The sequence below is a fragment of the Actinacidiphila sp. DG2A-62 genome (assembly GCF_035825295.1).
Lineage (GTDB): Bacteria > Actinomycetota > Actinomycetes > Streptomycetales > Streptomycetaceae > Actinacidiphila.
In genome coordinates, this window is sequence record NZ_JAYMGI010000002.1 from 1760756 (window position 1) to 1876098 (window position 115343).

The following is a 115343-nucleotide window of genomic DNA, read 5'->3' on the forward strand; positions in this document are numbered from 1 at the left end:
CAACGAACGTGCCGGGCCCACCATTCCCACCCCCCGCACCCGAACCGGTGAACCGGGGACCGTACATGCGGTCGGGTGACGGGTGTGCGCGGGGCGTGGGCGGTGGGGGCACGGCCGCGGGCCCGCACCCCGGGTGGGGGGTGCGGGCCCGTGTGGCGGGTCGCGGTCAGCTCCGCGTGGCGGGGAGCGTCAGCTCTGGCCGCCGGCGAGCTTCTCGCGGAGGGCGGCCAGCGCCTCGTCGGAGGCCAGCGCCCCGCTGTTGTCGTCGGACTCGGAGGAGTAGGAGCCGCCGCCGGTCCCCGCTCCCGCCGAAGACGTCGCGGAGCCGGCCTCGGCCGCCGCCTGCTCGTCCGCCTCGCGGGACTTGATGACCTGCGCCTGGTGCTGCTCGAAGCGGGCCTGGGCGGTGGCGTACTGCCCCTCCCACTCCTCGCGCTGCTTCTCGTACCCGGCCAGCCAGTCGTTGGTCTCCGGGTCGAAGCCCTCGGGGTAGATGTAGTTGCCCTGGTCGTCGTACGACGCGGCCATGCCGTACAGCGTCGGGTCGAACTCCACCGAGGCCGGGTCCGAGCCGAAGGACTCGTTGGCCTGCTTGAGCGACAGCGAGATGCGGCGGCGCTCCAGGTCGATGTCGATGACCTTGACGAAGATCTCGTCGTTGACCTGGACGACCTGCTCCGGGATCTCCACGTGGCGCTCGGCCAGCTCGGAGATGTGCACCAGGCCCTCGATGCCCTCGTCCACGCGGACGAACGCGCCGAACGGAACGAGCTTGGTGACCTTGCCGGGCACGACCTGCCCGATCTGGTGGGTCCGGGCGAACTGCTGCCACGGGTCTTCCTGGGTCGCCTTCAGCGACAGGGAGACGCGCTCGCGGTCCATGTCGACGTCCAGGACCTCGACCGTGACCTCCTGGCCGACCTCGACGACCTCGGAGGGGTGGTCGATGTGCTTCCAGGACAGCTCCGAGACGTGCACCAGGCCGTCGACGCCTCCGAGGTCCACGAACGCGCCGAAGTTGACGATCGAGGAGACGACGCCGGAGCGCACCTGGCCCTTCTGCAGGGTGGTGAGGAAGGTCTGGCGGACCTCGCTCTGGGTCTGCTCCAGCCAGGCGCGGCGGGACAGGACCACGTTGTTGCGGTTCTTGTCCAGCTCGATGATCTTGGCCTCGAGCTCCTTGCCCACGTAGGGCTGCAGGTCGCGGACGCGGCGCATCTCGACGAGCGAGGCGGGCAGGAAGCCGCGCAGGCCGATGTCGAGGATGAGGCCGCCCTTGACGACCTCGATGACGGTACCGGTGACGATGCCGTCCTCTTCCTTGATCTTCTCGATGGTGCCCCACGCGCGCTCGTACTGCGCGCGCTTCTTGGAGAGGATCAGGCGGCCTTCCTTGTCCTCCTTCTGGAGGACCAGGGCCTCGATCTCGTCGCCCACGGCCACGACCTCGTTGGGGTCGACGTCGTGCTTGATCGAGAGCTCGCGGGAGGGGATGACACCTTCGGTCTTGTAACCGATGTCGAGCAGGACCTCGTCCCGGTCGACCTTCACGATGACGCCGTCCACGATGTCGCCGTCGTTGAAGTACTTGATCGTCTCGTCGATCGCGGCGAGGAAGGCTTCCTCGTTGCCGATGTCGTTGACCGCCACCTGCGGGGTGGTACGAGGGGCCTCGGTGCTGCTCGTCATTGGGGAAAGGACTCCGGTACGGACAGTAAGTCGTAGGTACTGCTACGCCGGGAGCCTTTTTCGTTCCTGCCGGGACCCCTTGTGATCCGCCCTGAGGGTCGGTGGCCGCTGGGCCAAGGGAGCTGCAACAGATTCGAGCGTGGCCTGCTCCGTCCGAGGCGCGCAGGCTCGCAGCGCAACTTGTAGCATACGGGGGCAGCCGGGCACGGTCAATGCACGAATGAGCGCACCGCGCGCGTAACGAACCAAACCGGCGCAAGTCACCCTTCCGCAGGTCTTCTCAGAGAGTACGACGACTGCCGCGATGATCCAAGGACCTGATGCCGGGCCCCTGGCCGGGCCCCACGCCGGAGCCTACGCCGAGGAGCCCGAGGCCACCCGCCGCAGCGCCGGCGCCACGGAGAGTGCCCGGGCCAACCGCCGCTGGTGGGACCGGAACGCCGACGACTACCAGCTGGAGCACGGGGACTTCCTCGGCGACGCGCGCTTCGTGTGGGGGCCGGAGGGGCTGGACGAGGCGGAGGCCGGACTGCTCGGGCCGGCGGCCGGTCTGAAGGGCCTGGACGTGCTGGAGATCGGCGCGGGCGCGGCGCAGTGCTCGCGCTGGCTGGCCGGCCGCGGGGCGCGGCCGGTGGCGCTGGACCTCTCCCACCGGCAGCTCCAGCACGCGCGGCGCATCGACGAGAGCGCCGCGGCCGACGGGAGCGCCGGGGCCCACGGGAACGGCGAGGGCGCGGAGGGCGACGGGACCCGGGCCGGCGGGACCCGGGCCGGCGGGACCGGGGTCGGCGGGGCGCCCGCGCTGGTGCAGGCGGACGCCGCCCGGCTGCCCTTCGCCGACGCCTCCTTCGACCTGGCCTGCTCCGCGTACGGCGCGCTGCCGTTCATCGCCGACACCGCGGCCGTGCACCGCGAGGTGCGCCGGGTGCTGCGGCCCGGCGGGCGCTGGGTGTTCTCGGTGACGCACCCGGTGCGCTGGGCGTTCCCCGACGAGCCGGGGCCCGAGGGCCTCACCGCGGTCGCCTCGTACTTCGACCGCACCCCGTACGTCGAGCAGGACGACCGGGGCCTGGCCGTCTACGTCGAGCACCACCGCACCCTCGGCGACCGGGTCCGCGAGATCACCGCGGCGGGCCTGCGCCTGGTGGACCTGGTCGAGCCGGAGTGGCCGCAGTGGAACGACCAGGAGTGGGGCGGCTGGTCGCCGCTGCGCGGCCGGCTGCTGCCCGGGACGGCGATCTTCGTCTGCGTCGCGCCGTGATCCGGCCGGAGGGCCTCGCGCTCCCGGTCGCCGCGGCGGTCCCCGCGCTGGTCGAGGCGCTCGGCGGGCCGGGCCGCGCGGTGCTCGCCGCGCCGCCCGGCACCGGCAAGACCACGCTGGTGCCGCTGCTGCTGGCGGAGCGCTTCCCCGGCCGGGTGCTGGTCGCCGAACCGCGGCGGATGGCGGCGCGGGCCGCGGCCCGGCGGATGGCGTGGCTGCTCGGCGAGCAGGTCGGCGAGAGCGTGGGCCTGACCGTGCGCGGCGAGCGCAGAACCGGGCCCCGCACCAGCGTGGAGGTGGTGACCACCGGAGTGCTGCTCCAGCGGCTGCAACGCGACCAGGAGCTGCCCGGCGTCGGCACGGTGATCCTGGACGAGTGCCACGAGCGGCACCTGGACGCGGACACCGCGATGGCGTTCCTGCTGGAGGTACGGGCGCTGCTGCGGCCGGACCTGCGGCTGGTGGCCGCGTCCGCGACGACGGACACCGCGGCGTGGGCGGCGCTCCTGGACGCGCCGGTGGTGGAGGCCGCGGACGTGCTGCACCCGGTGCAGCCGGTGTGGGCGCCGCCGCCGGGCCCGGTGCGCCCGCCGCACGGCATGCGCGTCGACCCCGCGCTGCTGGACCACGTCGCGGCGACCGTCCGCCGGGCGCTGCGCGAACGCGACGGGGACGTGCTGTGCTTCCTGCCCGGCGTCGGCGAGATCGCCCGGGTCGCCGGCGCGCTGGCGGACGCGCCCGCGCGGGTGCTCCAACTGCACGGGCGCGCGCCGGCCGCCGTGCAGGACGCGGCGCTGACGCCCGGGGAGGGCCGCCGGGTGCTGCTGGCGACCTCCGTCGCCGAGTCCAGCCTGACCGTGCCCGGCGTGCGCGTGGTGGTCGACGCCGGCCTGGCGCGGGAGCCGCGCACCGACCACGCGCGGGGGCTGGGCGGGCTGACGACGGTACGGGTGTCGCGGGCCGCGGCCGAGCAGCGGGCGGGGCGGGCCGGGCGCGAGGGTCCGGGCACGGTCTACCGCTGCTGGGGCGAGGCCGAGCACGAGCGGCTGGCTCGCCTGCCCACGCCGGAGATCGCCCAGGCGGACCTGACCGCGTTCGCCCTCCAGGCGGCCTGCTGGGGCGACCCGGACGCCTCCGGTCTCGCCCTGCTCGACGCCCCGCCGGCCGGGCCGATGGCCGCGGCCCGCGCGGTGCTGCGCGACCTCGGCGCGACCGGGCCCGGCGGCCGCGCCCTGCCGCGCGGCCGGCGCCTGGCGCTGCTCGGTCTGCACCCGCGGCTCGCCCGTGCCCTCCTCGACGCCGCGCCCCTGGTCGGCGCCGCCCGCGCCGCCGAGGTCACCGCCCTGCTCAGCGAGGAGGTCCCGTCCGCCTACGGCCCCGACCTGGCCGCGGCCTGGCGCGCCGCGCGCCGCGCCGACGACCCGTACGCGGCGCGCTGGCGTGCGGAGTCCCGCCGCCTGCGGGCGGCGCTGTCCGCGGCGGACGGGGAGGCGGACACCCGGTCCGCGGCGGACGCGGCGGACACCTGGTCCGCGGCGGACGCGACCGACGCGACCGACGACGCGGCCGGCGGCGGGGAGGCGGACCCGGCAGTGCACCCGGCGGAGGTCCCGGCGGCGCACGCGGGCGCGGGCGCGGAGCCGGGCGCGGACCCGGCGGCGCACTCGGCGGCGGCTGGGGAGCCGGACGCGGACCCAGCAGCGCACCCGAAGGTCCCGGCGGCGCACGCGGAGCCAGACGCGGACCCAGACGTGGAGCCGGGCGCGGACCCAGCAGCGCACCCGGAGGTCCCGGCGCCGCACGCGGAGCCGGACGCGGAGCCGGGCGGCCCCGGGGTCGCCGGCCGCCGTCGAGGTGCTCCCGCGGCCGGCGGCGGGAGGGGGGCCGGCGCCCGTGGCGGGGGGCCTGCCCCGGCCGGCGGAGGCGGGGCCGGCGCCCGGGGCCGGGGCGGGTGGACCGATGACGCCGCCGCCGGGCTCGTCGCGGCGCTCGCGTTCCCCGAGCGGGTGGGGCGGCGGCGCGGGGAGGGGTCCTATCTGATGGTCGCGGGGACCGCCGCCGAGGTCGGACCCGGGCTCGGCGGCGCGGCGTGGATCGCGGTCGCCGTCGCGGACCGGGCGGCCGGCGCGGCGTCGGCGCGGGTACGCCTGGCGGCGGTGGTGGACGAGGAGACCGCGCGCACCGCGGCCGCCGGGCTGCTGCGGTCGTACGAGGAGGTGCGCTGGGCGGCGGGCGACGTGGTCGCGCGGCGCGTGGAGCGGCTGGGCGCCGTGGAGTTGAGCGCGGCCCCGCTGCGCTCGCCCGACCCCGCCGCGGTGCGCGCCGCGCTCCTGGAGGGTCTGCGCGTCGAGGGCACCGGACTGCTGCGGTGGTCGCGCGAGGCGCGGGAGACCCGGCAGCGCATGGCGTTCCTGCACCGGGTGCGCGGCGGCGCGTGGCCGGACGTCTCGGAGCAGGCGCTGCTGGAGCGCGCGGAGGACTGGCTCGGGCCGGAGCTCGGCCGCGCCCGCCGCCGCGCGGACCTGGAGCGTGTCGAGGCCGGCGCGGCGCTGCCCCGGCTGCTGCCGTGGGCCAGCGGCGAGGCCGCCCGCTTCGCCGAGCTGGCGCCGGAGCGGCTGCAGGTGCCCAGCGGGTCGCGTGTCCGCCTGGACTACAGCGGCGACCAGCCCGTCCTGGCCGTGAAGCTCCAGGAGTTGTTCGGCCTCACGCAGAGCCCGCGGGTGGGCGGGCTCACGCCGTCCGAGGGCGTGCCGGTCCTGGTCCACCTGCTGTCGCCGGCAGGGCCGGCCGCGGTCACCGCCGACCTCGCGTCCTTCTGGGGCGAGGGCTACCGAGCGGTCCGCGCCGAACTGCGCGGCCGCTACCCGCGGCACCCGTGGCCGGAGGACCCGGCCACCGCGGTCGCGACGGCCCGCGCGACACCCCGCAAACGCCCCACGTAGCGGCGCGGCGTCAGGCCCGGGGCGGCTGCCGCCTCACCGTGAGATGCGTTTCACGGCGAGCCGTGCCCCGCCCGAGGCGTGCCCCGCCACCGGTGTGCCTCACGACCCCGTGGTGACCGGGGCCCCGGTGGCCGCGCCCGCCGTGTCGGTGGGCGTGGGCGTCGGGGTGTCGGTGCCGCACGGGTCCGGCGTGGCGCCGTCGGTCGGGGTGTCGCTCGGCGACGGACTGGCCTCGCCGCTGCCGGTGGGCGTCGGCGTCGGGTCGTCGGTGCACGGGGGCGTGGTGGGCGGCGTGGTCGGCGGCGTGGTCGGGGGCGTCGTCGGGTCCCCGGAGGTGGGCGGCGTGGTGGGCGGGGTCGTCGTCTCGCCGCCGGTCGGCGGGGTGGTGGTCTGGCCGCCGGTGGGAGGAGCCGTCGTGGCGCCGCCGGTGGGCGGCGGGGTGGTCGCGCCGCCGGTCGGCGGGGCCGGGGAGACCGAGCCGCCCACCGTCACCGGGGGCTTGGGCGTCGAGGACGGCGCGCCGCCGGGGCGGTGCGCCAGCGGCGGCGCGGGCGGCGGGACGATACCGGGCCCGGGGGTGCCCGAGCGGTCCGGCACGGTGACCGGGCCGCCGGCCCTGAAGTGCGCGTACCACGCCTTGACCAGGTCCAGATACGCCTGCGAGTGGTTGTAGCCGAGGATCGCGCGGTCCATGTCCGCGGGCACGGCCAGGTCGCGGCCGTCGGCGCACAGGTAGTTCCCCGCGGCCAGCGCGGCGTCGTAGACGTTGTTGGGGTCCTTCACGCCGTCGCCGTTGCCGTCCGCGCCCCAGGTGTTCCACGTCGAGGGGATGAACTGCATCGGGCCGACCGCGCGGTCGTGCACCGCGTCGCCGTCGTAGCGACCGCCGTCGGTGTCGCTGATGTTCGCGAAGCCGTCGCCGTCGAGCACCGGGCCGAGGATCGGGGTGTACGTGGTGCCGTTCGCGTCGACCGCGCCGCCGCGGGCCTGGCCGGACTCCACCTGGCCGATCGCGGCCAGCAGTTGCCACGGCAGGTGGCAGCCGGGATCGGTCTGCGCGAGCGTCGCCTCGGCGCGCTGGTACGCGGCGAGCACGGTGGTGGGCAGGCTCGCGCCGCCGCCGGGGATGCTCACCGCGGGGCTCTCGGCGCCGGCCTTCGGCGTGGCGACCGGCCCGGTGGGCGTGTTGAGCGGCGGCAGGTCGGTGATGTACGGCGAGCCGCCGTCGATGGGCTCGCTGCTCGGCGGGGTCGTGGACGTCGGGGTGTCCTGTGCGGCGGCGGCGTGCGCGACCGGCAGGAAGCCGGGCGCCTGCGAGGCGCTGAGCGCCGCCATCGCGGCGGCTGCCACCGCCGTGCCCGCCGCAGTCCTGCGAAGCCTCCGACCGTACCGCCGCGCCGCCATAGTGCGGTCCCCTCCCACCCGAACGAGGTCGCGCCGTCAGGCGCCACAACCCGATTGACCCTACGGCAACTTCAGTCCCCGGACCACAGCGTGAAGGCAATCCACAGGGTACGAATCACCGCGATTCGCCCCTCGTTCACACCCCCGCGGCGGCCTTCACCGCGGGGGCGCGAAGCCGTCGCACACCATTCACCGCCGGCCGTACAACCTTCGGCGCCACCCGCCCGTCAGTGCGCGGCCGACTCCCAGTCCGGGCCCGAACCGACCGACACGTCCAGCGGGGCCCGCAGCGGGTACGCACCCGCCATCTCCCGGCGCACCAGCTCCTCCACCTGCGCCCGCTCGCCCGGCGCGACCTCCAGCACGATCTCGTCGTGCACCTGGAGCAGCATCCGCGAGCGCAGCGAGGCGCCGGCCAGCGCCCGGTCCACCCGCAGCATCGCGATCTTCACGATGTCCGCCGCCGAGCCCTGGATCGGTGCGTTCAGCGCCATCCGCTCGGCCATCTCGCGGCGCTGCCGGTTGTCGCTGTTCAGGTCCGGCAGATAGCGGCGGCGGCCGAGCAGCGTCTCGGTGTACCCGGTGCCGCGGGCCTCCTCCACCACCCGGTGCAGATAGTCCCGCACACCGCCGAACCGCTCGAAGTAGGTGTCCATCAGAGCGCGCGCCTCGGCCGCCTCGATGCCCAACTGCTGCGACAGGCCGAACGCCGACAGACCATAGGCCAGGCCGTACGACATCGCCTTGATCTTGCGGCGCATCTCGGCGTCCACTTGGTCGCGCGGCACCGAGAACACCTGCGAGCCGACCGTGGTGTGCAGGTCCTCGCCCGAGGTGAACGCGGCGATCAGGCCCTCGTCCTCCGACAGGTGGGCCATCACCCGCAGCTCGATCTGGCTGTAGTCCGCGGTCAGCAGCGACTCGTACCCCTCCCCCACCACGAAGCCGCGGCGGATCGCCCGGCCCTCGTCGGTGCGGATCGGGACGTTCTGCAGATTCGGGTCGGTCGACGACAGCCGGCCGGTGGCCGCGACGGTCTGGCTGAAGGTGGTGTGGATGCGCCCGTCCGGCGCCACCGTCTTGACCAGGCCCTCCACGGTCACCCGCAGCTTGGCCTGCTCCCGGTGCCGCAGCATGATCACCGGCAGGTCGTGCTCGGTCTGCGCGGCCAGCCACGCCAGCGCGTCGGCGTCCGTGGTGTAACCGGTCTTGGTCTTCTTCGTCTTCGGCAGGCCCAGCTCACCGAAGAGCACCTCCTGCAACTGCTTCGGCGAGCCCAGGTTGAACTCATGGCCGACCGAGGCGTGCGCCTCGCCCACCGCGTGCTGCACCGCCGCCGCGAACTGCTGCTCCAGACCCTCCAGATGCGGCCGGTCGGCCGCGATGCCGGCCCGCTCCATCCGCGCCAGCAACGAGGACGTCGGCAGCTCCACGTCATGCAGCAGCTCCGCCGCGCCCACCTCCGGCAGCCGCTCCGCGAACACCTCGCCCAGATCAAGGACCGTACGCGCCTGCACCATCAGCGCCTGCGCCGCCGCGGCCTCGGCGTCCTCCCCCTCGCCCTCCTCGCCGAACGCCAACTGCCCGCTGCCGCCCTCGGCCGGCGCCAGCTCCCGGCCCAGATACTCCACCGACAGCACGTCCAGCGCGAAAGACCGGCGACCGGGCTTGATCAGATACGCCGCCAGCGCCGTGCACATGGTGATCCCGGCGATCCGCCAGCCGTGCTCGGCGAACACCCGCTCGGCGTTCTTCGCGTTGTGCAGCACCTTCGCCCGGTCCGCGTCGGCCAGCCACGCGGCGAACGCCTTCTCGTCGGTCTCGTCCAGCCCCGCCGGGTCGAACCACGCGGCCTCCTCGCCGGCCGCCAGCGCCACCTGCGTCACACTGCCGCTGCCCAGCGCCCAGGTGTCCACACTGGCCAGGCCCACCGGCACCCCGGCATGCCGCTCCAGCCAGCCCGGCAGCTCACCGGCCGCCAGCACCTCACCCGCCACGGCGACGCCCTCGGCGATCGCCGCCTCCTCCTGCTCCATGCCCGGGTCCGCGGCGAACAGCCGCTCCCGGAAGTTCGGATTGCGGAACTCCAGCGTGTCCAGCACCGTCGACAGCGACGTCCGGTCGTAGGGCGCCCGCTCCAACTGCTCGGGCGTGCTGTGCAACGGCACGTCCCTGACCATCTCGGTCAGCCGGCGGTTCAGCTTCACCGCGTCCAGATGGGCCCGCAGATTGTCCCCCGCCTTGCCCTTCACCTCGTCCACCCGCTCGCACAGCTCCGCGAACGACCCGAACTGCACGATCCACTTGGCCGCGGTCTTCTCGCCGACCCCCGGAATCCCGGGCAGATTGTCCGACGGATCGCCGCGCAACGCCGCGAAATCCGGGTACTGCGCCGGGGTCAGGCCGTACTTCTCCTCCACCTTCGCCGGGGTGTAGCGCGTCAGCTCCGACACGCCCTTCGTCGGGTACAGGACCGTGACGTGGTCCGAGACCAGCTGGAAGGAGTCCCGGTCACCGGTGACGATCAGCACCTCGTACCCCAGCGCCTCCGCCTGCGTGGCCAGCGTGGCGATCACGTCGTCCGCCTCGAAGCCGTCCACCGCGAACCGCGGCACCCGCATCGCGTCCAGCATCTCGCCGATCAGCTCGACCTGGCTGCGGAACTCGTCCGGCGTCTTGGAACGCGTCGCCTTGTACTCCGGATACTCGTCGAACCGCCAGGTCTTGCGCGACACGTCGAACGCCACCGCCAGATGCGTCGGCCGTTCGTCACGCAGCGTGTTCGACAGCATGGAGGTGAAGCCGTACACGGCGTTCGTCGGCTGACCCGTGACGGTGCTGAAATTCTCCACGGGCAGCGCGTAGAACGCCCGGTACGCCAGCGAGTGCCCGTCCAGCAGCATCAGCCGCGGGCGGTCGGTCGTCGTCTTCGATGCGGATGCTTTCTCTGCCACGCCCCCGATCCTCCCACGGTGGTGTGACATCCCCCGCGCACCGCCCGCCCACGGCCACCGCCCCGGCGGCGATCGCACCGCGAAACAGTGGCAGGATCGACACATGGCGAAGAAGCCCCCCTCAGGCGACCCCGTCCAGGACGCGCCGCACGTCACCGCGCCGCAGCACGCCGCCGCGGGACTGCCCGCGGTCGCCCACACCATGAAGACCGCCCGCGCCCAGATGGGCGCCCGCCGCACCGCCCTCACCCTGCTGCGCGTCAACCAGAAACAGGGCTTCGACTGCCCCGGCTGCGCCTGGCCCGAGGGCGACCACCGGCACACCTTCGAATTCTGCGAGAACGGCGCCAAAGCCGTCGCCGAAGAGGCCACACTGCGCCGCGTCACCCCGGAGTTCTTCGCCGAGCACCCCGTCGCCGACCTCGCCCGCCGCAGCGGCTACTGGCTCGGCCAGCAGGGCCGCATCACCCAGCCGATGTACCTCGCCGACGGCGCCGACCACTACCAGGCCATCCCCTGGGAACGCGCCTTCGCCCTCATCGCCGAGGAACTCCACGCCCTGGACACCCCCGACCAGGCCGTCTTCTACACCTCCGGGCGCACCAGCAACGAAGCCGCCTTCCTCCTCCAGCTCTTCGCCCGCGCATTCGGCACCAACAACCTCCCCGACTGCTCCAACATGTGCCACGAGTCCTCGGGCTCCGCACTCACCGAGACCCTCGGCGTCGGCAAGGGCAGCGTGCTGCTCGACGACCTCCACCAGGCCGAGCTGATCATCGTCGCCGGCCAGAACCCCGGCACCAACCACCCGCGCATGCTGTCCGCGCTGGAGAAGGCCAAACGCGGCGGCGCCCGCATCGTCAGCGTCAACCCGCTGCCCGAAGCCGGCCTCGAACGCTTCAAGAACCCGCAAACCGCGACCGGACTCGCCGGCCCCGGCACCCCCCTCGCCGACCTCCACCTGCCCATCCGGCTCGGCGGCGACCAAGCGCTGTTCCGCGCCCTCGGCCGCCTCCTGCTGGAAGCCGACGCCGTCGACCACGACTTCATCGCCCAGCACACCCACGGCTTCGACGCCTACCAGGCCGCCGCACGCGCCGCCGACTGGGACGAGACCACCCGCGCCACCGGCCTCACCCGCGCCGAGATCGACCGGCTCTTCGCCCTCCTCGCCGCCTCCCGGCGCACCGTCGTCTGCTGGGCGATGGGCCTGACCCAGCACAAACACGCCGTGGCCACCATCCGCGAAGTCGTCAACGTCCTGCTGCTGCAAGGAAACATCGGCCGACCCGGCGCCGGCGTCTGCCCCGTCCGCGGCCACTCCAACGTCCAGGGCGACCGCACCATGGGCATCTTCGAACGGCCCGCCCCCGCCTTCCTCGACGCGCTGCGCGACGAATTCGGCTTCGAACCCCCACGCGAGCACGGCCTCGACGTGGTCCGCGCCATCCGCGCCCTGCGCGACGGCCGAGCCCACGTCTTCTTCGCCATGGGCGGCAACTTCGTCGCCGCCACCCCCGACACCGACGTCACCGAGGCCGCCGTGCGCCGCGCCCGGCTCACCGTCCACGTCTCCACCAAACTCAACCGCTCGCACGCCGTCACCGGCGCCCGCGCCCTCATCCTGCCCACCCTCGGCCGCACCGAGAAGGACCGGCAGGCCACCGGCGAACAGTTCGTCACCGTCGAGGACTCCATGGGCATGGTGCACGCCTCCCGCGGCGGCCTCGCCCCCGCCTCCCCCCACCTGCTCTCCGAACCCGCCATCGTCAGCCGCCTGGCCCGCGCCGTCCTCGGCCCGCACAGCACCATCCCCTGGGCCGACTTCGAACGCGACTACGACCTGATCCGCGACCGCATCGCCCGCGTCGTGCCCGGCTTCGACGACTTCAACACCAAGGTGCGCCGCCCCGGCGGCTTCACCCTCCCGCACGCGCCCCGCGACAGCCGCACCTTCCCCACCGCCACCGGCAAGGCCAACTTCACCGCCGCGCCCGTGGAGTACCCGGACGTGCCGCAAGGGCGGCTGCTGCTCCAGACACTGCGCTCGCACGACCAGTACAACACCACCGTCTACGGCCTCGACGACCGCTACCGCGGCATCAGGAACGGCCGCCGAGTGGTCCTCGTCCACCCCGACGACGCCGCCGCCGCCGGCCTGGCCGACGGCGACTACGCCGACCTGGTCAGCGAATGGACCGACGGCAGCGAACGCCGCGCACCCGGCTTCCGCGTCGTCCCCTACCCCACACCGCGCGGCTGCGCCGCCGCGTACTACCCCGAGACCAACGTCCTCATCCCGCTGGACCACACCGCGGACACCAGCAACACCCCGGCCGCCAAGTCCGTGGTGATCCGCCTGGAGCGCACCGCGACCGCCGGACGCACCACCACCTGAACGAAACGGAGCACAACCGCATGGTCGAGCAGACCGCAATCGCCCTCCCGCCGGAGATCCTGGAGCAGTACGCCGGCATCGGCGTCGACCTCCGGGCGCTGTTCTCGGCAGGCGCGCTCGGGGAGCGGATGGGCATCCGCGTCCTGGAGGCGTCACCGGAGAAGGTGGTCGGGGTCATGCCCGTCGAGGGCAACACCCAGCCGTACGGACTGCTGCACGGCGGCGCCTCCGCGGCCCTCGCGGAGACCCTCGGGTCGGTCGGCGCGATGCTGCACGGCGGACCCGGCAAGATCGCGGTCGGCGTCGACCTCAACGCCACGCACCACCGCGGCCTGCGCACCGGGACGGTCACCGGAACCGCCGTCCCGGTCCACCGCGGCCGCTCCTCCGCCACCTACGAGGTCGCGATCACCGACGACGCGACCGGCCGCCGCGTCTGCACCGCCCGCCTCACCTGCATGCTCCGCCCGGCCACGCCCCCGACACCGCCGGCGCCCGCCTCCTGACCGCCCGGCCTCCGACTCTCAGGACTTCGCCCCGACGTGGCGGTCCATCAACGCGACCGAGCCCTTGCGCGCCACCGAGACGTTGGTGGGCCGCCCGCGCGGCCGTGCCACCCGCCACTCCACCCCCACCTTGTCGAGGGTCTCGCCGTACAGCCGGAGGATGTCGCCCGAGACGTTCGTGAAGAAGTACCGCGGGTACTCGTACCGCTTCCGCACGCCGCCGACCAGGCGCTCCGTCCAGTTGACGATCCGGCACCCGTCCGAGTGCACCAGCCCGCGGATGAACTCCCACGGGTGGGCGTCGACGATCTCCTGCTGCCAGGCCCCCAGCGCGATGACCCGCTCATGCTTCCGCCCGGGGCCGTGCTGGGGGAACATGCACACCAGGTGCTTGGAGTACACCTTCACGTTGTGACACCCCTGCTTGCGGGCCCTGCAGGTGCGGTTGCCCGGGAAGACCGCCCGCATCGCCTGCTCGACCGCGTCCATCACGCCCGGCCACTTGTCGTCGCAGGTGATCATCAGACTGGGAACCCGGTGGCCGGAGGCTTGGACGATGTGGCCGTCTCCGAGGTAGAACCCGAGCAGCAGACTGTAGGCGGCGCGGTCCAGCGGACGGCCGTCGCAGCGCGGGCAGGATCGGTCCGGGCGTCCGGGGCTCTCGCCGCGTCGCGCGCGATCGAGGTGCGCCCAGTAGCTGATCGTCCCCGCGGGAACCTGTAAGCGGCGGCCGGCCTCGGCGTTGGACACGCCCGCTCGGACGAGGTCGATGGCCTGGCGACGGATCTCGGAAGAGTGCATGGTTCGACTGTGCCGAACCTTTGCGCACATGTGTACGAATCCGAGCGAAGATCACCATGTTCAGTGATCTTGCTAAGGAGTCCTTTGGGTGCCGGGTGCGGGATTCGAACCCGCACGTCCTTTCGGACAGATGTGTTTGAGACATCAGCGTCTGCCGTTCCGCCAACCCGGCCGGGTTGCGAGGGCAAGCGTACCGCGTGGGTGAGAGCCGCCGCAGCTAGGTAGGCTCTACATGCAGCACTCCGCCTAACCGAGGAGCACCGTGAGCGGCCCCGAAGAGACACCGCGTCGTCGAGATGACCAGCCTCGGGAGGAGGCGGAGGCGCATGTGCCGCCGCTGACGACGCGTGTCGTCCTCGCGGAGGACGAGGCGCTGATCCGGCTGGATCTGAAGGAGATGCTGGAGGAGGAGGGCTACTCCGTGGTCGGCGAGGCCGGCGACGGGGAGACGGCCGTGAAGCTCGCCGAGGAGCTGCGGCCGGATCTGGTGATCCTGGACGTGAAGATGCCGGTGCTCGACGGCATCTCGGCGGCGGAGCGGATCGCGGGCGAGAAGATCGCCCCGGTGCTGATGCTGACGGCGTTCTCGCAGCGTGAGCTGGTGGAGCGGGCCAGGGACGCGGGGGCGATGGCGTATCTGGTGAAGCCGTTCAGCAAGAGCGACGTGGTGCCGGCGATCGAGATGGCGGTGAGCCGGTTCCAGGAGCTGCGCGCGCTGGAGGCGGAGATCGCCGATCTGTCGCAGCGGCTGGAGACGCGCAAGCTGGTGGACCGGGCGAAGAGCGTGCTGCAGACGAAGTACGGGTTGACGGAGCCCGCGGCGTTCCGGTGGATTCAGAAGACGTCGATGGACCGGCGGATGTCGATGCAGGCGGTGGCGCAGGCGGTCATCGACGAGGTCGCGGAGAAGTAGCCTGCCGCTGGCCGTGCGCGGGAGGGGCCCGCACCGAGGTCGGTGCGGGCCCCTCCCGTGTGCGGCCGCGGTGGTGCGTGGTGCGGCCGGGGGTGTCAGTCCTCGCCGAGGTAGGTCTTGCGGACGCCCTCGTCGTGGAGGAGTTCCTGTCCGGTGCCGGACAGCTTGATCGCGCCGATCTCCATCACGTGGGCCTGGTCGGCGAGCGAGAGCGCGGCCTGCGCGTTCTGTTCGACGAGCAGGATGGTGGTGCCCTGGGACTTCAGCTCCACGATGGTGGACATGATCTTCTGCATCATGATCGGCGAGAGTCCCATGGAGGGTTCGTCGAGCATGAGCAGTTTGGGCTGGGACATCAGGGCGCGTCCCATGGCGAGCATCTGCTGTTCGCCGCCGGACATGGTTCCGGCGGCCTGCTTGCGGCGTTCCCCGAGGATGGGGAAGAGGTCGTAGGCGCGCTGGATGTCCTGGGCGATGCCGGCGGCGTCCTTGCGGAGGTACGCGCCGAGCTTGAGGTTCTCCTCGATGGTGAGCCGGGGAAGATGTGCCGGCCCTCGGGCGAGTGCGCGAGTCCGAGTGCGACGATCTTGTGCGCGGGGACGCGGGCGAGGGGTTTGCCGTCGAAGACGATGCGGCCGCCGATGGGCTTGAGCAGTCCTGACAGGGTGCGCAGGGTGGTGGTCTTGCCGGCGCCGTTGGTGCCGATCAGGGTGACGACCTGGCCGGCCTCGACGGAGAAGGAGATGCCTTTGACGGCCTCGATCTTGCCGTAGGCGACCCGGAGGTCCTCGACTTCCAGGAGTGCGGTCATCGGTCGTTCTCCTGCCCGGGCTGTTCCTGCTGTTCTTGCGGCTCCGGTTGTTCGCGCTGCTCCGCCCGGCCCGGTTGCTCGGGCTGTTCCTGCGGCTGGGCGAGTTCCTGCCGGACCTCCGCGTCGGCCTCGTCGGCGGGTGCGCCCTCGAAGGGTTCGCCGAGGTAGGCGGCGATGACCCGTTCGTCGTTCTGTACGACGTCGGAGGTGCCCTCGACCAGTTTCTCGCCCTGGACGAGGACGGCGACGCGGTCGCAGAGGTTGAAGATGAACCGCATGTCGTGCTCGATGACCAGGACGGCGATGCCCTGGTCGCGGATGGCGAAGACGAGTTCCTCGGTGGCCCTGGTCTCCTGCGGGTTCATGCCGGCGGTGGGCTCGTCGAGCAGCAGCAGTCCGGGCTCGCTGGCCAGTGCACGGGCGATCTCCAGCTTGCGCTGTTCGCCGTAGGGCAGGTTGCGGGCGAGGTGCTCGGCCTTGTCGGCCAGGCCGGTGAACTCCAGGAGTTCCATGGCCCGGGCGCGGGAGGCGGCTTCGGCCTTGTGGTAGCCGGGGCCGCGGACGAGCGCGGACAGCAGGCCCTGCTTGGTGCGGGTGTGCCGGCCGACCAGGACGTTCTCCAGCACCGTCATGTTGGCGAAGAGCCGGATGTTCTGGAAGGTGCGGGCGATGCCGGCCTTGGTGACCAGGTGCGGCTTGGGCGGGAGCACGGTGCCGCGGTAGGTGACGGTGCCCTCGGTGGGCACGTAGAGGCCGGTGAGGCAGTTGAAGAAGGTCGTCTTGCCGGCGCCGTTGGGGCCGATGAGGCCGACGATCTCGCCGCTGCCGACGGTCAGGGAGACGTCGCGGACGGCGGTGAGGCCGCCGAAGCGCATGATGACGCCGCTGGCCTGGAGCAGGGCGGACGGTTCGGCGGCCGGGGCCGGTCCTGGCTGGTGTGTGGTGGTGGTCATGGTGTCTTTCACGCCCCTGCCGTGCCGGCTGCCGGGACCGTGTCGTCGCCCATCGGGCGCTGGTCGGGTGCGGTGGCCTCGTCCTGGTGGAACTCCAGCTGCCGGCGCTTGTTCGCGATGATGCCCTCGGGCCGGAAGCGCATGATCAGGATCAGCGCGAGGCCGAAGGCGAACAGTTCGTAGCGGGACAGGAAGTCCAGCTTCTGGGGGATCAGGTAGAGCAGGGCGGCGCCGAGGATCGGGCCGCTGACGGTGCCCATGCCGCCGAGGACGACGGCGGCGAGCAGGAAGGCGGAGTTGGGCGGTTCGGCGCCGGAGAACTGGTACGGGCTGGGCACCACGCTGTAGGTGACGTGGGCGCTGACGGTTCCGGCCAGGCCGGCGAGGGAGGCGCCGAGGGCGAAGGCGACGAGTTTGACGCGGAAGCCGTTGACGCCCATGGCGGTGGCGGCGGTCTCGTCCTCGCGGATGGCGATCCAGGACCGGCCGATGCGGGAGTCGGCGGCGCGGGTGAAGACCAGCACCACGATGACGGTGATGAGCAGCATCAGCAGGTAGTAGTTGCCGTAGCGGCCGAGGGTGACGGAGCCGACCTCGTGGGAGTCGCCGAGGTTGTATCCGAAGATCGACAGGTCGGGGATCTGGGAGATGCCGTTGGGTCCGTTGGTGACCTTGGGGCCGCTGACGCCGTCGAGGTTGTTGACGACGATCCGGAAGATCTCTCCGAAGCCGAGGGTGACGATGGCCAGGTAGTCGCCGCGCAGCCGCAGGGTCGGGGCGCCGATGAGGACGCCGAAGACGAGGGCGGCGGCCATGCCGGTGAGCGCGGCGGCCCAGAACGGGAACTGGACGCCGGACCAGATGGAGAACTGGGAGCCGGAGACCAGGGCGGCGGCGTAGGCGCCGACGCCGAGGAAGGCGACGTAGCCGAGGTCGAGCAGGCCGGTGAGGCCGACGACGATGTTGAGGCCGAGGGCGACGGTGCCGAAGATGAGGATGTTGACGCCGAGGTTGGCCCAGTGCTCGTTGTTCTGGGCGAACGGGTAGGCGATGGCGGCGAGGACGCCGACGACGCCGGCGAAGGCCCGGTTGTCCTGGGTGATCTGGCGGAACTGCCGGGTCAGGCCGGCGGCGCCGAGGCCCAGGAAGCTGAAGGTGACGATGATCAGGAAGCCGATGAAGATGTCGCTGTAGTCGGTGGCCAGGCCGTAGGTGAAGACCTTCACGCCGACGGCGAAGACGACGACGATGGCGAGCCACTGCAGCGCGCGGTGCAGTTTGCGCGGGTCGGAGACCGGCAGGTCGGCGTGGGCGAGGCGCAGTTCGCGCAGCAGCCGCCAGCCGCGGGCGGTCAGGCCGAAGGCGGCGAACCGGCCCAGCTCGTAGTACTCGTGGTCGTCGGGGTCCTTGGGCTGCCGGGTGATGGGCAGGGCGAGGGCGCCGAGGAAGAGGACGAGGCTGCCGACGGCGGCGACGACGCCGCCGGGGTCGAGGTTGGCGAAGCCGCCGAGTTTGGCGGCGATGTCGATGACGGTGTACCAGGTGGTGCCGATGGTGCCGAGCGCCAGCAGCAGGACGGAGTTGTTGCTGCGGCTGGGGTTGAGCCAGCGCAGGCCCTTGGTGCCGAAGGCGCCGAGGGCGACGACTCCGGTGAGGATGCCGCCGATGAGGGTGAGGACCTGCAGGCCGCCGGGGTAGCCGCTGACCGTGAGGTCGCCGGGGAAGGCGGTGGTGTAGGTCCAGGACATGAACGTCGAGGCGATCGTGACGACCGCGCCGACGATGACGGCGATGCGGGCGACGTTGGTGGGCAGCGGGATGAAGGGGGCGTTCCTGCGGCCTGCGACGGTTGCTTCGTCGGCGGCCTGCGCGGTGGCGAGGGGGATGTCGGTCATCGCGATCACGCCCTGTCCGCGACGCGCTCGCCGAGCAGGCCCTGGGGCCGGACGAGCAGCACGATGATGAGGAGTACGAAGGCCCACACGTTGGCCCATCCCTGGCCGCCGAGCTGCTGCATGCCGGGGATGTCGGAGATGTAGGCGGAGGCGCAGGCCTCGGCGATGCCGAGGACGAGGCCGCCGAGCATGGCGCCGTAGATGTTGCCGATGCCGCCGAGGACGGCGGCGGTGAACGCCTTGAGGCCGGCCTGGAAGCCGATGTCGTACTTGATCTGGCCGTATTTGAGGCCGGAGGCGAGGCCGGCGACGGCGGCGAACAGGCCGCCGATGGCGAAGGCGATGATGATGATGCGGTTGGTGTCGACGCCCATGAGCTGCGCGGTGTCGGGGTCCTGTGCGGTGGCCTGCATGGCGCGGCCGGTGCGGCTGGTGCGGACGAAGGCGGCCAGCGCGATCATGCAGACGACGGCGGCGACGAGCAGGAAGATGTCGCCGGTCTGGATGTCGATGTCGCCGACGTGGTAGGGGCCGCCGGGCAGCTGGGGGAACTTCTTGCCGCTGGTGGCGTCGGGGTACCACAGGAAGACGGCCTGCTGGAGGGCGAGTGAGAGGCCGATGGCGGTGATCAGTGGTGCCAGGCGGGGGGCGTTGCGCAGTGGCCGGTAGGCCAGCCGCTCGGCGCCCACGGCTATCAGGACGGACACGACGGCGCCGCCGGCCAGCATCAGTGGCAGTGCGGCCCAGATGGACATCCCGTCGGGGAGATTGGTGTAGACGGCCAGCGCGCCGAAGGCGCCGGTCATGTAGATCTCGCCGTGGGCGAAGTTGATGAGCTGGACGATGCCGTACACCATCGTGTAGCCGATGGCGATGAGCCCGTACATCGAGCCGATGAACAGCCCGTTGGCCAGCTGTTGCGGCAGGGTGTGCACCGCATGGCCTCCATGTCGCTGGGAGCAGTGGGGAGTGGGGACGGTGGGTCGGGGCCGGTGGGGCCGGGGTGTTTCGTGCGGAGGGCCGCGCGGTCGGGGTGTCCGACCGCGCGGCCCTGGTGCTGGAACGGCGACCGTGGTGGGGCGCCGGCGTCAGCCGGTGTACGTGCCGGTCTTCACCGCGGCCCAGGCGCCGTTCTTGACCTGGTAGACGGTGAGCTGCTTGTTGGTGGTGTCGCCGAACTCGTCGAACGAGATGTGGCCGGAGATGCCTTCGAAGTCGGCCTTCTGGACCTGGGCGACGACCTGGCTGCGGGCGTCGGTGGGCAGCTTGCCGCCGTTGGCGTCCATCACGGCCTTGACGGCGTTGATGATCGCCATGGCCGCGTCGTAGGAGTAGGTGCCGTAGGTGCCGTAGTCGCCGGGGTAGCCCTTGGACTTGTAGGTGCTGATGAAGTCCTTGGCGGCCGGCAGGGTGGTGGCCGGGACGCCGACGGAGGTGGCCAGGTCGCCCTCGGCGGCCTTGCCGGCGGTCTTGATGTAGGTGTCGGAGAACATGCCGTCGCCGCCCATCAGCGGGATGTTGACGCCGGCCGCCTTGAGCTGCTTGGTGATCAGCTCGGACTCGTCGTACTGGCCGCCGTAGTAGAGCATGTCGGCGTGCGAGTTCTTGATCTTGGTGACCAGGGTCGAGTAGTCGGTGTCGCCGGTGTTGACGTGGTCGGAGCCGGCGATCTTGCCGCCGAGCGCGGCGAACTTCTGGTGGAAGATGCCCGCGAGGCCGGCGCCGTAGGTCTGCTTGTCGTCGACGACGAAGGCGTTCTTCTTCTTCAGCGTGTTGTAGGCGTAGTCCGCCGCGAAGCCGCCCTGGTTGGCGTCGGTGGTGGCGGTGCGGAAGTAGGTCTTGAAGGGGCGGACCTTCTTGCCGGTCGCCCAGTCCTTGCCCTGGGTGAGGGTGGGGTTGGTGTTGGCGGGCGAGATCTCGACCATGTTGGCGGAGGCGAACACCTGCTGCATCGACTGGGCGACGCCGGAGTTCAGCGGGCCGACGGCGCCGATGACGTCGCTCTCCTGGACCAGCGCGGTGGCGTTCTGCTGGCCGGTGGCGGGCAGCGCCTTGTCGTCGAGGGCCTTGACCGCGAAGGTGACGCCCGGGACGAGGTTCTTGGCGTTGGCGTCGTCCACGGCGATCTTCGTGCCGTACTGCAGGCCGAGGCCCGTGGAGGAGTTCTGGCCGGTGAGGGGGGCGTCGACGCCGATCACGACCGTCGTCTTGGCACCACCGGTGTCGCTGCCGCCGCTCTTCTTGCTGTCGTCGCTGCGCGACCCGCAGGCGGTGAGGGTGAGAGCTCCGGTGGTGAGCACGGAGGTCAGAATCAGCAAGGAACGCTTTCGCACGATCAGTCCTTTCCCTGGCGCGGCCGTCTCTGCTGAGAGGCCGAGTCGCGCGCTGGCAGCCGAACTGACAAATCCGGTGGCGCGGTGACTGGCCGTGACTCTAGGCGCGGTTTGGGGGGTAAGGCAGAGGTGTGGGCGAGAGTGTGACTGTCTTGTTATGCCGATCGGAAACTCTTGAGGTTCCGCTGAGGTTGTCTGCGGGGTTTGGGCGCTTTGCGCAGCCGTCCACATGATGAGAACGTGCACTTCCGGCAGTGCGCGCGGGCCTTTGGGGCAACCGGGCCGGGCCGTCCGCCCGATGAGACGGCGGAGGGTCGAAATCCGCTGCCCGTCCGTACCCGGACAGGGGAACGTGCGAACCGGGCAACGGCCGTGGCCGGTTCCAATGAATTATTGCGTTTGCGTTACGCAGGGTTATTCGGCGCCCGGCGTCTTTACCCAAACAAGACCCCCGCCCGGCAACCGCCGGGCGGGGGTGCGTTGCTTCGACAGGAGCAAAAATGCGAATGCCCGTTACGAACGGGGGCGCGGCGAGTCGTCCTCGCCGATGCGGTGCACCCGCACCATGTTGGTGGTACCGGGCATTCCGGGCGGCGAGCCCGCGGTGATGACGACGGTGTCGCCCTTCTTGCAGCGGCCGATGCGCAGCAGTTCCTCGTCGACCTGCTGGACCATCTCGTCGGTGGTCTGCACGGTCGGGCCGAGGAAGGTCTCCACGCCCCAGGTCAGGGTGAGCTGGGAGCGGGTGGACTGCTCGGGGGTGAAGGCGAGCACGGGGATCGGCGAGCGGTAGCGGGAGAGCCGGCGCACGGTGTCGCCGGACTGGGTGAAGGCGACCAGGAAGCGGGCGCCGAGGAAGTCGCCCATCTCGGCGGCGGCGCGGGCCACCGCGCCGCCCTGGGTGCGGGGCTTGTTGCTCTCGGTCAGCGGCGGCAGCCCGGCGGCGAGGATGTCGGCCTCGGCGGCGGCCACGATCCGCGACATCACCTTGACCGTCTCGATGGGGTACTTGCCGACGCTGGTCTCGCCGGAGAGCATCACCGCGTCGGTGCCGTCGATGACCGCGTTGGCCACGTCGCTGGCCTCGGCGCGCGTCGGCCGGGAGTTGTCGATCATCGAGTCGAGCATCTGGGTGGCGACGATGACCGGCTTGGCGTTGCGCCGGGCGAGCGCGACCGCGCGCTTCTGCACCAGCGGCACCGCCTCCAGCGGCATCTCCACGCCGAGGTCGCCGCGGGCGACCATGATGCCGTCGAAGGCGTCGACGATCTCGTCGAGGTTCTCCACCGCCTGCGGCTTCTCGATCTTGGCGATGACCGGGACCCGGCGGCCCTCCTCGGCCATGATCCGCAGCACGTCGTCCACGTCCCGTCCGCTGCGCACGAAGGACAGCGCGATCACGTCGGCGCCGGTGCGCAGCGCCCAGCGCAGGTCGCGTACGTCCTTGTCGGACAGGGCGGGCACCGATACGGCCACACCGGGCAGGTTGAGGCCCTTGTGGTCGGAGATCATGCCGCCCTCGATGCACATGGTGTGCACCCGCGGCCCCTCGACGTCGGTGACCTCCAGCGTGACCCGGCCGTCGTCGACCAGGATGCGCTCGCCGCGGGCGACGTCGGCGGCCAGCCCCTTGTACGTGGTGCCGCAGATCTGCTGGTCGCCCTCGATGTCGTCGACGGTGATGGTGAACTCGTCGCCGCGTTCAAGGAGTACCGGGCCCTCGGCGAAGCGGCCGAGCCTGATCTTCGGGCCCTGAAGGTCGGCGAGCACGCCCACGCTGCGGCCGGTCTCGTCGGCCGCCTTGCGGACCCGTCGGTAGCGGTCCTCGTGCTCGGCGTAGGAGCCGTGGCTCAGGTTCAGGCGTGCCACGTCCATGCCGGCCTCGACCAGTGCCTTGATCTGGTCGTACGACTCGGTGGCGGGGCCCAGGGTGCAGACAATTTTGGCTCGGCGCATGTGTCGAGCGTATGACCTACTCGTTGGTAGGTGACTCGACGACGGCAACTGTCCAACGACGTCTGGATTAAAGGTTGTTGACAAGTGTCGAACTGTGCGGGGGTCCGCTCCGATGAGCGCGTCACCGGCGGGAAACCCGCCCGTCACGCGCGGGGGGGTGTCGCCGCGGCGGGCCGGTGGTCCAGAATCTACGCGCGTCGCCGACCCGGGCGACGAGGACGTCGGACCGCCGCAGCACCCGGACCGACCGCACCGCGAGGAGAACAGATGCCGCTCAACCGCAGGGACTTCATCAACCGCTCGGCCGCCACCGGCGCGGGCGTCGCGCTCGCCGGGGCGGCCGGCGCGGTGGCGGCGCCCGGCGCCCAGGCGGCCGACGCCCACGCCGGTGGCCGCGGCCAGCACGGCCCCCGCACCTTCTCGCTGCGCGTGCTGGGCACCACCGACCTGCACGGGCACGCGCTGAACTGGGACTACTTCACCGACGCCGAGTACGACGACGCGACCCACAACGACGTCGGCCTGGCCAAGGTGGCCACGCTGGTGGAGGCCGCGCGCGCCGAGAAGGGCCACGACCGCACCCTGCTGATCGACGCCGGCGACATCATCCAGGGCACCCAGCTGTCGTACTACTACGCCCGGGTCGAGCCGATCACCGGCGACCGCAAGGGCCCGCGGCACCCGATGGCGCTGGCCATGAACCACATGCGCTACGACGCGGCGGCGCTGGGCAACCACGAGTTCAACTACGGCATCCCGCTGCTGCGCGCCTTCCAGGAGCAGTGCGACTTCCCGCTGCTGGCCGCCAACGCCGTCGACGCCACCACCTTGAAGCCGGCCTTCCCGCCCTACCTGGTCAAGGAGCTGCGGGTGCCCGGCCACCCGCCGGTCAAGGTGGGCGTGCTCGGGCTGACCAACCCCGGCATCGCGGTGTGGGACAAGGCCAACGTGCAGGGGCGGATGGCCTTCCCCGGCCTGGTGGAGCAGGCGAAGGTGTACGTGCCGAAGCTGCGCGCGCTCGGCTGCGACGTGGTGATCTGCACCGACCACTCGGGGCTGGACGGCGGCACCTCCTACGGCGACGCGGTCCCCTACCCGGAGAACGCCTCCTCGCTGGTGGCCGCGCAGGTGCCGGGCATCGACGCGATCCTGGTCGGCCACACCCACGTGGAGCGCCCGCAGACGCTGGTGGTCAACGAGCAGACCGGCCGGACCGTGGTGCTCTCCGAGCCGCTGATGTGGGGCATGCGGCTGAGCGTGTTCGACATCGACCTGGTGCGCGAGCGGGGCCGCTGGCAGGTCGCCTCGGTGACCGCCGAGGTGCGCAACGCCAACACCGTCGAGGAGGACCCGGTGGTGGCGAAGCTGGTGCGCGCGGAGCACGAGAAGGTCGTGGCGTACGTCAACCAGGTCGTCGGCACCTGCACCGCGGCGATGTCGGCGGCGGAGTCCACGTACAAGGACACCCCGATCATCGACTTCATCAACCTGGTGCAGTCCGACACGGTGACGGCGGCGCTGGCCGGCACCCAGTACGCCGACCTGCCGGTGCTCTCCGAGGCGTCGCCGTTCTCCCGCACCGCGGCCATCCCGGCCGGGCAGGTCAGCCTGCGCGACGTGGCGGGTCTCTACGTCTACGAGAACACCCTGGACGCCAAGATCCTCACCGGCGCGCAGGTCAAGGACTACCTGGAGTGGTCGGCGCGGTACTTCGCGCAGACCGCGCCGGACGCGCCCGTCGACCCGGCCGAGCTGACCAACGCGGGCAACATCCCCGACTACAGCTACGACGTGCTCAGCGGGGTGTCGTACGACATCGACATCGCGCAGCCGGCCGGCTCGCGCATCGTGAACCTCACCCACGACGGGAAGCCGGTCGACCCGGCCGCCCGGTTCGTCCTGGCGGTGAACAACTACCGTTCCAGCGGCGGCAGCAACTACCCGCACGTGGCCGCCGCGCAGTCGGTGTGGTCCAGCTCCGACGAGATCCGCAACACGATCATCGCCTGGGTGCAGGCGCACGGCACGATCGACCCGTCGACGTTCGGCGCCGACCAGTGGCGGCTCACCCGTGCCGGGGTGCCGCTGTTCCAGTAGCCGCGGCGGGCGTCCGGGCGCCCGCGCCGGCCAGGCCGAAGGTGGTGAACGCGGTCCTGGCCGGCAGCGGGTAGGGCTCGTCGCCGGTCAGCAGGCCGGTCAGGTCGTTGAGGATCACCGCGGAGCGCCAGGCCGCGAGCCCGAGGTCGGGGGCGCCGACGCCGTGGGTGTGCCGCTCGGCGTTCTGCACGTAGACCCGGCCGGTGACACGGCGGTCCAGCTCCAGCCGGTACCGCGCGTCGACGGCCGGCCGCCCGGCGGCGTCGGTGCGCAGGTACGGCCGCAGCGGCTCCAGCAGCCGGTCCAGCGGGCGCTCCCGGTACCCGGTGGCGAGCACCGCGGCGCCGGTCACCAGCCGGGTGCGGGTGCCCTGTTCGACGTGCTCCAGGTGGAGTTCGACGCCCTGCGCGCCGAGGCCGGCGGTGCGCACCGCGACGCCCGGGGTGAGCACCGCGTCCGGCCAGCCGCCGTCCAGGGTGCGCCGGTACAGCTCGTCGTGGATCGCGGCCATCGTCTCGGCGTCGATGCCCTTGTGCAACTGCCACTGCCGCGGCACCAGTTCGTCGCGGACCTGCTCGGGCAGGCCGTGGAAGTAGCGGGTGTAGTCGGCGGTGAAGTGCTCCAGGCCCAGTTTGCTGTACTCCATCGGCGCGAAGGCCGGGGTGCGGGCCAGCCAGGTCAGCCGCTCGCGGCCGGGCGGGCGGTTCCTGAGCAGGTCGAGGAAGACCTCCGCGCCGGACTGTCCCGAGCCGATCACCGTGACGTGGTCGGCGGCCAGCAGCCGGGCGCGCTCCTCCAGGTAGCGCGAGGAGTGCACCACCGGCACCGTCGGCGCCTCGGCCAGCGGGCGCAGCGGACCGGGCACGTACGGCTCGGTGCCGACGCCGATCACCAGGTGCCGGGCGTGGGTGCGGGCCAGCGCCTCGGCCTCGCCGTGCGCGTCCAGCTGGGTGTGGTCGACCTCGAAGCGGCCGCGGTCGGCGTCCCAGCGCACGGTGTCGACCTGCTGCCCGAAGCGGGTGCTGGGCAGCGACCGCGCGACCCAGCGGCAGTAGGCGTCGTACTCCGCGCGGTGCACGTGGAAGCGCTCGGCGAAGTAGAACGGGAAGAGCCGCTCGCGGGACTTGAGGTAGTTCAGGAACGACCAGGGGCTGGCCGGGTCGACCAGCGTCACCAGGTCGGCCAGGAACGGCACCTGCAAGGTGGCGCCCTCGAGCAGCAGTCCCGGGTGCCAGGAGAAGCCGGGCCGCTGGTCGTAGAAGACGGCGGTGAGCCCGGGGACGCGGTCGGCGAGCGCGGCGAGCGAGAGGTTGAACGGGCCGATGCCGATGCCGAGCAGGTCGAACGCCTCGGGGTCGGGGGCGGCGGGGTCCCGGTCTGCGGTCATGGTGCGGTGGTGCCTTCCGTGTCCGGTGCGGTGAGCCGTACCAGCGCGTCGAGGTCGTCGGGGCGCAGGTAGGGGTTGAGCAGGGTGGCCTTCAGCCACAGCCTGCTGCTGGCGCGGGCCCGGCCGAGCACCGCGCGCCCGTCCCGGGCCAGGCGCCGGCGCAGCTCGGCGACCTGCTCGTCGTCGGCGCCGGCCGGGCGGAACAGCACGGTGGAGATGACCGGCGGCGCGTGCAGGGTGAGCCCGGGGTGGGCCTCGATCCGGTCGGCGAGGCCGGCGGCGAGGTCGCAGACCGCGTCGACCAGCGTGGCCATGCCCTCGCGGCCCAGCGCGCGCAGGGTGACCGCGACCTTCAGCACGTCCGGCCGGCGGCTGGTGCGCAGCGAGCGGCCGAGCAGGTCGGGCAGTCCCGCCTCGGTGTCGTCGGCGGCGTTGAGGTAGTCCACGCGGTGCTCCAGCGGGCGCAGCGCGGCGCGGTCGGGCACCGCGAGCAGGCCCGCGGCGACCGGCTGCCAGCCCAGCTTGTGCAGGTCGAGGGAGACCGACACCGCGGACTGCAGGCCGTCGAGCTTGGCGGCCTCGCGCCGGCTGAACAGCAGCGGGCCGCCGTAGGCGGCGTCCACGTGCAGGTCCGCGCCGTGCCGCGCGACGGCCCGGGCGATCCGCGGCAGCGGGTCGATCGCGCCGGTGTCGGTGGTGCCGGCGGTCGCCACCAGCAGCGGGCGGCCGGGCAGTTCGTCCAGCGCGGCGTCCACGGCGGCCGGGTCGAGGACGCCGGCGGGGGTGTCCAGCACGACCGGTTGGGGCAGGCCGAGCAGCCAGGCAGCGCGCCGCACGCTGTGGTGGGCGTTGGCGCCGCAGACGGTCTGCACGCGGGGGCCGCCGGCCGCGCGCTCCCGGGCCAGCAGCAGGGCGAGCTGGTTGGACTCGGTGCCGCCGGTGGTGACCAGCGCGTCCGGCGCCGGCAGGTCGGGGTAGACCAGTCCGGCCAGCGCGGCGGTCATCCGCGCCTCCAGCTCGCTCGCGGCCGGCGCCTGGTCCCAGGAGTCCAGCGACTGGTTCAGCGCGGAGGCCGCGAGGTCCGCGGCGGCGGCGACCGCGAGCGGCGGGCAGTGCAGGTGGGCGGCGACGCGCGGTTCCGCGGGGTCGGCGGCGCCGGCGGCCAGGGCGTGGACCAGGGTGGCCAGGGCCTCGTGCTCGCCGGTGCCGGTGTGCGGCAGCACGTCGCCGAGGGCGGCGTCGAGGCGGCCGGCGACCTCCCGCGGGCCGCCGGACGGCAGGGCGCCGGCCCGGCGCCGGCGCCCTCGGCGAGGGCGGTGCACACGGTCTCCACGAGCGGACGCAGTTCCTGTGCGCCGTGGCGTCCGCCGGCGAGTCCGGGCATGGCGTGACCTCCCGTCGCCCCCCACCCCGGGGGTCCCTCCCCCTCAACGAGCCCGCGTCGCCTTGGGCACGCTCCCGGCCCGTCCCGAAGGGGTGGTCCCCTCATCCCCGAACTCGACGTCCGGCGTCGCGGCGCGGGGCGCTCGACGCGAGCGGCCGACGCTCGGCGTCGCGTCGGACCCGGGGTTGCCGGGGCCGTTACTGGGAGGCGCGGACACGCACGGCGCGAGCGAGGTCGTCGAGGTGGTCGGTGAGGGCGCGGCGCAGCGCCGGAGTGGGCGCGTCGTCGGCCAGGCAGGCGCGGGCGACGGCCAGGTGCGCGGAGTCGACCACCACCGTGGGGAAGCCGTGCCGGCTCAAGCCCTCGGCGATCGCCGCTCCCCGCCGCGCGGCCAGCGCCACCGCGTCCGGGTAGAAGCGCGGCACGTAACCGGTCAGCAGGTCCAGCTGCTCGGCCTGCCAGAAGCCCTGGGCCGTCGCCGTGAAGAGGTAGTTGGACACCGTGTCGTCGTGGAAGAGCGCCTGCCACGCCGCCTCCTTCGCCGCGGCCTCCGGCAGCGCCGCCCTGCACCGGGCCGCCCCCTCGCGCCCGGCCGCACTCGGATCGCGGACCAGCTCCGCGTCGATGTCGCCGGCCCCGCCGCCCCCAGCACCGACAGCCGCAGCAGCATCCGCCAGCGCAGCTCGGGGTCCAGCCGCGGCGCGCCGGGCGCCGCCCCCTGGTCGTACCACTCGCGCAGCGCCGCCGCGTCGGCCTCGCCCAGCGCCGAGTCGACGACCGTGCGCAGCGCGGTCAGCCGGACCTCCTCGGGCCCGTTCGCTATCAGCGCGCGCCCGACCTCGGCGAGCCCGGCGAGCGCCGCCGGCCGCAGCTCGGGGGCGAGCAGCCGGTCGGCGACCGGTCCGCGGGCGAACGCGAGCACGCCGTCGATCAGGAACGGATCGCTCTCGCCGGGCAGGTGGCGGCCCACCAGGTCCAGGTACGCGGCCGGCGCGATCCGCCCGTCGCGCACCAGGTCGCGCGCCGCGTTCCAGGCGACCGCGCGGGCGAGCGGGTCCGGCAGCCCGCCGACGGCGTCCACGACGGTCTCCCAGGAGTGCTCGTCGAAGCGGATCTTGGCGAAGGTGAGGTCGCCGTCGTTGAGCAGGATCAGATCGGGCCGCGGCCCGGGCAGTTCGCGCCGGTCGACCACCGAGGTCGCGGCGATGTCCAGGGTCACCCGGTCACGCGGCACCAGCCGTCCCGGCCGGTCCGCCGCGCGGTCGTAGAGCCCGACGGTGATGCGGTGCGGGCGCTCGCCGGTGTGCGTGACGGCCAGCTGCCAGCCGCTGGGCGCGGGCGAGGCGGCCGGGGCGAGGGTGTCGACGCCGCTGGTGCGCAGCCAGGCCGAGGCCCAGGCGTGCACGTCGCGGTCGGTGGCGCCGGCCAGCGAGTCGAGGAAGTCGGCGAGGGCGGCGTTGCCGAAGCGGTGCCGGGCGAAGTGCTCGTTGATGCCGGCGAAGAAGTCCTCGCGGCCCAGCCACGCGACGAGCTGGCGCAGCGCGGACGCGCCCTTGGCGTAGGAGATGCCGTCGAAGTTGGTGAGCGCGGAGGCGGTGTCGGGCACCGCCTGCGGGTCGGGCGCGACGGGGTGGGTGGAGGGCCGCTGGTCGGCGTCGCTGCCCCACGCCTTGCGGACCACCGCGAAGTCGTTCCAGGTGCCGGTGAAGCGGGTGGCCTCGGCGATCACCTGGTAGCCCATGTACTCGGCGAACGACTCGTTCAGCCAGATGTCGTCCCACCAGCGCAGCGTGACCAGGTCGCCGAACCACATGTGGGCCATCTCGTGCGCGACGACCACCGCGCGGAACTGCTCCTCCGCGGGGGTGACCGCGGAGCGGAAGACGAACTCGTCGCGCAGCACGACCAGTCCGGGGTTCTCCATGGCGCCGGCGTTGAACTCCGGCACGAACACCTGGTCGTAGGAGTCGAACGGGTAGGGCTCGGTGAACAGTTCGTGGTAGCGGTCGAAGCAGCGTCTGGTGAGGTCGAACAGGTCCTCGGCGTCGCGGTCCAGGTAGGGCGCGAGCGAGCGGCGGCAGTGCAGTCCGAACGGCAGCCCGGCGTGCTCGGTGCGCACCGAGTGGTACGGGCCGGCGGCGACCGCGAGGAAGTACGTGGCCAGCGGCCGCGTGGGGGCCAGCCGCCAGCGGCCGGGCGCGGTCCGGGTGGCGAGGGTGTTGCCGAGGACCGTCCACTGCTCGGGCGCGGTGACCTCGACGTGGAAGACGGCCTTGAGGTCGGGCTGGTCGAAGGCCGCGGCGACCCGCTGGACGTCGTCGAGGAACAGCTGGGTGTAGACGTACGTCTCGCCGTCCGCGGGGTCGGTGAAGCGGTGCATGCCCTCGCCGGTCCTGGAGTAGCGCATGTCGGTCTCGACCCGCAGTTCGTGCGCGCCCTCGGCCAGGCCGGTCAGCGGCAGCCGGTTGCCGTCCAGCAGCGCCGGGTCCAGCGCGGCGCCGTCCAGCCGGACGCGGTGCAGCGCGGCGGGCTTCAGCTCCACGAAGGTGTCGCAGGCGCGGTGGACCGTGAAGCGGATCACGGTGGTCGAGCCGAAGAGGTCCGCGCCGCGGGTCAGGTCCAGGTCGATCGCATACGTCTGGACGCTCAGGTCGCGGGCGCGGGTCTCGGCTTCGTCGCGGGTCAGAACATACATGCGGCCAACTTACGCGGCTCTCGCCCCGCCCTCCCCTCCACCTCGGCTCCGCGCCGGGCGCTGAGAGCAGGGGCGCGGCGCCCGGCGCTAGGCTCGAAGGGTGGCTGAGGTCGGGGAGGACAGCGGGGGGATCGTCCACGGGTTCCCGCACGTGGACACGGTGCGGGCGTCGCTGACCGCACTGTACCGGCGGCTGTCCGCCGACGGCGTGGAGCGCTACGCGACGAGCATCCGGCCCGAACTCGTCGATTTTCCCGAAGCCGAGGACCTTTACCTCGGCGCCCAGCGTGTGGCCCGGGTGATGGTGCAGCACTTCCGGCTGCCGGACGCCCGGATGGTCGTCGGCTTCCGCGACATGGTCCACGCCGGCAATGTGGAGCTGGCCGCCGGCCCGGAGTACTTCATCGAGCTGCACTCGCGGTTCAGGACCGACCGCCGCGACGTCGGCGCCGCGCTGGCCCACGAGGTGATGCACGTGTGGCTGCACCGGCTCGGCCTGGAGTTCGCCGGCACCCGGGACAACGAGATCCTCACCGACACGGTGACCACGTACCTCGGCGCGGGCTGGCTGCTGCTGGACGCCTACCGCGAGGAGGCGGCGATCCGCGGCGAGCGGCTGATGATGTCGGCGTACAAGCTGGGCTATCTGACGCCCGAGGAGTTCGGGTACGTGCTGGCCAAGCGGGCGCTGGCGTTCGGCGACGACATCGAGCCGTGGTTCCGCAGCCCCCAGGCCCGCGACGCGTACCGCGCCGGGCTGGACAGGGCCCGGCAGGACCTGCGGCGGGCGCCGCTGGCCGCGGCCGGCTGGTCGGCCAGGCGCCGCTACCTGCGCGACCGCCGGATGCTCGCCGCGGCGCCGGACTACTCCTTCGCCGAGGGACCGGGCGGCGTCCGCGTCGCGTTCTCCTGCCCGGTGTGCCACCAGCGGCTGCGGGTGCCGTGCCGGGGGCGGGTCCGGGTCCGGTGCGCGCTGTGCCGTACGGAGCTGGACTGCGACACCTGACCCCCGGCCGCCCCGGGCCGCCGCCACGGGAGCAGCCGTCCCGGGAAGGGCGCAGCGCCCGCCTCCTTGGTCGGGGAGTGGCGAGCGCTGCGGTGTTACCGCCCGCACCTCGTCGTGCGGGACGTCTCACGGGGCGCCGGACACGGGGTCCGGCGCCCGGGGCCTCAGACCGTCAGCGGGCGGTCGGTCGGCCGGATGGGCGCGGGCAGCTGCGAGGGCAGCCCGGTGAGGTACTCGTCGACCGCGCGCGCGGCCGAGCGCCCCTCGGCGATCGCCCAGACGATCAGCGACTGGCCGCGTCCCGCGTCGCCGGCCACGAACACGCCGTCGACGTTGGTGGCGTAGGAGGCGTCGCGGGCGATGTTGCCGCGCGCGTCCAGCTCCAGGCCGAGCTGCTCGACCAGGCCGTTCTTCTGGTCGGTGCCGGTGAAGCCCATCGCGAGGGTGACCAGGTCGGCCGGGATGACCCGCTCGGTGCCCTCCTGCGGCACGAACGCGCCGCCCTCGAACACCACCTCGACCAGGTGCAGTTCGCGCACATGGCCGTTCTCGTCGCCGGTGAAGCGGACGGTGTTGACGGCGTAGACCCGCTCACCGCCTTCCTCGTGCGCGGAGGTGACCTTGTAGACCATCGGCATCGTCGGCCAGGGCTGGTGCGCGGGCCGGTCGTCGGCCGGGCGCGGCATGATCTCCAGCTGGGTGACGGACCGGGCGCCCTGGCGGTGCGCGGTGCCGACGCAGTCCGCGCCGGTGTCGCCGCCGCCGATGACCACGACGTGCTTGCCCTCGGCGGTGATCGGCGGCGCGACGAAGTCGCCCTCCTGCACCTTGTTGGCCAGCGGGAGGTACTCCATGGCCTGGTGGATGCCGTCGAGCTCGCGGCCCTCGACCGGCAGGTCCCGCCACTGGGTGGCGCCGGCCGCGACGACCACCGCGTCGTACCGCTTGGTGAGCGTGGCGGCGTCCAGGTCGGTGCCGATCTGCACGCCGGTGCGGAACTTGGTGCCCTCCGCGCGCATCTGCTCGATGCGCCGGTTGATGTGCCGCTTCTCCATCTTGAACTCGGGGATGCCGTAGCGCAGCAGCCCGCCGATCCGGTCGGCCCGCTCGTAGACGGCGACGGTGTGCCCGGCGCGGGTGAGCTGCTGGGCGGCGGCCAGTCCCGCCGGTCCGGAGCCGATCACCGCGACGGTCTTGCCGGACAGCCGCTCCGGCGGCTGCGGGGTCACGTCGCCGCTGTCCCACGCCTTGTCGATGATGGTGACTTCGACGTTCTTGATGGTGACCGGCGGCTGGTTGATGCCGAGCACGCACGCGGACTCGCACGGCGCCGGGCACAGCCGCCCGGTGAACTCCGGGAAGTTGTTGGTGGCGTGCAGCCGCTCGGAGGCGGCCCGCCAGTCCTCGCGGTAGGCGTAGTCGTTCCACTCGGGGATGAGGTTCCCCAGCGGGCAGCCGTTGTGGCAGAACGGGATGCCGCAGTCCATGCAGCGGCCGGCCTGCTTGGTGATGATCGGCAGCAGGCCGCCGGGGACGTAGACCTCGTTCCAGTCCTGCTTGCGCTCCTCGACCGGGCGGGTCGGCGCGGTCTCGCGGCCGGTGGTGAGGAAGCCCTTGGGGTCAGCCATTCGCCGCCTCCATCATCTTCGCGGTGGTCTCGGACTCGGAGAGCCCGGCCTGCTCGGCGGCGTTCTTGGCGGCGAGCACTGCCTTGTAGTCCCTCGGCATGACCTTGCCGAAGCGGGTGAGGGCGCTCCCCCAGTCGGCGAGCAGCCGCTCGGCGACGGTGGAGCCGGTCTCCTCGTAGTGGCGGCGCACCACGTCGTGCAGCCACGTGATGTCGTCGGCGTCCAGCGCCTCGACGCCGACCATGCCGGGGTTGACGCGGTCCGCGGCGAGGTCGAGGACGTACGCGATGCCGCCGGACATGCCGGCCGCGAAGTTGCGGCCGGTGGGGCCGAGCACCACGGCGCGGCCACCGGTCATGTACTCGCAGCCGTGGTCGCCGACGCCCTCGGCGACCACGGTCGCGCCGGAGTTGCGCACGCAGAAGCGCTCGCCGGTGCGGCCGCGCAGGAACAGCTCGCCGCCGGTGGCTCCGTAGGCGATGGTGTTGCCGGCGATGGTGGAGTCCTCGTCCAGGTGGTCGGCGCCGCGGTCGGGGCGGACCACGATCCGGCCGCCGGACAGGCCCTTGCCGACGTAGTCGTTGGCGTCGCCCTCCAGCCGCAGGGTGATGCCGCGGGGCAGGAAGGCGCCGAACGACTGGCCGGCCGAGCCGGTCAGGGTGATGTCGATGGTGCCGTCGGGCAGGCCCGCGCCGCCGTACTTCTTCGTCACCTCGTGGCCGAGCATGGTGCCGACCGTGCGGTTGACGTTGCGCACCCGGATCTGGGCGCGGACCGGCGCGCCGGAGTCCAGCGCCTCGGCGGCGAGCCTGATCAGCTCGTTGTCCAGCGCCTTGTCCAGGCCGTGGTCCTGCTCGGTGGTGCGGTGCCGGACCGCGCCCTCGGGCAGTTCGGGCACGTACAGCAGCGGCGCCAGGTCCAGGCCCTGGGCCTTCCAGTGGTCGACGGCGCGGCCGGCGTCGATCAGCTCGGCGTGGCCGACGGCCTCCTCGATCGAGCGGAAGCCCAGCTCGGCGAGGAGTTCGCGGACCTCCTCGGCGATGAACTCGAAGAAGTTCACGACGAACTCGGGCTTGCCGCTGAACCGGTCGCGCAGCACCGGGTTCTGGGTGGCGACGCCGACCGGGCAGGTGTCCAGGTGGCAGACGCGCATCATGACGCAGCCGGAGACGACCAGCGGCGCGGTGGCGAAGCCGAACTCCTCGGCGCCGAGCAGCGCGGCGATCACCACGTCGCGGCCGGTCTTCAGCTGGCCGTCGGTCTGCACCACGATGCGGTCGCGCAGGCCGTTGAGCAGCAGCGTCTGCTGGGTCTCGGCCAGGCCCAGCTCCCAGGGGCCGCCGGCGTGCTTGAGCGAGGTGAGCGGGGAGGCGCCGGTGCCGCCGTCGTGGCCGGAGATCAGCACCACGTCGGCGTGCGCCTTGGACACGCCGGCCGCGACGGTGCCGACGCCGACCTCGGAGACCAGCTTGACGTGCACGCGGGCCCGCGGGTTGGCGTTCTTCAGGTCGTGGATGAGCTGGGCGAGGTCCTCGATGGAGTAGATGTCGTGGTGCGGCGGCGGCGAGATCAGGCCGACGCCGGGGGTGGAGTGCCGGGTGCCGGCCACCCACGGGTAGACCTTGTGGCCGGGCAGCTGGCCGCCCTCGCCGGGCTTGGCGCCCTGGGCCATCTTGATCTGGATGTCGTCGGCGTTGACCAGGTACTCGGAGGTGACGCCGAAGCGGCCGGAGGCGACCTGCTTGATGGCGCTGCGCCGGGCCGGGTCGTAGAGCCGCTCGGGGTCCTCGCCGCCCTCGCCGGTGTTGGACTTGCCGCCGAGCTGGTTCATCGCGATGGCGAGCGTCTCGTGCGCCTCGCGGGAGATCGAGCCGTACGACATGGCGCCGGTGGAGAACCGCTTGACGATCTCGCTGACCGGCTCGACCTCCTCGATCGGCACCGGGGTCCGCTCGTTCTTCAGCGCGAACAGGCCGCGCAGCGTCATCAGCCGCTCGGACTGCTCGTTCACCCGCTGCGTGTACTGCTTGAAGATGTCGTAGCGGCGGGTGCGGGTGGCGTGCTGCAGCCGGAAGACGGTGTCGGGGTCGAACAGGTGCGGCTCGCCCTCGCGGCGCCACTGGTACTCGCCGCCGATCTCCAGCCGGCGGTGCGCGGCGGAGATGCCGGAGGCCGGGTAGGCCTTGGCGTGCCGGGCGGCGACCTCCTTGGCGATGACGTCGATGCCGGCCCCGCCGATCTTGGTGTCGGTGAGGTGGAAGTAGGTGTCGACGAAGTCGGCGTCCAGGCCGACGGCCTCGAAGACCTGCGCGCCGCGGTAGGAGGCGACGGTGGAGATGCCCATCTTGGACATCACCTTCAGCACGCCCTTGCCCAGCGCCTTGATCAGGTTGCGGATGGCGGTCTCGGCGTCCAGGCCGGGCAGGAAGGTGCCCTCGCGGACCAGGTCCTCGACCGACTCCATGGCCAGGTACGGGTTGACCGCGGCGGCGCCGTAGCCGATGAGCAGCGCCACGTGGTGCACCTCGCGGACGTCGCCGGCCTCGACCAGCACGCCGACCTGGGTGCGCTGCTTGGTGCGGATCAGGTGGTGGTGGACCGCGGAGGTCAGCAGCAGCGAGGGGATCGGGGCGTGCTCGGCGTCGGAGTGCCGGTCGGAGAGCACGATGAGGCGGGCGCCGTCCTCTATGGCGGCGTCGGTCTCGGCGCAGATCTCGGCGAGCCGCGCGGCCAGCGCGTCGCCGCCGCCGGCCACCCGGTACAGGCCGGAGAGGGTGGCGGCCTTCATGCCGGGCATGTCGCCGTCGGCGTTGACGTGGATGAGCTTGGCCAGCTCGTCGTTGTCGATGACCGGGAAGGGCAGGGTGATGTTGCGACAGGAGGCGGGGCTGGGCTCCAGCAGGTTGCCCGAGGGGCCGATGGTGGAGATCAGCGAGGTGACCAGTTCCTCGCGGATGGCGTCCAGCGGCGGGTTGGTGACCTGCGCGAACAGCTGGGTGAAGTAGTCGAAGAGCAGCCGCGGCCGGTCGGAGAGGGCGGCGATCGGCGAGTCGGTGCCCATCGAGCCGATCGGCTCGGCGCCGGTGCGGGCCATCGGCGCGAGGATGACCCGCAGCTCCTCCTCGGTGTAGCCGAAGGTCTGCTGGCGCCGGGTGACCGAGGCGTGGGTGTGCACGATGTGCTCGCGCTCGGGCAGGTCGGCGAGGTCGATCAGCCCCGCGTCCAGCCAGTCGGCGTACGGGTGCTGGGCGGCCATCGCGGACTTGATCTCGTCGTCCTCGACGATGCGGTGCTCGACGGTGTCGACCAGGAACATCCGGCCGGGCTGCAGCCGGCCCTTGCGGACCACCCGGGCGGGGTCGATGGCGTCGAGCACGCCGGACTCCGAGGCGAGCACCACCAGGCCGTCGTCGGTGACCCAGTAACGGCCCGGGCGCAGCCCGTTGCGGTCCAGCACCGCGCCGACCACCGAGCCGTCGGTGAAGGTGACGCACGCCGGGCCGTCCCAGGGCTCCATCAGGGTGGAGTGGTACTGGTAGAAGGCGCGCCGGTCCGGGTCCATGGAGGCGTGGTTCTCCCAGGCCTCGGGGATCATCATCAGCACGCTGTGCGGCAGCGACCGGCCGCCGAGGTGGAGCAGCTCCAGCACCTCGTCGAAGGAGGCGGTGTCGGAGGCGCCGGGGGTGCAGATCGGGTAGATCCGCTCCAGGTCGCCGCTGAACAGCTCGCTGGCCAGCTGCGACTCGCGGGCGCGCATCCAGTTGCGGTTGCCCTTGACGGTGTTGATCTCGCCGTTGTGCGCCACGAAGCGGTACGGGTGGGCGAGCGGCCAGCTCGGGAAGGTGTTGGTGGAGAAGCGGGAGTGGACCAGCGCGATGGCGGTGGCGAAGCGCGGGTCGGACAGGTCGGGGAAGAACGGTTCGAGCTGCCCGGTGGTGAGCATGCCCTTGTAGACCAGGGTCCGCGCGGACAGCGACGGGAAGTACACGTCGGCCTCGCGCTCGGCGCGCTTGCGCAGCACGAAGGCGGGCCGGTCCAGGGCGATGCCCTCCCGGCGGCCCTCGGCGTCGGTCACGAAGAGCTGCGAGAAGTACGGCATGGTGGAGCGGGAGGTGGCGCCGAGCAGGTCGGGCGAGACCGGGACCTCGCGCCAGCCGAGGACGGTCAGGCCCTCCTCGGCGGCGATCCGCTCGATCGCGTCGACGGCCTTGGTGCGGTCCTCGGCGTCGACCGGCAGGAAGGCGGTGCCGACGGCGTAGCGGCCGGCCGCGGGCAGGTCGAAGCCGGTGTTCGCGCGCAGGAAGGCGTCCGGGACCTGGAGCAGGATGCCCGCGCCGTCGCCCGAGTCGGGCTCGGCGCCGGTGGCGCCGCGGTGCTCCAGGTTGCGCAGGACGGTGAGGGCCTGCTCGACCAGGCCATGGCTCGCCTCGCCGGTGAGGGTGGCGACAAAGCCGACACCGCAGGCGTCGTGCTCATTGCGGGGGTCGTACATCCCCTGCGGGCCGGGACGCCCGTCCATGAACGCGGAACGCGAACGCATGGCTCTCCCGTCGTCGTCATTGTGGCTGGTATGCATCGCCTGTCATAGGCATGCGCAACAGGGACGACGCTGGCCCTCTGCGATTTCGTGCAGGTTACATGATGGCCGAGTGTTCGAGACGCGGATATGTGATTCCACATGGTGGACACTCGGCGGGTCTCGCGCGATGGGTTCCGGCCAGCCGCGGGCGGGCCGGAGGGGTGCTGGACAAGCTGATGAGGGGGGTGCTCAAAGGTGGTGCGGAAACGTGGTGCGGAATGTGGTGCGGAGGGTCGTGACAAGGGGGCAAGGAAGGAGTGGTGCGGTCGCGGTCTGGCGGCTCTGCCGACGCGTTACCGAGTGATGCCCCGCCCGGGGCTCGCTGAAACGAGCGGGAAACACATGCTTCCGGTCGATCCCCGACCCGTCACGGATCAGTTTACGGCTGTCCCGATCGCGGCGCCGATGCCGAAGGTCACAGCGGCCGCGGCGCCGCCCAGCGCCAGCTGCCGCAGCCCGCTGAACCACCACGAGCGGGCGGTGACGCGGGCCACCGCGGCGCCGCAGCCGAACAGCCCGGCGAGCGCCAGCAGCAGCGCCGGCCACAGCGCCCGGGCGCCCAGCAGGAACGGCAGCACCGGCAGCAGCGCGCCGAGCGCGAAGGAACCGAACGAGGAGACCGCCGCGACCAGCGGCGAGGGCAGGTCGTCCGGGTCGACGCCCAGCTCCTCGCGGGCGTGGATCTCCAGCGCCTGCTCCGGGTCGGCGGACAGCTGCCGCGCCACCTCGTGGGCCAGCTCGGGCTCCACGCCGCGGGCGACGTAGAGCGCGGCCAGCTCGCGCAGCTCGTCCTCGGGGTGCCGGTCCAGCTCGATCCGCTCGACCGCCAGCTCCGCCTCGACCAGCTCGCGCTGGGAGGCCACCGAGGTGTACTCGCCCGCGGCCATCGAGAAGGCGCCCGCCGCGAGCCCGGCCAGGCCGGTCACGACCAGGGTGCGGGTGCCGACCGAGCCGCCGGCCATGCCGGTCATCAGGGCGAGATTGGAGACCAGGCCGTCCATGGCGCCGAAGACCGCGGGCCGCAGCCAGCCGCCGCTGACGTCGCGGTGCGTGTGGTGCGGTACGTGGTACGGGTTCGCCGGCGCGGTGTCCTCGACGACGGTCGTCATGCTCCGCATCCCCTCCCCCGGACCCCGTCCCAGGCCCGCTCCAGCCGCATCCCGGCCGTCCTCACAGCCGGACAACGCTTCGACGGTAACGGGGATTCCGGCCCGCCGCCAGCAAGGCCAGGCTGCCCTGACCTGGGGATACGGGTCCGGTCCGGCTCACGGAGCCGGTCGCGGAGGGGCCCGGGCTAGTGGGGGTTGGCCGCGGCGGAGGGGCCGCCGGCGGCGGAGCGCTCGGCCTTGGCGTCGCCGTCGTCCCGGGCCTCGCCGTCGGGCTCGGCGTGGTCGTCTTCCCGGGCGTCACGATCGGCGTCGGCGTCGGCGGAGCCGGCGCTCGCGTCGGAGGCGTCGTCCGCGTCGGAGGCGTCGTCCGCGTCGGAGGCGTCGTCCGCGTCGGAGGCGGCGGCCTGGTCGGCCCCGGCGTCCTGGTCGGCCCCGGCGTCACCGGTCGCGCCCGCGGCGCCCGCTCCGGGCTCGACGGTCAGCTCGCGGCCCGGCCGCAGCCGGTTGCTGAGCACGAAGTAGGCCACGGCCGCCAGGAAGACGATCAGCGCGGTCCAGTCGTTCAGCCGCAGGCCCAGGATGTGGTGGGCGAAGTCGGAGCGCATGTGCTCGATCCAGGCCCGGCCCACGCAGTACGACGCGACGTAGAGGGCGAAGGCCCGGCCGTGGCCCAGCTGGAAGCGGCGGTCCGCCCACAGCACCAGCAGCGCGACGCCGACGCACCACAGCGACTCGTACAGAAAGGTCGGCTGGTAGATGCCCGGGACCCGGTCGCCCGCGTCACTGGTGATCTTCAGGCCCCACGGCAGCGACGTGTGGTCGCCGTACAGCTCCTGGTTGAACCAGTTGCCCCAGCGGCCGATGGCCTGGGCGAAGGCGATGCCCGGCGCGATCGCGTCGGCGTAGGCGGGCAGTGCGATGCCGCGGCGGCGGCAGCCGATCCACGCGCCCAGCGCGCCCATGGCGATGGCGCCCCAGATGCCGAGGCCGCCCTGCCAGATCTTGAAGGCGTCGACCCAGTCCTTGCCGTCGGTGAAGTACAGCTCGTAGTCGGTGATGACGTGGTAGAGCCGCCCGCCGACCAGGCCGAAGGGCACCGCCCACACGGCGATGTCGGCCACCGTGCCGGGCCGGCCGCCACGGTCCACCCAGCGCTTGCCTCCCAGCCAGACGGCCACGAAGACACCGATGATGATGCAGAAGGCGTAGCCGCGCAGCGGGATCGGTCCGAGGTGGACCACCCCGTGCGAAGGGCTGGGAATGTATGCGAGGTCCATGGCACCACTGACGCTACCCTGCCGGGCGGGAAAGAGGCAACCCCGCCCGGCTACGTATGGATAACACCGGGGCCGGGCGGCCGGGCGGGCGGGCGGCGCCGGGGCGGCCGGGTCAGGACGGCGACGCGGTGGCGGTGGCGGTGCCCTTGGGCTTGCCCTTGTTCGCGTCGGCGACCATCTGCTTCAGCGAGTCCGGCGTGAGGTTGCTGTCGGCGCCGTAGACGCTCTTGCCGTTCAGCAGGATGGTGGGCGTGGAGTCGTAGCCCGAGCGGTTGAAGGCGTCGTTGGACTTCTTCACCCAGTTGTCGTGGGTGCCGTTGTTCACGCAGGCGGTGAAGGCGGGGGTGGTCAGGCCGTCGACCTTGCCGGCCAGCTGCAGCAGGGTCTTCTTGTCGCCGAACCTGTCGTCCTGCTCGTCGGGCTGGTTGGCGTACAGCACGTCGTGGAAGGCGCGGAACTTCCCCTGGTCCTGGGCGCAGGCCGCGGCGTTCGCCGCGTTCAGCGAGCCGGTGCCGCCGAGGTTGCCGTCGATGAGCAGCACCAGGCGGTACTCCGTGCGGACCTGGCCGGAGTCCTCCAGCTGGTGGATGGTCGGCGTGAAGGTCTTCTCGAAGGCGTCGCAGGCCGGGCAGCGGAAGTCTTCCCACACGGTCAGCGTCGAGGGCGCGTCGCTCGCGCCGACCGGGATGACCAAATTGTCCTTCCCGACGGCGCCCTTGGGCGCGGCGACCGGCGCGGAGGAGTCGCTGCTGGTCTTGTTGCTGTTGTGGTCGGCCACCAGCACGCCGACGACGGCCGCCACCGCCAGCACGGCCACCACGCCGCCGGCCACCACCGCGGTCCGCTTGCGCCGGGCGCGGGCCTCCTCCTTCGCACGCTGCTGCCTGAGCGCCTCGCGGGCGCTGCGCTTTCCGTCTCGGTTCTTCTCGCTCACGACCGGGCAACGGCGCGGGGCGGCGCTGAGCGCCTCCCCGCACCGTTTTTCGCCCTTCGGAGTGACAAGAATCCGCCGCCCGGGTGACCCCCGCGGCCCGCGTGCCCGGCCCGGCGCGCGCGGGCCGGCGCGCGCGGGCCGGCGCACGCGGGCCGGCGCGCGCGGGCCGGCGCACGCGGGCCGGCGCACGCGGGCCGGCGCACGCGGGCCGGCGCACGCGGGCCGCCCAGCCGCGGGCGGCCCGGGGCGGCCCCCGGTCAGCCGCGCTTGCGGACGCCCTCGGCCAGCTCCGCGGCCAGTGCCCGAACCGCGGCCAGGCCCGCCGCCTCGTCATCGCGGTGGTCCAGCAGCCGCTTGACGAAGGCCGAGCCGACGATGACGCCGTCGGCGAAGGACGCCACCTCGGCGGCCTGCGCCGCGTTGGACACGCCCAGGCCCACGCAGACCGGCAGCTCGGTGGTGTCGCGGGTGCGGCGCACCAGGCCGGCGGCCTGCTCGCCGACGCTGGCACGGGTGCCGGTGACGCCCATCAGCGAGGCCGCGTAGACAAAGCCGCTGCCGGCCGCGGTGATCCTGGCCAGCCGTTCGTCCCGGCTGGACGGCGCGACCACGAAGACGGTCGCCAGGCCCTGCTGCTCGGCCGCCTTGCGCCACGCCTCGGACTCCTCGACCGGCAGGTCGGGCAGGATGCAGCCGGCGCCGCCGGCCTCTGCCAGCTCGGTGGCGAAGCGCTCGGCGCCGTACCGGTCGACGGGGTTCCAGTACGTCATCACCAGCACCGGCTTTCCGGTGGCGGCGTGCGCCTCGCGGACCGTGCGCAGCACGTCGGCGATCCGCACGCCGTTCTTCAGCGCGATGTCGTCGGCGGTCTGGATGACCGGGCCGTCGAGCACCGGGTCGCTGTGCGGCAGGCCGACCTCGACGATGTCCGCGCCGCCGTCCAGCGCGGCCCGGACCGCGGCGATGCCGCCGTCGACGGTCGGGAAGCCGGCCGGCAGGTAGGCGATCAGCGCGGCCCGGTCCTCGGCCCTGGCCGCCGCGATGGTCTGCTCCAGAAGGGTGATCTGCCCGCTCACTTCGCGTCCCCCGTCCCGCCCTGCGCGGCGCCCTGGTCGTACAGCCCGAAGTACCGGGCGGCGGTGTCCATGTCCTTGTCGCCGCGGCCGGAGAGGTTGACCACGATCAGGCCGTCCGGGCCCAGCTCGCGGCCGACCTCCAGCGCGCCGGCCAGCGCGTGCGCGCTCTCGATCGCCGGGATGACGCCCTCGGTGCGCGACAGCAGGCGCAGCGCCTGCATGGCGTCGTCGTCGGTGACCGCGCGGTACTCCGCCCGCCCGCTGTCCTTGAGGTACGCGTGCTCGGGACCGACGCCCGGGTAGTCCAGGCCGGCCGAGATCGAGTACGGCTCGGTGATCTGGCCCTCGTCGTCCTGCAGGACGTACGAACGGGAGCCGTGCAGGATGCCGGGCTCGCCCGCGGTCAGCGTGGCCGCGTGCTCGCCGCTGGGGACGCCGCGGCCGGCCTGCGCAGCCGATCAGCCGGACGCCGGTGTCCGGCAGGAAGGCGTGGAACAGGCCCATCGCGTTGGAGCCGCCGCCGACACAGGCGATCGCCGCGTCGGGCAGCCGGCCGGCGCGCTCCAGCAGCTGGCGGCGGGCCTCGACGCCGATGACGCGGTGGAAGTCGCGGACCATCGCGGGGAACGGGTGCGGGCCGGCGACGGTGCCGAACAGGTAGTGGGTGCGGTCGACGTTGGCGACCCAGTCGCGGAACGCCTCGTTGATGGCGTCCTTCAGGGTGCGGCTGCCGGAGGTGACGGCGACCACCTCGGCGCCGAGCATGCGCATCCGGGCGACGTTGAGCGCCTGCCGCTCGGTGTCGACCTCGCCCATGTAGATGGTGCACTCCAGGCCGAACAGCGCGCAGGCGGTGGCGGTGGCCACGCCGTGCTGGCCGGCGCCGGTCTCGGCGATGACGCGGGTCTTGCCCATCCGGCGGGTGAGCAGGGCCTGGCCGAGCACGTTGTTGATCTTGTGCGAGCCGGTGTGGTTGAGGTCCTCGCGCTTGAGGAAGACGCGGGCGCCGCCGGCGTCGCGCGCGAACCGCGGCACCTCGGTGAGGGCGCTGGGGCGGCCGGTGTAGTTGACCATCAGGTCGTTGAGCTCGGCGGCGAAGCCGGGGTCGGCCTTCGCCTTCTCGTACTCGGCGGCGACCTCGTCCACGGCGGCGACCAGCGCCTCGGGGATGAACTTGCCGCCGAAGGCGCCGAAGTAGCCCTCCGGGCTGGGGACGGCGCCTTCCGGGTCGGGCAGGAAGAAGTCAGGTCGGTGCGACATGGGTGTCCCTTGCAGATGATGGGGGCCTCACCGCGGGCGGCGTGCCGAGCGTCGCCGGGCGCCGCGTTCGCGGGAAGGGGGGGCGCGGGGGTCAGGCCCGGCGCCATCGCCTGCCGTTCACCTGGCCGGGTTCGCAGCCGATCACGTAGCGTACGCGGCGGCCCAGCACGCGGCGCGCCGGCGCGCGGCAGCCGCGCGGGCGGCATCCGGGACCCAGTCGCGCAGCCAACTCCACGCGCCGAGTCTATCCCGGCTCCGCGGCCGCCAGCTCAACGCTGAGCGCTGCCCCCCAGGGGCGCGGGGAACGGCGCGACCAGCCCATCCGCGGCCCGCAGATCGCCACCGCCCAGAAGGGGCAGCCCAGTCCGCTCCGGACCACCCGCCGGTGGGGGCTGAGCGCGCAGTTCCCCGCGCCCCTGGGGGCTGACGTCCAGCGTCACGGCGCCCCGCGGAGGGGGAAGGGCTCGACCTCGGGCGTTGACCCGGACCGGAGGTCAGTCGCGGGGGGTGCGCAGCGCCGGATGCGCCCCGGCGGCGACCAGATCGGCGACGGCGCCGCGCGGATCGCGCCCGGTGACCAGCGACTCGCCGACCAGGACCGCGTCGGCCCCGTCGTGCGCGTAGGCGATCAGGTCGTGCGGCCCGCGCACCCCGGACTCCGCGACCTTGACGATCCGGTCCGGGATCTCCGGGGCGACCCGGGCGAACGTGCCCCGGTCCACCTCCAGCGTCTTGAGGTTGCGCGCGTTGACCCCGATCACACGCGCGCCCGCGTCGACCGCCCGCGCCGCCTCCTCCTCGTCGTGCACCTCGACCAGCGGGGTGAGTCCGATCGACTCGGCCCGCTCGATCAGCGACACCAGCGCCGGCTGGTCGAGCGCCGCGACGATGAGCAGCGCGATGTCCGCGCCGTACGCCCTGGCCTCCCACAGCTGGTACGCGGTCACGATGAAGTCCTTGCGCAGCACCGGGATGTCGACCTTGGCCCGGACCGCCTCCAGGTCGGCGAGCGATCCGCCGAACCGCCGCTGCTCGGTGAGCACGCTGATCGCCGCCGCGCCGCCGGCCTCGTAGTCCGCGGCGAGCCCGGCCGGATCGGCGATCGCGGCGAGCGCGCCCTTGGAGGGGCTGGACCGCTTGACCTCGCAGATGACCGTGACGCCCTCGCCGCGCAGCGCCGCCGCGCCGTCCTTGGCGTCACGCGCCCGCGCGGCCCGCTCCTTGAGCTCGTCGAGGGTGACCCGGGCCTGTCGCTCGGCGAGGTCAGCGCGGACACCGTCGATGATCTCGTCGAGCACGCTCACGCGAGAACTCCCCTTACGTCCGGGTGGAGCAGCGAAATGATCAAGCCAGCGGTGCGGACCGGCGGCTCCTTCGATGGTATCGGGCGAAGCTCCCGGAATCCGCATCCGGTGATCCGCGCCCGCGCCACCTGGACGAACGCCGCCGCGTGACCGTCCGCACTCACGGTGCGAGCACCGATCCGAAGGGCAGGTTCCGGACAACGCCGAAGCCGATCAGCAGCCCCCAGATCGCCCAGCGGTGGCCGCGGCCGAGGGCCGGGCGGAAGGGCAGGCCGCGCACCGACCGCCAGCACCACACCGCCCAGACCACGGCGAACAGCGCGTATCCGGCCACGGCCAGCGCGTTGCAGCCCAGTGCCGTGCCGAACCGCCCGTGCGCGACCGCGTAGGCGCTGCGCAGCCCGCCGCAGCCGGGGCAGTACAGGCCCGTGTAGTGCAGCAGCGGGCAGACCGGATAGTGCCCGGGGGTGTTGGGGTCGACCGCGCCCACGAAACAGAAGGCCGCCACGACGCCGCCGAGCACGCCCAGCGGCACGGCGGCCCCGCGCAGCCCGGCGGCGGGTGCGGGTGCGAGTGCGGACGCGGGGTCCGCGGGGGCCGCAGAAGCTGCGGGTGCCACAGGAGCTGCGGGTGCCGCGGGGGCTACGGAGGCCGCGGGCGCCATGGAAGCCCCCGGCGCCGCGGGGGCCGGTTCGGTGCCCGGCGCGACGGGGGCCGGTTCGGTGCTCGGCGTCACGCCTTCGATTCTGGCCCCGGACGCACGAAGGCGCAGCCCGCGGACCCGGGGCTCTGCCCCAGGGGTCCACGGCTGCGCCCGCCGATCAGCGGATCACGCGTTCGCGTGCGCCCGCGGCTCGCCCTCGGTCTGCTCGGACTCCAGGTCGGAGGTCCGCACCAGCGGCTCCTCCTTCTTGCCCAGGCCGAGCGCGCTCATCGCACCGCCCACGATCGCGCCGAGCAGCACGAGGGCCATGCCCGCCCAGAAGCCGACCGGCTTCGCGGCGACGATGAAGACGCCGCCGACGCAGAAGCCGACGAAGGCGATGATCACGCCGGTCCAGGCGGCGGGCGTGTGTCCGTGGTCGTGCTGGGCCGCCATCAGTGCTCCTAGAGGTTCTCGGTCGGTTGCCGCGTCTGCTGTTGTCGCTGTTGCCTGCTGCCGTCGCGTGGTCGCGCCTGCGTGTCGCAGGGCCGGCGCGTCCCGCGTCGTGCTCGGTGGCCGCGGGCCGGCGGGATGCCGTCCGCTTCCTCCCCCATTGTTGCGCGCGGGACCCGCGGACCGCGCACGGGGGTCCCGCGCGCCGGTCCGGCGCGGAGCGCCGTCAGCCGGTCGGGTCCTCGCCGCGGTCGAGCGCCTTCCACAGGTCCTCGGGGCGGTCCGGGTCGACCGGCGGCGCGGCGCGGCGGACGGCGGGCGCGGGACGGCCGCCGCGTTCGTAGCGTCCGGTGCCCGACATGGCCGGCCAGTGCCGGCCGAAGCCCAGCGCGAGCAGGCCGGCGGCGAGCAGCAGCACACCGCCGGCCGCGGCGACCAGCGGCCACGCGGTGACGGTCACGTGCTCGGCGGCGGCCCGGCTGAGGCCGGTGGCGCGCGCGGCGGCTTCGTCGAGGGCGTGCCGGTCGTCCCGCCGGGCCAGCGCGGTGGCCACGGTGCCCAGGCCGCTGAGCGCGAGCAGCGCGGAGACGACGGTCCGCGCGGCGCGGCGGACGGCGAAGACGGCGACCAGCGAGGCCAGGCCGACCAGGGCGAGCGCGCCGGGCAGCGCGGTGGTCTGGCTGCCGCCGGCGTGCACGGGCAGCGCGGCCCCGCCGAAGCTCGCGGTGCCGTGGCTCCACGTCTTGCCCGCGGCCAGCAGCACCAGGCTCGCGCCGATCACGCCGAGCGCCAGCGCCGCGGCGAGCGCCCGCGTCGCGCTCCGCGGCCGCCCGCTCCCCCGCGCCACCACCGTCGCCGCGGCGGCGGCTTGCCCGGCGGTGGCCTGCCCTGCGGCGGCCGGGTCGGGCTCGACGGCCTCCGGCGCGGCGGACGCGGCGGATTCGGCGGCCTGCTGCTGGGCGCGGGGCGGCGGGACGTGGCTCACCCCTCCACTATCGCCTGCCGACCGCGGCGCCCCGCTCCCGGGGTCCGTTCCGCGCCGTCCGCACCACGCTTGTCGAGGCGCGGCGACACGCCGCGATACCGCCGCGACACCCCGCGATACCGCCGCGATACGCCGGTGCGTTACCGCCGTCGCACCTGCGGCGGACCACGGGCGATGTGCAGGAAATCCATTTCCCGCACACAACCCTGCACACAACATCTACACGCGTCCCCATGCTGCGATGACCTGCGGGAAAAGCAATTCACGCATCGTCGGAAAGTAAAGCGGAGGTATAGATTCCGGCGCCGTTCTTGTTGACGTGCGCTCGTCACAATACGGTCGCCCGGTCACTTTGCTCACCGAATGCATCAGTGGCATCACACAACCCGCACGCACCATGCCCTTACCCCACACATGGAGGCATCAGCTTGCGATCGACCCTCACTCCGCGCGGCATACGCCGCGCCGGACTCGCCCTCACGGCAGCGGCGGCGGTGGCCGCGGCCGGGTTCGCCCTCTCCCCGCCGCGGGCGCGGCTCCCACCGCCCCCTCCACCGGTTCCTCCACCGGTTCCTCCACCGGTTCCTCCACCGGTTCCTCCGCCTCCTCCGCCCAGGCCGCGGCGTCCTCCGCGCACGGCCTGACCACCGAGCGCTCCTGCGCCGTGGCCACCGCGCCCGGCCAGATGGCCTGCAAGGCGCTCAAGGTCACCAGCGGGGTCGACTCGCTGGCCGTGTCGGCGCGCTCCAAGCACCCCGCGGCCACCCCCTCCGGCTACGGGCCCTCGGACCTGCGGAGCGCCTACGGCCTGCCCTCCTCCGGCGGCTCCGGCGCGACCGTGGCGATCGTCGACGCGTACGACGACCCGAACGCCGAGCAGGACCTGGCGACGTACCGCTCCACGTACGGGCTGCCGGAGTGCTCCACGGCCGACGGCTGCTTCCGGAAGGTCGGCCAGAGCGGCACCTCCTCGCTGCCGAGCGCCGACGCCGGCTGGGCCGAGGAGATCTCGCTCGACCTGGACATGGTCAGCGCGACCTGCCCGCAGTGCCACATCCTGCTGGTCGAGGCCGACTCCTCCTCGATGGGCGATCTCGGCGAGTCGGTGAACACCGCCGTCTCGCTCGGCGCGAAGTACGTCTCCAACAGCTACGGCGGCGGCGAGTCCTCCGCGGACTCCTCCTACGACAGCTCGTACTTCGACCACCCGGGCGTGGCCATCACGGTCAGCTCCGGCGACAGCGGCTACGGCCCCGAGTACCCGGCCGCCTCGCGGTACGTCACCGCGGTCGGCGGCACCTCGCTGACCAAGGACTCCTCCAGCCGCGGCTGGACCGACGCGGTGTGGAGCGGCGCCGGCTCCGGCTGCGCGGCGTACGACGCCAAGCCGAGCTGGCAGACCGACGGCGACTGCGCCGAGCGGACCATCGCCGACGTCTCCGCGGTCGCCGACCCGGCGACCGGCGTCGCGGTCTACGACACCTACGGCTCGGACTCCGGCTGGGAGGTCTTCGGCGGCACCAGCGCCTCGTCGCCGATCATCGCCTCGGTCTACGCGCTGGCCGGCACTCCGTCCGCCGGCTCCTACCCGGCGTCGTTCCCGTACGCGCACACCGGGTCGCTCAACGACGTGACCAGCGGCTCGAACGGCTCCTGCTCGGGTTCGTACCTGTGCGGCGGCGCGAGCGGCTACGACGGCCCGAGCGGTCTGGGCACGCCGAACGGCACCGACGCCTTCGCCGGCTGACACGCCGTCGACACCGTCGACACCGTCGACGCCGCCGATGCCGTCGACTCCCACCCGCGTCGTCCGACGCGCACGGCGGGGCCGCCCCTTTCCCGGGGCGGCCCCGTCCGCGGGTCGGCGCGCCCGCGGTCAGCGGGCCGCCGCGCTCATCTCGCCCGCGACGGCGACCGCGCGCAGCACCGCCGCCGCCTTGTTGCCGCACTCGGTGTTCTCGGCCTCCGGGTCGGAGTCGGCGACCACGCCCGCGCCCGCCTGGACATAGGCGGTGCCGTCGCGCAGCAGCGCGGTGCGGATCGCGATCGCGGTGTCGGCATCGCCGGCGAAGTCCAGGTAGCCGACGCAGCCGCCGTACAGGCCGCGCTTGGTCGGCTCCAGCTCCTCGATGATCTGCATCGCGCGCGGCTTGGGCGCGCCGGACAGCGTCCCGGCCGGGAAGCAGGCGGTGAGCACGTCGAAGGCGGTGCGGCCGGGCGCGACCCGGCCGGTGACCGTGGAGACGATGTGCATCACGTGCGAGTACCGCTCGACCGACATGAAGTCGACCACCTCGACGCTGCCGGGCGCGCAGACCCGGCCCAGGTCGTTGCGGCCGAGGTCGACCAGCATCAGGTGCTCGGCGCGCTCCTTGGGGTCGGCGAGCAGCTCCTCGGCGAGCGCCGCGTCGGCCTGCGGGGTCGCGCCGCGCGGCCGGGTGCCGGCGATGGGGTGCAGCATCGCATGCCCGTCCTCGACCTTGACCAGCGCCTCCGGGCTGGAGCCGACGACGTCGAAGCCGCCCTCGGGGCCGCCGTCCTCGCCGGGGAAGCGCAGCAGGTACATGTACGGGCTGGGGTTGGTGGCCCGCAGCACCCGGTAGACGTCGAGGGCGGCGGCCTCGCAGGCCATCTCGAACCGCTGCGAGGCGACCACCTGGAAGGCCTCGCCCGCCCTGATCCGCTCCTTGATGTCCTCGACCGCCGCCTTGTACTCGTCGCCGCCGAAGGAGGCGCTGACGCCGAAGGACACGGTGGTCGGCAGCGCGGCGGGCGCGGTCGGGACCGGCCGGGACAGGTCCGCCTCCATCGCGTCGAGCCGGGCGACGGCGTCGGCGTACGCCTCGTCGACGCCGGTGTCCCGGTCGTTGTGGTTGATGGCGTTGGCGATCAGCAGGACGCTGCCGTCCCAGTGGTCCAGCACCGCCAGGTCCGAGGTGAGCATCATGGTCAGCTCGGGCAGCCGCAGCGAGTCGTAGGTGCTGTCCTCGATCCGCTCCAGCCGGCGGACGATGTCGTAGCCCAGGTAGCCGACCATGCCGCCGGTGAACGGCGGCATGCCGGCGGTCAGGTCGCGCGGGGTGTGCAGCGCCTCCACGGTGGCGCGCAGCGCGGCCAGCGGGTCGCCGTCCACCGGCACGCCGACCGGCGGGGTGCCCAGCCAGTGCGCCTGCCCGTCGCGGACGGTGAGGGTGGCGGCGGAGCGGACCCCGACGAAGGAGTAGCGGGACCAGCTCTTGCCGGTCTCCGCGGACTCCAGCAGGAAGGTGCCGACGCGCTCGGCCGCGAGCTTGCGGTAGAGGCCGACGGGGGTGTCGCCGTCCGCGAGGAGGCGGCGGCTGACCGGGATGACCCGCCGGTCGACCGCGAGTTTCCTGAAGGTGTCGAGGTCCATGGCCGCAGACCTTACTGCGCGGCGGGCCGCTGCGGCCCGGCCGTCCCACCGGCCGGCGCGGGCAGCAGCACGTCGGCGTCGAAGCAGGTGCGGTCGCCGGTGTGGCAGGCCGCGCCGACCTGGTCGACGCGGACCAGCACGGTGTCGCCGTCGCAGTCCAGCGCCACCGACTTGACGTGCTGGACGTGCCCGGAGGTGTCGCCCTTGACCCAGTACTCGCCGCGGCTGCGGCTCCAGTACGTGCAGCGGCCGGTGGTCAGGGTGCGGTGCAGCGCCTCGGCGTCCATCCAGCCGAGCATGAGCACCTCCCCGGTGTCGTACTGCTGGGCGATGGCGGGGACCAGGCCGTCGGCGTTCCGCTTCAGGCGGGCGGCGATGGCGGGGTCGAGCGATGCGGCGGACATGCCTCCATTCTGCCGCCGCCGCGCGGGCCGGGGACAACGCGTTCCCGGCCCGCGAACATGCCGATAACCGGCAAAGAGGACCCGGGAGTTGTGGTGAAGGTGTCCGACATCCGGTGTTCACTCGCCGATGTCACCCGTATGGGGCATCCTGCCTCCATGGGTTTTCCTCCACCTCCGCCGAACGGTCCCACTCCACCCCCTGACCAGGGCGGAGGCTTCGGGCCGCCGCAGGGTTTCGGCCCTCCCCCGCCGCCTCCGCCGTCCGGCGGCGGCTACGGCTACCCGCAGCAGGGCGGCGGTGACCCGTACGGCTATCCGCAGCAGCCGGGCGGCTACGGTCCGCCCGCCCCGCCCGGCCCCCCGATGCCGCCCGGCGGCGGCTACGGCGGTTACCCCGGTGGTCCGGCGGGCCCCGGCGGCTACCCGGGCGGTCCGGCGGGTCCGGGCGGCTACCCGCCGCCGCCCCCGCCGCCGAACAACAAGAAGCGCAACACCTGGATCGCGGTCGGCGTGGTCGTGGTGGTCGGCGCGATCATCGGCGTCGCGGTGGCGAGCAGCGGTGGCGGCGACGACAAGAAGGACGACGCCAAGCCGAAGAACTCGATCAGCGGCCTGCCGTCCGGCTTCCCCACCGGTCTGCCGACCGACCTGCCGTCGTCCGACGACTCACTGCCCTCCGACGACCCGTCGCTCGACGTGCCGACGATACCGAGCTTCACCGAGCCGGAGACCGAGCCGACGCCCACCTCGACCGAGAAGATCGTGCCCTACGTGGTGCTCTCGCCCGGCCAGTGCTTCGACGCGCCGACGCTGACGCCCTCGGTGGACAAGGTGACGACCCGCTCGTGCAGTTCCGCGCACGACGCGCAGGTGGTGGCGAACGAGACCCTGTCCGGCTCGTTCACCAGCGACGAGGAGATCCAGCAGAAGGCGCTGGAGCTGTGCACGGTGGACGCGAAGAAGCACCTGCCGCACGACAGCCGCACGTACTACCCGTACGCGCTGTTCCCGAAGCTGGTCACCTATCAGCTGCAGAACCGCAAGACGGTCACCTGCTCGCTGACCCGCAACAACGGCACCACCGGCACGAAGTTGTACAGCACTCTCGGCCAGTGAGCCCGCCGGGCGGCGGACCGGCGGCCTACGCTGGGGGCATGTCGACTCATGCGCTGCGTGAACGCCTGCTGCTCGCCGACCTGCTGGAGCAGTCGGGGCCCGACGCGCCGACGTTGTGCGAGGGGTGGACGACGCTGGACCTGGCCGCGCACCTGGTGGTGCGCGAGCGCCGCGGCGACGCGGCGGCCGGCATCGTCATCCCGCAACTGGCCGACCGGCTGGAGCGGGTGCGCCGGGAGTACGCCGCCCGGCCGTACGCGGAGCTGGTCCGGCTGTTCCGGTCCGGGCCGCCGCGGCTGTCGCCGTTCGCCCTCAAACAGGTCGACGAGGCGGCCAACGGCGTGGAGTTCTACGTGCACGGCGAGGACGTCCGGCGCGCGGCGAAGGACTGGACCCCGCGGGTCGTGGACCCGGTCTTCGCCGACTCGATCTGGTCCCGCCTGGAGCGCACGGCCCGGCTGCTGGCCCGCCGCTCCCCGGTGGGCCTGGTGCTGCGCCGCCCCGACGGCCAGACCGTGGTCGCCCACAAGGGCTCGCCGGTGGTGACGGTCACCGGCGAGCCCGCGGAGCTGGCGATGTTCGTCTCCGGCCGCCAGTCGGTGGCCCGGGTCGACCTCCAGGGCGAGGACGCGGCGATCGCCAAGGCGACCGGCGCGCGGCTGGCGCTCTAGCTCTGCCGCGCGCCGGCCGGTGGGCGGTACCGTCCGGTGACGCTGGCGATGCAGGCGTGGTTCGGCGGTGGAGCCCTGGCCGTCGGCATGGCCGCCGGTGTGGCCGTCGGCACGTGGTGGCCCCTGGCGGTGGCCGTCGTCGTGGCGGTCGCGGCCGGGATCGCCTACGGGCGCCTGGCGCCGGTCCAGGGCCTGCAAGCAGTGCTGGTGTATCAGGGCGGCCTGCTCCTCGCCGCCCAGGCAGGGCCCGATCGGGTCATCCCCTGGGACGACATCCGGGCCACCGAGTACGCCCCGGAGAGCTACCGGGACGAGCGTCTGGGTGCCGCCCAGACCCGGACCACTCGCACCTACGAGCGGGGCACGATCTGGACGGCGGGGGCCGCCGGGCCGGTCACTCTGCTGCACGTGCGGCGCATGACCCGGCTGTTCGAACAGATCGACGACCGGATCGTTCCGGCCATCCAGGTCGACCTCGAGGAGACGCTGCGTGCCGAGGGACGGGTCGAGTTCGATCGAGGTCGGCTCACCGTCACCCCTGCCGGGCTCGTCCACACGCCGCCGTACGGGGAGGGCGGGGAGTTCACGTGGTCGCAGGTGCGGTCCGTGAAGGCGTCGAGCCACGGCGAGCTGGAGATCAAGGTGACGGGCGGGCCTCCCATCGGACTCGGACTGTTGAACGCCCGGGCGACCGCGGAATTCATCGAGGAGCTGCGCTCGGCGGGCCACGGCGACAGGCCCTGACAGCCGGGGCCGGAGCCCCCTGTCGTGCACCGCGTCACGGGCCGCTGACCACGCGGCGCGGACCGCATCGGTCGGCGACCTTCTTCGTGTATCTCTCAGGTCGCGATCCGGGGTGATCGGGTCCCTGGCGGGCCGGGGCCCGGCAGGATGGCGGGCATGTCCTACGACGGCACCCGCGCGCATCTGACCGGGCCAGGGGATCTGCCGCCCCTGGTGGAGCGCGCCGCGCGGACCGCGCGGCATCTCGGCTTCCCGTATTCGTGCCGGCCGGAGCAGGGGCGACTGCTGCGGGCGCTGGCGGCCGGGGCGCGGCGGATCGGCGAGACCGGTACCGGGTGCGGCGTGGGGCTGGCCTGGCTGGTCTCGGGGATGCCGCGGGGCGCGACCGCGGTGAGCGTCGAGCGCGACGAGACGCGGGCCGCGACCGCCGCGGCGCTCTTCGCCGAGCTGGCGCCCGCGGTCGCCGTGGAGTGCGCCGACTGGACCGCGATCGCCGCCCACGGCCCCTTCGACCTGCTGGTCCTGGACGGCGGCGGCCGGCACAAGACCGCGGCGGAGGCCGGAGCGGGGCCCGACCCCGCCGACCTGCTGCGGCCGGGCGGCGTGCTGGTGATCGACGACTTCACGCCGTCCCCGGCCTGGCCGCCGCGGTACGACGGCGGGCCCGACCAGGCCCGCATGCACTGGCTGGGCCACCCGGCGCTGCGCACCGTGGAGCTACCGCTCGCGCCGGACCTGGCGGTCCTGGTCGCGACCCGCCGTCTGGAGGGCGACGCACCCTGACGGCGGTGGGTCAGCGGACCGGGTGGCCCGCCTCCCGCAGCGCGGACTTGACCTCCGCGATGCGCAGATCGCCGAAGTGGAAGACCGACGCCGCGAGCACCGCGTCCGCGCCCGCCGCGATGGCCGGGGCGAAGTCCTCCCGGCGGCCCGCGCCGCCCGAGGCGATCACCGGGACGCCGACGTGCTCGCGGACCGCCGCGATCATCTCGGTGTCGTAGCCGTCCTTGGTGCCGTCCGCGTCCATCGAGTTGAGCAGGATCTCGCCGGCGCCCAGCTCCGCGGCCCGGTGCGCCCACTCGACCGCGTCGATGCCGGTGCCGCGCCGGCCGCCGTGCGTGGTGACCTCGAAGCCGCCGGCCGGGGTGCGCCGGGCGTCCACCGAGAGGACCAGCACCTGGCTGCCGAACCGCTCGGCGATCTCCCGGATCAGCTCGGGCCGGGAGATCGCCGCGGTGTTGACGCCGACCTTGTCCGCCCCGGCCCGCAGCAGCCGGTCCACGTCGTCCGCGCTGCGCACCCCGCCACCCACGGTCAGCGGGATGAAGACCTGCTCGGCGGTGCGCCGCACCACGTCGTACGTGGTGGCGCGGTCGCCGGAGGAGGCGGTGATGTCCAGGAAGGTCAGCTCGTCCGCGCCCTCCGCGTCGTACAGCTTGGCCATCTCGACCGGGTCGCCGGCGTCCCGCAGGTTCTGGAAGTTGACGCCCTTGACCACCCGCCCGGCGTCCACGTCCAGGCAGGGGATGACTCGGACCGCGAGGCTCATCGCGCGCCCTCCCCTTCATCGGCTCCGTCGGCTCCGTCGGCGTCATCGGCTCCGTCGGCTCCGTCGCGGCCCGCGCCGCCGCCCGCGCCCGCCCACGCCTCGATCTCCACCTCGACCAGCACCCGCGAGTCCACGAAGCCGGCCACCAGCACCGTCGTCGCGGCCGGCGGGGCCGCGCCGAACAGCTCGCGGTGCGCGCGGCCCACCTCGTCCGCGTCCCGGGCATGGGTCAGATACATCCGGGTGCGCACCACGTCGGCGGCGCCGAGCCCGAACGGCTCCAGCGCGGCCAGCGCCGCGCCGAAGGCGCTCAGCGCCTGCTCGTACGGCTCGTCCTCGCCTGCGCCGATGCCGCCGGGCGCCGGCTTCGTCCCCGAGACGATCACCCGGTCCCCCGCCGCCACCGCGCGCGCAGCGCCGATCGCCTCTTCCCACGGGCTGTCCGAGCGCTGACGGCGTACTTCCCGGCTGGACGTCATGCTGACACTGCCTCCAGGGCTTCTTCGAGGGTGAAAGCCTTCGCATAGAGGGCCTTTCCGACGATCGCGCCCTCCACACCCGACGGGACCAGCGAGGCGATGGCCCGCAGGTCGTCGAGGCTGGAGACGCCGCCGGAGGCCACCACCGGGCGGTCGGTGGCCGCGCAGACGTTGCGCAGCAGTTCCAGGTTGGGACCCTGCAGGGTGCCGTCCTTGGCGATGTCGGTGACCACGTAGCGGGCGCAGCCCTCGGCGTCCAGGCGGGCCAGCGTCTCGTAGAGGTCGCCGCCGTCGCGGGTCCAGCCGCGGCCGCGCAGCGTGGTGCCGCGCACGTCGAGGCCGACCGCGATCCGGTCGCCGTGCTCGGCGATGACCTTGGCGACCCACTCCGGCGTCTCCAGGGCGGCGGTGCCGAGGTTGACCCGGGTGCAGCCGGTGGCCAGGGCGGCGGCGAGGGTGTCGTCGTCGCGGATGCCGCCGGACAGCTCGACCTTGATGTCCATGGAACGGGCCACCTCGCCGATCAGCCGGCGGTTGTCGCCGGTGCCGAAGGCCGCGTCGAGGTCCACCAGGTGCAGCCACTGCGCGCCGGCCTGCTGCCAGGCCAGGGCGGCGGCGAGCGGGTCGCCGTACGACGTCTCGGAGCCGGATTCGCCGTGCACCAGGCGGACGGCCTGGCCGTCGCGGACGTCGACGGCGGGGAGGAGTTCGAGCGTGCTCATCGGATGCGGGTTCCTCGGGCGTAGGCGGCGGGCACGGGCGTGGACGGGGGCGGAGGCGTTGATCGGGGCGCTGATACGAGCGTTGCGGGTGGGTCGCAGGCGGGTCGGGGGCCGGGCGGGCAGAGGCCGGGCGCGGGGCCCGGCGCGCGGGCCGCGCGGCTCAGAGCGTGTCGAGCCAGTTGGCGAGCAGGTGGGAACCCGCGTCGCCGGACTTCTCCGGATGGAACTGGGTGGCCCACAGCGGGCCGTTCTCCACCGCGGCCACGAACGGCTCGCCGTGGGTGGTCCAGGCGACCCTGGGCGCGCGGATCACGCCGCCGGAGGTCTCCATCTCCCAGTCGCGGACCGCGTAGGAGTGCACGAAGTAGTAGCGGGTGTCGGCGTCCAGGCCGGCGAACTGCCGTGAGTCCTCGGGGGCCTTGACGGTGTTCCAGCCCATGTGCGGGACGACCGGCGCGCGCAGCGGCCCGACCGTGCCGGGCCACTCGTCCAGGCCCTCGGTCTCCACGCCGTGCTCGATGCCGCGGGCGAAGAGGATCTGCATGCCGACGCAGATGCCCATCACCGGGCGACCGCCGGACAGCCTGCGGCCCACGATCCAGTCGCCGCGCACGCCCTTCAGGCCGGCCATGCACGCGGCGAACGCGCCGACGCCGGGCACCAGCAGCCCGTCGGCGTTCATCGCCTTGTCGTAGTCGGCGGTGATCTCCACCTCGGCGCCGAGCCGGGCGAGCGCGCGCTCCACCGAGCGCACGTTGCCGAACCCGTAGTCGAGGACGACGACGCTCTTGGTCACGACGTGCCTCCCGTGCCTAGAGCTGGAGGAAGCCGGCCGCGAGCGACATCACCGATCCGATGGCGAGGATCGCGATGAGGCTCCGGGACTGCTTCTGCTTCCAGAACGAGTAGACCCCTCCGGCCAGGAACAGTCCGAGCAGGATGAAGAGGGACGATCCCTTGTTCACAGCGCGCCCTTCGTCGACGGCAGGATTCCCGCGGCGCGCGGATCGCGCTCGCTCGCGTAGCGCAGCGCCCTGGCCAGCGCCTTGAACTGGCACTCCACGATGTGGTGCGCGTTGCGCCCGTAGGGCACGTGGACGTGCAGCGCGATCTGCGCCTGCGCCACGAAGGACTCCAGGATGTGCCGGGTCATCGTGGTGTCGTACGTGCCGATCATCGGCGCCATGCCCTCGGGCTCGGTGTGCACCAGGTAGGGGCGGCCGGAGAGGTCGACGGTGACCTGGGCGAGGGACTCGTCCAGCGGGACCGTGCAGTTGCCGAAGCGGTAGACGCCCACCTTGTCGCCGAGCGCCTGCCGGAAGGCGGCGCCCAGGGCGAGGGCGGTGTCCTCGATGGTGTGGTGGGTGTCGATGTGCAGGTCGCCCTCGGTCTTGACGCTGAGGTCGAACAGGCCGTGCCGGCCGAGCTGGTCGAGCATGTGGTCGTAGAAGCCCACTCCGGTGGACACCGAGACCTGCCCGGTGCCGTCGAGGTCGATCTCGACGACGACGGACGTCTCCTTGGTGGTGCGCTCCACGCGTCCCACGCGGGTCATGCGGACTCCTCGCTGGTGCTGTTCTCGGTGCTGCCGGGCCCGCCGGCCGCCTGCTCGACGCTGCCGGGAGCGTCACCGCCGGGCCCGGTGACGGCGTGCTCCTTGTACACGGCCTCCGCCGCGGCCAGGAACGCGTCGTTCTCGGCCGGGGTGCCGATGGACACCCGCAGCCGGCCGGGCACGCCGTTGTCCCGGATCAGGACGCCGCGGTCGAGGACCGCCCGCCAGGCCGCGCGGCTGTCGGCGAACCGGCCGAACTGCGCGAAGTTGGCGTCGGACTCGGTGACCTCGTAGCCGATGGCCCGCAGGCCCTCCACCACCCGGTCGCGCTCGTCCTTGAGCTGCTGGACGTAGCCGAGCAGGGTGTCGGTGTGCTCCAGCGCGGCCAGCGCGGTCGCCTGGTTGACCGCGGACAGGTGGTACGGCAGCCGGACCAGCCGGACCGCGTCCACCACCGCGGGGTCGGCGGCCAGGTAGCCCAGCCGCAGCCCCGCCGCGCCGAACGCCTTGGACATCGTGCGGGTCAGCACGAGGTGGGGCCGGCCCTCGATCAGCGGCAGCAGCGACGGCCGGTGCGAGAACTCGCCGTACGCCTCGTCCACCACGACCAGCGAGGGCCGGGCGGCCTGCGCGGCCTCGTAGAGCGCGACGACGGTCGCGGCGTCCACCGCGGTGCCGGTCGGGTTGTTCGGCGAGCAGACGAACACCACGTGCGGGCGGCGCTCGGCGATCGTGCGGACCGCGGCGTCGGTGTCGATGGTGAAGTCCTCGGTGCGCGGCCCGGAGATCCAGCCGGTGCCGGTGCCGCGGGAGATCAGCGCGTGCATCGAGTACGAGGGCTCGAAGCCGATCGCGGTGCGGCCGGGCCCGCCGAACGCCTGCAGGAGCTGCTGGATGACCTCGTTGGAGCCGTTGGCCGCCCACACCTGGTCGACGCCGACCGGGTGACCCGCGGTGCGGGTCAGGTACGCGGCCAGTCCGGCGCGCAGCTCCACGGCCTCCCGGTCGGGGTAGCGGTTGAGCCCGCGGGCGGCCTCGGCGACCCGCTCGGCGATCCGCGCGACCAGCGGCTCGGGCAGCGGGTACGGGTTCTCGTTGGTGTTCAGCCGCACCGGAACGTCGAGTTGCGGGGCGCCGTAGGGGGACTCGCCGCGCAGCTCGTCGCGGATGGGCAGGTCGTCCACGCCCAGCGGCCGGGCGGCGGTGCCGGGGGCGGCGGGGGCGCCGTCGGTGCGGGTCACCGCGGCTCCCCGTCGCCGGCCGCCTCAGCGAAGCGCACGGACACCGCGGAGCCGTGCGCGGGCAGGTCCTCGGCCCGCGCGAGCGTCACCACGTGGTGGGCGACCTCGGCGAGCGCGTCGCGGGAGTAGTCCACGACGTGGATGCCGCGCAGGAAGGACTGCACGGACAGGCCCGAGGAGTGGCAGGCGCAGCCCCCGGTGGGCAGCACGTGGTTGGACCCGGCGCAGTAGTCGCCGAGCGAGACCGGGGCGTGCGGGCCGACGAAGACGGCGCCGGCGTTGCGCACCCGGGCGGCGACGCCGGCGGCGTCCGCGGTCTGGATCTCCAGGTGCTCGGCGGCGTAGGCGTCGACCACGGCCAGGCCCTGCTCCAGGGTGTCGACCAGCACGGTCGCCGACTGGCGGCCGGCCAGCGCGGTGGTGATGCGCTCGCGGTGCTTGGCCGCGGCGACCTGGACGGCCAGCTGCGCGTCGACCTCGTCGGCCAGCTCCGGGGAGGTGGTGACCAGCACCGCGGCGGCCAGCGTGTCGTGCTCGGCCTGGCTGATCAGGTCGGCGGCGACGAAGGCGGGGTCGGCGGTGGCGTCGGCGAGCACCGCGATCTCGGTGGGCCCGGCCTCGGCGTCGATGCCGATGCGGCCCTTGAGCAGGCGCTTGGCGGCGGCCACGTAGACGTTGCCCGGGCCGGTGACCAGGTCGACCGGGCGGCACTCGTCGGTGCCGTAGGCGAACATCGCGACGGCCTGGGCGCCGCCGGCGGCGTACACCTCGTCGACGCCGAGCAGGGCGCACGCGGCGAGGATGGTGGGGTGCGGCAGGCCGCCGAAGGCGCTCTGCGGCGGCGAGGCGACCGCGACCGCGGTGACGCCGGCCTCCTGGGCGGGCACCACGTTCATCACCACGGACGACGGGTAGACCGCGAGGCCGCCGGGGACGTAGAGCCCGACCCGGGAGACCGGCACCCAGCGCTCGGTGACGGTGCCGCCCGGCACGACCTGCGTGGTGGTGTCGGTACGGCGCTGGTCGCGGTGGACGGCCCTGGCCCGGCGGATCGACTCCTCCAGCGCGGCCCGCACCTGCGGGTCGAGGGCGGCGAGCGCGTCGGCGAGCGCCTGCGCGGGCACCCGCAGTCGCTCCACGCGCACCCCGTCGAACTTCTCGCCGTACTCGATCACCGCCGCGCCGCCGCGATGGCGGACGTCCTCGCAGATCGGCCGCACCGTCTCCAGCGCGGCCTCCACGTCGAACTCGGCACGGGGCAGCAGGTCGCGGTCGATGCCGTCCTCGGGGAAGGCGTCGCCGCGCAGATCGATTCGGGAGATCACGCTGCCAAGTGTAGAGACCCGGGCATGGGGGACGTTCCCGAGTTCCATTCCGTGATACGGGCGGCGGGCGCTGCGGGTGGGGGCACGGGTGACGGTACGGGTAACGGCGCGGCCTGCGCGGGGAGACATGCGGCGCGACGGCCGTCCGGGGACGTGCGACGGCGTGTGACAGCCCGGGTACGGGCCGGGCACGGCGTCGGGACACCGGGGCGCTAGCGTTGCCGCCGCGACCACAGCGGCGCCACGGGGAGGGGCGGGATGGCCGAGCGGGACGGGGACGCCGGACGGAACGGGAGCCCGGCCGGGGGCGGGGACGCCGGGCGTGCGGCGGCGCGGGCGGCGGACCCGCACGTGCCGCCGGAGGACTGGACGGCGACCGAGCGGCGGATGTGGTGGCTGTTCCGGGCCGGCCGCACCTGCGACCTGCGCCCCGGCGGCCGGCCGCGCGGCGGGTCGCAGGCGCGGGCGCCGGAGGACGACGCGCTTCAGGGCCCGCCGTGGCCGCGGGAGCGGACGGTGCGCGCCCAGGCGATCGCGGAGCTGCTGCTCAATCCGCCGCCGCCGCAGCCGGGCCGGGTGGCCGCGCTGAAGCTGGCCGGGGTGCGGATCAGCGGCCGGCTGATGCTCTCCGGCGGCGTCATCACGCCGTACCTCCAGCTGGACGACTGCCGCTTCGACGAGCAGCTGATGCTGCAGGAGTGCCACGCCGGCAGCATGCGGCTGGTGCGTTGCCTGATACCCCGGCTGGAGGCGGCCCGCCTCCAGGTCACCGGCGACCTGCACCTGCCGCAGTGCCTGATACCCGGCGGCATCCGGATGACCGACGCGCAGATCGGCACCGACCTGCTGCTCAACCAGCTGACCGTGCGCCGCGACCGGGCGGGTCGGGCGATGACCGCGGACGGCCTCCAGGTCGGCCAGGACGTGGATGCCGAGCTGATGGACGTCACCGGCGAGCTGAGCCTGCGCAGCGCCCGGATCGGCGGCCGGCTCAGCCTGCGCGGCAGCACCCTGCGCAACCCCTACGGCCACTACGCGCTGAACGCCGCGCGGGTCCAGGTCGAGCACACCCTGTACCTGACCGCGGGCTGGGACGTGATGTCCGCGACCGGGACGGCCGGCGCGGCCGGCGACACCCGGCCGCCGCCCGGCACGCCGACCCGGGACTTCGTCTGCGAGGGCGGCCTGCGGCTGGACGACGCACGGGTCGGCAACGCGGTGATCGTCGGCCACGCGGACTTCCGCCTCGACGGCGACCAGCAGGTGTCGCTGCGCCGGCTGGTCACCCCGAAGCTGCGCTTCCTGCCCGGCGCGCCGGCCGACGGCATGGTCTCGCTGTCCGGTGCGCGGGTCGGCCAGCTCGTGGACGCCCCGGAGAGCTGGCCCGGTCCCGGGCTGCTGTCGCTGCGGGACTTCGTCTACGAGGCGGTGACGCCGCTCGCGGAGTTCCCGCTGCGGGACCGGATCGCCTGGCTGAGCGCGGCGACGCCGGAGTTCCGCCCGGAGCCCTACGAGCAGCTGGCGAACGCGCTGCGGGCCGCCGGCGAGGACGCGGAGGCCCGCGAGGTCCAGCTGGCCCGGCAGCGCCGCAGGCGCGAGACGCTGCCGCCGGCCGGGCGGATCTGGGGTTGGCTGCAGGACGTGACCGTCGGCTACGGCTACCGGCCGGGGCGCGCCGCGGTGTGGATGGCGGTGCTGTGGGCGCTCGGCGCGGCGTACTTCGCGGCGAACCCGACGCCGCCGCCGACCGACAGCGGTTACGTCCCGCACTGGAACCCGGTCCTGTACGCGCTGGACCTGCTGCTGCCGGTGATCGACCTGGGCCAGGACAACGCGTGGCGGGAGACCGGCGTCGGGCAGTGGGTGGCCTCGGGGCTGATCGTGCTGGGGTGGACGCTGGCGACGACCGCGGCGGCGGGCGCGTCCCGGCTGCTGCGGCGCGGGGTGTGAGGCGGGGGCGTGAGGCGGGAGGGCGTGAGGCGGGGGCGCGGGGCGTGAGGGCGGGGGCGGGAGGGGGCTGAGGGGCGGCCGGGCGGGCGGACACGTGTGCCCCGTCACCCCCGAAGTGCGCACAGTGGGTGACGAAGGGGGCCGCCCTGCCCGTACCCTGGCTCACTGTGACCGATCGCCTTCCGCTCTTCCCGCTCAGTTCGGCGCTGTTCCCCGGCCTGGTCCTCCCGCTGAACGTCTTCGAGGAGCGGTACCGCGCGCTCGTCGGCGATCTGCTGGCGCTGCCCGAGGACGCGCCGCGGCGGTTCGCCGTGGTGGCCATCAGGAACGGCCAGGAGGTCGCGCCGACCGGCCACGAGGGCGGCGGCGACCCCGGCCCGCTGGCCGGCCTGGGCGACGACCCGATGGCCGCGCTGTACGGCTACGGCTGCATCGCGGACGCCGCGGGCATCGCCGAGCGTGACGGCGGCGGCTACGAACTGGTCGCGACCGGCATCATCCGCGTCAAGCTGGTGTCGGTGGACGCGAGCGGCCCCTACCTGACCGCGGAGGTCGAGGAGGTGCCGGAGGAGACCGGCGCCGGCGCGGGCGCGCTGGCCCCGGAGGTGATCCGGCAGTTCGCGACGTACCAGAAGCGGCTGGCCGGGGCGAGCGAGCGCTCGCTGACCGGCCAGGAGTTCCCGGACGACCCGACGGTGCTGTCCTACCTGGTGGCGGCGGCGATGATCGCCGAGACGTCGCGGAAGCAGGTGCTGCTGGAGGCGCCGGACACCGCGGCCCGGCTGACGGCGGAGCTGAAGCTGCTGCGCCACGAGACGTCGATCATCGACAAGCTGCCGTCGCTGCCCGCGGTCGAGCTGACCCACCAGGCGGTCTGCGCCAACTGACGGCGGGCGGGTACGTACGCCCGCGGCGCGCCCCGAGACCCGATCCCCGAGAGCGGAACCACCCGATGGCCAAGAAGTCCCGCGGCGGCGGGGGCACCCCCGCGACCGTCGCGCTGGAGAAGGCGGGCGCCGCCTTCACCGTGCACGCCTACGACCACGACCCGGCGTCCGAACTGTCCTACGGCGAGGAGGCCGCGCGGGCGATGGGCGTGCCGCCGGACCGCGTCTTCAAGACGCTGGTGGCCGAGGTGGACAGCGCGCTGACCGTCGCGGTGGTGCCGGTCTCCGCCAGCCTGGACCTCAAGGCGCTGGCCGCGGCGGCGGGCGGCAAGCGCGCGGCGATGGCGGATCCCGCGGCGGCGGAGCGCACCACGGGCTATGTGCGCGGCGGCATCTCGCCGCTCGGCCAGCGCAAGGCGCTGCCGACCGTGGTGGACGCCTCGGCGCAGGGCTTCGACACGGTCTTCGTCTCGGCGGGCAAGCGCGGCCTGGAGGTCGAACTGGCCCCCGCGGACCTGGTGTCCCTCACCCGGGCGGCCGTCGCGGGGATCGCGCGGCGGTAGCGCGCCCGGGGGCGGGGGCGGACGGGCCGCGCACGGGGCGGGCGAGCGGAGCGGCCGGTCGTAGCCGCGGCGCGGGCCGGGCGGCGTACGGGCTCTCGGTCTCCGGCGTACGCTCACGGCCGGCGCGCGGCTCCCAGCCGGCGGCGGGCGGCTCCCAGCCGGCGGCGCGCTAGTCGGTGTGCGGGGGCGGCGGCGAGGTGCCGCCGGGAGGCGGTGCGGGCCATTCGGCGGCGGGGGGCGCGGGGTGGGACCCGGTGCGGGGCGCGTCGGGGGCGGGCGTGCCGTTCTGGGGGCCTGGCCGGGTCTGCGGCGCGCCCCACGCGCCCCAGGGCGCGGGCGGCGGCGCGGGCGCGGGCTCGCGCGGCCCGAACGCCGCGGTCAGGCACAGGTGGGCGAGCATCGCCGCGGCGGACCAGGCGACCAGGGCGCTCTTGGCGCGCAGGTCCAGCGGCCCGTCGAAGACCTTCTTGGGGCCGACCGCCTTGGCGTGCGCGACGATGTCGGTGGTCGGGCCGAGCGCCACGCCGATCCGCCAGCCGACCACCGAGGCCAGCACGCCGCCCGCGGCCAGGCCCAGCACCACCGCGACGCCGCCCCTGCGGAACCGCCAGAAGACCAGCGCGGCGGTCACGACGCCCAGCGCGGCGGCGATCAGCACGAAGGTGCCGTCGCCGCCGATCGCCTCCTCGCCCTCGGTGTCCTTGAGGTAGACCGCCTGGCCGTCGGAGATCATCGGCACCCGCGGCGCCAGCCACACCCACAGCAGCCCGAGGACCACGCCGCAGACCGTCACCAGCGCCGCGATCAGCAGACCGCGGCCGATCTCGCGCGGGACGGACGCGGACCCGCCGCCGTCCCCTGCGGAATCGTCCTTGCCGCCCGGGTACGGCGGCAGGTGCGGCGGCTGTTCGTGCGGAGTCAGGGGAGCGGTCACCAGCCCATCGTGCCAGGTCTCCCTGTCAGCCGCGGCACTGACCGGTCCGCGCGGCGGCGTCCGGGTGCGTCAGCGCACCGCGGCCCAGCGGAGTCAGCGCACCGCGGCCCGGCGGTAGGCCCAGGTGGCCACGCCCAGCGAGGCCACGCCGACCGCGGCGCACACCGACAGGTCGCCGAGCACCGCGGCCCAGCGCACCGCGCCGGCGCCGGCGAAGGTGCGGGCGTACGCCTCCACGCCGTACGTGGACGGCAGCAGGTCGCGCACCCAGCGGATCGGCGCGGGCATGTGGGAGGCGGGCAGCACGCCGAGCAGCAGCGCCGCGGACATGCCCAGCTGGCCGAAGAGCGTGGCGATCTCCAGCCGCGGCGCGAGCAGCCCGAGCGCGGCGCCCAGGCCCGACAGCGCGGCCCCGGCCAGCGGGATCACCAGCAGCAGCACCCACAGCCCGGCGAAGGTCAGGTGGAACAGCGCGCAGCCGGCGACCGCGGTGACCAGCGTGCCGGGCACGGTGAACGACGCGTACGCCGCGGCCGTGCCCAGCACGACCGAGGCGGGCGGCACCGGCAGCGTCGCGTAGTGGTCCAGGCCGCCGGAGGCGCGCAGCTGGCCGAAGTACTGGGCGAGCAGGTTCAGCGCGACGAAGGCGACGACCAGCACGCTGGAGCCGGCCACCACCGAGCGGGCGGCCTCGCCGTCACCGGCGTGCACCACGCCGCGCATCATGATCATGATGCCGATGGACTGGAAGGTGGCCACGAACAGCAGCGGCACGCGGGCGACCCGGGCGCGCGAGAGCTGGGCGCGGTAGACGGCGGCGAAGGCGGGCAGCAGCCGGGCCCGGGGCGCGAGCGGCCGCGGTTCGCCGACCGGGGCCGCGGGCGGGGCCGCGCGGCCCGGTGCGGCGTGGTCCTGGTGTTCCGGGCGTTCCGGCCCGGCCGGTGCGACGACGGTCACCGGCTGCCTCCCCTGTGTGCGACCCGGCGGGCGGACCCGCGGACGGCCTGGCGTACGGCCGGGCGTACGGCCGGGCGCGCGGGCCTGCGGACGGCGGCGGGTCCGCGTCCGGCCCGCGTCCCCGGCGGCTGCGGCCGCAGTGCCCGCGTCATGCCTTCACCAGTCCCTCGCCGCTGCCGCCGAGCGCCAGGTAGACGTCCTCCAGGCTGGGGACGGTGAGCGTGAAGTCGTCCAGCGCCGCGAAGGCGGGGCCGCCGGTGATCTCGGCGACGGCCGCGCGGGCCTGATCCTGCGGCAGCCGCAGCGTCCAGCGGCGGCCGGACACCTCGGCGAGCGGGCGCAGCGCGGCGAGCGCGGGCAGGGCGGGCGGCTCGCGCCGCCACACCAGGTCCAGGCGGACGTCGCCGGCGACGAGGGCGCGCAGCGCGGCGGGGGTGTCGCAGGCGATCACCTTGCCGCGGTCGAGGACCGCGACGCGGTCCAGGACGGTCTCGGCCTCTATGACGTTGTGGGTGACGAGCAGGACGGTGACGCCGTGTTCGGCGCGGCGGCGGTCGACCGCGGACCACACCGCGCGGCGGGCGACCGGGTCCATGCCGGTGGTCGGCTCGTCCAGCACCAGGACGGGGCGCTGGCCGACCAGGGCGGCGGCCAGGCAGGCGAGGCGGCGCTGGCCGCCGGAGAGCTTCTTCAGCGGCAGGCCGGCCAGCGGGCCGAGGCCGAGTTCGTCGAGGACGGCGTCGCGGGCGGCGCGGGCGGCGGGCGCGTCCAGGCCGCGGAGCCGGCCGGTGGTCTCGGCGGCCAGCGCGACGGTCAGCTCGTCCAGGGCGGTGGACTCCTGGCCGAGGTAGCCGATCAGGCGGGAGGCACGGTCCGGGTGGCGGACCAGGTCGTGGCCGAGGACGTCGATGCGGCCGGCGTCGGGGCGCAGCAGGCCGGTGATCTGGCGGACCAGGGTGGTCTTGCCGGCGCCGTTCGGGCCGAGGATGCCGAAGAGTTCGCCGGTGCGGACGTCGAGGTCGATGCCGTCGTTGGCGCGGACGGCGCCGCCGGCGGGGCGCGCGGCGCGGCGGGCCAGCGGGCGGCGCGGCCGCGCGCTGCCCGCGGGGTAGGTCCGCACCAGGGCGCGGACGCGGACCGCGCACGCCGGGTCCGCGGGCGCGGGGGGCCGCGTGGCCGTCGTCTGCTGCGTGCCCGTCCTCACGCCGCCCGAGCCTACGCGATGCGCTCCGGGCGGCGTTCACCCCTTCCCCCTCAACCCCTGCGACAGGCGTCACGCCGCCCCGGCGGCACCCGGTCCTCGCGGCGCTGGACGTGCACCCCCGGGGGCGCGGGGAACTGCGCCACAAGCCCAGCACGGGCCGGTGGTCCGGAGCGATCCGAACAGCCCCTTTGGCCCGGTGACGACCTGCGGGCCGCAGATGGGCTTGTCGCGCAGTTCCCCGCGCCCCTGGGGGTGCACGTCGAGCGCCGAGCCGGCCCGGGGGGCCGTACCGCGCAACGTCCGGCGTCGACGTAGCGGGGTCGGGGGATGGCTCAGCGCCGGCGTCACGTGTCGAACTCGCGCCAGAACCCCGCACGGATGGCGTAACGATCGTGCTCGTCGATCTGGTCGTCCTTGTGCGCGAGCAGCCCGAACCTCGCGGCGTACCGCAGCAGCTCCCCGTCGATGCGGTGCGGCACCCGCGGATAGTGCGCGGACATCTGCTGCCGCAGCGCGGGGTCGGCGACCCGCGCGATCCAGCGCCGGGCGAAGACCTGCCCGACCTCGTACGGATCGCCGCTCACCGCGGTGATGTCCGCCTCCCGGTCGGCCCACCGCTGCTCCGCCGTGGTGAGCTGCGCGAGCGTCGGCAGGCCGCTGGTGTCGGACTGGTCCGCGCGCTCGGCCCAGCCCTTCTCCGAGGACCAGCGCAGCGTCGCGCCGGCCGGCGACTGCGGGGCCGCCGGCGCGTGCGGGCGGCCGAGGCCGGCCAGGTCCTTGGGCGTCGGGACGCCCTTGCCGGACGCCGCGTGCGGCTCGTCCCGGTGCTCCTCGTCGGCCGGCGCGGAGCCGTTCTTCGCCGGGTGCGGCTGCCCCGGCGCGGGCGCGCCGGTCTCCGGGAGCGGCGCGGACAGGATCGCGGCGATCTCCGGCCTGATCTCGGGCCGGCTGGCGGCGGGCAGGCGCCGGGGACGTCCCGGGCCCTGATCGCCGCGGTGATCCACTCCCGGTCCAGCACGCGCCGTTCGTCCGCCTCGGCGACCAGGTCCTCGGACTGGTTGTAGTCCCCGTCGGCGGCCTGCACGGCCCACAGGTGCACGGCCACCCCGTGCTCCTTGGCCGACATCATGCCGGGCAGCAGGTCGCCGTCGCCGGTGACCAGCACCACGTCCGAGCAGGCCCGGTTCCTGGCCAGTTCGGACAGCTCGGCGTGCATCGCGGCGTCGACGCCCTTCTGCGCCCAGCGGCCGTCCGTACGGGTGAGCGCGCCGAGCCGCACCGTCACCCGGGGCATCACCCGCAGCCGGCGGTGCTCGGGTTGCGGAACGCGGTCGGGCGCTCCGTCGAACCAGTAGATCCGCAGCAGCGGCTGCCCGGTCTCGCGTTCCGCGCGTTCGCGCAGGCCAGCGACCACGGCGGCATGATCGACGACGATGCGGGAGCGCGAGGGCTCGCCGGCCAGCAGGCTCGCCGCTGCGCCCAGCAGGTACCCGGCGTCCACCAGGACGACGCAGCGGTCCACGTTGCACCTCTTCCGGTCGCCCCCCAGCACGGATGTCCCCCGAGTCTGCCCGAAGCACCGGGGCTTATGACCCCGAACGCGATCTTCGGCGTGGCGGTTTGTGCGATCGTGCATGCCACCCAGCCGCCAACTGCCCGAAATGCGCGCTTTGTCGCCTCGTGCAAATCTGATGGCGGCCCTTCGGCCACACGATTACCTCACTTCACCAGGAAGGCACGATCGTGGCGAAGAACAAGAACCAGAACCGTCAGCAGCGCGCGCAGCAGGACGAGCGGTCCGGCGCCCCGGCGATGGAGTCGCAGGAGCACGCCCCGCGCGCCACGGCGGCCGACGACCACGGCATGCCGGCGGCGAGCCGGGTGGCGCGCAAGCAGCAGAAGAAGTTCGGCCACAACTGATCGCGCCGCGCGCGCACTTCCACACGACGCGGGGGCACCCTTCGGGGCGCCCCCGCGTCGGCGTCGGAGCCGGACCGCGCCCCGCGCGGCGTCCTCCGCCCGGGCCGCGCCCGGGTCAGCCGGCCTGCTGGCCCGCGGCCAGGCACGCGGGGCCGAGCAGCGCCTTGAGATCGCCGAACAGCGACGGATCGGCGGTCACCCGGTGCCGGTCCAGCCGCAGCACCGTGGTGCTGCGGGCGCCCTGGAGCCTGACCCGCACCTCGGTGTTGCCCTTGTGGCTGTCCAGCACCTCGCCGAGCCGGGCCACCAGCGGCGGAGTGACCTTGACGGTCGGGATGGACAGCACCACCGGCGCGTTGGCGCCGACGTCGGTGAGGTCGGGGACCATCAGCTCCATCGCCACCAGCCGCGGGATGTCCTCGCGCTTGTCCAGCCGCCCCTTGACGAACACCACCGCGTCCTCGACCAGTTGGGTGGACACCAGCTGGTAGGTGGCGGGGAAGAACATGCAGTCGACCGAGCCGGCCAGGTCCTCCACGGTGGCGATCGCCCACGCGTTGCCCTGCTTGGTCATCTTGCGCTGCAGGCCCGAGATGATGCCGCCGATGGTGACGATCGCGCCGTCGGCGTAGTCGCCGGCCAGCGCCGCGATCGCCGCGTCGGTCTTGTCGTTGAGGATGTGCTCGATGCCGAACAGCGGGTGGTCGGAGACGTAGAGGCCGAGCATCTCGCGCTCCTGGGCGAGCAGGTAGCTCTTGTCCCACTCGATGTCGGAGAAGACCACGTCCATGCCGAAGGCCGGGCCGGAGTCGTCGTCCTCGTCGCCCATGCCGCCGAAGAGGTCGAACTGCCCCTCGGCCTCCTTGCGTTTGACCTGCACCACGTTGTCGATCATGGACTCGAAGTGCTCGGTCAGACCGCGCCGGGTGTGCCCCAGTTCGTCGAACGCGCCGGCCTTGATCAGCGACTCGACGGTCCGCTTGTTGCAGACCACCACCTCGACCTTGTCGAGGAAGTCCGGGAAGGTGGCGTAGCGCCCCTTGGACTTGCGGCACTTGACGATCGACTCGACCACGTTGGTGCCGACGTTGCGGACCGCGGTGAGGCCGAAGACGATCGTGTCGTCGCCGCGCGGGGTGAAGTTCGCGTTGGACTCGTTGACGTCCGGGGGAAGCACCTTGATGCCCATCCGGCGGCACTCGTTGAGATAGAGCGCCATCTTGTCCTTGTCGTCCTTCACCGAGGTGAGCAGGCCCGCCATGTACTCGGCCGGGTAGTTCGCCTTCAGGTACGCGGTCCAGTACGACACCAGGCCGTACGCCGCGGAGTGCGCCTTGTTGAAGGCGTAGCCGGCGAAGGGGACCAGCACGTCCCACACCGCCTGGATGGCCTCGTCGGAGTAGCCCCGCTCCCGCATGCCGGCCTGGAAGGGGATGAACTCCTTGTCGAGGACCTCCTTCTTCTTCTTGCCCATCGCGCGGCGCAGCAGGTCGGCCTGGCCGAGCGAGTAGCCGGCGAGCACCTGGGCGGCCTTCTGCACCTGCTCCTGGTACACGATGAGGCCGTAGGTGATGTCCAGGACCTCCTTGAGCGGCTCTTCCAGCTCGGGGTGGATCGGGGTGATCTCCTGCTGCTTGTTCTTGCGCAGCGCGTAGTTGATGTGCGAGTTCATGCCCATCGGGCCCGGCCGGTACAGGGCCGAGACGGCGGAGATGTCCTCGAAGTTGTCGGGCTTCATCATGCGCAGCAGGGAGCGCATCGGGCCGCCGTCGAACTGGAAGACGCCCAGGGTGTCGCCGCGGCTGAGCAGCGCGTAGGTGTTCGGGTCGTCCAGCGGCAGCGCCAGCAGGTCGATGTCGATGCCCTTGTTGGCCTTGATCGACTTGACCGCGTCGTCCATGATCGTCAGGTTGCGCAGGCCCAGGAAGTCCATCTTCAGCAGGCCGAGCGACTCGCAGCTCGGGTAGTCCCACTGGGTCACCACGGCGCCGTCGTTCTTCGGCGAGAAGATCGGCACGTGGTCGATGAGCGACTCGGACGACATGATCACGCCGGCCGCGTGCACGCCCATCTGCCGGACCAGGCCCTCGATGCCGCGCGCGGAGTCGATCACCTTGGTGACGTCCGGCTCGTTCTCGTACATCGCGCGGACCTCGGCGGCCTCGCTGTAGCGCGGGTGGTCCTTGTCGGTGATGCCGGACAGCGGGATGCCCTTGCCCAGGACGTCGGCGGGCATCGCCTTGGTGATCCGGTCGCCCATGGAGAACGGGTAGCCGAGCACCCGGGCCGAGTCCTTGATCGCGGCCTTGGCCTTGATGGTGCCGTAGGTGGCGATCTGGGCGACCTTGTCGGAGCCGTACTTCTCGGTGACGTACCGGATGACCTCGCCGCGCCGACGCTCGTCGAAGTCGATGTCGACGTCGGGCATGGAGATGCGCTCGGGGTTGAGGAAGCGCTCGAAGATCAGGCCGTGCGGGACCGGGTCGAGGTCGGTGATGCCCATCGCGTAGGCGACGATCGAGCCGGCCGCGGAGCCGCGGCCGGGGCCGACCGCGATGCCGTTGTTCTTCGCCCACATGATGAAGTCGGCGACGACCAGGAAGTAGCCGGGGAACCCCATCTGGATGATGGTGTCCATCTCGTACTCAGCGAGCTTCTGGCGGTCCTCGGGGATGCCGCCGGGGAAGCGCCGGGCCATGCCGCGGGCGACCTCCTCGCGGAACCAGGACACCTCGTCGTACCCCTCGGGCACGTCGAACTTGGGCATCAGGTTCTTGAACTGGAACATGCCCTCGGTGTCGACCCGGTCGGCGATCAGCAGCTGCGTGTTGCGGCAGCCCTCCTGCCAGGCGTCCGAGGAGTCGATGGCGTACATCTCGGCGGCGGACTTCAGGTAGTAGCCGGAGCCGTCGAACTTGAACCGGTCGGGGTCCGACATGTTCGAGCCGGTCTGGATGCACAGCAGCGTGTCGTGCGCGCTGGCCTCCTCGGCATAGGTGTAGTGCGAGTCGTTGGTGACGACGAAGGGCGCCTTGAGCTTCTTGCTGATCTCCATCAGGCCGTCGCGGGCCCGGCGGTCGATGTCGATGCCGTGGTCCATGATCTCGACGAAGAAGTTCTCCTTGCCGAAGATGTCCTGGTACTCGGCGGCGGCCTTCAGCGCCTCGTCCATCTGCCCGAGCCGGATCCTGGTGGAGACCTCGCCCGAGGGGCAGCCGGTGGTGCCCATCAGGCCCTCGGCGTACTCGCTGAGCAGTTCGCGGTCCATCCGGGGCTTGCGGAAGTAGCCCTCGAAGGAGGCCCGGGACTGGGCCCGGAAGAGGTTGTGCAGGCCGGTCTTGTTCCGCGCCCAGATGGTCATGTGGGTGTACGCGCCGGCGCCCGAGACGTCGTCGTTCTTCTGGTGCGGCGCGCCCCACTTCACCGGCTTGTTGTAGCGCCGGGACTCCGGCGCCAGATACGCCTCGATGCCCATGACCGGCGTCACACCCGCGGCCTTGGCCTGGTGGAAGAAGTCGTACGCGCCGTGCAGGTTGCCGTGGTCGGTGATGGCGACGTGGGACATCCCCATCTCGTTGCACGCCTTGAACATGTCCTTCAGCCTCGCCGCTCCATCCAGCAGCGAGTACTGGGTGTGGACGTGCAGGTGAGTGAAGGGCTGGTCGGTCACGGGCTGCGACACCTCCGGCAAGCGGTCCTCTGACGGCGTGGGGAAGTCTACGACCAGGCTCCGACAACGCCCCCGGACGCCGCCCGCGCCGGGGCGGCCGAATTCTCATCGGACTCTGAGGTTCCGCACGTCACCACGTGGCACACTGTGGCCCATGGTCGGCGTCGGACGAGGACTGAGGGCGGTGCGCGCGGCGGTGTTCGCCGCGCTGTGCGTCGTCATGTCCGGCACCACGCACGTCCTGCTGTCCCGGGAGCCGCTGCCGCTGCCGGTGATCGCCGCCGTGGCCGCCTCGGTGTTCGCGGTGGCCTACGCGCTCGGCGGCCGCGAGCGCGGCTACACGGCCATCGCCGCCGTGCTGATCCCGCTGGAGCTGGCCTCGGACACCCTGTTCAACGCCGGGCAGCGCACCTGCTACGGCCCCGGCGGCGGCCCGGTCACCGGCTCGTGGCGGTCGCTGCACGAGGCGATCGTCTGCCAGGGCGGCGGCGCGGGTGCTTCGCTCACCCGGGGCACGATCCCCGGGAACACGCTCGCCGGCAGCGGCTCGCTGGCCGCGCGCACCACCGCCTCCGCCGCCGCGGGCCTGTCGGTGAGCCCCTGGCTGCTGCTCGCCGCCCACGTCGCGGTGGGCCTGGCCGCGGCCCTGCTGCTGCGCTCCGGCGAAGCCTGGCTGCACCGCAGCCTGCGCACCGTCTTCCGGCCGCTGCTGGTCGCGCTCGCCGCGCTGGCGGCCCGGCTGCCCGAGCGCCGCCCCGCGCGGCCCGCGGCCCCGCAGGCGCGGCTGCTGCCCGCGCTCCCCCTGCTGCTGCACTCCTTGGTGCGCCGGGGTCCGCCCGTCCTCGCCGCCTGACCGCGGCACCCGACGAGCGTTTCCTCTTCGCCCTTTTCCACCCGTTTCACCTCGGAGAATCCACCATGAGCAGCAGGAACAGCAAGACCGCCAAGGCCGCCGCGCGGGAGCGGCTGCGCGCGCAGCGCGAGAAGGAGGCCAAGCGCGCGAAGATCCGCCGCCAGGTCACGGTGGCCGTCGGCATCGTCGTGGTGCTCGGCGCCGCGGCCGGCATAGCCGTCGCCGTGAACCAGTCGAACAAGCCCGGCTATTGGGAGGACGCCGCCAAGAAGAAGCTGGTCGCCCCCGCGAACACCTCGGGCAAGAACGGCACGATCATCGTCGTCGGCGACAAGAACAACAAGAACGTCGTCCACGAGTACGAGGACCTGCGCTGCCCGATCTGTGCGGCCTACGAGCAGGCCGCCGGCGATGCGGTGCTCCAGGGCGCCAAGGACGGGAAGTACCAGATCGACTACTCGTTCGCGGCGTTCATCGACAACAACGGCGGCACCGGCTCCAAGAAGGCCCTCAGCGCGATGGGCGCGGCGGTGAACGTCTCCACGGAAGCCTTCGAGCAGTACCACAAGCTGCTCTACTCCAAGGCCGTCCACCCGGACGAGACCGACGACGCGTTCAGCAGCAGCGACAAGCTGATCTCGCTCGCCCAGCAAGTGCCGGCGCTCAAGGGAAACGCCAAGTTCTCCGACGCGGTGAAGAACGGCACGTTCGACAAGTGGGCGCTGACCGTGCGCGACGCGTACAACAATGACCCGGCGTCGAGCAAGGGGACCCCGTACGTGCTGGTCAACGGCAAGCAGGTGCAGGTCATCGGCCAGACCGCGGACCAGGTGACGGCCGCCTTCGCCGCCCAGCTGAAGAAGTAGCCGGTACGCGACGGCCCGCCGCGCGGAACCGCGGCGGGCCGGAGGCGGGGGACGGGAACGACTCCCCCGGTTTTCCACGGCGCCGCCCCTTCTCACGATCTCCCACCGCCCCCGGCCTCTTCCGGACCACGCGACCCTCGTCACAGGGCTGCCCCTGGCGGGTTCGGGTACGCGACCATCGCATGAGGCCGGGAACCCGGGCGAAGGAGAGGTGAGTGATGGAGAGCGCGCTGCGCCCGGTGCTGGTGATCGGCTCCGCGGTGCTGGTGACGCTGGTCGTCGGGTGGATCGGCGACAAGCTGATGCAGGCGGCCGACGCACGGCATCCGGAGACGCCGCTGTGGCAGCTGCTGCGACGCTGCCGGATACCGCTGCAGACGGTGCTGTGCGTGGCGATGCTGCGCGGCGGCTACCGCGCCACCCGGATCTGGCCCGAGCACGCCGCCGCGGTGGAGCAGGTCCTGGTCCTCGTGCTGATCGCGGCGTCGGCCTGGCTGGTGGTACGGGTGGCCGCCGCCGTCATCGACGCCTCCTACGCCCGGTACGCGGCGACCTCGCGCAACGTCCCCAAGGTGCGCCGGCTGCGCACCCAGCTGACGCTGATCCAGCGCACCTTCACCGCCGTCGTCGGCGTGATCGCGGCCGCCTCGATGCTGTTCACGTTCCCCGAGATGCGCACCGTCGGCGCCTCGATGCTGGCGTCGGCCGGTCTGATCGGCATCGTGGCCGGCGTCGCCGCGCAGTCCACCCTGAGCAACCTGTTCGCCGGGCTGCAGATCGCCTTCGGCGACATGGTGCGGATCGGCGACACCGTGGTGGTGGACGGCGAGTGGGGCGAGGTCGAGGAGATCACGCTGACCTACCTGAGCGTCCGCACCTGGGACGAGCGGCGGATCACGATGCCGGTGTCGTACTTCACCAGCAAGCCGTTCGAGAACTGGTCCCGCGGCGACCCGCGGATGACCGGCACGGTCTTCTTCCACCTGGACCACTCGGCGCCGGTGGACGCGATGCGCAAGCGGCTGCTGGAGATCCTGGAGCAGACCTCGGAGTGGGACCGCAGGGCCTGGGGCCTGGTGGTGATCGACACCACGCCGACCACCATCCAGCTGCGCGCGCTGGTCACCGCCAAGGACTCCGGCGACATCTTCAACCTGCGCTGCATCGTGCGCGAGCAGCTGATCGACTGGCTGCGCTGCGAGCACCCGTACGCGCTGCCGCGGATCGCCACCGCGCCCGCGCCCGGCCGGCACGACGACCGGGCCCCCGAGGCCGCGCCGATGCCCAACCCCGACCACCTCGGCCCCGGCCCCGGCCCGCAGTAGCCGGACGCGAGGGGCCCCGTACGCGAGGAGACCCGCACGCGAGGAGACCCGCACGCGAGGGGACCCCTACGCTCACACGCCCCTTATCGACCGCAGGTCCAGATGCCGCAGCACCCGGTCGACGATCTCCGGGTCGGAGCCGGGCTCGCTGCGCGCGGACAGCACCTCGTGGCGGGCCGCCGAGAGCATGTCCTCCTGGATGCGGCGCATCGCCTTGACGCGCTGCACCCGGCGGGCGTGGCTCTCCCGCCGCTCCTCGTCGATGATGTCGGGGGAGATGCGCGCGCCGAGGTCGACGGCCCGGTGGTGCAGTATCTCGGCGAGGTCCTCGTCGAGCGTCTCGGTCGCCTCGATCTCCTTCAGCCGGGCCCGGGCGGCCTTCATCGCGCGCACGGCGAGGGCGCGTTCGAGGTCGTGCTCGGAGGCCGAGTCGCCCTGCACGCCCAGCCGCCTGACCAGGAACGGCAGCGTCAGCCCCTGGACGACCAGGGTGGCCAGCACCACCACGAAGGCGATGAAGAGCAGTTCGGTGCGGGCCGGGAACGGGTCGCCGTCGTCGGTGGTCAGCGGGATGGCCAGGGCCAGCGCCACCGAGGCCACGCCGCGCATCCCCGACCACCACATGACCACGGTCTCCCGCCAGCTCAGCGGGATGTCCTCGTCCATGTCGCGCAGCTTGTGCAGCTTCTTGGCGATCCACGCCGCGGGCAGCAGCCACAGCAGCCGCAGGCCCACCACGACCGCGACCACCAGTCCGGCGTGCCGCAGCATCGGCCCCCAGCTCGCCCGGCCGACGCTGAAGACGTGGTGCAACTCCAGGCCGATCAGCCCGAACGCGATGCCGGTGACCAGGGTGTCGACGATCTCCCAGAAGGTGTTGCCGGCCAGCCGCGCCTTGACGTCGTCGGCCTCGAAGGCGTACTCGGCCAGGAACAGCGCGGTGGTCAGCACCGCCAGCACGCCGGAGCCGTGGAACTCCTCGGCCAGCGCGTAGGAGGCGAACGGCACCAGCAGCGACAGACCGATCTGCAGCGTGGCGTCCCCCACCACGCCCATCAGCTTGTTGGCGCCCCAGCCCAGGGCCAGGCCGACCGCGACGGCGACGACGGCCGACAGCACCAGTTCCAGCGCCGCGTGCGAGGCGGAGAAGTGCCCTGAGACAGCGGCGGCCACCGCGACGTGGTAGAGCACGATCGCCGTGACGTCGTTGAACAGGCCCTCGCCCTCCAGGATGGAGATCATGCGCCGGGGCAGGCCGAGGCTGCCGGCCACCGCGGTCGCGGCGACCGGGTCGGGCGGCGCGACGAGCGCGCCCAGCGCGCAGGCGGCGGCCAGGCCGACGCCGGGCACCACCGCGTCGGCGACCGCGGCGACCGCGGCGGTGGTGACGAAGACCAGCGCGACCGCGAGCAGGAAGATCGCCCGCCGGTTGGCGGCGAACTGCCGCCAGGAGGTGCGCTGCACCGAGGCGTAGAGCAGGGGCGGCAGCAGCAGCGGCAGGATCAGGGAGGGGTCGATCCGGACGTTCGGGACCTGCGGCACGGCCGCGAGCACGCCGCCGAAGAGCGTCATGAGCACCGGCGACGGCAGGCCGATCCGGTCGGCCACGGGCACCATGACGATGGCCGCGAGCATGAGCGAGAAGAAGAGGGCGAGCTGGTCCACAGCGTCAGCGTCTCAGACGCCCCGGCCTCGGCCCGGCACCCGGCCCCCGGCGTGACCTGCGCCGCGGCGGGCCGCACCGGGGTGCGGCGCCCGCGCGGCGGGTTCACAGCAGGCGGGTCATCGCCCGGTGCGGAATGCCGGCGTCCATGAACTGCGGGCCGTGCGCGGTGTATCCGAGCCGTTCGTAGAAGCCGACGGCGTGCGCCTGGGACTCCAGGTACACCCCGCGCAGACCGAGCCGCTCCGCCTCCCCTTCCAGCGCGCGGACCAGCCGGCCGCCGGTGCCGCTGCCGCGGGCGGAGGCCAGCACCGCGAGCCGGCCGAGCACGGCCAGACCCGGGTCGCCGCCGTTCTTGCCGGCCGCGTCGTCGCCGAGCAGCAGCCGGCCGGTGCCGGCCCCCTCGGCCAGCACGTGCACCGCGCGGGCGTCCTTGCCGTCCCACTCCAGCTCGGCCGGCACCCCCTGCTCGACCACGAAGACCGCGTGCCGTATCGCGTGCACGGCCGCCATGCCCTCGGCGTCGTCGGCGGCCACCACCCGGACCGCGGGGCCGCCGGGCTCGGGGCCGGCCGCGCCGCGGACGGGGCCGACCGCGCCGCGGACGTCGCGAGCCCCGCCGGGCCGTCCCCGCTCACTGGCTGTCCTCCCGCACGGTGTCCAGCGCCTGCTGGAGGTCGGCCGGGTACGCGCTCTCGAACTGCGCCCAGGAGCCGTCCCCGGGGTGTTCGAAGCCCAGCCGCACCGCGTGCAGCCACTGCCGGGTCAGGCCGAGCCGCTTGGCCAGCACCGGGTCCGCGCCGTACGTGAGGTCGCCCGCGCAGGGGTGCCGGTGCGCGGACATGTGCACCCGGATCTGGTGGGTGCGGCCGGTCTCCAGCTTGATGTCCAGCAGGCTGGCCGCGCGGAACGCCTCGACCAGGTCGTAGTGGGTGACCGAGGGCTTGCCGTCGGCGACGACCGCCCACTTGTAGTCGTGGGTGGGGTGGCGGCCGATCGGCGCGTCGATGGTGCCGCTCAGCGGGTCGGGGTGGCCCTGCACCAGGGCGTGGTAGCGCTTGTCCACCGTGCGGTCCCGGAACTGCTGCTTGAGCAGGGTGTACGCCCGCTCGGACTTGGCCACCACCATCAGGCCCGAGGTGCCGACGTCGAGGCGGTGCACGATGCCCTGGCGCTCGGCGGCGCCCGAGGTGGAGATGCGGTAGCCGGCCGCGGCGAGACCGCCGATCACGGTCGGCCCGGTCCAGCCGGGGCTGGGGTGGGCGGCGACGCCGACCGGCTTGTCGACCACCACCACGTCCTCGTCGTCGTGGACGATCTCCATGCCGGCGACCGGCTCGGCGACGATCCGCACCGGCGCGGCCGGCGCGGGCATCTCGACCTCCAGCCACGCCCCGCCGTGCACCCGCTCCGACTTGCCCGCGGCCGCGCCGTCGATCGAGACCTTGCCCGCGGCGGCCAGCTCGGCGGCCTTGGTCCGGGAGAAACCGAACATACGGGCGATGGCGGCGTCGACGCGCTCGCCTTCCAGGCCGTCGGGGACCGGCAGGGAACGGACTTCGGGAAGCGTACTCACCTGGTCGAGTATGCCGGACGGGAGCGGCCCCCGGCCCGGCCCCTGTGGACGGCGGGCGTCAGTCCTGGTGGCGGGTGCCGTCGGGGTCCACACCGCGGAAGGACAGCAGCACGATGAGGGCGCCGCCGACGCAGATCGCGGAGTCGGCCAGGTTGAAGACCGCGAAGTGCTCGGGCGCGATGAAGTCCACCACCCGGCCCTGGAAGCCGCCGGGCGCGCGGAAGACCCGGTCGGTGAGGTTGCCGAAGGCGCCGCCGAGCAGCAGGCCGAGCGCGATCGCCCACGGCACGCTGTACAGCCGCCGGGACAGCCGGGCGATCACCACGATCACGCCGACCGCGATCACCGTGAAGACGATCGTCATGCCCTGCCCGAAGCCGAAGGCCGCGCCGGCGTTCCTGATCGCGTCCAGCCGGAGGTAGTGGCCGAAGACGTCGACCGCGTCGTGATGCTCCAGGCTGTGCACGACCCAGATCTTCGACAGCAGGTCGAGGGCGTACGCCAGCGCCGCCACGCCTATCAGCACCACGATCCGGCGCCGCCGGCGGGCGGGGTCGGCCGGGGCCGCCGCGGGGACGCCCTCGTCAGGGGAGTGCGCCGCGGGGTCCTCCGGGGTGTCCGGCGTGGTGATGGTGCGCTCCGCTTCCGTCACGTGAGTCCCTCAGCCCTTGTGCTCCGTGCCCGCCAGGCCGAATTCCTGACTGAAGACGAGGGTACGGCACACCCGCCGCGGGGCGGGTGTGCCGTGACGCCTCGGGACGAGGACGGGCGGGGGTACCGGCGGCCGGGTCGGGGGCTGCCGGCGGGCGGGGGCTGCCGGCGGGCGGGGGGCTGCCGGCGGGCGGGGTCCGTGCCCAGGTCGGCGGCCGGCTCAGCGGCGCTCCTGCTTCTGCTTGTCGTCCAGGCAGAGGGTGGCCCGGGGAAGGCCTGCATCCTGGCCTTGCCGATCGGGTTGCCGCACACCTCGCACAGGCCGTACGTGCCCTCGTCGAGCCGGCGCAGCGCGCGGTCGGCCTGGCTGAGGGTCTCGCGGGTGTTGGCGGCGAGCGCCAGCTCGTACTCGCGGGTGATGTTCTTGCTGCCGGTGTCGGCCTCGTCGCCCGCGCCGTCGCCGGAGTCGCGCATCAGGCCCGCGACGGCGGCCTCGGAGGACGCGATCTCGGTCTTCAGGCGCTCGATCTCGCCGAGCAGCTCCGCGCGCGCCTCCTCGACCTCCTCGACCGTCCACGGGTCCTCGCCCGGGAGCACGGCCAGCGCGCCCGGCTCGGCCGAGGGGCGGGCGGCGGGGACCGGGGACCCCGTTGTCGCGGCCACCTGGGCCACGGTCTTCTTGGCTGCCACCTTGCGGGCTCCTGTCTTGGCCGGAGGGGTCTTCTTCGCGGTCTGCTTCTTCGCGGTCTGCTTCTTCGCCGTCTGCTTCTTCGCGGTCGCCGTCGCGGTTCTCGCCGTCGTCTTCTCGGCCGCCGTCTTCGCCGCCTTCTTCGGAGCAGGCGGCGCCTTCGTCGCCACGGCCTTCTTCCCCGCCGGGGCCTTCTTCACCGCACTCTTCGTCGCCGGAGCCTTCCCCGCCGACGCCTTCTTCGCCGTGGCCGTCCTCGTCGCGGCCTTCTTGGTCGCGGCCTTCTTCGCCGGGGCCTTCTTCGCCGCCTTCCCCGGCGTCCTGCCAGCCTCGCTCCTCCCGGCGGTCGCCGTCTTCTTCCCGGCCGTCTTCTTGGCGGCCGGCTTCTTCTTCGCGGCCTGCCCGGCCGCCCTGGCCGCCGTCTTGGCGGCGGCCTTCTCCACGACCATGGCCGCGTCCCCTTCACCTGGGTGATCTTGTTCGCGAATCGTGCCGGAAACGGTAAATCGGGCATCGATCCGCGGCAACGGGGCGCGCTGCCCGGCCTGCCCGCACTCCCCGCGGGGAGAGCGGCCTGCATGCGTTGTGCCCAGCTCACGGCCAGGTATTCCGGCCGGGGCGGGCGTCCTGCCGCGGCCACCGGCGGGCCGGGAGGTTCGCCCGTACCGCGCGCCGCCATTCGGGTCACCCGGCCGCCCCGGCGCCCGCGGCGCGCTCCCCCGCGCGCCCCGCCCGCCGCCCTGTGGACAACCGGTCGGTGCGGGCGCCCGGCGCCCCGTACACTGGGCGCAGCGAAAGGCGTGGATGGGACGAGTAGCGCCGCACGCAGCCGAGAGCGATCCGGGGACGGTGGGAGCCCGGGGGCGTGCGCGGTGTGAAGATCACCCCGGAGTCGCCGGAAGAAAGCCTCGGGCCGCGGCCCTGGCCGTAGAACCGGCTTCGCGAACCCCAATGAGGGGGCGGTGGACCGGACTGCCGGCGCGCCGCCAAGGAGGGTGGTACCGCGGGAGCGCCCAGCAGTGCTCTCGTCCCTCCGACGGAAGTCCGCGACAAGCGACGAGCGTCCGCCGGAGGAAGCAGTCCGATGAGCCAGCCGCACCAGCCGGGGTACCGCCAGGTGCCCGCCCAGGTCGACCTGCCGGCCCTCGAACACGAGGTGCTGGAGCTGTGGAGCGAGCGCAAGACCTTCGCGCGCTCCGTGCAGCAGACCGAGGGCCGCCCGGAGTGGGTCTTCTACGAGGGCCCGCCGACCGCCAACGGCATGCCCGGCGCCCACCACATCGAGGCGCGCGTCTTCAAGGACGTCTTCCCGCGCTTCAAGACCATGCAGGGCCACCACGTGACCCGCAAGGCCGGCTGGGACTGCCACGGCCTGCCGGTCGAGCTGGCGGTGGAGAAGGAGCTGGGCTTCACCGGCAAGCAGGACATCGAGGCGTACGGCATCGCGGAGTTCAACGCCAGGTGCCGCGCGTCGGTGACCCGGCACACCGACGCCTTCACCGAGCTGACCACGCGCATGGGGTACTGGGTCGACCTGGACGACGCGTACCGCACGATGGACCCGGAGTACGTGGAGTCCGTCTGGTGGTCGCTGCAGCAGATCTTCGACAAGGGCCTGCTGGTCCAGGACTACCGCGTCGCGCCCTGGTGCCCGCGCGACCAGACCGGACTGTCCGACCACGAGCTGGCGCAGGGCTACGAGACGGTGGTGGACCCGTCGGTCTTCGTCCGCTTCCCGCTGACCTCCGGGCCGCTGGCCGGCGAGGCGTCGCTGCTGGTGTGGACGACCACGCCGTGGACGCTGGTGTCCAACACCGCGGTCGCCGCGCACCCGGACGTCACCTACGTGGTCGCCACCGACGGCCAGGAGAAGCTCGTCGTGGCCGAACCGCTGCTGGGCAAGGCACTGGGTGAAGCCTGGAGCGCGACCGGGCAGAGCTTCACCGGCCGGGAGATGGAGCGCTGGACCTACCAGCGGCCGTTCTCCTACGTGGACATCCCGGACGCCCACTACGTCCTCAACGCCGAGTACGTCACCACCGAGGACGGCACCGGTCTGGTCCACCAGTCCCCCGCGTTCGGCGAGGACGACCTGCTGACCTGCCGCGCGTACGGCCTGCCGGTGGTCAACCCGGTGCGCCCGGACGGCACCTTCGAGCCGGAGGTGCCGCTGGTCGGCGGGGTGTTCTTCAAGAAGGCCGACGAGGCGCTGGTCGCCGAACTCCAGGCGACCGGGCGGCTGTTCAAGCACGTGCCGTACGAGCACAGCTACCCGCACTGCTGGCGCTGCCACACCGCCCTGCTCTACTACGCGCAGCCGTCCTGGTACATCAGGACCACCGCGGTCAAGGACGCGCTGCTGCGCGAGAACGAGCGCACCAACTGGTACCCGGAGAACGTCAAGCACGGCCGCTACGGCGACTGGCTGGACAACAACGTCGACTGGGCGCTGTCCCGCAACCGCTACTGGGGCACCCCGCTGCCCATCTGGCGCTGCGAGGAGGGCCACCTGACCTGCGTCGGTTCGCTGGCGCAGCTCACCGAGCTGACCGGGACCGACCAGTCGGGCCTGGACCCGCACCGCCCGTACATCGACGAGGTGGTCTTCGACTGCCCGCAGTGCGCGCGCACCGCCACCCGCGTGCCCGAGGTCATCGACGCCTGGTACGACTCGGGTTCGATGCCGTTCGCGCAGTGGGGCTACCCGTACCGCAACAAGGAGGTGTTCGAGCGCACCTACCCGGCGCAGTTCATCTCCGAGGCGATCGACCAGACCCGCGGCTGGTTCTACACGCTGATGGCGGTCGGCACCCTGGTCTTCGACCGGTCCGCGTACGAGAACGTGGTCTGCCTGGGCCACATCCTCGCCGAGGACGGCCGCAAGATGTCCAAGCACCTGGGCAACATCCTGGAGCCGATCCCGCTGATGGACCAGCACGGCGCCGACGCGGTGCGCTGGTTCATGGCGGCCGGCGGATCCCCGTGGGCGGCCCGCCGGGTCGGCCACGGCACGATCCAGGAGGTGGTCCGCAAGACGCTGCTGACCTACTGGAACACCGTGGCCTTCCAGGCTCTGTACGCCCGCACCTCCGGCTGGGCGCCGTCCGCGGCCGACCCCGCGGTGGACGACCGGCCGCTGCTGGACCGCTGGCTGGTCGGCGAGCTGAACGTCCTGGTGCGCGACGTCACCGACGCGCTGGAGTTCTACGACACCCAGCGCGCGGGCAAGCTGCTGTCGGCGTTCGTGGACGACCTGTCCAACTGGTATGTGCGGCGGTCGCGGCGGCGCTTCTGGCAGGGCGACCCGGCGGCGCTGCGCACCCTGCACGACGTGGTGGAGACGGTGACCCGGCTGATGGCGCCGCTGGTGCCGTTCATCACCGAACGGGTCTGGCAGGATCTGGTGGTGCCGGTGACCCCCGACGCGCCGGACTCGGTGCACCTGGCGACCTGGCCGGTGACCGACGCCGCGCGCATCGACCCGGCGCTGTCGGCGCGGATGCAGCTGGTGCGCCGGCTGGTGGAGCTGGGCCGCGCGACCCGTGCGGAGTCCGGCGTCAAGACCCGGCAGCCGCTGTCGCGCGCGCTGGTCGCCGCGGCGGGCTTCGAGGACCTGGACGCGGAACTGCGCGGGCAGATCGCCGAGGAGCTGAACGTCTCCTCGCTGGCCTCGCTGTCCGAGGTGGGCGGCTCGCTGGTGGACACCACCGCGAAGGCCAACTTCCGGGCGCTGGGCAAGCGGTTCGGCAAGGGCGTCCAGGCGGTGGCGGCGGCGGTCGCGGCGGCGGACGCGGCGGCGCTCTCCGCGGACCTGCGGGCGAAGGGCTCGGCGTCGGTGCCGGTGGACGGCGAGAGCGTCTCGCTGGCCCCCGACGAGGTGATCATCACCGAGACCCCGCGCGAGGGCTGGTCGGTGGCCTCCGACGCGGGCGCGACGGTCGCGCTCGACCTGGAGATCACGCCGGAGCTGCGCCGCGCGGGGCTGGCGCGTGATGTGATCCGGCTGGTCCAGGAGGCCCGCAAGACCTCCGGGTTCGACGTGGCGGACCGCATCCACCTGCACTACGCGGCCTCGGGCGCGGAGTTGGCGGAGGCGTTGGAGGCCCACGCGGACCTCGTCGCGGAGGAGGTCCTCGCGGACACCTTCCGTCCGGCGCCGCCGGAGCCCGGTTTCGGCCCCGCCTACGAGGACGCGGCGCTCGGCTTCACCTTCCACCTGCGCAAGGCGTAGGACGTCGGGTGGCGGGGGCGCGTCCCCATGGACCCCATGGATGGGCGCGCCCCCGATCTCGGCGTCCGCGCCGACCGGGCGCGCACAGAGGGCCGGGCACCGCTCGGGGAAACGGTTCCCCCGGGTGCCCGGCCCTCACATCACGCCCGGCGCCGACGGCGCGCGGCGCGTCTCTCACGCTCGGCGCCAACCGTGCGCAGCGCACACGGTCAGCGCGACCGCACCGGAGGCGACTAGTTGTCGTCCTCGTCGATCAGGAACCCGCGCATCGGCGTCGGCGCCTGCTGCAGCGGCGACGGACCCTGCGGGCGCACCGGCGCCATCGGCTGCGTCATCGCCGGCGACATCTGCTGCTGGCCGCCGTACGTCGGGCCGGGGCCGTGACCGCCCATGCCCTGGCCGCCGCCGTAGGACGGACCGGCGCCGTTGCTGTGGCCCATCGCGCCCGCTCCGGCCGGAGCCATGCCGCCCATCGAACCGCCGCCCATGGAGGACGAGGACGGGAGGGACGGCGCGGACGGGGTGGTGCGCGGCGGGGCCAGCGAGTCGTCCGCCTGGTTCTCCAGCTGGCGCAGCTGCGACTCCAGGTAGGACTTCAGCCGGGTGCGGTACTCCCGCTCGAAACCGCGCAGGTCCTCGACCTTGCGCTCCAGCGTGGCGCGGGCGGACTCCAGCGAGCCCATCGCGACGCGGTGCTTCTCCTGGGCGTCCCGCTCCAGCGCGTCGGCCTTGGCGCGGGCGTCGCGCTCCAGGCCCTCGGCGCGGCTGCGGGCCTCGCCGACGATCTTGTTGGCCTCGGAACGCGCCTCGGCGATGGCCTGGTCGGCCGTCTGCTGGGCGAGCGAGAGCACGCGGGCGGCGCTGTCACCGCCGGGACCCTGCTGCTGCATCGGGTGACCGCCCATCGGACCCATCGGTCCGGGACCGCCCTGCTGCATCGGGTGCTGGCCCATCTGACCCATCGGGCCGGGGCCGCCCTGCTGCTGCATGGGGTGACCCTGCTGCATCGGGTGCTGGCCCATCTGCTGCATCTGGCCCGGGCCGTGCGGCTGACCGTGCTGCTGGGCGCTGGGACCTGCGGGCAGCTGGGGTGCTCCGCCGGGCAGCTGGGGCGGGCCCATCTGCTGCGGCATCTGCTGGGGCACCGGCTGCGGTCCGGATATGGCGGCGGGCACCGGCCGGTCCTGCTGCTCGGGCTTGCGCATGCCCTGCTGCTGGTTCTGCGCGGCGGCACGGGTGGCCGCGGCCAGTTTGGCGCGCAGATCCTCGTTCTCGCGGAGCAGCCGGGTCAGCTCCGCCTCCACCTCGTCGAGGAAGGCGTCGACCTCGTCCTCGTCATAGCCCTCTCGGAGGCGGACGGTCGTGAACTGCTTGTTCCGAACGTCCTCGGGGGTCAGCGGCATCTCTTCACCTCAACGTGATCGTCGACATATCGGGAGCCCACACCGGTCATCGCAAGCCCCCTACGACGGTAAGCAGGATGTACACGATGATCATCAGTACGAAGAAGGACAGGTCGAGCGCCACGCCCCCGAGACGCAGCGGCGGAATGAACCGCCGCAGAAACTTGAGTGGCGGATCGGTGACAGTGTAGGTGCCTTCCAGGAGCACCACCATGGCCTTCCCAGGATGCCACGAACGGGCGAACTGGAAGACCCAATCCATCACCAATCGGAAAATAAGGACGACCAGGAAGCACGCAAGCACGATCCACAGCACCTGGAGTGCGATGTCCATCGCGCTTCCGTCTCCCCACTCGTCGTCGGCCTGACGGCCGGGTCTGCTCTGCGGTTCGTTCAGCTCTGGTTGAAGAACCCGCCCTCGGCGATCCGGGCCTTGTCCTCCGCCGTGACATCGACGTTAGCAGGCGAGAGCAGAAAGACCTTCTGCGTCACCCGCTCGATGCTCCCGTGCAGACCGAAGACCAGGCCGGCGGCAAAGTCGACAAGTCGCTTCGCGTCCGTGTCGTCCATCTCCGTCAAGTTCATGATCACCGGAGTGCCCTCGCGGAAGTGTTCCCCGATGGTACGGGCTTCGTTGTAGGTCCGGGGGTGGAGTGTCGTGATCCGGTACGGCTCACGTTCTGACACGACCTTGGGCATGATCACCGCTGCGTTCTTCTCCAGGCTGTGGCGTTCAGGTGTGATGGATGCCACTGGGGCGATCCGCGGTTCCCGTGGCGCCGGGGCGTGCACGAGCCGGGGCGGCTCGTCCTGCGGCGGCGGCTGGTGCTGGACCGGCGGCGGGACGTGCTGCCGCCGCGGCGCGCGCTCGGGCTCGGGGCGGGCCTGCCGCTGGGCGGCGTGGCCATCTCCGGCTCGAACTCGTCGTCGGGGTCGAATCCAGGCCCGTCGTATCCGTCGTCCTCCACGAGGCCGAGGTAGACCGCCATCTTGCGCATCGCGCCGGCCATGCTCTGCGTCCTCTCAGCGGGGTTGCGGTCCTCGGCCGCCGGTAGGACGGCCGCCACACCATATTTATGCTGTGGTCCGACTTGTTGGTGACGTTACCCGAGCCCAGGACGGACTCCGAGTACCGCCGTCCCGACGCGTACATGTGTCGCTCCGGCCGCCACCGCCTCGTCGAGATCCTGGCTCATCCCTGCCGAGACCATGTTCGCAGCCGGATGGTCCTCGCGCAGGCGGGATGAGATATCCATCAACCGATCGAAGGCGGCACGGGGTTGACCCGCGTACGCTCCGGCCAGCGGCGCGACCGTCATCAGGCCGTCCAGGCGCAGTCCTTCGGCGGCGGCCACCGCGTCGGCGAGCGCGCCGACCGCGTCGGGGGCGACGCCGCCGCGGGCGCCCTGCGTGCCCGACTCGGCGTCCAGCGCGACCTGGACCAGGCAGCCGATCCGCAGCCCGGCGGCGGTGGCCGCCTGGGACAGCGCGTCGACCAGCCGCGGCCGGTCGACGGAGTGCACGTGATCAGCGTAACGGACGACCGAACGCGCCTTGTTGGTCTGCAACTGGCCGACGAAGTGCCAACTCAGCGGCAGATCCGCGCAGTCCGCGGCTTTCCCGGCCGCCTCCTGGTCGCGGTTCTCCGCCACCTCGCGCACGCCGAGTCCGGCCAGCAGCCGCACGTCGGAGGCCGGGCGGGTCTTGGTGACGACGATGAGCGTCACCTCCTCGCGGGCCCGGCCGGCCGCGGCGCAGGCGGCGTCGATGCGCGCGTGCACCCGGGCGAGGTTGGCGGCGAGTTCGGCGGATCTCGCGGCGGCACCGGCGGATCGGCCGGGGTCGTTCGCAGGGTCGTTCGCAGGGTCGTTCGCGGGGGTGTCGTCGGGGGTGCTCACGGCGTTCCGTCCAGCCAGACGTAGCCCGCCAGCCGCCCGGTGGTGCGGTCGCGGCGGTAGGAGAAGTGGTCGGCGGACTCCAGGGTGCACACCGCGGGCGCGTCCGCGGCGCGCACTCCGGCGCGCGCCAGTTGCGCGCGCACCCCGGCCGCCACGTCGACCGCCGGCGTGCCCCAGCTGGTCTCGGCGTACGCCTCGGGCACGATCGCGGCGACCTCGTCGCGCATCGCGGCCGGCACCTCGTAGCAGCGGCCGCAGACCGACGGTCCGATGATCGCGGTGATACGACCGGCGTCCGCTCCCCGCGCGACCATCGCCGCCACCGCGGCGGGCGCCACCCCGGCCACGAGTCCGGGCCGGCCGGCGTGTGCGGCGGCGGCCACGCCCGCGACCGGGTCGGCCAGCAGCAGCGGCACGCAGTCCGCGGTGAGCACGGCGAGGGTGAGGTCGGCGCGGCTGGTGACGAGCGCGTCCACCGCGGGGACCGGGCCGTCGCCCCAGGGGGCGTCGACCACGGCGACGTCGCGGCCGTGCACCTGGTTCATCCAGACCACCCGGCCCGGGTCGCGGCCCAGGGACGCGGCGGCGCGTTCCCGGTTGGCGGCCACCGCGGCCGGGTCGTCGCCGACCGCGCCGCCGAGGTTGAGGCTGTCGTACGGAACGGCGCTCACCCCGCCCCACCGGTCGGTGAAGGCGAAGTGCGCGCCGTCCGTCGTCGTGTGCTGCCCTATCACTGCCGGGCGGTCACTTCAGGAAGTCGGGGACGTCGAGTTCCTCGGCGGACTCCTGGTGGTACGGCCGGGCCGGCGGCACCACCGGGGGCGTCACCGGGGTCGCCGAGGTCTCGGCGGCCGGCTCGGGCTCCGGGGCGCGCTCGGCCGGCGCGGCCGGCGGGATGCTGCCGAGGCCGCCGAAGGACGGGGCCGGGCGCGGGGTGTCGGGGCGCGCCGGGGCGACCGGGGCGGTGTCCTCGCGCGCGGTGTAGGAGGAGCCGAGCACCTTGTCGCGGCTGCCCTTGGTGGGCGGCTGCCCGCCGTCGAAGCCGGCCGCGATCACGGTGACCCGCACCTCGTCGCCGAGCGCGTCGTCGATCACCGCGCCGAAGATGATGTTGGCCTCGGGGTGAGCGGCCTCGCTGACCAGCTGGGCGGCCTCGTTGATCTCGAACAGCCCGAGGTCGGAGCCGCCGGAGATGGACAGCAGCACACCGCGGGCGCCGTCGATGGACGCCTCCAGCAGCGGCGAGGAGATCGCCATCTCGGCGGCGGCCACCGCGCGGTCGTCGCCGCGGGCCGAGCCGATGCCCATCAGGGCGGAACCGGCCTCGCTCATCACGGACTTCACATCGGCGAAGTCCAGGTTGATCAGACCCGGGGTGGTGATCAGGTCGGTGATGCCCTGGACGCCGGACAGCAGCACCTGGTCCGCCGAGCGGAACGCGTCGAGCACGCTCACCTGGCGGTCCGAGATGGACAGCAGCCGGTCGTTGGGGATGACGATCAGGGTGTCGACGTTCTCCCGCAGGCCGGCGATGCCGTCCTCGGCCTGGTTGGCCCGGCGGCGGCCCTCGAAGGTGAACGGACGGGTGACCACGCCGATGGTGAGCGCGCCGAGCGAGCGGGCGATGTTGGCCACGACGGGCGCGCCGCCGGTGCCGGTGCCGCCGCCCTCGCCCGCGGTCACGAAGACCATGTCGGCGCCCTTGAGGACCTCTTCGATCTCCTCGCGGTGGTCCTCGGCGGCCTTGCGGCCGACGTCCGGGTTCGCGCCCGCGCCGAGCCCTCGGGTCAACTCGCGGCCGACGTCGAGCTTGACGTCGGCGTCGCTCATCAGCAGGGCCTGCGCATCGGTGTTGATCGCGATGAACTCGACGCCCTTGAGACCGACCTCGATCATCCGGTTGATGGCGTTGACGCCACCGCCGCCGATGCCGACGACCTTGATGACTGCGAGGTAGTTCTGCGGTGCTGCCACGTCGAAGGCCTCTCGCCTCGAGTTACGAATCGTGTGGGACGGTCGGTACGCTCGCCGTTGCCGTTCCGAACCCTGACCCTCAGGTTTAGGGTTACCAGTGTGCCTGTCCCAGGTGTTTCCCTGGGACGAGACACTAAGTCGACAAGGCGTGGTGGTTCAACGAACACGCCGAACCTCCCGTTTTTCTTTTCACCCTATGTGATCACGCCCGGCGATGCGCCGCCGGGGCCGAAACCGCTCGGGACCGGTGCGGCGCCTGGCGCCCCGGGCGTCAACCACCTGACGCGGCAGGGGCGGTGGGCGCGCTGACGTCGTAACGGTTGGCGTCCGGCTCGGCCTTCATCAGCGCGGCCAGCACCCCCGACTTCAGCGGGCCGTCCTCGTCACTGCCCCACACCACCTCGCGGTGGCCGGAGAGTTCGACGGTGATGCCGTCGTAGGAGCGCACCCGGATCGCGGTGGCGTGCCCGCGCAGCACGTCCGGCAGGTCGCCGGCCACCGTGATCGCCGCCTGGAGCAGCCGCTGGGCGCCGAACTGCCGCAGGCTCGCGGCGGCTTGGGCGCGGTCGGGGGTGAGCTGCACCACCGGGACGCCGGCCGGGGCGCGGTCCACGGTGGCGAACCGGACGCCCTCGCGGTCGACTTCGGTGTACCGGGAGCCGTCGCGCAGCACCGCGGACGGGGTCCGCTCGGTGACTTTCACGACCACGGTGTGCGGCCAGGAGCGGCTCACCGAGACCTCGCGCAGCCGCGGCAGCGCGGCCAGCAGCCGGGTGCGGACGGCCCCGGTGTCGACCGAGACCAGCGGGCCGCCCAGCGGTACCCGGGCGGCCCGCTCGAGCTGCTGCGGCGTCAACTCACCGCTGCCGGCGACCGTCACGCGGGTCGCGCGGAACCACGAGGAGCCGTAGAGGGCCCAGGTGCCCGCCGCCGCGAGCAGCGTGACGGCGATCAGAGCGATCAGGACGGTGCGCCGCCCCGGCAGGGTGAGCCGGGGACGACGCCCGCCGCCTCCCGCCGGCAGGCTGGCCGCCTGACCCTCCCGGGTGGGCGGGCGGCCCGTGCCGAGCGCTCCGGCTTCCGTTCCGGTCACCTCGGCCTCCCACGTCGACGGTTGTCTGCACGCACTATCGTGCCAGCTCGGCGCCGTGGCACCGCGGGACACGCCCCGGATGCGCGGACGCCGTGGCCGGCCGGGCCGGGGCGCGGTTTCCCCGGGCCGAGCCCGGGAACCCCGCGCCCCGGAGAGGGCGCTGCGCGCCCTCCCGGGGGCCGGGCTCAGCGGCGGGCTGAGGACACGGCTTCGTAGACCATGCGGACCAGGAGGTCGTCGGCGTCGCGGCGGCCGAACTCGGCGGCGGCGCGGGACATGTCGTAGAGCCGGTGCGGGTCGGTGAGCACCGGCAGGACGTTGCCGAGCAGCCAGTCCGCGGTCAGCTCCGCGTCGTCGACCAGGAGTCCGCCGCCGGCCTTGACCACCGGCTGGGCGTTGAGCCGCTGTTCGCCGTTGCCGATGGGCAGCGGCACGTACGCGGCCGGCAGGCCCACCGCGGACAGCTCGGCGACCGTCATCGCGCCGGCCCGGCACAGCATCATGTCGGCGGCCGCGTAGGCCAGGTCCATCCGGTCGATGTACGGCACCGGCCGGTACGGCGGCATGCCGGGCATGTTGTCGGACTGCGGCAGTTCGTTCTTGGGGCCGACCGCGTGCAGGATCTGGACGCCGGACTGCTGCAGGCGCGGCGCGACCGCGGCGGTCACCTCGTTGAGCCGGCGGGCGCCCTGGGAGCCGCCGGAGACCAGCAGCGTGGGCAGGTTCTGGTCCAGGCCGAAGGCGTGCCGCGCCTCGGGCCGGGCCGCGGCGCGGTCCAGGGTGGCGATGGTGCGGCGCAGCGGGATGCCGATGTAGCGGGCGTCGCGCAGCTTGCTGTCGGGGGTGGAGACGGCGACGGCGTGGGCGTAGCGGGAGCCGATCTTGTTGGCCAGGCCCGGCCGCGCGTTGGCCTCGTGGATGACGATCGGCACCCCGAGGCGCTTGGCCGCGAGGTAGCCGGGCAGGGCGACGTAGCCGCCGAAGCCGACCACGCAGTCCGCCTTGGTGCGCTCGATGACCTGCTCGGCGGCCTTGATGGTGCCGCGCAGCCGGCCGGGCACGGTGATCAGTTCTGCGGTGGGCCGGCGCGGCAGCGGAACGGCCGGGATCAGGGCCAGTTCGTAGCCGCGTTCGGGCACCAGCCTGGTCTCCAGGCCCTTCTCGGTGCCGAGCGCGGTGATTCCCACGGTCGGGTCCTGCCTGCGCAGGGCATCGGCGAGCGCGAGCGCCGGCTCGATGTGGCCGGCGGTCCCCCCACCGGCGAGTACGACATGCACCGAAATTCACCGCTCTCCCGACGGCCGCCGCCCGGCGGACCGTCGCATCATCCTTCTCATCGCCCCGGTCAGGGAGTTGTTCCGGCCCCGCACGGCCAGTGCCGCTCGCGCCGCGGGCTCGTTCCTGGCGAAGGAGATCAGCAGCCCGATCGCGAACATGGTCGGCAGGATGGCAGATCCCCCGTAGGAGAACAGCGGGAGCGGGACGCCGGCGATCGGCAGCAGACCGAGCACCGCACCGATGTTGATCACGGCCTGCACCGTGATCCAGGTGGTCACGCCACCCGCTGCGAACCTGACGAAGGGGTCCTCCGTACGACCGGCCACGCGGATACCCGCGTAGCCTAGTGCCGCGAAGAGGGCCAGCACCGACAGCGTGCCCGCCAGGCCCAGTTCCTCCCCGGTCACGGCGAAGATGAAGTCGGTGTGCGGCTCGGGGAGTTCACCCCATTTCTCCACGCTCGCGCCGAGGCCGGAGCCGAACCAGCCGCCGGAGGCCAGGGCGTAGATGCCGTGCACCGCCTGCCAGCACTGGTCGCCGGCGCCCGGCGAGGTGGCGGCGATGCAGTGCAGCCGGCCCATCCGGTTGGGGCTGGTGGCCACGAACAGCACGGCCAGCGAGCCGGCCGCGGTCAGCACGCCGGCGAACAGCCGGGTGGGCGCGCCGGCCAGCCACAGCATGCCGAACAGGATCGCGGTGAGGATCACCGTGGTGCCCATGTCGCCGCCGAGCATGATCAGCCCGAGCAGCATGACCGCGACCGGGACCAGCGGCACCAGCAGGTGCTTCCACTGGGTCAGCAGGTTCTTGTCGTTCTTGCGGGCCAGCAGGTCGGCGCCCCACATGACCAGCGCGAGCTTGCCGAACTCGCTGGGCTGCAGCTGGAACGGGCCGCCGACCGAGATCCAGTTGGTGTTGCCGTTGACCGTCTGCCCTATCCCCGGCACCTGCACCAGGCACATCAGGAACACCGCGCCCAGCAGCAGCGGGTAGGCCAGTGCCCGGTGCAGCCGGACCGGCGCCCGGGCGGCGAACCACAGCAGCAGCCCGCCGAGCACCACCGCGAGCAACTGCTTGCGGAAGTAGTACGTGGAGGCCAGTCCGTAGCGCAGCGCCTGGATCTGCGAGGCGGAGTACACCATCACCAGGCCGAGCACGGTGATCAGCGCGGTGCCGCCGACGATCACGTAGTACGCGGTGAGCGGCCGGTCCCACGCCTCGCGGACCCGGCCGGGCAGCCGTGCGGCGCCGCGCAGCGCGCTGGGCGCGGCGCCGCGCGGGCGTGCGGGGTACAGGCTCATCCGGCCCCTCCTTCGTGCGCTGCCGCGGCGCCCGCGCGGGAGCGCGCTACCGCCGCTCGTCCGGTCCGGCCGGACCGGACGGTTCGTCCCGCGCGTCCGGTCCGTGCGGCCCGCCGGGCAGGGCGCGCACGGCGTCCGCGAAGGCGTCGCCGCGCGCGTTGTAGTTGGCGAACATGTCCATGGACGCGCACGCCGGGGCGAGCAGCACGGTGTCGCCGGACCGGGCGAGGCCGCGGGCCGCCTCGACGGCCGCGGCCATCGCCCCAGTGTCGGTCCGTTCCAGCTCGACCACCGGGACCTGCGGGGCGTGTCGCGTCAGGGCTTCGCGGATCAGCGCCCGGTCGGCGCCGAAGAGCACCGCGGCGCGCAGCCGGGGGCCCGCCGCGGCGGCCAGTTCGTCGAACTCGGCGCCCTTGGCGAGCCCGCCGGCCAGCCACACCACCGGCTCGTAGGCGGCCAGCGAGGCCGCCGCGGCGTGGGTGTTGGTGGCCTTGGAGTCGTCCACCCAGCGCACCCCGTCGACCACGGCGACCTCGGCGATGCGGTGGGCGTCGGGTCGGAAGGCGCGCAGCCCCTCGCGGACCGCGGCGGCCTCGACGCCGTAGGCGCGGGCGAGGGCGGCGGCGGCCAGCGCGTTGGCGATGTTGTGCGGGGCCGGCGGGCGGACGTCCTCGACGGCCGCCAGCTCCTGCGCGGTGCCGGCCCGGTCGGCGACGAACGCCCGGTCGACCAGCAGGCCGTCCACGACGCCCAGTTCGGACATCCGGGGAGCGCCGAGGGTGAAGCCGATCGCCCGGCAGCCCTCCTCGACGTCGGCCTCGCGGACCAGCCGTTCGGTCTCGGGGTCGGCGGCGTTGTAGACGCAGGCGACCTGGTTGCCGTGGTACGCGCGGCCCTTGTCGGCGGCGTAGGCGGCCATCGACCCGTGCCAGTCCAGGTGGTCGGGCGCGAGGTTGAGCACGGCGGCCGAGTGCGGGCGGATGCCGGGCGCCCAGTGCAGCTGGTAGCTGGACAGTTCCACGGCGAGCACGTCGTACTCCGGCCGGCCGGGGCCGGGCAGGACCACGTCGAAGAGCGAGACGCCGATGTTGCCGACCGCGGCGGTGCGCAGGCCGGCCGCGCTGAGGATGGCGGCGAGCATCCGGGTGGTGGTGGTCTTGCCGTTGGTGCCGGTGACCACCAGCCAGGGCGCGGCGCCGGGGCCGCGCAGCCGCCAGGCCAGCTCGACGTCGCCCCACACCGGCACGCCGGCCGCGGCGGCGGCCGCGAACAGCGGGCTGGCGGGCTTCCAGCCGGGCGTGGTGACGACCAGCTCGGTGCCGTCCGGCAGCGTGTCGCCGTCGCCGAGGCGCACGGCGATGCCGAGCGCCTCCAGCTCCGCGGCCTCGGCCTGCTGGCGTTCGCCCGCGCCGGCGTTGACGACGGTGACGCGGGCGCCCAGGCCGTGCAGCGCCTTGGCGGCGGGCACGCCCGAGACGCCGAGCCCGGCGACGGTGACCGCGGCGTCCTTCAGCCGGGCCGCGGTCTCCTCGGCGCTCCCGGTCGCCTCGGCGCCGGTCTCCTGGGCGCCGGTCTCCTGGGCGCCGGCGGGCCGCTGCCCGCCGGCGGTGTCCCGCAGCGGACCGGTCACGACGCCGCCACCCACGCGGCGTAGAAGATGCCGAGGCCGACGGCCATGCACATGCCCTGGATGATCCAGAACCTGACCACGACCAGGACCTCGCTCCACCCCTTGAGCTCGAAGTGGTGCTGCAGTGGCGCCATCCGGAAGACGCGCTTGCCGGTGAGCCGGAACGAGCCGACCTGGATGATCACCGACAGGGTGATCAGCACGAACAGGCCGCCGAGGATGGCGAGCAGCATCTCGGTGCGCGAGCAGATCGCCAGGCCGGCCAGCGCGCCGCCCAGGGCCAGCGAGCCGGTGTCGCCCATGAAGATCTTGGCCGGCGAGGTGTTCCACCACAGGAAGCCGAAGCACGCGCCCATCAGGGCCGCCGCGACCACCGCCAGGTCCAGTGGGTTGCGCACCTCGTAACAGGCGTTGTTGGCGCTGACCGGGGTGCCGCACCACTGGCCGTACTGCCACACGCCGATGACGGTGTACGCGGCGAAGACCATCACCGAGGCGCCGGTGGCCAGGCCGTCCAGGCCGTCGGTGAGGTTCACGCCGTTGGACATCGCCAGGATCATGAACAGCGCCCAGATCACGAAGATCACCGGGCCGATGGACCAGCCGAAGTCGCTGGTGAAGGAGAGCTTGGTGGACGCCGGGGTCTGGCCGCGAGAGTCCTTGAAGTTCAGCGCCAGCACCGCGAAGGCGATGCCGACGGTGAGCTGGCCGCCCATCTTCGCCTTGGCCCGCAGGCCCAGGCTGCGCTGCTTGACGATCTTGATGTAGTCGTCGAGGAAGCCGACCAGGCCGAGGCCGGTGGTCAAGAAGAGCACCAGCACCCCGGACGCGGACGGCTTGTCGCCGGTGATGAGCTTGGTCGCCGCGTACGCGATCAGCGTCGCCAGGATGAAGGCGATGCCGCCCATGGTGGGCGTGCCGCGCTTGCTGTGGTGGGCCTTGGGGCCGTCGTCCCGGATCATCTGACCGTAGCCCTTGCGGGCCAGCAGGCGGATCAGCAGCGGCGTGCCGATCAGCGAGAGGAACAGGCCGAGCACACCGGAGACGAGGATCTGCTTCATCGGGCGGCGACCTCGCTGCCCCCGGCGCCCGCGGCGCCCTCGGTCAGCGCCATGGCGACGGCTTCGAGCCCCACCGACCTCGATGCCTTCACCAGCACGACGTCACCGGGCCGCACTTGACTGCGCAACAGCTCGACCGCCGCTTCCGCGTCGGACACGTGCACCGACTCCTCACCCCACGAACCCTCGTTATAGGCGCCCATTTGCAGCCAGGCGGCTTCGGTACCGCCCACGGCCACGAGCTTGCTGACGTTGAGTCGGACGACCAGCCGCCCCACCGCGTCGTGCTCGGCCAGCGACCGCTCGCCGAGTTCGGCCATCGTGCCCAGCACCGCCCACGTCCGGCCCCCCCTGGCCTGTGCGGACCTGCCCATCGCGACAAGTGCGCGCAGGGCCGCCCTCATGGACTCGGGGTTCGCGTTGTAGGCGTCGTTGATGACCGTGACGCCGTCGGGCAGCTCGGTGACCTCCATCCGCCAGTGCGAGAGCGAGTCCGCCTCGCAGAGCGCGGTGGCGATCTCCGAAGCGGGCATGCCGAGTTCACTGGCGACGGCGGCCGCGGCGAGCGCGTTCGACACGTGGTGCTCACCGTACAGGCGCAAGGTCACCTCGGCGCACCCGGAGGGTGTTCGCAGCAGGAACACGGGCTGACCGCGGTCGTTGAGCCGGACCTGCTCGGCCCGGATCGCCGCGTCCTCGCCCTCCCCGAACAGCACCACCCGGGCCTTGGTGCGCGAGGCCATCGCCCGTACCAGCGGGTCGTCGGCGTTGAGGATCGCGATGCCGCCCTCGGCCTCGGCCGGCAGCGCCTCCACCATCTCGCCCTTGGCCTGGGCGATCTGCTCACGGCCGCCGAACTCGCCGATGTGCGCGCTGCCGACGTTGAGCACCAGGCCGATCCGCGGCGGGGTCAGGCCGGTCAGGTAGCGGATGTGGCCGATGCCGCGGGCGCCCATCTCCAGCACCAGGTGCCGGGTCGAGGCGTCGGCGCTGAGCACGGTCAGCGGCAGTCCGATCTCGTTGTTCAGCGAGCCGGGCGTCCACACGGTGGGCGCCCGTCTCTGCAGCAGCTGGGCGATCAGGTCCTTGGTGCTGGTCTTGCCGGCCGAGCCGGTCAGCGCGATCACGGTGGCGTCCAGCCGCTCCAGCACGTGCCGGGCGAGCGCGCCGAGCGCGGCCTGCACGTCGTCGACCACGATCGCGGGCGCGCCGACCGGGCGGGCCGCGAGCACCGCGACCGCGCCGTCGGCGACCGCCTGCGCGGCGAACGCGTGGCCGTCCACCCGCTCGCCGGCGAAGGCCACGAAGAGCGCGCCGGGGACGACCTCGCGGGAGTCCCTGACCACGGGTCCGGAGACCCGCACACCACTGTCCGGTATGTCGTGCATGCTCCCGCCGACCGCAGTTGCGACCTCGGCGAGGGTAAGGGGGATCACGGCTGGTTCTGGTCCTTCTCGATTGCGGCGCGCAGCACCTCGCGGTCGTCGAAGGGGCGTACCACTCCGGCGATGTCCTGGCCCTGCTCATGGCCCTTCCCGGCGACCAGCACGACGTCACCGGGCCGCGCGCGGGCGACGGCGGCGGCGACGGCGGCGGCCCGGTCGGGCTCGACGACGACGTGCCCGCGTTCGGCGGGCGGCACCTCCACCGCGCCCTGGAGCATCGCGGCGAGGATCGCCAGCGGGTCCTCCGAGCGCGGGTTGTCGGAGGTGAGGACGGCGGTGTCGGCGAGCCGGGCGAGCGCGGCGCCCATCGGCCCGCGCTTGGTGCGGTCCCGGTCGCCGCCGCAGCCCAGCACGGCGTGCACCCGGCCGCGGGTGGTGGTGCGCAGGGCGCGCAGCACCGACTCGACCGCGTCGGTCTTGTGCGCGTAGTCCACCACGGCCAGGTACGGCTGTCCGGCGTCCACCCGCTCCAGCCGGCCCGGCACCCCCGGCACCTCGGCGATGCCGTCCGCGGCCGCCTGCGGGTCCAGGCCGGCCGCGGCCAGCGCGGCGATCGCGGCGAGGGTGTTGGCGACGTTGAACGGTCCGGGCAGCGGCGCCACCGCCCGCACCCGCTCGCCCTTGGGGCCGAGCACGGTGAAGCGGCTGTCCAGCGGCCCGGCCTCGACGTCCTCGGCCCGCCAGTCGGCGTCCAGCCGGCCCTCGGCGGAGAACGTCACCAGCGGCACCCCGGCCTCGGCGACCAGCCGGCGGCCGTACGCGTCGTCCAGGTTCACCACCCCCAGCCGGCTGCGGCGCGGGGTGAACAGCTGCGCCTTGGCCTGGAAGTAGTCCTCCATGCCCGAGTGGAACTCCATGTGCTCGGGGCTGAGGTTGGTGAAGACGGCCACGTCGAAGACCGCGCCGTCGACCCGGCCGAGCACCAGCGCGTGGCTGGAGACCTCCATCACCACCGACTCCACGCCGCGCTCGCGCATCACCGCGAACAGCGCCTGCAGGTCGGTGGCCTCGGGGGTGGTGCGCTCGCTCTTGATCCGCTCGTCGCCGATCCGGGTCTCGACGGTGCCGATCAGGCCGGTGGCGCCGTTGCGGGCCGCCCGCAGGCCCCCCTCGATGAGATACGAGGTGGTGGTCTTGCCGGAGGTGCCGGTGATGCCGATGCGCAGCAGGCCCTCGCCGGGCTCGCCGTAGACCGCCGCGGCCAGGCCCCCCGTCACCGCCCGGGGGTCGGCGACGGTGAGCACGGGCAGACCGGCGCCGACCGCCCGGCGGGCGCCGTCGGCGTCGGTGAGCAGCGCGACCGCGCCGGCCGCCGCGGCGTCGGCGGCGAAGTCCGCGCCGTGGAAGCGGGCCCCGGGCAGCGCCGCGTACAGGTCGCCGGGCCGCACCGCGCGCGAGTCGTGGGTGATGCCGGTGACCTGCGCGTCGCCGCCGGGGTCCGGCGCCGCCACGCCGAGCCGCGCGGCGAGGTCGGCCAGCGGCGTCGGGCGGGGGTGCGCCGGGCGCGGCGCGCCCGGCTGTCCCGGCGGCGGCCCGCCGGGGGTGGGTTCGAGGGTGGAGTGATCAGCTGTGGGCACGGCGGTGAGGTTACCGGCCCGGCCGGTCTCCGGGCCAAAACGCCCCGGCGGCGGCTGCCGCGGGTCGCGGCCGTCCGGGCGGGCGGCAGCGCCGTCCGCCGCGGGCCGGTACGGGCGGGCGCCGGGCGCGCCCGCGGCGGCGCTCACTGGCCCCTGCCGCCGGCCGGCACGGCCGGCTGCGACGGGTCGAAGGTGACGGGGAGCCGGGGCGCGGGCGCGCCGGTGGGCGGCACGCCCAGGGTCTTGAGGGCGAACTCGGTCACCTGTTTGAAGACCGGGCCGCAGATGTCGCCGCCGAAGTAGCTGCCCTTGGTCGGGTTCTGGATGACGCAGGAGACAGTCACCCGGGGCGCGTCGGCGGGCGCGAATCCCATGAAGGAGGAGGTGTAGCCCTTGTAGCGGCCGGTCGTCGGGTCCACCCGGTTGGCCGTACCGGTCTTGCCCGCGACCCGGTAGCCGTCGATCCGCGCGTTCATGCCGGTGCCCTGTTCGCTGCCGACCACCGACTCCAGCATCTCGGAGAGGGTCTTGGCGGTGGCGGCGCTGACCACCCGGGTCTTCTTCGGCGGGTCGGCCGGCACGAAGCGGCCGTCCGGCCCGGTGACGCCCTGGATCAGCGAGGGCTCGACCCGCACCCCGCCGTTGGCGATGGTCGCGTACACCGAGGTGGCCTGCAGCGCGTTCAGCGACAGGCCCTGGCCGAAGGGGATGGTGAACTGCTGCGAGGCGTTCCAGTCCTGCGGCTTGGCCAGGATGCCGGGCGTCTCGCCGGGGAAGCCGATGCCGGACGGCTCGCCGATGCCGAACTTCTTCAGGTACGAGTAGAGCACCTGGTTGGCCTGCGCCTGGGTCCTGCCGAGCTGCTGGCTGGCCAGGATGGTGCCGATGTTGCTGGACTTGGCGAGCACGCCGTTGAGCGTGAGATACCAGGTGCCGTGGTCGACGTCGTCGTGGAAGATCCGGTCGGCGCGCGGCAGGGTGCCGGGCACGGTGACGTGGGTCAGCGGGGTGGCGGTGCCGGTGTCGAGGATCGCCGCCATGGACATCAGCTTGCTGACGCTGCCGGGCTCGTACGCGTCCTGCATCGCCGCGTTGCCGAGCGCGGCGGGGTCGGCGTGCGCGAGGTCGCCGGGGTCGTAGCCGGGCGCGTCGGCCATCGCCAGCACCTGGCCGGTCCTGTTGTCCATCACCACCACGTAGCCGCGGTCGGCGCGGGACTTGGCGACCTGGGCGCTGATCGCGCTCTGCGCGGCCCACTGGATGTCCCGGTCGAGGGTGAGCCGGACGTCGTCGCCGGGCACCGCGGGCTGCTCCTGGCTGCCGGCGGTCGGCACCTGGCGGCCGTTGGACTGGGCGTAACGGATCTTGCCGTTGGTGCCGGACAGCTTCTTGTCGAGCATCGCCTCCAGGCCGCCGGCGCCCTGGCCCTCGGCGTCGACGAAGCCCAGCACGCCGGCCGCGAGGTCGCCGTTGGGATAGACCCGCTTGGAGTGCGGCTCGTCGAAGATGCCGGCCAGCACGTCGGCGCCCTGGCCCTTGACGGCCTTGTCGGCGAACGCGGCCTTCAGGTCCTTGATCTGGTTCCACACCTGTGGCGGCTGCTGGGTGGCGATGACCTGGTAGCGCGAGCCGGGCTTGGCCAGTTGCGCGGCGATCTTCGTCGCGTCGCCGCCGACGATCGGCGCGAGCAGTTCGGCGGCCTGCTGCGGGGCGTCCCTGACCTTCGTCTGCGCGGGCGTGAAGAGGTACGGGTCCGCGGTGATGTCGAACGCGTTCACGGTGGACGCGAGGTCCGCGCCGTCGCGGTCGGTGATCGTGCCGCGGTCGGCGACGACCTCGTGGGTCACCCAGCGGTTCACCGCGGCCTTCGCGGCGTACGCGGACGCGTCGACCGCCTGCACCTGGAGCAGGCGGACCACGAAGACGGCCAGCACGAGGGTGAGCACCAGTCCGACCAGGCGCAGCCGCGGCCGGGGCCGCCCCAGCCGTACGGTCCGCGCGGTCGGACGTCCAGGCGGCCGCGGATACGGCGGCCTCCCGCCGGTTCCGCCCTGGGCCCGCGCGGCGCCGCGCGGTACGCCGCGCGCCGCGGGTTCCGGCCGCCGCGCCCGCGGCGGCACGTGTCCTGCCCGCCTGGGGTCACGCGTGGTCATGGCCGCCTCACCTCGGGGAAGCCGACGACGTCGGAGTGCTGGTCACGGCACCGGGGGACGGGGTGTCCGAGGGCGACGGGGAGGACGAAGGCGCCGTCGCGGACGGCGAGGGGGGCGCCGGAGGCCGGGTCGCCGGGGACGGGCTGCCCTGGACGCCGCCGCTGGGCTTGAGGAACGCCGGATCGCCGCCCGGCACCATCCCCAGCCGCCGCGCCCGGTCCGCCAGCGATCCCGGCGCGGAGTATCCGTCGACCTCCTGCTGCAACTGCTGCTGCTCGTCGGTGTATCCCGTGGTCTCCTTCTGCAGCTTGTTCAGCTCGAAGGAGTCCTGGTTGACCGCCGAGTTCAGCAGCAGCAGCGAGATCAGGCCACCGGCGAGCAGGGTCACGACGAGTACGACGAACGGCGTGCGCGCCGCGGTTGCGCTCCCCCGGCCGGGCAGCCGGGCCCCGGGCACGCGCACCCGCAGCCGTACCCCCTCCGGCCGGCGCGCCGTGCCCGCGCCGCCCGCGCCCGCCTCCCGCGGGCTACCGCCCACGGCTCGGCGACCGCCCACGGCCCGGCGGTCGTCACCGGCACGGCCCTCGCGGCCCCCGCCGCCACCGGCGTTCTGCCTCGGCGTCATCGCGCGTCCTCCCTGATCCGCTCGGCGCCGCGCAGCCTGGCGGGTGCGGCGCGGCGGTTCTCGGCGATCTCGTCCTCGGTGGGCAGCTCCGCGCCGCGGGTGAGCAGCTTCAGCCGGGGCTGGTAGCGCTCGGGCACCACCGGCAGGCCGGGCGGCGCGGTGTTCGCCGCGCCGGCCGCGAAGACCTGCTTGACCAGCCGGTCCTCCAGCGAGTGGTAGGAGAGCACGGCGATCCGGCCGCCGACCGCCAGGGCCGCGACGGCCGCGGGGACCGCCCGCTCCAGGACGGCCAGCTCGCCGTTGACCTCGATGCGCAGCGCCTGGAAGGTGCGCTTGGCCGGGTTGCCGCCGGTGCGCTTGGCGGCCTGCGGCAGCGCGTTCCTGATCAGGTCGACCAGCCGGGCGCTGCTGGTGAACGGCTCGCGTTCGCGTTCGCGCACCACCGCGTCCACGATCTTGCGGGCGAACTTCTCCTCGCCGTAGCTGCGCAGCACCCGTACCAGCTCGCCGGGCGGATAGGTGTTGAGGACCTCCGCCGCGCTGATCCCCGTCGACTGGTCCATCCGCATGTCCAGCGGGGCGTCCTGGGCGTAGGCGAAGCCGCGGTCGGCCTCGTCGAGCTGCATGGAGGACACGCCGAGGTCGAACAGGACGCCCTGGACGCGGGGGACGCCGAGCCGGCCGAGCACCTCGGGCAGTTCGTCGTAGACCGCGTGCACCAGGGTGGCGCGGTCGCCGAAGGGCGCCAGCCGCTCGGCGGACAGCTTCAGCGCCTGCGGGTCGCGGTCCAGGGCGATCAGCCGGGCGGCCGGGAAGGCCGCGAGCAGCGCCTCGCTGTGCCCGCCGAGTCCCAGCGTCGCGTCCACCACCACGGCGCCCGGCGCGGCGAGGGCCGGCGCCAGCAGGTCGAGGCAGCGCCGCAGCATCACCGGGACGTGCCGCTCGTGCGCGGCCGGGGTCGGGGACGGATCGCTCATGGGGGTGTTCCTGGGACTTTCGTGGAGTGGTGGGACGTAGGACCGGGTCCCCGCCCGCTCGCAGGAGATCGTTCCCCTGGCGCCGGGGAAGTGGTGCCAGGGAACCGGGAGCGGGAGGAGGCCGGGCCGTACGTCCGCGGGGGCGGCGGCGCGCGGCGGGGTCCGGCCGCGCTCACAGTAATCCGGGCGGAACCTCCTGTGACAGGGCCGAAAAGGTGTCTTCCTGCGCGGACAGGTAGCTCGCCCAGGCGTCGGCCGCCCAGATCTCCACGCGGGTGTCGGCGCCGATCACCGCGCAGTCGCGGACCAGGCCCGCGTACTCCCGCAGCGGCTGCGGGACGGTGACCCGGCCCTGCTTGTCCGGGACCTCGTCGTGGGCGCCGGCGAACAGCACCCGCTGGTAGTCGCGGACCGCGCGGGAGGTCATCGGGGCCTCGGCGAGCCGCCGGGTGGCCTGGCGGAAGCCCTCCACCGGCCACACGCACAGGCAGCGCTCCTGGCCGCGGGTCATCACCAGGCCCTCGGCCAGCTGCTCCCGGAACCGGGCCGGCAGCACCAGGCGGTTCTTGTCGTCCAGGCGAGGGGTGTAGGTCCCGAGAAAGCCCTGGAACACGGTCCACCTCCCGCAGCCGGCACCACTTCGCGCCACTTTACTCCACCGCCCTCCACCGGCAACGACGTCACCGTGTGGCGCGCCACTGCCGAAAGGCCAGGCAGGCGATACCGTCATAGGCATGTCGATAGCCGCCAACGGTTCCGCCGGACAGTCCGAGCCCGCCCAGCAGCAGGGGGGTTCGACGCGGTCCGGGGCCGCCACCGCCACCGCCACCGTCACCGACCGCCTCGTGGAGGCGAACAAGCGCTACGCCGCCGAGTTCACCGACCCGGGCATGGGCGCCGCGCCGGTGCTCAAGGTCGCCGTCGTCGCCTGCATGGACGCCCGGATCGACCTGCACCGGGCGCTCGGCCTGCAACTGGGCGACTGCCACACCATCCGCAACGCCGGCGGCGTGGTCACCGACGACACCATCCGCTCGCTGGCCATCAGCCAGCGCGCGCTGGGCACCCGGTCCGTCGTGCTGATCCACCACACCCAGTGCGGCATGCAGACCATCACCGAGGACTTCCGCACCGAACTGGAGGCCGAGGTGGGCCAGCGGCCGACCTGGGCGGTCGAGGCGTTCACCGACGCCGACCAGGACGTGCGCCAGTCGATGGCCCGGGTCCGCACCTCGCCGTTCCTGCCGGCCAGGGACGACGTGCGAGGCTTCGTCTTCGACGTGCACACCGGCCTGCTGCGGGAAATCACGGATCTGTAACGGCAGCCGAGTGACGTGGGCCGTCCCGAAAGGGAAGAATGCAGTGCAGGGTGCGGCACGTCTCGTCGGACGCGAGCGTTGCGCACACGGGGAGGGCCGGTCCAGGAATGACCGTGACCCTGCGGTCCCCTGGAACAGGCCGAGGAGTACCGGGTGACGACCTTCGACGCACGAGCAAGCCTGAGTGATCTGACCACGACCGCGGATCGCGTGCGCCGCAGCGTGGAGAACGTGATCGAGGGCAAGCCCGAGGTCGTACGCATTGCACTGACCGTCCTGCTGGCCGAGGGCCACCTGCTGATCGAGGACGTGCCGGGCGTCGGGAAGACGATGCTCTCCAAGGCGCTGGCACGTTCCATCGACTGCTCGGTCCGGCGTATCCAGTTCACGCCGGACCTGCTGCCCTCGGACATCACCGGGGTCAGCGTCTTCGACCAGCAGCAGCGGGACTTCGAGTTCAAGCCGGGCGCGATCTTCGCGCAGATCGTGGTGGGCGACGAGATCAACCGCGCCTCGCCCAAGACGCAGTCCGCGCTCCTGGAGTCCATGGAGGAGCGGCAGGTCACCATCGACGGCACCACGTACGAACTGCCCAGCCCCTTCATGGTGATCGCCACCCAGAACCCGGTGGAGATGGAGGGCACCTACCCGCTGCCGGAGGCGCAGCGGGACCGCTTCACCGCCCGGGTGTCCATCGGCTACCCCAGCCCGGACGCCGAGTTGAAGATGCTCGACGTGCACGGCGGGATCTCGCCGCTGGACGACCTCCAGCCGGTGGCGCACGCGCACGAGATCACCAAGCTCATCGAGGCGGTGCGCCAGGTGCACGTCGCCGACCCGGTGCGGCGCTACGCGGTGACGCTGGTCGGGGCCACCCGCAACCACCCGGACCTGCGGCTCGGCGCGTCACCGCGGGCCACCCTGCACCTGGTCAGGGCGGCCCGCGCGTCCGCGGCGCTGGACGGCCGGGAGTACGTGCTGCCGGACGACGTGCAGTCGCTCGCGGTGTCGGTGCTGGCGCACCGGCTGCTGCCCACCGCGCAGGCGCAGTTGAACCGGCGCACGCCCGAGCAGGTGGTGGCCGAGATCGTGCAGCGGGTGCCGGTGCCCGATGCCGCCGCCGGCGCCTGGCCGCCTCCGCCGGCCTGGCCGCAGGGCGCCCCGGACGGTCTGTGATGGCCTCGCCGCCCCCGGCCGCCGGGCCCGCGGCGGGCGGCCCGGGGCCGGGAGCGCAGCAGCGCGGGCCCGGCCCGGTCGGCGGCCCCGCGCAGCAGCAGGGCGACCAGCGCCCGGCCGGCGGGGTCCGCACCGCGCTGGGCGGACTGACCACCCGCGGCCGTTCCTTCGTGGCGGCCGGCGTCGCCGCCGCGGTGTGCAGCTACGTGCTCGGCCAGGACGACCTGCTGCGGGTCGGCTTGCTGCTCGCGGTGCTGCCCCTGGTGTGCGTGGCGGTGCTCTACCGCACCCGCTACCGGGTGGCCGGCAGCCGCCGGCTCGCGCCCTCGCGGGTGCCGGCGATGTCCGAGGCCCGGGTGCACCTGCGGATCGACAACGTCTCGCGCATCCCCACCGGACTGCTGATGCTCCAGGACCGGGTGCCGTACGTCCTGGGGCCGCGGCCGCGGTTCGTGCTGGACCGGGTGGAGCCGGGCGGCCACCGCGAGGTGTCCTACCGGGTCCGCTCGGACCTGCGCGGCCGCTACCCGCTGGGCCCCCTGCAGTTGCGGCTGACCGACCCGTTCGGGATGGTCGAGCTGACCCGCTCGTTCAGCGCCTACGACACCCTGACCGTGGTGCCGAAGGTGGAGCCGCTGCCCGCGGTCCGGCTGGCCGGCGAGTCCTCCGGCTACGGCGAGAGCCGCACCCGGGCGCTGGCGCTGGCCGGCGACGACGACGTGATCCCGCGCGGCTACCGGCACGGCGACGACCTGCGCCGGGTGCACTGGCGGTCCACCGCGAAGTACGGCGAGCTGATGGTGCGCCGCGAGGAGCAGCCCAACCGGGCGCGCTGCACGGTCCTGCTGGACACCCGCAAGGACGCCTACTTCGGCACCGGCCCCGACTCGGCCTTCGAGTGGGCGGTCTGCGGCGCCGCCTCGGTCGCCACCCACATGCTCGAACGCGGCTTCGGCGTCCGGCTGTTGACCGACACCGGCGCCAGCGTGCCCGGCCCGGCGGAGGGCGGCGGCTTCACCGGCGACTCCTCGGACATGGCCGGGGTGCTGCTCGACACGCTCGCGGTGGTCGACCACTCCGACGGCGAGAACCTGTCCGCGGCCTACGAGGTGCTGCGCACCGGCACCGAGGGCCTGCTCGTCGCCTTCGTCGGCGACGTCTACGAGGAACAGGCCGCGGTGCTCGGCCGGATGCGGCAGCGCGCGGGCGGCGCGGTGGCGTTCGTCCTGGACAGCGACGACTGGCTGGTCCGCGAGGCGGCCGGCCGGCAGGACCTCCAGTCCGCGCCGGACGCCGGGGTCGCGGCGCCGGGCGCGGGGTCCGGCGCGGGACCGGGCGGCTCCGGCGTGGACGAGGACACCACCGAACGGGCGGTGCGGATGCTGCGCGAGTCGGGCTGGACCGTGGTGGAGGTGCGACCGGGCGACAAACTGCCGGAACTGTGGCAGCAGGCCGACCGTTACCGCTCTCGGGAGGAGAACGAGGCGCGGCAGCGCGGAGCGGGGGTGGACCGATGAGCGGACGGGCACGGCTGACCGTGTGCGCGGCTCTCGCCACGATGATGGCCGCCTTCTCGCTGCTGCCGCTGACCGACGGCTCGGGCTGGTACGGCCGGGCGCTGTTCGTGGTGGTGCTGCAGTCCGCGGTGGGCGCGGGCGCGCGGCGCGTCCCGCTCGCCCGGCCGCTGACGGTGCTGGTGCAGGCGGTGGTCTCGCTGCTGGTGCTGACCGTCATGTTCGCCTCCGACCAGGCGCTGGGCGGACTGCTGCCGGGGCCCGGGGCGCTGCGGCACCTCGGCCAGGTGCTGCAGGACGGCATGAACGACGTCAGCGACTTCTCCATCCCCGCGCCGGTCACCCCCGGCATCCGGCTGCTGCTGGTCGGCGGGGTGCTGGTGGTCGGCCTCGCGGTGGACGCGATCGCCGTCACCTACAACACCTCGGCGCCCGCGGGCCTGCCGCTGCTGGCCCTGTACTCGGTGGCCGGCGGCCTCTACGACGGCGGCACCGCGTGGCCGTACTTCCTGGTCGCCGCGGCGGGCTATCTGATCCTGCTGCTGGCCGAGGGCCGGGACCGGCTGTCGCGCTGGGGCCGGGTGTTCGGCGGTCCCGCGGGGCGGCCGGGCGGGGGCGGCGGGGCGTCCGCGCCGGTGCGCACCGGCCGCCGGATCGGGGTGATGGCGCTGGGCATCGCGCTGGTCGCGCCGGCCGCGCTGCCGTCGCTGGGCAGCGGCCTGCTGGACACCTCGGGATCGGGTTCGGGCTCCGGCTCCGGCCGGGGCGGCGGCGGGTCGGTGAATCTGGTGGCCGCGCTGCAGGACAACCTCAACCAGCCGGACGACCGCGAGGTGCTGACGTACCGCACCGACTCCACCGACGCGTCGGGGATGTACCTGCGGATCGCCGCGCTGGACAAGTTCGACGGCAAGGCGTGGACCCCCTCGGACTTCGACACCGAGGACATCCCGGCCCGGCTGCCGCAGCCGCAGGGGCAGTCGCCGGACGTGAAGTACACCGTCGTCAGCACCCAGGTGCGCGCCGACCGGGACTACGTCCAGGGGCTGCTGCCGATGCCGTACCCGGCGCTGAGCGTGCAGACCCCCGGCAACTGGAAGTACCAGCCCGAGGGGCGGATGGTGATCGGCCAGGGCGGCCAGACCACCTCCGACCTGCGCTACGTGGTGACGAGCGAGCAGATCGCGCCCACCGCCGCGCAGTTGGCCGCCGCGCCGCCGGCCACCGGCCGGATCGCCCGTGAGTACGAGCAGGTGCCCGGCTCGCTGCCGCCGGTCGTCGCCCAGACGGCGCTGAACGTCACCCGGGACGCGACGAACGACTACCAGCGCGCGGTGGACCTCCAGCGGTACTTCACCTCCGGCGAGTTCGTCTACAACACCCAGGCCAAGGCCGGCACCGGGGTCGACGCGATAGCCCGCTTCCTGCAGACGAAGGAGGGCTTCTGCGTCCACTTCGCCTTCACCATGGCGGCGATGGCCCGCACCCTGCACATCCCGGCCCGGGTGGCGATCGGCTTCACCACCGGCGCGCAGCAGGCGGACGGCACGATGTCGGTGGGGCTGAAGGACGCGCACGCCTGGCCGGAGCTGTACTTCGAAGGCATCGGCTGGACCCGTTTCGAGCCGACGCCCTACCGCGGCACGGCGCCCTCCTACACGCAGGACTCCGTGACCGGCGGCGGCAGCGACACCCCGGACGTCGCGCCGAAGGGCAGCACCGCGACGCCGTCGGCCGCGCCGCAGACCACCGACAGCTGCGCCCCGGTCGACCGCGGCGTCGGCGACTGCGGCCAGGCCGCGGCGGCCGGCGGCGGCAGCTCCGGCGGGGGCTTCGGCTCGGCCGGGAAGATCGCGCTGTGGGTGCTGCTCGCGCTGCTGGTGCTGGCGATCCCGGCGGGGCCGCCGCTGTGGCGCTCCCGGGTCAGGGCCCGCCGCCTGGGCGGCGGCCGGGGCCGGGCCGAGGGGCCGACGCTGTCCGCGTGGCGCGAGGTGCTCGACACCGGCTGGGACTACGGCGTGCTGCCGGACGATGCGCAGACGCCGCGGCGGGCGATGGCCCGGCTGGTGGCCGAGGGACGCCTCACCGGTGAGGCGGCGGCCTCGGCGTCGGCGCTGGCCACGGCGGTGGAGCAGACCCTGTACGCGCCGCACCCGCGGCCGGTCGCCGGTCTGGCCGCGGAGGTCCACCGGGTGCGCGAGGGGCTGCGCGCGGCGGCGTCGCGGCGGACCCGGCTGCGGGCGGTCTTCCTGCCGCGCTCGGCCGCGCGGGTGGGCTGGGCGGTGTCGGCGCGGTGGTCCGCGTTCACCGCTCGGGCGTCGGCCCGCGTCCAGCGGGTGACGGCGCGGCTGCCGCGGACGTCGTCCTGAGTCGGGGCGTCCTGGGCTGAGGCGTGCCGGGGTGAGGGCCGGTGCGGAGGCCCGGGGCGAGGGCCGGTGCGGAGACTCGGAGCGAGGGCCGGTGCGGGGGTCGGCGCCGGGCCCGGGGCGGCGTGGCGGTCGGCGTCAGACGGTTCTGACCGCGGTGCCCGCGGCCTCGATCGCGGCGACCTCGGCGGCGGGCGCGGCCGCGTCGGTGACCAGGGTGTGCAGCAGCGCGGACGGGCCGACGTGGGCGAAGGCGGTACGGCCGAGCTTCCCGCCGTCGGTGGCGACCACCGCGCGGCGGGCCGAGGCGATGCTCGCCTTCTTCACGGCGGCGTCGTCGAGGTCGTAGGCGGTCAGGCCGTCGGCGGCGCTCAGGCCGCAGCAGCCGATGACCGCGGTGTCGAAGCGCAGCGCGGCCAGTGACGCGAGGGTGAGCGGACCGGTCAGCGCGCCCTCGGCGGCGCGCGGCCTGCCGCCGGGCACCACCAGTTCGGCCGCGCCGCCCGCCTCGGAGAGCACCTGGACGGCTTGCAGCGACAGCGGCATCACCGTCACCGGGCGGGCGTGCAGCAGCCGGGCCACCTCCAGGCAGGTGGTGCCGCTGTCGAGGACGACGGTCTCGCCGTCGGCGATCATCGCGCAGACCTCGGCGGCGATCTTCCGCTTGGCCTCGACGGCCTCGTGGGCGCGCAGCGCGAAGGGCGGTTCCTCCCCCTCAGCAGCAGGGTGCGCGCGCCGCCGCGGACCCGTTCGAGCACTCCCTGCGCGGCGAGCGCGTCCAGGTCCCGCCGGATCGTCATCTCCGAGGCGCCGGTCAGCTCGGCGAGTTCCTGCACGGTCGCGCCGCCCGCGTCCCTGACCGCCTGGGCGATCAGTCCGTGCCGGTCTGCGTTGGTCATACCGCGATTGAACCGCACTCCGGAGCGAACAAGCAACGTGTTCGATCTGGAGGATTTTGAACATCACAGATGTTCGTTATGGTGAGCCGCATGGAACGGTCGCTCCGGGCCGCCCGCGTGGCGACCTATGTCTACTTCGTCCTCAACGGCACGCTGATGGGCGCGTGGGTGGTGCACATCCCCGCGGTCGAGACGCGCGTGGGCATCAGCCACGCGGCGCTGGGCGGCCTGCTGGTCTTGCTGGGACTGGGGGCGTTCCTCGGCATGCAGGTGGCCGGACGGCTGGCCGACCGGCTCGGCACCCGCGCCGTGGTGCCGGCCGCCGGGGTGCTGTGCGGTGCGGCCCTCGTCCTGCCGGGCCTCCCCCGCGACCCGTGGACGCTGGCCGGCGCCCTGCTGGTCTTCGGCTTCGCCAACGGCAGCCTCGACGTGAGCATGAACGCGCACGCGGTGCACGTGGAGAAGGCGTACCGGCGGCCGGTGATGTCCGGCTTCCACGCGACGTTCTCGGTCGGCGGCGTCCTCGCGGCGCTCGTCGCCGCCGCGGCGTCGGGCGCGGGGGTCGGCACGGCGACGACGCTGGGCGCCCTGGGCTCGGTGGGCGTGCTGGTCGCGCTGGGCGCGGGGCGGTTCCTGCTGCCGGGAGCGGCGGCAGCGACGGGTGCGGAGATCGCGGTGGTCAAGGAGGTCACGGGGGTCGCGGAGGTCACGGGGGTCGGCGCGGCGGTGCGGGCCGAGGAAGGCGACGGCGAGGGGGACGACCCGCGTACGGGCGCGGGGGCGGTCGGCGGCGCGCGGGGGCGGATCTGGGTGCTCGCCGTCCTGGCGCTGATGGTCATGCTGTCCGAGGGCGCGGCCAACGACTGGAGTGCGCTGCACCTGAAGGACGTGCTGGGCGCGCCGGCGAGCACCGCGGCGTTCGCGTACGGCACCTACGCCGCGGCCATGACCGCGGGCCGGCTGCTCGCCGACCGGATTGCGGCCCGCTTCGGGCCGACCGCGGTGCTGCGCCGGGGCGCGGCGACGGCCGCCGCCGGGATCACGGTCGTCGCCGTGGCGCCGTGGATCTGGGCGGCGTTCGCGGGCTGGGCGCTGTTCGGGCTGGGGCTGTCCGGCTGCGTCCCGCAGCTGTTCAGCGCGGCCGGCCACGCCGATCCGGCAGCCGCCGGCGCCAACGTCTCCCGCGTCGCCGGCGTCGGCTACCTCGGCATGCTCGCCGGCCCCGCGGTCATCGGCTGGCTGACGCATGTCGTGGCGCTGAACCACGCGTTCGTGCTGCTGACCGTGCTGTGCGCCGCGACCGCGGTGTCCGCGGGAGTCCTCCGCGCCGCGCCGCCCGGCGGCACTGAGGACGACGCCGCCGCCGGCGTGGCGGCCCAGGACGAGCGCCCGCTCGGCGCCGGGCGCTGACCCTTCCGAGGCGCGGGAGTGCGCGCCACCAGCACATCCCCGAGCCGACGGGCCGGACACGACAGCGACAGCCCCCTCGGCCGGTGACGAGTCGCCGCACCACGCCAACTGGTCGCGCAGTTCCCCGCGCCCCCGGAAGGCTTGACCTCCGGCGCCAGGCGAACGCCCCCTGGGCCGGCGCGACGCTGGACGTGCGTTCCTAGGGGCGCGGGGCTGCGCCGGGGCGCGGGCTGCGCCGGGGCGCGGGCTGCGCCTGATATGCGGCTGACGCCGCGTGGGCGCGACCAGCCAACCACCGGCCAGGGGTCCTGGGGGGGCACCTCCCTGCGGAGCTCGGGGGGGGGAGGACCGAGCAACCCCCTCGGGGCGGGGGTGGCGTCAGGAGACGGGCGCCAGGAGGTCGAACTCGCGGAGGCTCTCCGCGGTCTCCACGATCGTGGTCTCCGCCGGGCGCGGCGCGAAGCCCAGCTCGCGCTTGGCCCGCTCGTTGTGGATGACGAGCGGCGCCGGCTCCTCGCCGGGAGCCTCCGCCGTGGGAACCCGCCGCCCCAGTTCGCCGAGGCGCTCCCGCAGCACCCGCGCGACCTCCAGGAACGTCATGGTCGGCCCGTCCGCGAGCGCGAGGTACCGCTTCCCCGCGGCCTGCGGCGTACCCATCGCCGCGATGTGCAGCGCCGCCACGTCGCGCACGTCGGCGATGCCGAACCGCTGCCGCGGCACCGCGCTCATCGTCCCGTCGAGCATCGCCTTGAAGAACTGCAGCGAGGACCGCGCCGCCGCGGTGAGCGTCGGCCCGGCGATCCACGTCGGGTTCACGGACACCAGCTCCAGCTCGGGCGCCTCGTCCGCGACGAAGTCCCACGCGGCGCGCTCGGCCACGGCCTTGGACAGCGGGTAGGGCGCGAGCCCGGGCGTGTCCGGGTCGGTCCAGTCGTCCTCGGTGTAGTCGCGCACCGGCTTCGGCGAGTACCCGATCGCCGCGAACGACGAGGTGAGCACCACCCGCCGGGCGCCGGCGCCACGGGCCGCGCGCAGCACCCGCAGCGTCCCGTCCCGCGCCGGGACCACGACCTCCCGCGGGTCCTGGGCCGTGATCATCGGCGACGCCACGTGGTAGACGTCGCGGATGCCGGCCGCCGCCGCGGCCCAGCCCTCGTCGTCGGTCAGGCTCGCGCGGACGAACTCGATCCCGGAGTCGTCGGCGCCCGCGCGGCGTACCGCCTCGCGCACCGCGTCCTCGCTCTCGCGGGTCCTGACGGTGGTCCGCACCTCGGTCCCGCCGTGCAGCAGGTCGGCGATGAGCCGGGTGGCCAGGTAGCCGGAGCCGCCGGTCACCAGCACCCGGCCGGCCCCGCCGCCCCGCCCGCGCCGTTCGCGCCATTCGCTCCGTTCACGCTGTTCGTGTCGTTCACGCCGTTCACATCATTCGTGTCGCTCATGTCCGCAGCCAAACAAACCTCAAGCGCTTGAGGTCAAGCGACACTGCCGACAGGGCGACACGACCCCCGGAAAGCACATCGGCGCGGGCCCGTGACAGACGGGCGCGCGCCGAACCTCGCGTCGTGGGAAACCGGGGCGGCCGTTACCGGCCCTGCTCGTCGCGGCGGCGCTGCCACCGCTCCTCGATGCGGTCCATGACCTTGCCCCGCTTGGGCTGCTGCTGGCGACGTCCCCCGCGGACGCGGCCACCGCGGATGCGGGACTGCCGGACCGCCGGTCCGCGCCCGCCGACGGGCACCGGCTCGGCCGCGCGGCTGCCACGGCGCCACGCGGTCACCGCGGCGACCGCGCAGGCGAGCATGACCAGGAAGCCCACCACGCTGACCCAGGTCTGCTTCGCGACGATTCCCCCATGAGCAGACCGATGCCGACCAGGAAACCGGCCCCGGCAAGATACACGCGGCGACGGGTGAACGTGCGCAGCCCGCTGCCCTCGAGCGCCGACGCGAACTTGGGATCTTCGGCGTACAGCGCTCGCTCCATCTGCTCGAGCATGCGCTGCTCGTGCTCCGAGAGCGGCACGGAGACCTCCTACTCGTCGGTCGCGCGAGACGACCGGTCCGACCCTTTCAAGGATAGGCAGGGAATCGTCCCGGTGAAACCCGCCCCACTGCGCCTGTCCCGACGGGGCTCTCCTTCCCCGTCCGCCTTTACGTCATGCCAGCATACGGTCAGGAATGCGGCTGCGGGCGGCCTGTGACGGACTCCCCTTCGCGGCGGTGCGCGTGGGTCCTGGCGAGCCGTCCCGCGGGGAGGTCCGCGCGGGCTTTTCGCCGTCCCGTACCGCCGTTGCGGGTAAAGACCGGGCAATGGCCGGGCAAAGCCGCCGGGGGAAAGGTTTGGAACCGCGCGAGGCCGGCGGAAACCTCCGTTCAGCCCCGCTCGGCCAGCACGTGCAGCTGCGTCGCGACCGAGTGGAACCCGGGCTCGGCCGCGGCCGCCAGCTCCAGCCGCAGCAGCGCCTCCAGCGCGCCCGGCTCGGTGTCCACCAGCACGCCCGGCACCAGATCGGCGAAGACCCGTACGCCGTGCACCGCGACGGCCCGCAGACCCGCCTCGCCGACCAGCCGGGTCAGCTCGTCGGCGGTGAAGCGGCGGGGCAGCGAATCCCCCTCGCCCCATCGGCCGTCCGGGTCACCGAGGGCGTGCTGCGCCTCGGCGAAGTGGCCGGCCAGCGCGCGGGCCAGCACCGCGCCGCCGCGGCCGGCCGCGAGCAGGCTGAGGCTGCCGGCCTCGCGCAGCGCGGCCACCGCGTTGCGCACGCCTTCGGCGGGGTCGTCCACGTACTCCAGCACGCCGTGGCACAGCACCATGTCGTAGCCGCCGGGCTCGACCACGCCCAGCAGCCCGTGGGCGTCGCCCTGCACGCCCCTGACCCGGTCGGTGACGCCGGCCTCGGCGGCGCGGCGCTCCAGCGCGAAGAGCGCGTCCGGGCTGGGGTCCACCACGGTGACGCGGTGGCCCAGCCGGGCGACGGGCACGGCGAAGTTGCCGGTGCCGCCGCCGGTGTCCAGCACGTCGAGCCCGGACCGGTCCGCGGTCTTCGCACGGCCTTCGAGCGCCTCGCGCAGCACCTCCCACACCACGGCGGTACGGAGGCTGGCACGGGGACGGATCGGCTCCACCCCTCCTGGACGGGACATGGCGGGCGGCTCTCCTCGCGGGCGGGCGGTCAGCTTCGGGCGGCTCCAACTCTAGGGCCTGACAGGGCCGCCGAAGTCGTACGCCGGGCCAGGGCAGGGCCGGGGCCCGGCCATGCCCCGGGCCGGGCCGCACGGCCGCGCACCGCGGCCCCGCGCCGGGGTCAGCCCGCCGGGGCCGCGGCCGGGCCGTCCTCCTCGAACGCGGGCCTGAGCAGCAGCATCCGCTCGACCAGACGCAGGAACATCCCGCAGTCGCGGACCAGGTCGTCGGCGTCGCGTGCGGTCGCCGCGCCGGCGATGCCCGCCTCGGCCCGTGCCCTGCGCTCCGCGCCGGCCGCGAACAGGGCGCTCCACTCGGCGAGTTCGGGCGCGACCTCGGGCAGCACCTCCCACGCGGTGCGTATCCTGCGGCGGCGCCGCGCGGTCTGCTCGGGCCGGCCGCGCACCGCCAGCACCGCGGCGGCGGTGCGCAGCGCGGCCAGGTGCGCCGCGGCGTACCGCTCGTGCGGAGCCTGGAGCAGCGCGGCCTCCTCCAGGCCGACGTGCGCCTGGGTGAGCAGGTCGAGGGCGGCGGGGGTCGCGCCGGCACGGCGCAGTACGGGGTGGATGTCGCCGACCGGAGATGCCATGACGAGCCTCCGTTTCCGTTGCTTTCCCGTTGCCCCCCATAGTGGGACCGACCACTGACAATCCCCCTGACACAATCGGCATATGACCACCGCACGACGCAGGGCAACCCGGCAGCGGTTGTACGACGCCGCCGTCACCCTCATCGCCGAGCAGGGCTTCTCCGCCACCACCGTCGACGAGATCGCGGAACGCGCCGGGGTCGCCAAGGGGACCGTCTACTACAACTTCGCCAGCAAGAACGACCTGTTCGAGGAGCTGATGCGGCACGGCGTGGGCCTGCTCACCGCCTCCCTGCGGCAGGCCGCCGAGGACGCGGCGGCGCGCGGCGGCAGCCGGGTGGACGGGCTGGACGCGATGATCCGGGCGGGGCTGGGGTTCATCGTCCGCTACCCGTCCTTCACCCAGCTGTACGTGGCCGAGCTGTGGCGGACCAACCGGACCTGGCAGGAGACCCTCGCGGTGGTCCGTCAGGAGGCGGTCGCGGTGGTGGAGAAGGTGCTGGGCGAGGCGGTCGAGGCGGGTGAGGTGAGCGGGGAGATCGACGTGCCGCTGACCGCGTCGGCGCTGTTCGGCATGGTCCTCGTCGCGGCGCTGGACTGGCAGGCGTTCCAGCCGGAGCGGAGCATCGACGAGGTGCACGCGGCGCTGTCCCGGCTGCTCCAGGGGCGGGTGGGCGGCACAGCGGCGAGGCCGTAGCCGC

85 protein-coding genes, 1 tRNA gene and 9 pseudogenes are annotated in these 115343 nt (G+C 73.6%); 27 read left to right on the forward strand and 68 right to left on the reverse strand.

Annotation, left to right across the window (positions count from 1 at the left end; genetic code table 11):
• Nucleotides 1-189: 189 nt before the first annotated feature.
• Entirely contained in the window at nucleotides 190-1689 is a 1500-nt protein-coding gene (gene rpsA, locus VSR01_RS07845; protein ID WP_326448539.1) for a 30S ribosomal protein S1, read from the reverse strand.
• Nucleotides 1690-1993: 304 nt separating this feature from the next.
• Between rpsA and VSR01_RS07850 the strand changes: the two genes are divergently transcribed.
• Complete coding sequence (locus VSR01_RS07850) at nucleotides 1994-2950, forward strand: class I SAM-dependent methyltransferase (RefSeq protein ID WP_326448540.1); 957 nt, start codon at nucleotides 1994-1996, stop codon at nucleotides 2948-2950.
• Nucleotides 2947-5892: an ATP-dependent RNA helicase gene (locus VSR01_RS07855; RefSeq protein WP_326448541.1), complete on the forward strand. Its 2946-nt coding sequence runs from the start codon at nucleotides 2947-2949 to the stop codon at nucleotides 5890-5892. The genes VSR01_RS07850 and VSR01_RS07855 overlap by 4 nt, the downstream gene beginning before the upstream one ends.
• A 99-nt stretch (nucleotides 5893-5991) precedes the next feature.
• On the opposite strand, the gene VSR01_RS07860 is transcribed toward VSR01_RS07855, so the two are convergent.
• The gene (locus VSR01_RS07860) at nucleotides 5992-7242 is read right to left on the reverse strand and encodes a lytic transglycosylase domain-containing protein (protein WP_326448542.1); all 1251 of its coding nucleotides are present in this window, start codon (nucleotides 7240-7242) and stop codon (nucleotides 5992-5994) included.
• A 281-nt stretch (nucleotides 7243-7523) separates the two neighbouring features.
• The gene (gene polA / locus VSR01_RS07865; RefSeq protein ID WP_442785412.1) at nucleotides 7524-10280 is read right to left on the reverse strand and encodes a DNA polymerase I; all 2757 of its coding nucleotides are present in this window, start codon (nucleotides 10278-10280) and stop codon (nucleotides 7524-7526) included.
• A 73-nt stretch (nucleotides 10281-10353) separates the two neighbouring features.
• On the opposite strand from polA, the gene VSR01_RS07870 reads away from it, so the two are divergent.
• Nucleotides 10354-12648 carry an FdhF/YdeP family oxidoreductase gene (locus tag VSR01_RS07870; RefSeq protein ID WP_326448543.1) on the forward strand — a complete coding sequence of 765 codons (2295 nt, stop codon included), beginning with the start codon at nucleotides 10354-10356 and terminating at the stop codon, nucleotides 12646-12648.
• 20 nt (nucleotides 12649-12668) lie between these two features.
• The gene (locus VSR01_RS07875) at nucleotides 12669-13154 is read left to right on the forward strand and encodes a PaaI family thioesterase (protein WP_326448544.1); all 486 of its coding nucleotides are present in this window, start codon (nucleotides 12669-12671) and stop codon (nucleotides 13152-13154) included.
• 18 nt (nucleotides 13155-13172) lie between these two features.
• On the opposite strand, the gene VSR01_RS07880 is transcribed toward VSR01_RS07875, so the two are convergent.
• Together VSR01_RS07880 and VSR01_RS07885 are read right to left on the reverse strand one after the other, a co-directional pair.
• Nucleotides 13173-13955, reverse strand: a complete 783-nt coding sequence (locus VSR01_RS07880) for a helix-turn-helix domain-containing protein (protein ID WP_326448545.1) — start codon at nucleotides 13953-13955, stop codon at nucleotides 13173-13175.
• Between the two features lie 89 nt (nucleotides 13956-14044).
• Nucleotides 14045-14127: transfer RNA gene (locus tag VSR01_RS07885), tRNA-Leu, on the reverse strand.
• Nucleotides 14128-14217: 90 nt separating this feature from the next.
• Here VSR01_RS07885 and VSR01_RS07890 point away from each other — a divergent pair.
• Nucleotides 14218-14868 (forward strand): ANTAR domain-containing response regulator, encoded by a 651-nt coding sequence (locus tag VSR01_RS07890; protein ID WP_326448546.1) that lies wholly within the window; start codon nucleotides 14218-14220, stop codon nucleotides 14866-14868.
• A gap of 95 nt (nucleotides 14869-14963) precedes the next feature.
• Here VSR01_RS07890 and VSR01_RS07895 read toward each other — a convergent pair.
• The 6 genes and pseudogenes from VSR01_RS07895 to pyk all read right to left on the reverse strand — a co-directional run bounded on the left by VSR01_RS07895 (nucleotide 14964) and on the right by pyk (nucleotide 22816).
• Nucleotides 14964-15679, reverse strand: a pseudogene (locus tag VSR01_RS07895) (ABC transporter ATP-binding protein).
• Nucleotides 15676-16632 carry an ABC transporter ATP-binding protein gene (locus VSR01_RS07900; protein ID WP_326448547.1) on the reverse strand — a complete coding sequence of 319 codons (957 nt, stop codon included), beginning with the start codon at nucleotides 16630-16632 and terminating at the stop codon, nucleotides 15676-15678. The pseudogene VSR01_RS07895 and the gene VSR01_RS07900 overlap by 4 nt, the downstream one beginning before the upstream one ends.
• 8 nt (nucleotides 16633-16640) lie before the next feature.
• Nucleotides 16641-18527 carry a branched-chain amino acid ABC transporter permease gene (locus VSR01_RS07905; RefSeq protein WP_326448548.1) on the reverse strand — a complete coding sequence of 629 codons (1887 nt, stop codon included), beginning with the start codon at nucleotides 18525-18527 and terminating at the stop codon, nucleotides 16641-16643.
• Between the two features lie 5 nt (nucleotides 18528-18532).
• Nucleotides 18533-19462: a branched-chain amino acid ABC transporter permease gene (locus VSR01_RS07910; RefSeq protein ID WP_326448549.1), complete on the reverse strand. Its 930-nt coding sequence runs from the start codon at nucleotides 19460-19462 to the stop codon at nucleotides 18533-18535.
• A 153-nt stretch (nucleotides 19463-19615) separates the two neighbouring features.
• Complete coding sequence (locus VSR01_RS07915) at nucleotides 19616-20845, reverse strand: branched-chain amino acid ABC transporter substrate-binding protein (protein WP_326453548.1); 1230 nt, start codon at nucleotides 20843-20845, stop codon at nucleotides 19616-19618.
• Nucleotides 20846-21373: 528 nt separating this feature from the next.
• Complete coding sequence (pyk, locus tag VSR01_RS07920; RefSeq protein WP_326448550.1) at nucleotides 21374-22816, reverse strand: pyruvate kinase; 1443 nt, start codon at nucleotides 22814-22816, stop codon at nucleotides 21374-21376.
• A 267-nt stretch (nucleotides 22817-23083) separates the two neighbouring features.
• Between pyk and VSR01_RS07925 the strand changes: the two genes are divergently transcribed.
• The gene (locus tag VSR01_RS07925; protein ID WP_326448551.1) at nucleotides 23084-24913 is read left to right on the forward strand and encodes a 5'-nucleotidase C-terminal domain-containing protein; all 1830 of its coding nucleotides are present in this window, start codon (nucleotides 23084-23086) and stop codon (nucleotides 24911-24913) included.
• Here VSR01_RS07925 and VSR01_RS07930 read toward each other — a convergent pair.
• From VSR01_RS07930 to pepN, 3 genes and pseudogenes are all read right to left on the reverse strand, one after another.
• Entirely contained in the window at nucleotides 24882-26300 is a 1419-nt protein-coding gene (locus tag VSR01_RS07930; RefSeq protein ID WP_326448552.1) for a lysine N(6)-hydroxylase/L-ornithine N(5)-oxygenase family protein, read from the reverse strand. The two genes, VSR01_RS07925 and VSR01_RS07930, sit on opposite strands and share 32 nt — an antisense overlap.
• Nucleotides 26297-27684, reverse strand: a pseudogene (locus VSR01_RS07935) (pyridoxal phosphate-dependent decarboxylase family protein). Before VSR01_RS07935 ends, VSR01_RS07930 begins: the two are co-directional and overlap by 4 nt.
• Before the next feature lie 197 nt (nucleotides 27685-27881).
• Nucleotides 27882-30379: pseudogene (pepN, locus tag VSR01_RS07940) on the reverse strand (aminopeptidase N).
• Between the two features lie 100 nt (nucleotides 30380-30479).
• Between pepN and VSR01_RS07945 the strand changes: the two are divergent.
• Nucleotides 30480-31385 carry a hypothetical protein gene (locus VSR01_RS07945; RefSeq protein WP_326448553.1) on the forward strand — a complete coding sequence of 302 codons (906 nt, stop codon included), beginning with the start codon at nucleotides 30480-30482 and terminating at the stop codon, nucleotides 31383-31385.
• Nucleotides 31386-31549: 164 nt separating this feature from the next.
• Here the strand turns inward: VSR01_RS07945 and VSR01_RS07950 are convergent, their stop codons facing one another.
• The 12 genes and pseudogenes from VSR01_RS07950 to VSR01_RS08000 all read right to left on the reverse strand — a co-directional run bounded on the left by VSR01_RS07950 (nucleotide 31550) and on the right by VSR01_RS08000 (nucleotide 46498).
• A complete protein-coding gene (locus tag VSR01_RS07950; RefSeq protein WP_326448554.1) occupies nucleotides 31550-33013 on the reverse strand; it encodes a glutamate synthase subunit beta in 1464 nt (487 codons plus the stop codon).
• A complete protein-coding gene (gene gltB / locus VSR01_RS07955) occupies nucleotides 33006-37553 on the reverse strand; it encodes a glutamate synthase large subunit (protein ID WP_326448555.1) in 4548 nt (1515 codons plus the stop codon). The genes VSR01_RS07950 and gltB overlap by 8 nt, the downstream gene beginning before the upstream one ends.
• 413 nt (nucleotides 37554-37966) lie before the next feature.
• Entirely contained in the window at nucleotides 37967-38701 is a 735-nt protein-coding gene (locus VSR01_RS07960) for a VIT1/CCC1 transporter family protein (protein WP_326448556.1), read from the reverse strand.
• 185 nt (nucleotides 38702-38886) lie between these two features.
• Nucleotides 38887-39978 (reverse strand): prolipoprotein diacylglyceryl transferase, encoded by a 1092-nt coding sequence (gene lgt / locus VSR01_RS07965; protein ID WP_326448557.1) that lies wholly within the window; start codon nucleotides 39976-39978, stop codon nucleotides 38887-38889.
• A gap of 112 nt (nucleotides 39979-40090) precedes the next feature.
• Nucleotides 40091-40912, reverse strand: a complete 822-nt coding sequence (locus VSR01_RS07970) for a DsbA family protein (protein WP_326448558.1) — start codon at nucleotides 40910-40912, stop codon at nucleotides 40091-40093.
• 257 nt (nucleotides 40913-41169) lie between these two features.
• A complete protein-coding gene (gene trpA / locus VSR01_RS07975; RefSeq protein WP_326448559.1) occupies nucleotides 41170-41988 on the reverse strand; it encodes a tryptophan synthase subunit alpha in 819 nt (272 codons plus the stop codon).
• Nucleotides 41985-43248 (reverse strand): annotated as a pseudogene (trpB, locus tag VSR01_RS07980) (tryptophan synthase subunit beta). The gene trpA and the pseudogene trpB overlap by 4 nt, the downstream one beginning before the upstream one ends.
• 91 nt (nucleotides 43249-43339) lie before the next feature.
• Nucleotides 43340-43483 carry a tryptophan biosynthesis modulator TrpM gene (trpM, locus tag VSR01_RS37680; protein ID WP_442785413.1) on the reverse strand — a complete coding sequence of 48 codons (144 nt, stop codon included), beginning with the start codon at nucleotides 43481-43483 and terminating at the stop codon, nucleotides 43340-43342.
• A 259-nt stretch (nucleotides 43484-43742) separates the two neighbouring features.
• Nucleotides 43743-44552 carry an indole-3-glycerol phosphate synthase TrpC gene (gene trpC, locus VSR01_RS07985; protein WP_326448560.1) on the reverse strand — a complete coding sequence of 270 codons (810 nt, stop codon included), beginning with the start codon at nucleotides 44550-44552 and terminating at the stop codon, nucleotides 43743-43745.
• A gap of 160 nt (nucleotides 44553-44712) precedes the next feature.
• Nucleotides 44713-45216 carry a DUF2752 domain-containing protein gene (locus VSR01_RS07990; RefSeq protein ID WP_442785657.1) on the reverse strand — a complete coding sequence of 168 codons (504 nt, stop codon included), beginning with the start codon at nucleotides 45214-45216 and terminating at the stop codon, nucleotides 44713-44715.
• A gap of 165 nt (nucleotides 45217-45381) precedes the next feature.
• A complete protein-coding gene (locus tag VSR01_RS07995) occupies nucleotides 45382-45651 on the reverse strand; it encodes an HGxxPAAW family protein (protein ID WP_326448562.1) in 270 nt (89 codons plus the stop codon).
• 223 nt (nucleotides 45652-45874) lie between these two features.
• On the reverse strand, nucleotides 45875-46498 hold the full coding sequence (locus VSR01_RS08000) for a TIGR02234 family membrane protein (protein ID WP_326453549.1): 624 nt from the start codon (nucleotides 46496-46498) through the stop codon (nucleotides 45875-45877).
• A 532-nt stretch (nucleotides 46499-47030) separates the two neighbouring features.
• On the opposite strand from VSR01_RS08000, the gene VSR01_RS08005 reads away from it, so the two are divergent.
• Nucleotides 47031-48380, forward strand: coding sequence for a S53 family peptidase (locus VSR01_RS08005; protein ID WP_442785414.1), 1350 nt, complete (start codon nucleotides 47031-47033; stop codon nucleotides 48378-48380).
• Between the two features lie 129 nt (nucleotides 48381-48509).
• On the opposite strand, the gene VSR01_RS08010 is transcribed toward VSR01_RS08005, so the two are convergent.
• A complete protein-coding gene (locus tag VSR01_RS08010) occupies nucleotides 48510-50027 on the reverse strand; it encodes an anthranilate synthase component I (protein ID WP_326448563.1) in 1518 nt (505 codons plus the stop codon).
• 11 nt (nucleotides 50028-50038) lie between these two features.
• Nucleotides 50039-50431, reverse strand: a complete 393-nt coding sequence (gene hisI, locus VSR01_RS08015) for a phosphoribosyl-AMP cyclohydrolase (protein ID WP_326448564.1) — start codon at nucleotides 50429-50431, stop codon at nucleotides 50039-50041.
• Nucleotides 50432-50587: 156 nt separating this feature from the next.
• Here hisI and VSR01_RS08020 point away from each other — a divergent pair, with 156 nt between their 5' ends.
• From VSR01_RS08020 to VSR01_RS08035, 4 genes are all read left to right on the forward strand, one after another.
• A complete protein-coding gene (locus VSR01_RS08020; RefSeq protein ID WP_326448565.1) occupies nucleotides 50588-51547 on the forward strand; it encodes a hypothetical protein in 960 nt (319 codons plus the stop codon).
• Nucleotides 51548-51585: 38 nt separating this feature from the next.
• Nucleotides 51586-52218, forward strand: a complete 633-nt coding sequence (locus VSR01_RS08025) for a TIGR03085 family metal-binding protein (RefSeq protein WP_326448566.1) — start codon at nucleotides 51586-51588, stop codon at nucleotides 52216-52218.
• Between the two features lie 36 nt (nucleotides 52219-52254).
• Nucleotides 52255-52962 carry a hypothetical protein gene (locus tag VSR01_RS08030; RefSeq protein ID WP_326448567.1) on the forward strand — a complete coding sequence of 236 codons (708 nt, stop codon included), beginning with the start codon at nucleotides 52255-52257 and terminating at the stop codon, nucleotides 52960-52962.
• Between the two features lie 156 nt (nucleotides 52963-53118).
• Nucleotides 53119-53745 carry an O-methyltransferase gene (locus VSR01_RS08035; RefSeq protein WP_326448568.1) on the forward strand — a complete coding sequence of 209 codons (627 nt, stop codon included), beginning with the start codon at nucleotides 53119-53121 and terminating at the stop codon, nucleotides 53743-53745.
• A 10-nt stretch (nucleotides 53746-53755) separates the two neighbouring features.
• Here the strand turns inward: VSR01_RS08035 and hisF are convergent, their stop codons facing one another.
• From hisF to hisD, 8 genes and pseudogenes are all read right to left on the reverse strand, one after another.
• Nucleotides 53756-54511: an imidazole glycerol phosphate synthase subunit HisF gene (gene hisF / locus VSR01_RS08040; protein WP_326448569.1), complete on the reverse strand. Its 756-nt coding sequence runs from the start codon at nucleotides 54509-54511 to the stop codon at nucleotides 53756-53758.
• Nucleotides 54508-54990 (reverse strand): Rid family hydrolase, encoded by a 483-nt coding sequence (locus VSR01_RS08045; RefSeq protein ID WP_326448570.1) that lies wholly within the window; start codon nucleotides 54988-54990, stop codon nucleotides 54508-54510. The genes hisF and VSR01_RS08045 overlap by 4 nt, the downstream gene beginning before the upstream one ends.
• A complete protein-coding gene (gene priA, locus VSR01_RS08050; RefSeq protein WP_326448571.1) occupies nucleotides 54987-55712 on the reverse strand; it encodes a bifunctional 1-(5-phosphoribosyl)-5-((5-phosphoribosylamino)methylideneamino)imidazole-4-carboxamide isomerase/phosphoribosylanthranilate isomerase PriA in 726 nt (241 codons plus the stop codon). The genes VSR01_RS08045 and priA overlap by 4 nt, the downstream gene beginning before the upstream one ends.
• Before the next feature lie 160 nt (nucleotides 55713-55872).
• Nucleotides 55873-56508, reverse strand: coding sequence for an imidazole glycerol phosphate synthase subunit HisH (gene hisH / locus VSR01_RS08055; protein ID WP_326448572.1), 636 nt, complete (start codon nucleotides 56506-56508; stop codon nucleotides 55873-55875).
• 16 nt (nucleotides 56509-56524) lie between these two features.
• Nucleotides 56525-56677 carry a hypothetical protein gene (locus VSR01_RS08060; RefSeq protein ID WP_326448573.1) on the reverse strand — a complete coding sequence of 51 codons (153 nt, stop codon included), beginning with the start codon at nucleotides 56675-56677 and terminating at the stop codon, nucleotides 56525-56527.
• The gene (gene hisB, locus VSR01_RS08065) at nucleotides 56674-57267 is read right to left on the reverse strand and encodes an imidazoleglycerol-phosphate dehydratase HisB (RefSeq protein ID WP_326448574.1); all 594 of its coding nucleotides are present in this window, start codon (nucleotides 57265-57267) and stop codon (nucleotides 56674-56676) included. The genes VSR01_RS08060 and hisB overlap by 4 nt, the downstream gene beginning before the upstream one ends.
• Before the next feature lie 95 nt (nucleotides 57268-57362).
• Nucleotides 57363-58508, reverse strand: a pseudogene (locus tag VSR01_RS08070) (histidinol-phosphate transaminase); the annotation flags it as partial.
• Nucleotides 58505-59833, reverse strand: a complete 1329-nt coding sequence (gene hisD, locus VSR01_RS08075; RefSeq protein WP_326448575.1) for a histidinol dehydrogenase — start codon at nucleotides 59831-59833, stop codon at nucleotides 58505-58507. The pseudogene VSR01_RS08070 and the gene hisD, both read right to left, overlap by 4 nt.
• Before the next feature lie 387 nt (nucleotides 59834-60220).
• On the opposite strand from hisD, the gene VSR01_RS08080 reads away from it, so the two are divergent.
• The 3 genes from VSR01_RS08080 to ybaK all read left to right on the forward strand — a co-directional run bounded on the left by VSR01_RS08080 (nucleotide 60221) and on the right by ybaK (nucleotide 63233).
• The gene (locus VSR01_RS08080; protein WP_326453551.1) at nucleotides 60221-61783 is read left to right on the forward strand and encodes an oxidoreductase; all 1563 of its coding nucleotides are present in this window, start codon (nucleotides 60221-60223) and stop codon (nucleotides 61781-61783) included.
• Between the two features lie 167 nt (nucleotides 61784-61950).
• A complete protein-coding gene (locus tag VSR01_RS08085; protein WP_326448576.1) occupies nucleotides 61951-62670 on the forward strand; it encodes an LON peptidase substrate-binding domain-containing protein in 720 nt (239 codons plus the stop codon).
• 65 nt (nucleotides 62671-62735) lie between these two features.
• The gene (ybaK, locus tag VSR01_RS08090) at nucleotides 62736-63233 is read left to right on the forward strand and encodes a Cys-tRNA(Pro) deacylase (RefSeq protein WP_326448577.1); all 498 of its coding nucleotides are present in this window, start codon (nucleotides 62736-62738) and stop codon (nucleotides 63231-63233) included.
• Nucleotides 63234-63402: 169 nt separating this feature from the next.
• Here the strand turns inward: ybaK and VSR01_RS08095 are convergent, their stop codons facing one another.
• The 4 genes and pseudogenes from VSR01_RS08095 to VSR01_RS08110 form a co-directional block, all read right to left on the reverse strand.
• Complete coding sequence (locus tag VSR01_RS08095) at nucleotides 63403-64167, reverse strand: ABC transporter permease (protein WP_326448578.1); 765 nt, start codon at nucleotides 64165-64167, stop codon at nucleotides 63403-63405.
• Between the two features lie 93 nt (nucleotides 64168-64260).
• Nucleotides 64261-65124: an ABC transporter permease gene (locus VSR01_RS08100; RefSeq protein WP_442785415.1), complete on the reverse strand. Its 864-nt coding sequence runs from the start codon at nucleotides 65122-65124 to the stop codon at nucleotides 64261-64263.
• Between the two features lie 148 nt (nucleotides 65125-65272).
• Nucleotides 65273-66328, reverse strand: coding sequence for an ABC transporter ATP-binding protein (locus VSR01_RS08105; RefSeq protein ID WP_442785416.1), 1056 nt, complete (start codon nucleotides 66326-66328; stop codon nucleotides 65273-65275).
• A 344-nt stretch (nucleotides 66329-66672) separates the two neighbouring features.
• A pseudogene (locus VSR01_RS08110) lies at nucleotides 66673-67850 on the reverse strand (NYN domain-containing protein).
• Nucleotides 67851-68071: 221 nt separating this feature from the next.
• Here VSR01_RS08110 and VSR01_RS08115 point away from each other — a divergent pair.
• Nucleotides 68072-68248, forward strand: coding sequence for a hypothetical protein (locus VSR01_RS08115; RefSeq protein ID WP_326448579.1), 177 nt, complete (start codon nucleotides 68072-68074; stop codon nucleotides 68246-68248).
• Between the two features lie 115 nt (nucleotides 68249-68363).
• Here the strand turns inward: VSR01_RS08115 and dnaE are convergent, their stop codons facing one another.
• Nucleotides 68364-71918 carry a DNA polymerase III subunit alpha gene (dnaE, locus tag VSR01_RS08120; protein WP_326448580.1) on the reverse strand — a complete coding sequence of 1185 codons (3555 nt, stop codon included), beginning with the start codon at nucleotides 71916-71918 and terminating at the stop codon, nucleotides 68364-68366.
• Between the two features lie 154 nt (nucleotides 71919-72072).
• Here dnaE and VSR01_RS08125 point away from each other — a divergent pair, with 154 nt between their 5' ends.
• The 3 genes from VSR01_RS08125 to VSR01_RS08135 all read left to right on the forward strand — a co-directional run bounded on the left by VSR01_RS08125 (nucleotide 72073) and on the right by VSR01_RS08135 (nucleotide 74962).
• Nucleotides 72073-72771 carry a hypothetical protein gene (locus VSR01_RS08125; protein ID WP_326448581.1) on the forward strand — a complete coding sequence of 233 codons (699 nt, stop codon included), beginning with the start codon at nucleotides 72073-72075 and terminating at the stop codon, nucleotides 72769-72771.
• A 65-nt stretch (nucleotides 72772-72836) separates the two neighbouring features.
• The gene (locus tag VSR01_RS08130) at nucleotides 72837-73637 is read left to right on the forward strand and encodes a thioredoxin domain-containing protein (protein ID WP_326448582.1); all 801 of its coding nucleotides are present in this window, start codon (nucleotides 72837-72839) and stop codon (nucleotides 73635-73637) included.
• Between the two features lie 218 nt (nucleotides 73638-73855).
• The gene (locus tag VSR01_RS08135; RefSeq protein WP_326448583.1) at nucleotides 73856-74962 is read left to right on the forward strand and encodes a mechanosensitive ion channel family protein; all 1107 of its coding nucleotides are present in this window, start codon (nucleotides 73856-73858) and stop codon (nucleotides 74960-74962) included.
• A 72-nt stretch (nucleotides 74963-75034) separates the two neighbouring features.
• Here the strand turns inward: VSR01_RS08135 and VSR01_RS08140 are convergent, their stop codons facing one another.
• The 5 genes from VSR01_RS08140 to VSR01_RS08160 all read right to left on the reverse strand — a co-directional run bounded on the left by VSR01_RS08140 (nucleotide 75035) and on the right by VSR01_RS08160 (nucleotide 79542).
• Nucleotides 75035-76627: a Na+/H+ antiporter gene (locus VSR01_RS08140; protein WP_326448584.1), complete on the reverse strand. Its 1593-nt coding sequence runs from the start codon at nucleotides 76625-76627 to the stop codon at nucleotides 75035-75037.
• 103 nt (nucleotides 76628-76730) lie between these two features.
• Nucleotides 76731-77138, reverse strand: coding sequence for a GNAT family N-acetyltransferase (locus VSR01_RS08145; protein ID WP_326453554.1), 408 nt, complete (start codon nucleotides 77136-77138; stop codon nucleotides 76731-76733).
• Between the two features lie 121 nt (nucleotides 77139-77259).
• Nucleotides 77260-78201, reverse strand: coding sequence for an RluA family pseudouridine synthase (locus VSR01_RS08150; protein ID WP_326448585.1), 942 nt, complete (start codon nucleotides 78199-78201; stop codon nucleotides 77260-77262).
• Nucleotides 78202-78259: 58 nt separating this feature from the next.
• Nucleotides 78260-78853 (reverse strand): signal peptidase II, encoded by a 594-nt coding sequence (gene lspA / locus VSR01_RS08155; protein WP_326448586.1) that lies wholly within the window; start codon nucleotides 78851-78853, stop codon nucleotides 78260-78262.
• On the reverse strand, nucleotides 78850-79542 hold the full coding sequence (locus VSR01_RS08160) for a TraR/DksA family transcriptional regulator (RefSeq protein ID WP_326448587.1): 693 nt from the start codon (nucleotides 79540-79542) through the stop codon (nucleotides 78850-78852). Before VSR01_RS08160 ends, lspA begins: the two co-directional genes overlap by 4 nt.
• A gap of 16 nt (nucleotides 79543-79558) precedes the next feature.
• Between VSR01_RS08160 and VSR01_RS08165 the strand changes: the two genes are divergently transcribed.
• Both VSR01_RS08165 and ileS read left to right on the forward strand, forming a co-directional pair.
• On the forward strand, nucleotides 79559-80014 hold the full coding sequence (locus tag VSR01_RS08165; protein WP_326448588.1) for a hypothetical protein: 456 nt from the start codon (nucleotides 79559-79561) through the stop codon (nucleotides 80012-80014).
• A 610-nt stretch (nucleotides 80015-80624) separates the two neighbouring features.
• Entirely contained in the window at nucleotides 80625-83771 is a 3147-nt protein-coding gene (gene ileS, locus VSR01_RS08170) for an isoleucine--tRNA ligase (protein WP_326448589.1), read from the forward strand.
• 233 nt (nucleotides 83772-84004) lie between these two features.
• On the opposite strand, the gene VSR01_RS08175 is transcribed toward ileS, so the two are convergent.
• From VSR01_RS08175 to mraZ, 17 genes and pseudogenes are all read right to left on the reverse strand, one after another.
• Nucleotides 84005-85174: a DivIVA domain-containing protein gene (locus VSR01_RS08175; RefSeq protein WP_326448590.1), complete on the reverse strand. Its 1170-nt coding sequence runs from the start codon at nucleotides 85172-85174 to the stop codon at nucleotides 84005-84007.
• A 46-nt stretch (nucleotides 85175-85220) separates the two neighbouring features.
• Nucleotides 85221-85508, reverse strand: coding sequence for a YggT family protein (locus VSR01_RS08180; RefSeq protein ID WP_326448591.1), 288 nt, complete (start codon nucleotides 85506-85508; stop codon nucleotides 85221-85223).
• Nucleotides 85509-85567: 59 nt separating this feature from the next.
• A pseudogene (locus tag VSR01_RS08185) lies at nucleotides 85568-86184 on the reverse strand (cell division protein SepF).
• 93 nt (nucleotides 86185-86277) lie between these two features.
• On the reverse strand, nucleotides 86278-87072 hold the full coding sequence (locus VSR01_RS08190) for a YggS family pyridoxal phosphate-dependent enzyme (protein WP_326448592.1): 795 nt from the start codon (nucleotides 87070-87072) through the stop codon (nucleotides 86278-86280).
• Nucleotides 87069-87806 carry a peptidoglycan editing factor PgeF gene (pgeF, locus tag VSR01_RS08195; protein WP_326448593.1) on the reverse strand — a complete coding sequence of 246 codons (738 nt, stop codon included), beginning with the start codon at nucleotides 87804-87806 and terminating at the stop codon, nucleotides 87069-87071. The genes VSR01_RS08190 and pgeF overlap by 4 nt, the downstream gene beginning before the upstream one ends.
• Nucleotides 87807-87816: 10 nt before the next feature.
• Nucleotides 87817-89046: a cell division protein FtsZ gene (gene ftsZ / locus VSR01_RS08200; RefSeq protein WP_326448594.1), complete on the reverse strand. Its 1230-nt coding sequence runs from the start codon at nucleotides 89044-89046 to the stop codon at nucleotides 87817-87819.
• Nucleotides 89047-89317: 271 nt separating this feature from the next.
• The gene (locus VSR01_RS08205; protein WP_326448595.1) at nucleotides 89318-90139 is read right to left on the reverse strand and encodes a cell division protein FtsQ/DivIB; all 822 of its coding nucleotides are present in this window, start codon (nucleotides 90137-90139) and stop codon (nucleotides 89318-89320) included.
• A 185-nt stretch (nucleotides 90140-90324) separates the two neighbouring features.
• Nucleotides 90325-91416 (reverse strand): undecaprenyldiphospho-muramoylpentapeptide beta-N-acetylglucosaminyltransferase, encoded by a 1092-nt coding sequence (gene murG / locus VSR01_RS08210; protein WP_326448596.1) that lies wholly within the window; start codon nucleotides 91414-91416, stop codon nucleotides 90325-90327.
• A 6-nt stretch (nucleotides 91417-91422) separates the two neighbouring features.
• Nucleotides 91423-92718, reverse strand: a complete 1296-nt coding sequence (gene ftsW, locus VSR01_RS08215; RefSeq protein ID WP_326448597.1) for a putative lipid II flippase FtsW — start codon at nucleotides 92716-92718, stop codon at nucleotides 91423-91425.
• Between the two features lie 46 nt (nucleotides 92719-92764).
• On the reverse strand, nucleotides 92765-94231 hold the full coding sequence (gene murD, locus VSR01_RS08220) for a UDP-N-acetylmuramoyl-L-alanine--D-glutamate ligase (protein WP_326453555.1): 1467 nt from the start codon (nucleotides 94229-94231) through the stop codon (nucleotides 92765-92767).
• 113 nt (nucleotides 94232-94344) lie between these two features.
• Nucleotides 94345-95409: a phospho-N-acetylmuramoyl-pentapeptide-transferase gene (gene mraY / locus VSR01_RS08225; protein ID WP_326448598.1), complete on the reverse strand. Its 1065-nt coding sequence runs from the start codon at nucleotides 95407-95409 to the stop codon at nucleotides 94345-94347.
• A complete protein-coding gene (locus VSR01_RS08230) occupies nucleotides 95406-96845 on the reverse strand; it encodes a UDP-N-acetylmuramoyl-tripeptide--D-alanyl-D-alanine ligase (RefSeq protein ID WP_326448599.1) in 1440 nt (479 codons plus the stop codon). The genes mraY and VSR01_RS08230 overlap by 4 nt, the downstream gene beginning before the upstream one ends.
• Nucleotides 96842-98431, reverse strand: coding sequence for a UDP-N-acetylmuramoyl-L-alanyl-D-glutamate--2,6-diaminopimelate ligase (locus tag VSR01_RS08235; protein WP_326448600.1), 1590 nt, complete (start codon nucleotides 98429-98431; stop codon nucleotides 96842-96844). The genes VSR01_RS08230 and VSR01_RS08235 overlap by 4 nt, the downstream gene beginning before the upstream one ends.
• Nucleotides 98432-98574: 143 nt before the next feature.
• On the reverse strand, nucleotides 98575-100584 hold the full coding sequence (locus VSR01_RS08240; protein WP_326448601.1) for a peptidoglycan D,D-transpeptidase FtsI family protein: 2010 nt from the start codon (nucleotides 100582-100584) through the stop codon (nucleotides 98575-98577).
• A gap of 7 nt (nucleotides 100585-100591) precedes the next feature.
• Entirely contained in the window at nucleotides 100592-101209 is a 618-nt protein-coding gene (locus VSR01_RS08245; RefSeq protein ID WP_326448602.1) for a cell division protein FtsL, read from the reverse strand.
• Nucleotides 101206-102186 carry a 16S rRNA (cytosine(1402)-N(4))-methyltransferase RsmH gene (gene rsmH / locus VSR01_RS08250; RefSeq protein ID WP_326448603.1) on the reverse strand — a complete coding sequence of 327 codons (981 nt, stop codon included), beginning with the start codon at nucleotides 102184-102186 and terminating at the stop codon, nucleotides 101206-101208. The genes VSR01_RS08245 and rsmH overlap by 4 nt, the downstream gene beginning before the upstream one ends.
• Nucleotides 102187-102358: 172 nt before the next feature.
• Nucleotides 102359-102799 carry a division/cell wall cluster transcriptional repressor MraZ gene (gene mraZ, locus VSR01_RS08255; RefSeq protein WP_326448604.1) on the reverse strand — a complete coding sequence of 147 codons (441 nt, stop codon included), beginning with the start codon at nucleotides 102797-102799 and terminating at the stop codon, nucleotides 102359-102361.
• A 121-nt stretch (nucleotides 102800-102920) separates the two neighbouring features.
• Here mraZ and VSR01_RS08260 point away from each other — a divergent pair, with 121 nt between their 5' ends.
• The 4 genes from VSR01_RS08260 (at nucleotide 102921) to VSR01_RS08275 (ending at nucleotide 108564) form a co-directional block, all read left to right on the forward strand.
• Complete coding sequence (locus VSR01_RS08260; protein WP_326448605.1) at nucleotides 102921-103505, forward strand: beta-class carbonic anhydrase; 585 nt, start codon at nucleotides 102921-102923, stop codon at nucleotides 103503-103505.
• A gap of 153 nt (nucleotides 103506-103658) precedes the next feature.
• Nucleotides 103659-104681: an AAA family ATPase gene (locus tag VSR01_RS08265; protein ID WP_326448606.1), complete on the forward strand. Its 1023-nt coding sequence runs from the start codon at nucleotides 103659-103661 to the stop codon at nucleotides 104679-104681.
• Complete coding sequence (locus VSR01_RS08270; protein ID WP_326448607.1) at nucleotides 104681-106198, forward strand: DUF58 domain-containing protein; 1518 nt, start codon at nucleotides 104681-104683, stop codon at nucleotides 106196-106198. Before VSR01_RS08265 ends, VSR01_RS08270 begins: the two co-directional genes overlap by 1 nt.
• Entirely contained in the window at nucleotides 106195-108564 is a 2370-nt protein-coding gene (locus VSR01_RS08275; protein ID WP_326448608.1) for a transglutaminase family protein, read from the forward strand. The genes VSR01_RS08270 and VSR01_RS08275 overlap by 4 nt, the downstream gene beginning before the upstream one ends.
• A 135-nt stretch (nucleotides 108565-108699) precedes the next feature.
• Here VSR01_RS08275 and VSR01_RS08280 read toward each other — a convergent pair.
• Nucleotides 108700-109460: pseudogene (locus tag VSR01_RS08280) on the reverse strand (DeoR/GlpR family DNA-binding transcription regulator).
• 90 nt (nucleotides 109461-109550) lie between these two features.
• Here VSR01_RS08280 and VSR01_RS08285 point away from each other — a divergent pair.
• On the forward strand, nucleotides 109551-110870 hold the full coding sequence (locus VSR01_RS08285) for an MFS transporter (RefSeq protein WP_326448609.1): 1320 nt from the start codon (nucleotides 109551-109553) through the stop codon (nucleotides 110868-110870).
• Nucleotides 110871-111248: 378 nt separating this feature from the next.
• Here VSR01_RS08285 and VSR01_RS08290 read toward each other — a convergent pair whose 3' ends face one another.
• The 4 genes and pseudogenes from VSR01_RS08290 to VSR01_RS08305 form a co-directional block, all read right to left on the reverse strand.
• Entirely contained in the window at nucleotides 111249-112211 is a 963-nt protein-coding gene (locus VSR01_RS08290; RefSeq protein ID WP_326448610.1) for an NAD-dependent epimerase/dehydratase family protein, read from the reverse strand.
• Between the two features lie 241 nt (nucleotides 112212-112452).
• Nucleotides 112453-112892 (reverse strand): annotated as a pseudogene (locus VSR01_RS08295) (DUF3040 domain-containing protein).
• Nucleotides 112893-113242: 350 nt separating this feature from the next.
• Nucleotides 113243-114013 (reverse strand): methyltransferase, encoded by a 771-nt coding sequence (locus tag VSR01_RS08300; protein WP_326448611.1) that lies wholly within the window; start codon nucleotides 114011-114013, stop codon nucleotides 113243-113245.
• A gap of 161 nt (nucleotides 114014-114174) precedes the next feature.
• On the reverse strand, nucleotides 114175-114642 hold the full coding sequence (locus VSR01_RS08305) for an SAV_6107 family HEPN domain-containing protein (protein ID WP_326448612.1): 468 nt from the start codon (nucleotides 114640-114642) through the stop codon (nucleotides 114175-114177).
• Between the two features lie 82 nt (nucleotides 114643-114724).
• Between VSR01_RS08305 and VSR01_RS08310 the strand changes: the two genes are divergently transcribed.
• On the forward strand, nucleotides 114725-115339 hold the full coding sequence (locus tag VSR01_RS08310) for a TetR/AcrR family transcriptional regulator (protein ID WP_326448613.1): 615 nt from the start codon (nucleotides 114725-114727) through the stop codon (nucleotides 115337-115339).
• The last annotated feature ends 4 nt before the right edge of the window (nucleotides 115340-115343 follow it).

Bases quoted from the DNA above. Each gene is read 5' to 3' on its own strand.
- rpsA (WP_326448539.1), bottom strand. From the start codon at position 1,689: ATGACGAGCAGCACCGAGGCCCCTCGTACCACCCCGCAGGTGGCGGTC.
- VSR01_RS07850 (WP_326448540.1), top strand. From the start codon at position 1,994: ATGATCCAAGGACCTGATGCCGGGCCCCTGGCCGGGCCCCACGCCGGA.
- polA (WP_442785412.1), bottom strand. From the start codon at position 10,280: ATGTCACACCACCGTGGGAGGATCGGGGGCGTGGCAGAGAAAGCATCC.
- VSR01_RS07870 (WP_326448543.1), top strand. From the start codon at position 10,354: ATGGCGAAGAAGCCCCCCTCAGGCGACCCCGTCCAGGACGCGCCGCAC.
- VSR01_RS07875 (WP_326448544.1), top strand. From the start codon at position 12,669: ATGGTCGAGCAGACCGCAATCGCCCTCCCGCCGGAGATCCTGGAGCAG.
- VSR01_RS07880 (WP_326448545.1), bottom strand. From the start codon at position 13,955: ATGCACTCTTCCGAGATCCGTCGCCAGGCCATCGACCTCGTCCGAGCG.
- VSR01_RS07900 (WP_326448547.1), bottom strand. From the start codon at position 16,632: ATGACCACCACCACACACCAGCCAGGACCGGCCCCGGCCGCCGAACCG.
- VSR01_RS07905 (WP_326448548.1), bottom strand. From the start codon at position 18,527: ATGACCGACATCCCCCTCGCCACCGCGCAGGCCGCCGACGAAGCAACC.
- pyk (WP_326448550.1), bottom strand. From the start codon at position 22,816: ATGCGCCGAGCCAAAATTGTCTGCACCCTGGGCCCCGCCACCGAGTCG.
- VSR01_RS07925 (WP_326448551.1), top strand. From the start codon at position 23,084: ATGCCGCTCAACCGCAGGGACTTCATCAACCGCTCGGCCGCCACCGGC.
- VSR01_RS07930 (WP_326448552.1), bottom strand. From the start codon at position 26,300: ATGACCGCAGACCGGGACCCCGCCGCCCCCGACCCCGAGGCGTTCGAC.
- VSR01_RS07950 (WP_326448554.1), bottom strand. From the start codon at position 33,013: ATGGCTGACCCCAAGGGCTTCCTCACCACCGGCCGCGAGACCGCGCCG.
- gltB (WP_326448555.1), bottom strand. From the start codon at position 37,553: ATGCGTTCGCGTTCCGCGTTCATGGACGGGCGTCCCGGCCCGCAGGGG.
- VSR01_RS07960 (WP_326448556.1), bottom strand. From the start codon at position 38,701: ATGACGACCGTCGTCGAGGACACCGCGCCGGCGAACCCGTACCACGTA.
- lgt (WP_326448557.1), bottom strand. From the start codon at position 39,978: ATGGACCTCGCATACATTCCCAGCCCTTCGCACGGGGTGGTCCACCTC.
- VSR01_RS07990 (WP_442785657.1), bottom strand. From the start codon at position 45,216: ATGGCGCCCGCGGCCTCCGTAGCCCCCGCGGCACCCGCAGCTCCTGTG.
- VSR01_RS07995 (WP_326448562.1), bottom strand. From the start codon at position 45,651: ATGGCGGCCCAGCACGACCACGGACACACGCCCGCCGCCTGGACCGGC.
- VSR01_RS08005 (WP_442785414.1), top strand. From the start codon at position 47,031: ATGCCCTTACCCCACACATGGAGGCATCAGCTTGCGATCGACCCTCAC.
- VSR01_RS08010 (WP_326448563.1), bottom strand. From the start codon at position 50,027: ATGGACCTCGACACCTTCAGGAAACTCGCGGTCGACCGGCGGGTCATC.
- hisI (WP_326448564.1), bottom strand. From the start codon at position 50,431: ATGTCCGCCGCATCGCTCGACCCCGCCATCGCCGCCCGCCTGAAGCGG.
- VSR01_RS08020 (WP_326448565.1), top strand. From the start codon at position 50,588: ATGGGTTTTCCTCCACCTCCGCCGAACGGTCCCACTCCACCCCCTGAC.
- VSR01_RS08025 (WP_326448566.1), top strand. From the start codon at position 51,586: ATGTCGACTCATGCGCTGCGTGAACGCCTGCTGCTCGCCGACCTGCTG.
- VSR01_RS08035 (WP_326448568.1), top strand. From the start codon at position 53,119: ATGTCCTACGACGGCACCCGCGCGCATCTGACCGGGCCAGGGGATCTG.
- hisF (WP_326448569.1), bottom strand. From the start codon at position 54,511: ATGAGCCTCGCGGTCCGAGTCATCCCCTGCCTGGACGTGGACGCCGGG.
- VSR01_RS08045 (WP_326448570.1), bottom strand. From the start codon at position 54,990: ATGACGTCCAGCCGGGAAGTACGCCGTCAGCGCTCGGACAGCCCGTGG.
- priA (WP_326448571.1), bottom strand. From the start codon at position 55,712: ATGAGCACGCTCGAACTCCTCCCCGCCGTCGACGTCCGCGACGGCCAG.
- hisB (WP_326448574.1), bottom strand. From the start codon at position 57,267: ATGACCCGCGTGGGACGCGTGGAGCGCACCACCAAGGAGACGTCCGTC.
- VSR01_RS08080 (WP_326453551.1), top strand. From the start codon at position 60,221: ATGTGGTGGCTGTTCCGGGCCGGCCGCACCTGCGACCTGCGCCCCGGC.
- ybaK (WP_326448577.1), top strand. From the start codon at position 62,736: ATGGCCAAGAAGTCCCGCGGCGGCGGGGGCACCCCCGCGACCGTCGCG.
- VSR01_RS08125 (WP_326448581.1), top strand. From the start codon at position 72,073: ATGGTCGGCGTCGGACGAGGACTGAGGGCGGTGCGCGCGGCGGTGTTC.
- VSR01_RS08130 (WP_326448582.1), top strand. From the start codon at position 72,837: ATGAGCAGCAGGAACAGCAAGACCGCCAAGGCCGCCGCGCGGGAGCGG.
- VSR01_RS08135 (WP_326448583.1), top strand. From the start codon at position 73,856: ATGGAGAGCGCGCTGCGCCCGGTGCTGGTGATCGGCTCCGCGGTGCTG.
- VSR01_RS08145 (WP_326453554.1), bottom strand. From the start codon at position 77,138: ATGGCGGCCGTGCACGCGATACGGCACGCGGTCTTCGTGGTCGAGCAG.
- ileS (WP_326448589.1), top strand. From the start codon at position 80,625: ATGAGCCAGCCGCACCAGCCGGGGTACCGCCAGGTGCCCGCCCAGGTC.
- VSR01_RS08175 (WP_326448590.1), bottom strand. From the start codon at position 85,174: ATGCCGCTGACCCCCGAGGACGTTCGGAACAAGCAGTTCACGACCGTC.
- VSR01_RS08180 (WP_326448591.1), bottom strand. From the start codon at position 85,508: ATGGACATCGCACTCCAGGTGCTGTGGATCGTGCTTGCGTGCTTCCTG.
- ftsW (WP_326448597.1), bottom strand. From the start codon at position 92,718: ATGAGCCTGTACCCCGCACGCCCGCGCGGCGCCGCGCCCAGCGCGCTG.
- mraY (WP_326448598.1), bottom strand. From the start codon at position 95,409: ATGAAGCAGATCCTCGTCTCCGGTGTGCTCGGCCTGTTCCTCTCGCTG.
- VSR01_RS08240 (WP_326448601.1), bottom strand. From the start codon at position 100,584: ATGACCACGCGTGACCCCAGGCGGGCAGGACACGTGCCGCCGCGGGCG.
- VSR01_RS08245 (WP_326448602.1), bottom strand. From the start codon at position 101,209: ATGACGCCGAGGCAGAACGCCGGTGGCGGCGGGGGCCGCGAGGGCCGT.
- rsmH (WP_326448603.1), bottom strand. From the start codon at position 102,186: ATGAGCGATCCGTCCCCGACCCCGGCCGCGCACGAGCGGCACGTCCCG.
- VSR01_RS08260 (WP_326448605.1), top strand. From the start codon at position 102,921: ATGTCGATAGCCGCCAACGGTTCCGCCGGACAGTCCGAGCCCGCCCAG.
- VSR01_RS08270 (WP_326448607.1), top strand. From the start codon at position 104,681: ATGGCCTCGCCGCCCCCGGCCGCCGGGCCCGCGGCGGGCGGCCCGGGG.
- VSR01_RS08275 (WP_326448608.1), top strand. From the start codon at position 106,195: ATGAGCGGACGGGCACGGCTGACCGTGTGCGCGGCTCTCGCCACGATG.
- VSR01_RS08285 (WP_326448609.1), top strand. From the start codon at position 109,551: ATGGAACGGTCGCTCCGGGCCGCCCGCGTGGCGACCTATGTCTACTTC.
- VSR01_RS08300 (WP_326448611.1), bottom strand. From the start codon at position 114,013: ATGTCCCGTCCAGGAGGGGTGGAGCCGATCCGTCCCCGTGCCAGCCTC.
- VSR01_RS08305 (WP_326448612.1), bottom strand. From the start codon at position 114,642: ATGGCATCTCCGGTCGGCGACATCCACCCCGTACTGCGCCGTGCCGGC.
- VSR01_RS08310 (WP_326448613.1), top strand. From the start codon at position 114,725: ATGACCACCGCACGACGCAGGGCAACCCGGCAGCGGTTGTACGACGCC.